The organism is Campylobacter concisus (genome assembly GCF_003048675.2).
Taxonomy (GTDB): Bacteria; Campylobacterota; Campylobacteria; order Campylobacterales; family Campylobacteraceae; genus Campylobacter_A; species Campylobacter_A concisus_F.
In genome coordinates this window covers 1845490-1960832 of sequence record NZ_CP060707.1, presented here as the reverse complement: position 1 = coordinate 1960832, position 115343 = coordinate 1845490, and the positions used below count along the sequence as shown (strand labels likewise).

114 protein-coding genes and 5 tRNA genes (2 of these 119 only partly in view) are annotated in these 115343 nt (G+C 39.2%); 88 read left to right on the top strand and 31 right to left on the bottom strand.

Annotated features, from left to right (window positions below):
- The 4 genes in view from CVT00_RS09780 to ilvD are tightly spaced (at most 36 nt apart) and all read right to left on the bottom strand, a layout consistent with a single transcriptional unit that may run on beyond the window.
- A protein-coding gene (locus tag CVT00_RS09780; protein ID WP_103557752.1) for a hypothetical protein crosses the window boundary here: on the bottom strand, window positions 1-407 show its 5' portion. The gene continues 289 nt to the left of window position 1, outside the view; the window shows 407 of its 696 coding nt (coding positions 1-407); it begins with the start codon at window positions 405-407; its stop codon lies off the left edge, out of view.
- A complete protein-coding gene (locus CVT00_RS09775; protein WP_103557753.1) occupies window positions 407-1438 on the bottom strand; it encodes an AAA family ATPase in 1032 nt (343 codons plus the stop codon). The genes CVT00_RS09780 and CVT00_RS09775 overlap by 1 nt, the downstream gene beginning before the upstream one ends.
- The gene (locus CVT00_RS09770) at window positions 1416-2543 is read right to left on the bottom strand and encodes a DUF262 domain-containing protein (RefSeq protein ID WP_103557754.1); all 1128 of its coding nucleotides are present in this window, start codon (window positions 2541-2543) and stop codon (window positions 1416-1418) included. Before CVT00_RS09770 ends, CVT00_RS09775 begins: the two co-directional genes overlap by 23 nt.
- A gap of 36 nt (window positions 2544-2579) precedes the next feature.
- The gene (gene ilvD / locus CVT00_RS09765) at window positions 2580-4253 is read right to left on the bottom strand and encodes a dihydroxy-acid dehydratase (protein ID WP_103557755.1); all 1674 of its coding nucleotides are present in this window, start codon (window positions 4251-4253) and stop codon (window positions 2580-2582) included.
- 323 nt (window positions 4254-4576) lie between these two features.
- On the opposite strand from ilvD, the gene CVT00_RS09760 reads away from it, so the two are divergent.
- The 6 genes from CVT00_RS09760 (at window position 4577) to CVT00_RS09735 (ending at window position 30217) form a co-directional block, all read left to right on the top strand.
- Complete coding sequence (locus CVT00_RS09760; RefSeq protein ID WP_107915209.1) at window positions 4577-7768, top strand: retention module-containing protein; 3192 nt, start codon at window positions 4577-4579, stop codon at window positions 7766-7768.
- A 172-nt stretch (window positions 7769-7940) separates the two neighbouring features.
- A complete protein-coding gene (locus CVT00_RS09755) occupies window positions 7941-9347 on the top strand; it encodes a hypothetical protein (RefSeq protein ID WP_103557757.1) in 1407 nt (468 codons plus the stop codon).
- Window positions 9348-9508: 161 nt separating this feature from the next.
- A complete protein-coding gene (locus CVT00_RS09750; protein WP_196376855.1) occupies window positions 9509-13939 on the top strand; it encodes a hypothetical protein in 4431 nt (1476 codons plus the stop codon).
- A 167-nt stretch (window positions 13940-14106) separates the two neighbouring features.
- Window positions 14107-16473 (top strand): hypothetical protein, encoded by a 2367-nt coding sequence (locus CVT00_RS09745; RefSeq protein ID WP_103570728.1) that lies wholly within the window; start codon window positions 14107-14109, stop codon window positions 16471-16473.
- Window positions 16474-16672: 199 nt separating this feature from the next.
- Window positions 16673-29797 carry a retention module-containing protein gene (locus tag CVT00_RS09740; protein WP_196376854.1) on the top strand — a complete coding sequence of 4375 codons (13125 nt, stop codon included), beginning with the start codon at window positions 16673-16675 and terminating at the stop codon, window positions 29795-29797.
- Window positions 29798-29866: 69 nt separating this feature from the next.
- Window positions 29867-30217 (top strand): hypothetical protein, encoded by a 351-nt coding sequence (locus CVT00_RS09735; protein WP_103557760.1) that lies wholly within the window; start codon window positions 29867-29869, stop codon window positions 30215-30217.
- A 36-nt stretch (window positions 30218-30253) separates the two neighbouring features.
- Here the strand turns inward: CVT00_RS09735 and CVT00_RS09730 are convergent, their stop codons facing one another.
- The 4 genes from CVT00_RS09730 to CVT00_RS09715 all read right to left on the bottom strand — a co-directional run bounded on the left by CVT00_RS09730 (window position 30254) and on the right by CVT00_RS09715 (window position 35157).
- Entirely contained in the window at window positions 30254-32020 is a 1767-nt protein-coding gene (locus CVT00_RS09730) for an aryl-sulfate sulfotransferase (protein ID WP_107915211.1), read from the bottom strand.
- Between the two features lie 267 nt (window positions 32021-32287).
- Entirely contained in the window at window positions 32288-33412 is a 1125-nt protein-coding gene (locus tag CVT00_RS09725; RefSeq protein WP_107915213.1) for a cytochrome d ubiquinol oxidase subunit II, read from the bottom strand.
- Window positions 33405-34940: a cytochrome ubiquinol oxidase subunit I gene (locus tag CVT00_RS09720; protein WP_107915215.1), complete on the bottom strand. Its 1536-nt coding sequence runs from the start codon at window positions 34938-34940 to the stop codon at window positions 33405-33407. The genes CVT00_RS09725 and CVT00_RS09720 overlap by 8 nt, the downstream gene beginning before the upstream one ends.
- Window position 34941: 1 nt before the next feature.
- Window positions 34942-35157, bottom strand: coding sequence for a DUF4492 domain-containing protein (locus CVT00_RS09715; protein ID WP_009295224.1), 216 nt, complete (start codon window positions 35155-35157; stop codon window positions 34942-34944).
- 126 nt (window positions 35158-35283) lie between these two features.
- Here CVT00_RS09715 and CVT00_RS09710 point away from each other — a divergent pair, with 126 nt between their 5' ends.
- The 5 genes from CVT00_RS09710 to CVT00_RS09690 all read left to right on the top strand — a co-directional run bounded on the left by CVT00_RS09710 (window position 35284) and on the right by CVT00_RS09690 (window position 40861).
- Window positions 35284-36918, top strand: coding sequence for a CTP synthase (locus tag CVT00_RS09710; protein ID WP_107915217.1), 1635 nt, complete (start codon window positions 35284-35286; stop codon window positions 36916-36918).
- A gap of 160 nt (window positions 36919-37078) precedes the next feature.
- On the top strand, window positions 37079-37687 hold the full coding sequence (locus tag CVT00_RS09705) for an outer membrane beta-barrel protein (protein ID WP_103557765.1): 609 nt from the start codon (window positions 37079-37081) through the stop codon (window positions 37685-37687).
- A 314-nt stretch (window positions 37688-38001) separates the two neighbouring features.
- Entirely contained in the window at window positions 38002-39576 is a 1575-nt protein-coding gene (recJ, locus tag CVT00_RS09700; protein ID WP_103557766.1) for a single-stranded-DNA-specific exonuclease RecJ, read from the top strand.
- Window positions 39577-39782: 206 nt separating this feature from the next.
- Complete coding sequence (locus tag CVT00_RS09695) at window positions 39783-40370, top strand: hypothetical protein (protein WP_230853752.1); 588 nt, start codon at window positions 39783-39785, stop codon at window positions 40368-40370.
- 107 nt (window positions 40371-40477) lie between these two features.
- Window positions 40478-40861 (top strand): hypothetical protein, encoded by a 384-nt coding sequence (locus CVT00_RS09690; RefSeq protein WP_159071276.1) that lies wholly within the window; start codon window positions 40478-40480, stop codon window positions 40859-40861.
- A 25-nt stretch (window positions 40862-40886) separates the two neighbouring features.
- On the opposite strand, the gene CVT00_RS09685 is transcribed toward CVT00_RS09690, so the two are convergent.
- Window positions 40887-41105 carry a hypothetical protein gene (locus CVT00_RS09685; protein ID WP_107915221.1) on the bottom strand — a complete coding sequence of 73 codons (219 nt, stop codon included), beginning with the start codon at window positions 41103-41105 and terminating at the stop codon, window positions 40887-40889.
- Window positions 41106-41274: 169 nt separating this feature from the next.
- Here CVT00_RS09685 and CVT00_RS09680 point away from each other — a divergent pair, with 169 nt between their 5' ends.
- Window positions 41275-41859: a hypothetical protein gene (locus tag CVT00_RS09680; RefSeq protein ID WP_103570718.1), complete on the top strand. Its 585-nt coding sequence runs from the start codon at window positions 41275-41277 to the stop codon at window positions 41857-41859.
- A gap of 129 nt (window positions 41860-41988) precedes the next feature.
- Window positions 41989-42471, top strand: coding sequence for a hypothetical protein (locus tag CVT00_RS09675; protein ID WP_107915223.1), 483 nt, complete (start codon window positions 41989-41991; stop codon window positions 42469-42471).
- Window positions 42472-42489: 18 nt separating this feature from the next.
- On the opposite strand, the gene CVT00_RS09670 is transcribed toward CVT00_RS09675, so the two are convergent.
- The 7 genes from CVT00_RS09670 to CVT00_RS09640 all read right to left on the bottom strand — a co-directional run bounded on the left by CVT00_RS09670 (window position 42490) and on the right by CVT00_RS09640 (window position 47644).
- Window positions 42490-43122 (bottom strand): protein-L-isoaspartate(D-aspartate) O-methyltransferase, encoded by a 633-nt coding sequence (locus tag CVT00_RS09670; protein WP_107915225.1) that lies wholly within the window; start codon window positions 43120-43122, stop codon window positions 42490-42492.
- A 60-nt stretch (window positions 43123-43182) separates the two neighbouring features.
- Entirely contained in the window at window positions 43183-43950 is a 768-nt protein-coding gene (locus CVT00_RS09665; protein ID WP_107915226.1) for a carbon-nitrogen hydrolase family protein, read from the bottom strand.
- Window positions 43951-44442 carry a hypothetical protein gene (locus CVT00_RS09660; protein ID WP_107915228.1) on the bottom strand — a complete coding sequence of 164 codons (492 nt, stop codon included), beginning with the start codon at window positions 44440-44442 and terminating at the stop codon, window positions 43951-43953. It lies immediately after the preceding gene.
- Window positions 44429-45451 (bottom strand): ribonucleotide-diphosphate reductase subunit beta, encoded by a 1023-nt coding sequence (locus CVT00_RS09655; RefSeq protein ID WP_009494790.1) that lies wholly within the window; start codon window positions 45449-45451, stop codon window positions 44429-44431. Before CVT00_RS09655 ends, CVT00_RS09660 begins: the two co-directional genes overlap by 14 nt.
- Window positions 45452-45522: 71 nt before the next feature.
- On the bottom strand, window positions 45523-46647 hold the full coding sequence (locus CVT00_RS09650; RefSeq protein ID WP_107915230.1) for a PepSY-associated TM helix domain-containing protein: 1125 nt from the start codon (window positions 46645-46647) through the stop codon (window positions 45523-45525).
- Between the two features lie 81 nt (window positions 46648-46728).
- A complete protein-coding gene (locus CVT00_RS09645) occupies window positions 46729-47466 on the bottom strand; it encodes a spore coat protein (protein WP_230853750.1) in 738 nt (245 codons plus the stop codon).
- Between the two features lie 102 nt (window positions 47467-47568).
- Window positions 47569-47644, bottom strand: a tRNA-Ala gene (locus CVT00_RS09640).
- 104 nt (window positions 47645-47748) lie between these two features.
- On the opposite strand from CVT00_RS09640, the gene CVT00_RS09635 reads away from it, so the two are divergent.
- The 7 genes from CVT00_RS09635 (at window position 47749) to CVT00_RS09610 (ending at window position 50740) form a co-directional block, all read left to right on the top strand.
- Window positions 47749-47823, top strand: a tRNA-Gly gene (locus tag CVT00_RS09635).
- 9 nt (window positions 47824-47832) lie between these two features.
- Window positions 47833-47919, top strand: a tRNA-Leu gene (locus CVT00_RS09630).
- Between the two features lie 6 nt (window positions 47920-47925).
- Window positions 47926-47999: transfer RNA gene (locus CVT00_RS09625), tRNA-Cys, on the top strand.
- A gap of 31 nt (window positions 48000-48030) precedes the next feature.
- Window positions 48031-48186 (top strand): hypothetical protein, encoded by a 156-nt coding sequence (locus tag CVT00_RS09620; protein WP_021086361.1) that lies wholly within the window; start codon window positions 48031-48033, stop codon window positions 48184-48186.
- 58 nt (window positions 48187-48244) lie between these two features.
- Window positions 48245-48334, top strand: a tRNA-Ser gene (locus CVT00_RS09615).
- A gap of 536 nt (window positions 48335-48870) precedes the next feature.
- Window positions 48871-49344: a nuclease-related domain-containing protein gene (locus CVT00_RS10325; protein ID WP_230853748.1), complete on the top strand. Its 474-nt coding sequence runs from the start codon at window positions 48871-48873 to the stop codon at window positions 49342-49344.
- On the top strand, window positions 49328-50740 hold the full coding sequence (locus tag CVT00_RS09610; protein WP_230853747.1) for a DNA/RNA helicase domain-containing protein: 1413 nt from the start codon (window positions 49328-49330) through the stop codon (window positions 50738-50740). Before CVT00_RS10325 ends, CVT00_RS09610 begins: the two co-directional genes overlap by 17 nt.
- Before the next feature lie 6 nt (window positions 50741-50746).
- Here CVT00_RS09610 and tpx read toward each other — a convergent pair whose 3' ends face one another.
- The 3 genes from tpx to CVT00_RS09595 all read right to left on the bottom strand — a co-directional run bounded on the left by tpx (window position 50747) and on the right by CVT00_RS09595 (window position 53103).
- Window positions 50747-51277, bottom strand: a complete 531-nt coding sequence (gene tpx / locus CVT00_RS09605) for a thiol peroxidase (protein WP_103557774.1) — start codon at window positions 51275-51277, stop codon at window positions 50747-50749.
- A 9-nt stretch (window positions 51278-51286) separates the two neighbouring features.
- Window positions 51287-52429 (bottom strand): trans-sulfuration enzyme family protein, encoded by a 1143-nt coding sequence (locus tag CVT00_RS09600; protein WP_107915233.1) that lies wholly within the window; start codon window positions 52427-52429, stop codon window positions 51287-51289.
- 218 nt (window positions 52430-52647) lie between these two features.
- Window positions 52648-53103, bottom strand: a complete 456-nt coding sequence (locus CVT00_RS09595; RefSeq protein ID WP_107915235.1) for a DIP1984 family protein — start codon at window positions 53101-53103, stop codon at window positions 52648-52650.
- A gap of 88 nt (window positions 53104-53191) precedes the next feature.
- Between CVT00_RS09595 and CVT00_RS09590 the strand changes: the two genes are divergently transcribed.
- Entirely contained in the window at window positions 53192-54358 is a 1167-nt protein-coding gene (locus CVT00_RS09590) for a MalY/PatB family protein (RefSeq protein ID WP_107915236.1), read from the top strand.
- Between the two features lie 1044 nt (window positions 54359-55402).
- On the opposite strand, the gene sodB is transcribed toward CVT00_RS09590, so the two are convergent.
- Window positions 55403-56020 (bottom strand): superoxide dismutase [Fe], encoded by a 618-nt coding sequence (sodB, locus tag CVT00_RS09585; RefSeq protein ID WP_107915238.1) that lies wholly within the window; start codon window positions 56018-56020, stop codon window positions 55403-55405.
- Window positions 56021-56503: 483 nt separating this feature from the next.
- Between sodB and CVT00_RS09580 the strand changes: the two genes are divergently transcribed.
- From CVT00_RS09580 to CVT00_RS09570, 3 genes are read left to right on the top strand one after another with little or no spacing between them, the layout of a single operon-like run.
- The gene (locus CVT00_RS09580) at window positions 56504-57496 is read left to right on the top strand and encodes a DctP family TRAP transporter solute-binding subunit (RefSeq protein WP_002941552.1); all 993 of its coding nucleotides are present in this window, start codon (window positions 56504-56506) and stop codon (window positions 57494-57496) included.
- Complete coding sequence (locus tag CVT00_RS09575) at window positions 57496-58038, top strand: TRAP transporter small permease (protein ID WP_002941662.1); 543 nt, start codon at window positions 57496-57498, stop codon at window positions 58036-58038. The genes CVT00_RS09580 and CVT00_RS09575 overlap by 1 nt, the downstream gene beginning before the upstream one ends.
- Before the next feature lie 11 nt (window positions 58039-58049).
- The gene (locus CVT00_RS09570) at window positions 58050-59333 is read left to right on the top strand and encodes a TRAP transporter large permease (protein WP_107915840.1); all 1284 of its coding nucleotides are present in this window, start codon (window positions 58050-58052) and stop codon (window positions 59331-59333) included.
- 25 nt (window positions 59334-59358) lie between these two features.
- Here the strand turns inward: CVT00_RS09570 and CVT00_RS09565 are convergent, their stop codons facing one another.
- The 5 genes from CVT00_RS09565 to CVT00_RS09545 are packed head-to-tail and all read right to left on the bottom strand — an operon-like array spanning window position 59359 to window position 64191.
- Complete coding sequence (locus CVT00_RS09565) at window positions 59359-60408, bottom strand: GGDEF domain-containing protein (RefSeq protein ID WP_107915838.1); 1050 nt, start codon at window positions 60406-60408, stop codon at window positions 59359-59361.
- Complete coding sequence (locus tag CVT00_RS09560) at window positions 60401-61495, bottom strand: GGDEF domain-containing protein (RefSeq protein WP_103557782.1); 1095 nt, start codon at window positions 61493-61495, stop codon at window positions 60401-60403. Before CVT00_RS09560 ends, CVT00_RS09565 begins: the two co-directional genes overlap by 8 nt.
- A gap of 45 nt (window positions 61496-61540) precedes the next feature.
- Window positions 61541-61699 carry a hypothetical protein gene (locus CVT00_RS09555; RefSeq protein ID WP_181000457.1) on the bottom strand — a complete coding sequence of 53 codons (159 nt, stop codon included), beginning with the start codon at window positions 61697-61699 and terminating at the stop codon, window positions 61541-61543.
- A gap of 10 nt (window positions 61700-61709) precedes the next feature.
- A complete protein-coding gene (locus CVT00_RS09550) occupies window positions 61710-63554 on the bottom strand; it encodes a mechanosensitive ion channel domain-containing protein (RefSeq protein WP_103557783.1) in 1845 nt (614 codons plus the stop codon).
- Window positions 63547-64191, bottom strand: a complete 645-nt coding sequence (locus CVT00_RS09545; RefSeq protein WP_021086289.1) for a carbonic anhydrase — start codon at window positions 64189-64191, stop codon at window positions 63547-63549. The genes CVT00_RS09550 and CVT00_RS09545 overlap by 8 nt, the downstream gene beginning before the upstream one ends.
- A gap of 171 nt (window positions 64192-64362) precedes the next feature.
- Between CVT00_RS09545 and CVT00_RS09540 the strand changes: the two genes are divergently transcribed.
- The 6 genes from CVT00_RS09540 (at window position 64363) to CVT00_RS09515 (ending at window position 69008) form a co-directional block, all read left to right on the top strand.
- Window positions 64363-65061 (top strand): Bax inhibitor-1/YccA family protein, encoded by a 699-nt coding sequence (locus tag CVT00_RS09540; protein ID WP_002941542.1) that lies wholly within the window; start codon window positions 64363-64365, stop codon window positions 65059-65061.
- Complete coding sequence (locus CVT00_RS09535) at window positions 65054-65437, top strand: hypothetical protein (RefSeq protein WP_002941503.1); 384 nt, start codon at window positions 65054-65056, stop codon at window positions 65435-65437. Before CVT00_RS09540 ends, CVT00_RS09535 begins: the two co-directional genes overlap by 8 nt.
- 62 nt (window positions 65438-65499) lie before the next feature.
- A complete protein-coding gene (gene secG, locus CVT00_RS09530; protein WP_002941549.1) occupies window positions 65500-65829 on the top strand; it encodes a preprotein translocase subunit SecG in 330 nt (109 codons plus the stop codon).
- Window positions 65830-65831: 2 nt separating this feature from the next.
- Entirely contained in the window at window positions 65832-66791 is a 960-nt protein-coding gene (locus tag CVT00_RS09525) for a polysaccharide deacetylase family protein (protein WP_103557784.1), read from the top strand.
- A complete protein-coding gene (gene frr, locus CVT00_RS09520; RefSeq protein ID WP_107915836.1) occupies window positions 66781-67338 on the top strand; it encodes a ribosome recycling factor in 558 nt (185 codons plus the stop codon). Before CVT00_RS09525 ends, frr begins: the two co-directional genes overlap by 11 nt.
- A 92-nt stretch (window positions 67339-67430) precedes the next feature.
- Window positions 67431-69008 carry a DUF4153 domain-containing protein gene (locus CVT00_RS09515; RefSeq protein WP_103557785.1) on the top strand — a complete coding sequence of 526 codons (1578 nt, stop codon included), beginning with the start codon at window positions 67431-67433 and terminating at the stop codon, window positions 69006-69008.
- Here the strand turns inward: CVT00_RS09515 and CVT00_RS09510 are convergent.
- The 3 genes from CVT00_RS09510 to CVT00_RS09500 all read right to left on the bottom strand — a co-directional run bounded on the left by CVT00_RS09510 (window position 69000) and on the right by CVT00_RS09500 (window position 71583).
- A complete protein-coding gene (locus tag CVT00_RS09510; protein ID WP_103557786.1) occupies window positions 69000-69554 on the bottom strand; it encodes a ribonuclease HII in 555 nt (184 codons plus the stop codon). The two genes, CVT00_RS09515 and CVT00_RS09510, sit on opposite strands and share 9 nt — an antisense overlap.
- Complete coding sequence (locus CVT00_RS09505; protein WP_103557787.1) at window positions 69554-70408, bottom strand: S-adenosylmethionine tRNA ribosyltransferase; 855 nt, start codon at window positions 70406-70408, stop codon at window positions 69554-69556. Before CVT00_RS09505 ends, CVT00_RS09510 begins: the two co-directional genes overlap by 1 nt.
- Before the next feature lie 80 nt (window positions 70409-70488).
- Window positions 70489-71583 (bottom strand): ATP-binding protein, encoded by a 1095-nt coding sequence (locus CVT00_RS09500; RefSeq protein WP_107915834.1) that lies wholly within the window; start codon window positions 71581-71583, stop codon window positions 70489-70491.
- Between the two features lie 174 nt (window positions 71584-71757).
- Here CVT00_RS09500 and CVT00_RS09495 point away from each other — a divergent pair, with 174 nt between their 5' ends.
- From CVT00_RS09495 to CVT00_RS09275, 45 genes are all read left to right on the top strand, one after another.
- On the top strand, window positions 71758-72381 hold the full coding sequence (locus tag CVT00_RS09495; RefSeq protein WP_103599325.1) for a hypothetical protein: 624 nt from the start codon (window positions 71758-71760) through the stop codon (window positions 72379-72381).
- A gap of 332 nt (window positions 72382-72713) precedes the next feature.
- On the top strand, window positions 72714-73022 hold the full coding sequence (gene rpsJ, locus CVT00_RS09490; RefSeq protein ID WP_009295257.1) for a 30S ribosomal protein S10: 309 nt from the start codon (window positions 72714-72716) through the stop codon (window positions 73020-73022).
- 20 nt (window positions 73023-73042) lie between these two features.
- Window positions 73043-73621 (top strand): 50S ribosomal protein L3, encoded by a 579-nt coding sequence (rplC, locus tag CVT00_RS09485; protein WP_002941563.1) that lies wholly within the window; start codon window positions 73043-73045, stop codon window positions 73619-73621.
- Window positions 73618-74232, top strand: coding sequence for a 50S ribosomal protein L4 (rplD, locus tag CVT00_RS09480; RefSeq protein WP_002941609.1), 615 nt, complete (start codon window positions 73618-73620; stop codon window positions 74230-74232). Before rplC ends, rplD begins: the two co-directional genes overlap by 4 nt.
- Before the next feature lies 1 nt (window position 74233).
- On the top strand, window positions 74234-74515 hold the full coding sequence (locus tag CVT00_RS09475) for a 50S ribosomal protein L23 (RefSeq protein WP_002941535.1): 282 nt from the start codon (window positions 74234-74236) through the stop codon (window positions 74513-74515).
- Between the two features lies 1 nt (window position 74516).
- A complete protein-coding gene (gene rplB, locus CVT00_RS09470) occupies window positions 74517-75350 on the top strand; it encodes a 50S ribosomal protein L2 (protein ID WP_103599323.1) in 834 nt (277 codons plus the stop codon).
- A 2-nt stretch (window positions 75351-75352) separates the two neighbouring features.
- Window positions 75353-75634, top strand: coding sequence for a 30S ribosomal protein S19 (gene rpsS / locus CVT00_RS09465; RefSeq protein WP_002941639.1), 282 nt, complete (start codon window positions 75353-75355; stop codon window positions 75632-75634).
- An 11-nt stretch (window positions 75635-75645) separates the two neighbouring features.
- Window positions 75646-75978 carry a 50S ribosomal protein L22 gene (gene rplV, locus CVT00_RS09460; RefSeq protein ID WP_009295259.1) on the top strand — a complete coding sequence of 111 codons (333 nt, stop codon included), beginning with the start codon at window positions 75646-75648 and terminating at the stop codon, window positions 75976-75978.
- A 1-nt stretch (window position 75979) separates the two neighbouring features.
- A complete protein-coding gene (rpsC, locus tag CVT00_RS09455) occupies window positions 75980-76678 on the top strand; it encodes a 30S ribosomal protein S3 (protein WP_002941650.1) in 699 nt (232 codons plus the stop codon).
- Between the two features lie 2 nt (window positions 76679-76680).
- On the top strand, window positions 76681-77106 hold the full coding sequence (rplP, locus tag CVT00_RS09450; RefSeq protein WP_002941572.1) for a 50S ribosomal protein L16: 426 nt from the start codon (window positions 76681-76683) through the stop codon (window positions 77104-77106).
- The gene (gene rpmC / locus CVT00_RS09445; protein WP_002941625.1) at window positions 77093-77287 is read left to right on the top strand and encodes a 50S ribosomal protein L29; all 195 of its coding nucleotides are present in this window, start codon (window positions 77093-77095) and stop codon (window positions 77285-77287) included. The genes rplP and rpmC overlap by 14 nt, the downstream gene beginning before the upstream one ends.
- A 1-nt stretch (window position 77288) precedes the next feature.
- Entirely contained in the window at window positions 77289-77540 is a 252-nt protein-coding gene (rpsQ, locus tag CVT00_RS09440; protein ID WP_002941511.1) for a 30S ribosomal protein S17, read from the top strand.
- Complete coding sequence (rplN, locus tag CVT00_RS09435) at window positions 77540-77908, top strand: 50S ribosomal protein L14 (RefSeq protein ID WP_002941516.1); 369 nt, start codon at window positions 77540-77542, stop codon at window positions 77906-77908. The genes rpsQ and rplN overlap by 1 nt, the downstream gene beginning before the upstream one ends.
- Window positions 77908-78144: a 50S ribosomal protein L24 gene (gene rplX, locus CVT00_RS09430; protein WP_002941666.1), complete on the top strand. Its 237-nt coding sequence runs from the start codon at window positions 77908-77910 to the stop codon at window positions 78142-78144. The genes rplN and rplX overlap by 1 nt, the downstream gene beginning before the upstream one ends.
- Window positions 78145-78149: 5 nt before the next feature.
- On the top strand, window positions 78150-78695 hold the full coding sequence (gene rplE / locus CVT00_RS09425; RefSeq protein ID WP_107915832.1) for a 50S ribosomal protein L5: 546 nt from the start codon (window positions 78150-78152) through the stop codon (window positions 78693-78695).
- Between the two features lies 1 nt (window position 78696).
- The gene (locus CVT00_RS09420; RefSeq protein ID WP_002941532.1) at window positions 78697-78882 is read left to right on the top strand and encodes a type Z 30S ribosomal protein S14; all 186 of its coding nucleotides are present in this window, start codon (window positions 78697-78699) and stop codon (window positions 78880-78882) included.
- A gap of 9 nt (window positions 78883-78891) precedes the next feature.
- A complete protein-coding gene (rpsH, locus tag CVT00_RS09415; protein ID WP_035169968.1) occupies window positions 78892-79287 on the top strand; it encodes a 30S ribosomal protein S8 in 396 nt (131 codons plus the stop codon).
- 178 nt (window positions 79288-79465) lie between these two features.
- Window positions 79466-80002, top strand: coding sequence for a 50S ribosomal protein L6 (rplF, locus tag CVT00_RS09410; protein WP_002941606.1), 537 nt, complete (start codon window positions 79466-79468; stop codon window positions 80000-80002).
- A 10-nt stretch (window positions 80003-80012) separates the two neighbouring features.
- Complete coding sequence (gene rplR, locus CVT00_RS09405; RefSeq protein ID WP_103557789.1) at window positions 80013-80369, top strand: 50S ribosomal protein L18; 357 nt, start codon at window positions 80013-80015, stop codon at window positions 80367-80369.
- A gap of 15 nt (window positions 80370-80384) precedes the next feature.
- Window positions 80385-80828 (top strand): 30S ribosomal protein S5, encoded by a 444-nt coding sequence (rpsE, locus tag CVT00_RS09400; protein WP_002941646.1) that lies wholly within the window; start codon window positions 80385-80387, stop codon window positions 80826-80828.
- Between the two features lie 15 nt (window positions 80829-80843).
- Complete coding sequence (gene rplO, locus CVT00_RS09395; protein ID WP_103557790.1) at window positions 80844-81245, top strand: 50S ribosomal protein L15; 402 nt, start codon at window positions 80844-80846, stop codon at window positions 81243-81245.
- The gene (secY, locus tag CVT00_RS09390) at window positions 81245-82507 is read left to right on the top strand and encodes a preprotein translocase subunit SecY (RefSeq protein WP_009295263.1); all 1263 of its coding nucleotides are present in this window, start codon (window positions 81245-81247) and stop codon (window positions 82505-82507) included. The genes rplO and secY overlap by 1 nt, the downstream gene beginning before the upstream one ends.
- Before the next feature lies 1 nt (window position 82508).
- Window positions 82509-83267 carry a type I methionyl aminopeptidase gene (gene map / locus CVT00_RS09385; protein ID WP_103557791.1) on the top strand — a complete coding sequence of 253 codons (759 nt, stop codon included), beginning with the start codon at window positions 82509-82511 and terminating at the stop codon, window positions 83265-83267.
- A gap of 33 nt (window positions 83268-83300) precedes the next feature.
- Window positions 83301-83519, top strand: a complete 219-nt coding sequence (infA, locus tag CVT00_RS09380) for a translation initiation factor IF-1 (protein WP_002848031.1) — start codon at window positions 83301-83303, stop codon at window positions 83517-83519.
- Window positions 83520-83708: 189 nt separating this feature from the next.
- Window positions 83709-83822, top strand: coding sequence for a 50S ribosomal protein L36 (gene rpmJ / locus CVT00_RS09375; RefSeq protein ID WP_002941545.1), 114 nt, complete (start codon window positions 83709-83711; stop codon window positions 83820-83822).
- Between the two features lie 3 nt (window positions 83823-83825).
- On the top strand, window positions 83826-84194 hold the full coding sequence (gene rpsM / locus CVT00_RS09370) for a 30S ribosomal protein S13 (RefSeq protein WP_012140556.1): 369 nt from the start codon (window positions 83826-83828) through the stop codon (window positions 84192-84194).
- A 22-nt stretch (window positions 84195-84216) separates the two neighbouring features.
- Window positions 84217-84609, top strand: a complete 393-nt coding sequence (gene rpsK / locus CVT00_RS09365; RefSeq protein ID WP_002941551.1) for a 30S ribosomal protein S11 — start codon at window positions 84217-84219, stop codon at window positions 84607-84609.
- 25 nt (window positions 84610-84634) lie between these two features.
- Window positions 84635-85261, top strand: coding sequence for a 30S ribosomal protein S4 (rpsD, locus tag CVT00_RS09360; protein ID WP_002941501.1), 627 nt, complete (start codon window positions 84635-84637; stop codon window positions 85259-85261).
- A gap of 14 nt (window positions 85262-85275) precedes the next feature.
- Window positions 85276-86292 carry a DNA-directed RNA polymerase subunit alpha gene (locus CVT00_RS09355; protein ID WP_002941564.1) on the top strand — a complete coding sequence of 339 codons (1017 nt, stop codon included), beginning with the start codon at window positions 85276-85278 and terminating at the stop codon, window positions 86290-86292.
- 11 nt (window positions 86293-86303) lie between these two features.
- On the top strand, window positions 86304-86660 hold the full coding sequence (gene rplQ, locus CVT00_RS09350; RefSeq protein WP_002941584.1) for a 50S ribosomal protein L17: 357 nt from the start codon (window positions 86304-86306) through the stop codon (window positions 86658-86660).
- Between the two features lie 913 nt (window positions 86661-87573).
- Complete coding sequence (locus CVT00_RS09345) at window positions 87574-88548, top strand: hypothetical protein (RefSeq protein WP_021087226.1); 975 nt, start codon at window positions 87574-87576, stop codon at window positions 88546-88548.
- Between the two features lie 104 nt (window positions 88549-88652).
- Window positions 88653-89264, top strand: a complete 612-nt coding sequence (locus CVT00_RS09340) for a hypothetical protein (RefSeq protein ID WP_103557792.1) — start codon at window positions 88653-88655, stop codon at window positions 89262-89264.
- Window positions 89261-90010, top strand: coding sequence for an ABC transporter permease (locus CVT00_RS09335; RefSeq protein ID WP_103557793.1), 750 nt, complete (start codon window positions 89261-89263; stop codon window positions 90008-90010). Before CVT00_RS09340 ends, CVT00_RS09335 begins: the two co-directional genes overlap by 4 nt.
- Entirely contained in the window at window positions 90007-90699 is a 693-nt protein-coding gene (locus CVT00_RS09330) for an ABC transporter ATP-binding protein (protein ID WP_103557794.1), read from the top strand. The genes CVT00_RS09335 and CVT00_RS09330 overlap by 4 nt, the downstream gene beginning before the upstream one ends.
- Window positions 90700-90774: 75 nt before the next feature.
- Window positions 90775-91695, top strand: coding sequence for an ABC transporter substrate-binding protein (locus tag CVT00_RS09325; RefSeq protein ID WP_103557795.1), 921 nt, complete (start codon window positions 90775-90777; stop codon window positions 91693-91695).
- 134 nt (window positions 91696-91829) lie between these two features.
- Complete coding sequence (locus CVT00_RS09320; protein WP_103557796.1) at window positions 91830-92105, top strand: NifU family protein; 276 nt, start codon at window positions 91830-91832, stop codon at window positions 92103-92105.
- Window positions 92092-92646, top strand: a complete 555-nt coding sequence (locus CVT00_RS09315; protein WP_103557797.1) for a histidine kinase — start codon at window positions 92092-92094, stop codon at window positions 92644-92646. The genes CVT00_RS09320 and CVT00_RS09315 overlap by 14 nt, the downstream gene beginning before the upstream one ends.
- A complete protein-coding gene (locus CVT00_RS09310; RefSeq protein WP_103557798.1) occupies window positions 92624-93907 on the top strand; it encodes a UDP-N-acetylmuramoyl-L-alanyl-D-glutamate--2,6-diaminopimelate ligase in 1284 nt (427 codons plus the stop codon). Before CVT00_RS09315 ends, CVT00_RS09310 begins: the two co-directional genes overlap by 23 nt.
- A gap of 18 nt (window positions 93908-93925) precedes the next feature.
- The gene (locus CVT00_RS09305) at window positions 93926-94495 is read left to right on the top strand and encodes a hypothetical protein (RefSeq protein ID WP_103557799.1); all 570 of its coding nucleotides are present in this window, start codon (window positions 93926-93928) and stop codon (window positions 94493-94495) included.
- 17 nt (window positions 94496-94512) lie between these two features.
- The gene (gene panD / locus CVT00_RS09300) at window positions 94513-94860 is read left to right on the top strand and encodes an aspartate 1-decarboxylase (RefSeq protein ID WP_103557800.1); all 348 of its coding nucleotides are present in this window, start codon (window positions 94513-94515) and stop codon (window positions 94858-94860) included.
- Between the two features lie 3 nt (window positions 94861-94863).
- Window positions 94864-95178 (top strand): YbaB/EbfC family nucleoid-associated protein, encoded by a 315-nt coding sequence (locus CVT00_RS09295; RefSeq protein WP_002941513.1) that lies wholly within the window; start codon window positions 94864-94866, stop codon window positions 95176-95178.
- A complete protein-coding gene (locus CVT00_RS09290; RefSeq protein ID WP_103557801.1) occupies window positions 95175-96284 on the top strand; it encodes a DUF7488 domain-containing protein in 1110 nt (369 codons plus the stop codon). The genes CVT00_RS09295 and CVT00_RS09290 overlap by 4 nt, the downstream gene beginning before the upstream one ends.
- Window positions 96281-97180 (top strand): polyprenyl synthetase family protein, encoded by a 900-nt coding sequence (locus CVT00_RS09285; RefSeq protein WP_107915831.1) that lies wholly within the window; start codon window positions 96281-96283, stop codon window positions 97178-97180. Before CVT00_RS09290 ends, CVT00_RS09285 begins: the two co-directional genes overlap by 4 nt.
- A 108-nt stretch (window positions 97181-97288) precedes the next feature.
- Window positions 97289-99199, top strand: coding sequence for a transketolase (gene tkt, locus CVT00_RS09280; protein ID WP_107915829.1), 1911 nt, complete (start codon window positions 97289-97291; stop codon window positions 99197-99199).
- Window positions 99200-99258: 59 nt separating this feature from the next.
- A complete protein-coding gene (locus CVT00_RS09275; RefSeq protein WP_002941660.1) occupies window positions 99259-100053 on the top strand; it encodes an undecaprenyl-diphosphate phosphatase in 795 nt (264 codons plus the stop codon).
- A 70-nt stretch (window positions 100054-100123) separates the two neighbouring features.
- Here the strand turns inward: CVT00_RS09275 and CVT00_RS09270 are convergent, their stop codons facing one another.
- The 3 genes from CVT00_RS09270 to moaC are packed head-to-tail and all read right to left on the bottom strand — an operon-like array spanning window position 100124 to window position 102089.
- Complete coding sequence (locus CVT00_RS09270; RefSeq protein ID WP_107797376.1) at window positions 100124-101362, bottom strand: hypothetical protein; 1239 nt, start codon at window positions 101360-101362, stop codon at window positions 100124-100126.
- Between the two features lie 9 nt (window positions 101363-101371).
- Window positions 101372-101638 (bottom strand): HP0495 family protein, encoded by a 267-nt coding sequence (locus tag CVT00_RS09265; protein WP_107915827.1) that lies wholly within the window; start codon window positions 101636-101638, stop codon window positions 101372-101374.
- A complete protein-coding gene (moaC, locus tag CVT00_RS09260; RefSeq protein WP_180543840.1) occupies window positions 101613-102089 on the bottom strand; it encodes a cyclic pyranopterin monophosphate synthase MoaC in 477 nt (158 codons plus the stop codon). Before moaC ends, CVT00_RS09265 begins: the two co-directional genes overlap by 26 nt.
- A gap of 419 nt (window positions 102090-102508) precedes the next feature.
- On the opposite strand from moaC, the gene CVT00_RS09255 reads away from it, so the two are divergent.
- The 13 genes from CVT00_RS09255 to CVT00_RS09195 all read left to right on the top strand — a co-directional run.
- Complete coding sequence (locus tag CVT00_RS09255) at window positions 102509-103327, top strand: ATP-dependent protease (RefSeq protein ID WP_107916050.1); 819 nt, start codon at window positions 102509-102511, stop codon at window positions 103325-103327.
- 12 nt (window positions 103328-103339) lie between these two features.
- Window positions 103340-105928 carry a Sec-dependent nitrous-oxide reductase gene (nosZ, locus tag CVT00_RS09250; protein WP_107916052.1) on the top strand — a complete coding sequence of 863 codons (2589 nt, stop codon included), beginning with the start codon at window positions 103340-103342 and terminating at the stop codon, window positions 105926-105928.
- An 81-nt stretch (window positions 105929-106009) separates the two neighbouring features.
- Complete coding sequence (locus CVT00_RS09245; protein ID WP_054197257.1) at window positions 106010-106765, top strand: hypothetical protein; 756 nt, start codon at window positions 106010-106012, stop codon at window positions 106763-106765.
- Window positions 106758-108014, top strand: coding sequence for a nitrous oxide reductase family maturation protein NosD (nosD, locus tag CVT00_RS09240; RefSeq protein ID WP_107916054.1), 1257 nt, complete (start codon window positions 106758-106760; stop codon window positions 108012-108014). Before CVT00_RS09245 ends, nosD begins: the two co-directional genes overlap by 8 nt.
- Entirely contained in the window at window positions 108007-108684 is a 678-nt protein-coding gene (locus CVT00_RS09235; protein WP_103579330.1) for a 4Fe-4S dicluster domain-containing protein, read from the top strand. The genes nosD and CVT00_RS09235 overlap by 8 nt, the downstream gene beginning before the upstream one ends.
- Complete coding sequence (locus CVT00_RS09230) at window positions 108681-109232, top strand: c-type cytochrome (RefSeq protein WP_103559173.1); 552 nt, start codon at window positions 108681-108683, stop codon at window positions 109230-109232. Before CVT00_RS09235 ends, CVT00_RS09230 begins: the two co-directional genes overlap by 4 nt.
- Window positions 109229-109690: a c-type cytochrome gene (locus CVT00_RS09225; RefSeq protein WP_103559174.1), complete on the top strand. Its 462-nt coding sequence runs from the start codon at window positions 109229-109231 to the stop codon at window positions 109688-109690. The genes CVT00_RS09230 and CVT00_RS09225 overlap by 4 nt, the downstream gene beginning before the upstream one ends.
- A gap of 2 nt (window positions 109691-109692) precedes the next feature.
- Entirely contained in the window at window positions 109693-110592 is a 900-nt protein-coding gene (locus tag CVT00_RS09220; protein WP_103559175.1) for a NapH/MauN family ferredoxin-type protein, read from the top strand.
- Between the two features lie 9 nt (window positions 110593-110601).
- Window positions 110602-111255, top strand: a complete 654-nt coding sequence (locus tag CVT00_RS09215) for an ABC transporter ATP-binding protein (protein WP_021083997.1) — start codon at window positions 110602-110604, stop codon at window positions 111253-111255.
- Entirely contained in the window at window positions 111248-112075 is an 828-nt protein-coding gene (locus CVT00_RS09210) for an ABC transporter permease (protein WP_103559176.1), read from the top strand. The genes CVT00_RS09215 and CVT00_RS09210 overlap by 8 nt, the downstream gene beginning before the upstream one ends.
- Window positions 112076-112208: 133 nt before the next feature.
- On the top strand, window positions 112209-112616 hold the full coding sequence (locus tag CVT00_RS09205) for a tetratricopeptide repeat protein (protein WP_103559177.1): 408 nt from the start codon (window positions 112209-112211) through the stop codon (window positions 112614-112616).
- A gap of 670 nt (window positions 112617-113286) precedes the next feature.
- Window positions 113287-114384, top strand: a complete 1098-nt coding sequence (locus CVT00_RS09200) for a PepSY-associated TM helix domain-containing protein (RefSeq protein ID WP_107916019.1) — start codon at window positions 113287-113289, stop codon at window positions 114382-114384.
- On the top strand, window positions 114365-115343 hold the 5' end (the start) of the coding sequence (locus CVT00_RS09195) for a TonB-dependent siderophore receptor (RefSeq protein ID WP_107916017.1). 1139 nt of this gene lie beyond the right edge of the window; the window shows 979 of its 2118 coding nt (coding positions 1-979); it begins with the start codon at window positions 114365-114367; its stop codon lies off the right edge, out of view. Before CVT00_RS09200 ends, CVT00_RS09195 begins: the two co-directional genes overlap by 20 nt.

Sequence of the window (115343 nt, the reverse complement as noted above, 5' to 3'; positions counted from 1 at the left end):
CTTATAAATTTATCATAGATAACAATATAATTGGCACTTTCAAGCAATGCTTTAATATGTGCAATAGCTTTATCTCGTGATGATGATTTGAATGTACCGGTTAAATTATTTTCCAACTCATCACCATTTATATTTACATATGGAAAATCTTTTTTCGTATTTGATAAACAAATTTTATAGATAGTTTTTGAGAGCGCTTCAGGTAAGTCATAAGAGGTATAACCGCTTGATACTAATTTTGATTTTAAATCATCACCTAATATCTCAAGTTGTTTTCTTGTTGGTAGAATTTCAGGCTTATAATAATGCAAAAATTTCTCTATAGTATCATTATTTACTGATTCACCGTGTTTAAATTTGATAAATTCTTTTAACAAATCATCTTCGCAACACATAGAAAATACCATTACATTATCTCCAATAATTCACCAAGACTAACATCTAAAAAACCAGTAGGAAAATTGATTTTTTCGTTTTTAAAATTTACCAAATGCCCATTTTCATTTATATCAATTATTTCAAATTCTTTATTTGGATCATCTTTGTAAAAAAATCTCACATCATTGGCATTAAATTTTCTCTTATAAATCTCATACCTCAATTTGTGTAAAAAATATTCTGAGTGAGTTTCTATAATTAGCTGAACTTTATTTTTTGATACAATTTCTGCAAAAAAACTAGCCAAATTTGATATAGCTTTTGGATGTAGATGAATTTCTGGGTTCTCGATCATAAAGATATCATTTGGTTTTAACCATAAGGCAACAATTAGTATTCTTATGACATAACTTACACCAGTTCCAACATTAAAAGTAGAAAGAATATTTGAGGTAATAAGACTAGATTTATAACCTGCTTTTATATTTGAACCATCTATATCTTCCGTATAAAGCTCAATATCTAAATCTAAAATTTTTTTAATCCAATACTTAAGATTACCAGATAACGTTTCGTCATTATTATGATCTGCCACAAAACTTACAATTTGATCTTTATATTTTTGAAAAAAACCAAAAACATTTTTACCATTTATTCCAAATTTTATATTTTCGCTATAAGTTGCTATATCTTCTTGTCCTATACGATTAGAACTAATATAGTATAAATTATCTTCAAAAACTAAAGGAGATTTTTTATTTATAACCCAATTACTGTTACTATCACATTTTAATATGTATTCTCCATTGTCCATTTTTATTTGCAATGTAACTTCATTGCTGTTATTATTAAAATTTCTAATTTCTTGAAATTTTTTAACCTTTATTAATGCCTTTTCTAGTTCCGAATTTTGGTTAGAATAATAAGACAATAGTAAAATACTCTGCATTAATGTAGTTTTGCCAGATGAATTAGTCCCAGTAAATATAGTTAGCGGCTTTAATTCAATTTCTTGATTGTTTATACTTTTAAAGTTGCTAATTTTCATTTGTTGTATCATTGTAAACCCCTATAAATTTTTCTACACTATCGAATCTGAATTTAATATTATCTTTACTATCTATTCCATATGTAAACCTTTCTGGTTTGTCAAATTCTTGCGTCTTAAATTTCTCCAATTCTTCTTTGTCTATTTCTATATTTTTTTCCAAAGCCAGCATAAACATATATGTTATACACTCAAATAAACCCATGTTTATAGGTCTTTTTCTATTATTGCCATCTTTGTTCTTAAATCTAAAAACACTATCTCCATAGTTATCAGATATGTATTGCATTGTTTTATCAAATGCATCTTTTAAGTATTTTATTTCATCAAGAGTCTTTGTGTTGATATACTGCATGACATTTTTTAAAAAGTCATCAATGTCAGAATTAAAATCGATTTTTTTCCCAAATTTATCTGTTCTAAAAAAATAGAAAGCAACAAATCTAAGAATTAGATATCTATCTTTCATTGTGGTTGCATTTAGAGAATATCCTGTTGCTTGTTTAAAACTCTCTAGTTCACTCATTTCTTTTATAAGTTTAGTTGATGTTCCTTGATATAGAGCGTTTCTCATTTCTTGATTGTTTAATTTTGTTCCGCCCCTATTTAGTCTGTCAAATATATTAAATTTAACCCTCTCTGGTGCCGGAGGTAAAATAGTGTAAATGTCTAATTGGTAATCTTCTATTTTATTTTGTTCATATACTTCAAGGTCTTTAAAGTATTTATTATTTAAGGTTCTCAATATTTCTAATTTTTCTAGTTTAAAATTATTGTTTAAAAAATCTGCCATGCAAGTTAAACGTTGTCTTCCATCGACAACTTGTTTGATACCCTTTTCATCCTGAAATAAGTATATAACAGGTAATGGTATCCCCATCAGAATAGATTCTATTAGTTCACTTTTTTGTTTTAGGCCCCATCTCCCTTCGTCTCTTTGAAAATCTGGGTTTAATACAATATTGCCTTTTACAGGGTCATCGTATTTTCTTTTAAATTCAAAAACACTCATTCTTCCCTTATCTATTCTTATTTCCTTTAGTGGGTATACTGTTTCAATATTTTCTGGACCAAGACTGTCTTCGCCTTCAAAATCAAATAAATTATTATTATTCATAACTGTCCTTTATATAAAATTTTAATTATCGTATTTTTACGCCTCCAGTATCGCTCCGTTGCTTGCGTTTGTGACTAGTTTTTGATACTGCCTTAGCCAGCGAGAGGTTAGCGCTTTATCGACTGGTTTAAATTTAGCCCTGCGCTCAGCGATCTCGACTTCGCTTAGGCGAACGTTTATCTCGTATTTATCGACGTCTATATCGATGATGTCGCCATCTCGTAGCAAGCCTATCATGCCGCCTTCAGCTGCTTCTGGGCTTACGTGGCCGATGCTTAGACCCCTTGTCGCCCCGCTAAAGCGACCATCCGTGATGAGCGCTACGTCTGCGCCAAGTCCTCGTCCCATGATGAGTGAGGTAGGGCTTAGCATCTCTTGCATGCCTGGTCCTCCGCGTGGGCCTTCGTAGCGGATGACGACGACGTCGCCTTTATCTACTTTACCGCTTGAAATTCCAGCGATGGCTTCATCTTGTGAGTTAAAGCAGACTGCTTTGCCACTAAATTTACGCTCACCAACGATGCCGGCCGTCTTGATGACACAGCCTTGCTCGGCTAAATTTCCAAACAAAATGGCAAGTCCGCCAACTTGAGAATAGGCATTTTCCACCTTGTGGATGACGCTTTCGTCTTTTATGTCGCTAGATTTTACGCGCTCGCCCAAAGTTTCGCCGCTAACTGTTAGGTTGTCTAAATTTAGCATGCCATGATCTCTGCGTGAAATTTCTTTTATCACCGCATTCATACCGCCAGCTCTGCCGACGTCCTCCATGTGCACGTTTGGCAAGCTTGGGCTGATCTTAGCGATGTGAGCGATGTTTTGACTGATCTTATTTAGCTCTTTTATGTCTAAATTTACGCCAGCTTCTCTTGAGATGGCTAGCATGTGAAGGACGGTGTTGCTGCTACCACCCATCGCCATATCAACGACAAGTGCGTTGCGGATCGCCTTTTCATTTAGTATGTTTCTTATCTTAAATTTCTCATCAAGGGCGATCTGGCAAATTCTTCGAGCAGCCTGCCTGATGAGCTCCTCACGCTCTGGAGTAAGTGCTAGGATAGTGCCGTTGCCAGGGAGCGCTATGCCCATCGCTTCGCAAAGCGTGTTCATAGAATTTGCCGTAAACATACCGCTGCAGCTGCCGCCACTTGGACATGCGTTGCACTCGATATCTCTTAGCTCAGCCTCGTCTATCTCTTTGGTCTCAAATTTGCCAACCGCCTCAAACGCAGTCGCAAGATCGATCGGCCTGCCATCTTTTGTATGGCCTTTTTTCATAGGGCCGCCGCTTACGAAAATGGTCGGGACATTGACCCTTAAAGCGCCCATAACCATGCCAGGGACGATCTTGTCGCAGTTTGGCATACAAACAAGCGCGTCAAGTGCGTGCGCGTTCATCACAGTCTCAATAGAATTTGCGATGATCTCGCGGCTAGGCAAGCTATATAGCATGCCCTTATGCCCCATCGCTATGCCATCATCCACGCCGATGCAGTTAAACTCAAACGGCACACAGCCATTTTTGCGAATTTCATCTTTTAAAATTTGAGCGTATTTGTTTAAGAAAAAGTGCCCCGGGATGATCTCTATAAAGCTGTTTGCAACGCCGATAAATGGCTTAGCAAAGTCCTCGTCTTTTAGCCCAGTCGCACGTAAAAGTGAGCGGTGTGGGGCTCTTGTGTAGCCTTTTTTGATTATATCGCTTCTCAAATTTGATCCTTTTTTTAAAATTTGAGAGGATTTTATCACATCTAAAGTATCAAAAATTTTAAAAGTTTTTACAAAATTTAAAAGAAAATTTTTAATAAGTTTTATAACGCAAATAACACGTTAAATTTAACTCTCTCTTAAAAGATAAGACAGATAAAATGAAATTTGCCTCATTTTGATCAAAATAATATATAAATTGATAACATAAAATTGTCATATATGTGTCATAAATGCCGAATTTAAGGGCCTTATTGTACCTGAGTACAATATACATGAATTATAAAATTCATTAAAATGCGAGGAAAAATTTAACAAGGATGAACATGGCAGCAAAACTAGGAAGTATAAAATCAATTTCAGGTCAAACTGAAGTGATCGCAGTTGATAAAAGTGGAAATGAGAGAATTTTAAAAGTTGGCGATAGCTTGTACGAGGGCGAGAGTATAAAGACAACTTCAGCTGATGCGAAGGTAGTCATCGTTGCAAATGACGGCAAGGAGGTCTCAGTAGTAGGCGAAGATACTATCTCGCTCGATCCAAAAGAGGCGGCAAGCGCACAAAGTGCTAACCCAGAGATCGCAGCGCTTCAAAACGCTCTTTTAAATGGTGCAAACATCACAGATCTTGAAGAGACAGCAGCTGGTGGTAACGCAGCAGCTGGTGGAGCTGGCGGAGATGGCGTAAGTCTAGGCGCTGCTAGCTTTGCTGAGGGTGGCCACTACGCAAATATCAATGAAAATTTTAGAAATTTAACCGATGCAAACAGAGCTTTTGACTCTTTTAATAGCCCAATCGGCGGTTATGCTGATAATAACGACAATAGCGAGGGCGATAGTGTTGCACCGCAAAACCCAACAAACCCAACAACCCCTGTAACACCGGTCACTCCAGTTACTCCAGCAACGCCTGCAACCCCTGTTGCGCTAAGCGTATCGCTTGATGGTAACGGCGAGGCAAGAGAGGCAACTCCAAACGAGTATCTAGTCTATAATCTCGGCCTATCAGCTGCTACAAGTTCAACTACACCTACTGATCTAACGCTAAATTTAAGCGGTGCAAGTGCAGGCAGAGACTACTCAAACGCTATGGAGTACTCACTTGATGGTGGACATAGCTGGACAGCGATACAAAATGGCGGCACGATAAGCGGCGTCGCGCCAAGCGATATCGCAAATGTAAAGGTTAGAGTGCAGGTTGTTGACGACTACGGTCAAACAGCAGGTAATCAAAACGAGGGCACAAGTAGCGAGGATCTAGGCGCAAATATCGCTCCTGGCATAAATGGCTATGGTGTTTATAAAGAGGGCGTAACTCTTAGCGTGACTACAAATAACGCTGCTATCACATCTGGCGAGGCTGAGGGCAAGATCATTGATAATGATGACAATATAAATATCACAGAAAATATAGATGCATCTACAGAGGGCTTAAATCCTGCTCTTGTAAATTCTGACCCAGATAATGGCAACACTATGAAAACTATCATCGATACAAAAGATGGTGATGATACGATAACTATAAAAGAGGAAGTCTATTTTTCAAGTGGGTTATATGATCTAAAAGAAAATGCCAATGATGTTATAAAAATGGGCGATGGCGACGATGTGTTTAATACTGGAAAAGATGCTGTTGTAGAAAACACTAGGATAGACCTTGGAAACGCTGGCGGAGAGAAAAATCAAGATACACTCAATATAAACGGAACTGTTATAACAGATACAAGATTTACAAGCCACGATGGCAATGATGTATTTACTATAAAAGATGATTCTGGTCCAAGCCTTAGTAGTACGATTTTAGACAATGTCTTGTTTAAAACAGGAAGTGGCAACGACACTGTAAATATCGAAAAAAGTGATAATCATCAGCTTATAAAAAATACCAAAATAGACACTGGTGCTGATAACGACACCGTAAATATTAAAAGCGATATGTATGCTTACGTTACTAATAACGGAACAACTGACGAGACTGAGTATGCAGGAAGCAGAACTGATAGCTTTATAAAAACAGGCGAGGGCGACGACACTATAAATGTAACTGACGCAAGTATCAGGAGAGTTGATATCGATACTGGCGACTCAGACACGGGCGATATGCTAAATTTCATCAGTGCAGGCATATATAACTCTGAAATAAAAAGTGGCAATGGCAATGATAAGATCGTACTTCAAGATACTAAAGCAGATGTCATGGATATCTACACAGGTGAGGGCGATGATAGCCTAACTATCAAAGGTAGCACTGAAATAAAAAATAATAGCGCCGTACATAATGACCCTATAAGCTCACCAGCTCACGTGGCAAATCCAGTAGCTAATCAAGCTGGAATTCACTCAAACTACATAGAGATGGGCAAAGGTCGCGATACACTAACTATCGAAAGAGGCGCTGAAATTTCAAACACTAAGATAAACACTAGCTCAGCTGATGCTGGAGTAAGTGACGATAGAGACAGCGTAGATGTTACTGGCGCTAAATTTAACAACGCTGCCATTGAGACTGGATATGGCGATGATGTGATAAATTTAAAAGATGTCACCATGATCTCAAATGATGGATTTAGCACATATATCGGCGCAGGCGGCGGAAATGACACTATTAACGTCTCTGGAAATAGCTCATTTGACAAGGCTATCATCTACACAAATGGCGGAGATGACCGTGTAAATGTCGATGGTGATGTTTCTATGGTGGATTCAAACATTATGCTTGAAAATGGCAACGTAACGCTAAATGTCGCAAGAGCTACTGGTCTAGTTGATACAAACATAGAGGGTGCAGGCGTTGGAAATGCTGGCGTAAAAACCGTAACTATCGATAACGCTGAGCTTAGAAGGGTCACCATAAATACCGCAGATGACGGCGATAGCGTGACTATCGGAGCTGGCACTCATGACAACACCGATGTTAAAATTTTCACTCAAGGTGGAGACGATACGATAAATATAAACGCTGATCTAACTGGCACATCAAGTGTAAATTTAAGTCCAGCTGCAGGCGAAGCTGCGCATGACTACGATACATCAAACATCAACTCAGGCAAAGGCAACGACACTATCAATATAGCTGATAACGTGACACTAACTAACACCTACCTTTCAGGTGGCGACGGCAATGACTTAGTCGATCTTGGCAAGGATGTAAGCCTAAATGGCACTGCTATAAATGGAGGCGATGGCATAGATACGCTAAAAGTTCATGACGCATCATTTAATACGACAAATGCTGGCAAGATAAGTGGTTTTGAGGTGCTTGATATGTCAGACGCAGATAAGGAATTTACATTCCACCATGCTTCAGATATCGCAAATTTCATAAAAAATGTTGGTGGTGAAGGTGCAACATCGCTGATCGTAAAAGGGGTAAAAGGTGTTGGTACATTTACAGAGGGTTCATCTGAAGTAGCAGATGCTTCTACTGAAATTAGCAACGGATATGTATATAGCGTAAATGAAGGCGGTCAGACATTTACGCTTACTATACAAAATGTCAATGTAAATGAATTAATGTAAAATTTAGACCCATTTTTTGGGTCTAAACTCCCCTTGCTTCATTTAATAAAATTTTTTATACAAAAAGCCTAAATTTAGGCATTTCTTTTGATAATCAATATAATTTATATTTCAATGTGATTTAAAAACGCTTATTAAAATCCAAAAGTCAATTTTTTAAGAAAGGATTAATATGAGCGTAGAAGTAGCCGACAAAGAGGGGTTAAATTTAAGCGGTGGCGTGAGCCAAAATGGCGGGCAAAACGACCCTTACGTGAGGATCATAGAGGAGGTAAAGTCGCTTGAGATACTTGAGCCCAAGAATTTTCTTGCTGAGCTATACGGACGAAGGGTGGCAGATGCGAGGCCAAAAGCGCAGGATCAAATTTTAAACATCGCAGACGCAACCACGAGTGCAAACGATGTGCGTTTTGACAATGGCAACGACATAGTCGATATGACAAGATCTATCGTAAATGATGCTAAGATAGACGCAGGAGATGGCGATAATAAGCTAAGAATTCACGATAATATCGAGGTTAGAGGGCTGAGATTTGACGCTGGAGCTGGCAATGACGAGATAGAGATAAGAAACAATGTTGGCATAAAAGATCATACGCTTTTATACACAAATGACGGCGATGATAGCGTGAAAATTTATGGTGCGACGATGGAAAATGCTGCCATTCATACAGGTCTAAATAACGACATTATAGACATCCAAAGATCTGAGATCAAAAACGGCGCAGATATAAGGCTTGGCGGAGGAAATGACACTATAAATACCGACTGGGTGGGCTTTTTTGGTGATACGAAAATTTCTCTTTCTAGCTTTACTAGTCCAAACGAAGTAGATACGCTAAATATGGACAACACTATCTTTAACGGACACACTACGATCGAAGCGAATGATGGCGAAAAGACCACTATGAATATAAAAGTGTGCGGTGGAGACGGCGAGATAGATATAAAAGGCTCGCATGCAAATTTAGACCACACACCGCTTTTTGATATGAATTTTCTTGGGCCAAAATTTATGGGTGACGTTAAATTTGACGGCAGAAACAACAAGGTCAATATGCATATAGACGACTCAGAATTTCATGGTAAAAATAACGAATTTTACTTCTCAGATAATCAAAACGATACTTTAAATGTGACATCAGCTATCATAAAAAATTCTAAATTTTATCTAGGTGGTGGTGACGATACAGTTAGTTTAACTATGACAAGAACAGATATAGATAATAATACTCAAATATTTGGTGGCAAGGGATATGATACGCTTGTACTTGATAATAATATCGACTTCTCAAAGGTCTCTGGCTTTGAAGAATTAAAAGTAACGAGCGGTGCTTATGTGACATTAAATGGCAATGATGTGGCTCATTTGAGTGACATTTTAGATAATGGCTCTAATATAGTTAAATTTAGTGAAGCCCATGGCACTGTAAAACTTAATGGTTTTAGCGAAACTAGCGGAGCAGAAAATGGCTACCACAGATATGAAAGTGCCTATAATACGCACTTAGCAGACGGTAGCGAGCATCAAGGCACAGTCTATATAGATATAAAAGAGGACATTCACGTCGATCTTTAAATTTTTAGATCCCTCTTGGGATCTTATTTAAATTTATCAAAAATTTAATTTTTAAAAACCACTGCAACAGCGTAATCTTAAGAATTAACATCATATTTACATTACTTTATATTTAAAAGAAATATTTATAATGTGTCAAATTGATTTTAAAGGAGGCAGCGATGGCTGTTAAAGTAGGTGTTATCAAAAACATTCTTGGCTCCAAGGAAGTAGTAGTTATAGACAAAAATGGCAACGAAAGAGTTGTTGTCGCGGGAGATAGTTTATACGAGGGCGATGTCGTTAAAGCAAACGGCGCAAAGGTAACTATCGCATCAAACGACGGCAAAGAGTTTGAGCTAAAAGATGGCGAAACTCTAAATTTAAATAACGACCTTAGCTCAGACAAAGAGGTAGCAGCTATACAAAAAGCCCTTTTAAAAGGTGAAAATTTAGCAAATCTCGAAGAGAGTGCCGCTGGTGGCAATAGCGGTGGCAGAGGCGGTGATGGCGTGAGCCTTGGCGAGACAAGGTTTGAGCATGGCGGTCATGAAAGCTCTGATGTATCAGCTAGCTTTAGATCACTTTCAGATACTTTTGGTGCTGTAAAACTAACTAACCAAGAGGTAAAAGGTGGCGGTAGTGATGTTTTTGATGGTTCAGATAGTGATATAAATTCTGCCATTGCACCTGTAGCCCCAGTTGAGCCATCACAACCAGAAAATCCAGCTCCAACTCCGCAGCCTAAACCGGTTGAGCCAGTTGAACCAAAACCAGAACCAAAACCAGAGCCAACTCCAGAACCAACCCCTAAACCAGAACCGACACCTGATCCAAAACCAGAACCTAAGCCAGAGCCTAAACCTGAACCAACTCCAGAACCAAAACCTGACGAGAGCAAAGATATAGTTAAAAATATCTCAGTTGAAAACAAGTCAGAATTTGGCTACGAAAAGAGCTCAGACCCAAGAAGCTCAAATGACAAATCATACCTAGAGTACAACCTAAAAGGCGAAGTAGCGGAGGCTGATGCTGATAAAAAGGTAGATGTGACGCTTAAATTTGGCGGAGAGGCAACTGCTGGCAAAGACTATGAAAATGCAGAGTACTCGCTAGATGGCGGTAAAACTTGGCAAAAGCTAGATGATAGCGGCGTGATAAAAGATGTAAGAGCTGGCGATATAAATAAAGTAAGCGTGCGTGTTGAAGTGACAAACGATCACGACCAAAATGAAGGCACACTTGATCCATCGGAGAAAATTTTCACAGATGCAGATAAGGGCGTAGAAAATAATGGCTACTTTAAAGAGAGCGTTTCGCTAGAAGTTAGCATAGGTGGCTTAAAAGCATCAAATAGCGAAAAAATCGTAGATAATGATCATGATATCACTGTAAATAACCAGTTTAATAATGATAAATCTTTTGACGTTACATTTAAAGACAATGGCGACAATACGCTAAATTTCAAAGATGCGACGATAAACCACAAAGCTGGTGACGTGGCTAGCACTATAGTCTTTGGCGATGGCAGCTATCTTAATGAAGGTAAAGATACCATCAATGCCGATAACTCAAATTTAAACTGGCTAAATATCAACACCCAAGGCGGAGATGACACTATAAATATAAATGGTGGAAGACACGAGAGACTTCACGTCGAAACTGGTGCAGGCAACGACACTGTAAATTTAAACGGCGGAACTTACATAGGCACCGATCCCTATCAAAGTGGCTTCACGCTTGATAGCGGAAACGATGTATTAAATTTAAATGGTACAAAAGATGATCATGTAAAAATGACAGATATGTACCTAAGAACTGGCTCAGGCGAGAAAGATGAGATAAATATCAAATACGCTGATATCGACTCAACATATAAAAATTCTGCCAACCACATCATCGCCGAATCAAAAAACAATACCGTAAATGTTGAAAACTCAACTTTAAAGGGCATCAACATAGGTACAGAGACAAACACAGGCACCGACGTAAATAGAAATCCACTAAATTTCGATCTAAATTTAAAATCATCTACCCTTGATGATGTAAATCTTAACACTATCTACAAAACTCACGTAGTAGTTGAAGATACAAAGATAAATGGCAGCTACCCAGAAAATGCCACAAAGTGGAATTTTGCAGATACAGATGATACTTTAGAGCTAAGATCAGGTACATTAAACGATATGACTGTTAATCTTGGCAACGGCGAAGATAAAGTCGTCGTCTCAAAAGCTATGAAGCTTGATGGCTACACTGCGATAAATGGTGGCACTAGCTATGAGACCGATACACTTGTTATTGATGGCAATGTTGATTTTAATAAATTTAAGAGCTTTGAAGAGCTACAAGTGACTGGCAACGAGAAGGTCAGCCTAAAACGAGAAGAGCTATATGATATGCTTGACATTAAAAATAATGATAGCAAACATATCTTGGCAGTTACAGAAGCAGCTGGCGGAGTAGAGCTAGCAGGCTTTAAGCTTTCAGAGTATGGAAGAGGTTTAAAAGAAGGCTTTACAAGATATGAGGCCGACTTTGGTTTTCAAGAAAACGGTAGATCTTATACGGAGAAAGGCTATATAGATGTAAAAAATGGTATCAATGTCGATCTTGGTGCTAAGCCAGAGCCTACTCCTGTTGAGCCAGTTGAGCCTGTAAATCCAGCCCCACAACCTGAGCCTCAGCCAGAACCTAAACCTGAGCCAAAACCTGAGCCAACTCCACAGCCAACGCCTGATCCAGAGCCAGAATATATACATGAATATGACTCAAAATATGTAAAAAACATAGGCATATATGGCAAACAAGGCTTTAATATCGAAGACCCTGAAATAACGAATATGTGGGAACATAACAATTTAATATTTGAGCTAAGGGGTGATGTAGCAGAGGCCGATGTGGATCAAAAAATCGATGTGAAGCTTAAATTTAGTGGCGAGGCGACTTACGGCAAAGACTACGATAAAATTCAGTACTCAATAGGCGGGAAAGAGTGGATAGATCTAGATAGTAGCGGTATCATAAAAGGTCTAAGAGCGGGCGATATCAACAAAGTAGTTGTTCGTGCAAATGTAATAGATGATAAAGAGCTAAATGAAGGCAAGCTTTTATCTGAAGATGAAGATAGTGGAATATTTTATTATCAATGGGATAAAGAAAAGTTATTTAAAGATGCAGATAAGGGCGTTGAAAACAATCACTACTACAGCGAGAGTGTGATCTTAGAATTTAGTATAGATAACGCTAAATATACGTATAATGGTGGTATCATAGATAATGACCATATAACAACTGTAAATAGCGAATTTCACAACGACAAACGCTTTGATGTAGATTTTCGTGAGAATGGAGATAATGTCTTAAATTTCAACAATGCAACCGTAAGTCATAAAGAAGGAGAAGATCCTAGTAAGATCTATTTTAGTGAAGTATATAGTAACTCTGGAGACACTGAGGTCAATATCAATAGTTCAAATTTAAATTGGCTTGATATTAGAACTAATACTGGAAAAGATAAGGTTGAAATCAATAACTCAAATTTAAATAATGTCACTATCGACACCCGTAACGAGAACGATACTATAAATATAAATGGCGGAACACACGAAAAAGTTGAGATCAATGCAGGCTTTGGCAATGACGTCATAAATATAAATGGTGGCGTTTTTAACAAAGAGACCATCTATCTTGGCGTTAAGAGCGATATCTTAAATATAACAGGTACAAAAGCTGATCATGTAAAAATGACAGATATTGACATAAGCACTAATACTAATAAGCTTAATGGTGCCATACAATGGGTTGGTAATGAATTAATTAAAGGCGATGAAGACGTTATAAATATCAAATACACTGACATTAACTCAACAACATCAGCAGAAAAAAGTGCGATCTATGCAGGATCATCAAAAGGTACTATAAATATAGATAGCTCAAACCTTGATAATGTAGAACTAAATGGAGGCAGTAGAGTCCCTTCATTTGGAGAAACTTATCATACAGATATAAATTTAAAGTCATCTACCCTAAAAGATGTAGATATCATGGCTTATATAAATGAAATGCATGTGGTAGTTGAAGATACTCACGCATCAGCTAGTGGTTTGCCAGCTGAACACCATGCGAACTGGATTTTGAGTGGACATGAAAATGCAAAAGATTATTTGGAGCTAAGATCTGGAAGCTTAACTAATATTAAAATAGATCTATCGGATGGCAGTGATAGTGTCTTTATATCTAAAGATATGAAGCTTGAGGGTGGCACTAGCATTCTTGGTGGATACTCAGACAATAGAAGTCGCTATGATCACGATACGCTTTTGGTTGATGGTCAGATAGACTTTACAAAGGTTAAGAGCTTTGAAGAGTTAAAGGTTACTAGCAATGAAAAGGTCACTCTAAAAGCTCTTGATATAGCTGATATGCTCGATGTCGGACACGAACATAGTAATAATTTGCTTCAAATAACCGAGGCAAGTGGCGGAGTAAAACTTGAAGGCTTTAGTAAATCTGCTGCTAACGCAGTAGAGGGCTTTGAAAGATATGAGGCGAATTACGGCACAACTACAGCTTATATCGATGTAAAAGAAAACATCCACGTCGATCTTTAAAATTTAGACCCTTTTTGGGTCTAAATTCTCTCTGAACTAATCTAAATTTTTAACTTTAAATTTAAAAGTATTTACAAAGCATTACTTAATGTAATTTTATTGTCAATTCTTATTTAAAAAAATTTATTATAATCTTGACTTACATCAATACTATTCAAGGAGAATTTATGCAAGAAAATGAGTTTATAACAGAATTTAACGACCCCACGTTATCTGTGATAGCAAGAAACAACAAAGTAAAAGAGGGAGCTAGTGAGCCATACATCATCTATGACATATCAGCTTTAAATCTACCTGCTGATACAACAAGTGGTGATCTTAGTTTTAAACTAAATGCAAAGCACGAGACAAATAACTACGATAAAACTATCGAAATTTCAAGAGACGGCGGTAAAAGCTGGGAGGCTTTAGATGAAAGCAATGTATTAAAAGATGTGAAATTTGATCAAATTTCAACCATAAAGGCTCGTGTTAGAGTGATTGATGATAACGGAGAGCTTGAAAATAATCAAAACGAAGGCGAAATGACACAAAATTTAAGCACTCTTGGAGCTATTAAATTTTATGGCACTTATGAAAACGAACTAAGTTTAGAAGTGAAAGTCGATGGCTTCATAAGCGCTTTGGCTAATGCAAGCGTGGTGGATAATGATCACAATGTATATCTTGACGGCACTATAAGAGAAAAGGGCTATGAGATAAATTTAGACGATGGCGATGATACGCTAACTATCGCAGCAGGAGCCCAAAAGAGTGTGATCGATACTAAGGCTGGCAATGATATGATCGTCTTTGGTGCTGGAGCTTATATGCAAGGTCTTAGAGAAGATGACAAAGAGGCTGTAAATGTAAAAATGGGTGATGGCGACGATACATTTAAGATGAATGTAGGTAGCGCTATCTTTCACGCTGGCGTTGATCTAGGCGATGCAGATGCAAATGGCAAAAACGAAGACAAGCTAGAGCTAAACTCAGTTGTGGGTGTGATAAACTCAAGCTTTACAAGTGGAAGTGGTGATGATAAATTTAACGTGAGCGAGGGAAGCAATATAAATGGCGTGGTTTTTGACACAAAAGGCGGCAACGACACTGTAAATATAACTAGCGGGACAGTTGCAAACGGACTTTTGGTGAAGACAGGCGCGGGCAAGGACTTCGTAAATTTCGAAAACTCTAAATTTCAAAACTCAGCAGTAGAGAGCGGAAGTGGCGATGATGTAGTGCTGATAGATCACTCAAATGTTAGCTCAAATGATAACTCTAGCTCATATATAGCAAGCGGTGATGGCGATGATCTTATCAAAATTTATGGCTCGACTTATATCAAATCAAAAATTTATGCAGGCGAGGGCGACGATAGGGTTTATATCGGTGGTTCAGGCGTAGATGAGGTAGATATAGACCTTGCTAATGGAGCTGATAAAGTAGAAGTAGTAGCAAGCCACTTTGCAAACTCAAAGCTCGATCTTGGCTGGGGTGGTGAGAAAAAAATGAGTGTGGTAGAAAACTCAGATATAAATGGCGTACTAGTAAGATCAGGCGAAGCAAACGATAGTATAAGTGTAAAAGACTCAAGCTTGATAAATAGTGCATTTGAGCTAGCTAACGGAGATGACAAGGTAGTTTTAGAAAATGTAAAATACAGCTCAAATGACGCCGCTAGCTCATATATCGCAGCAGAAAATGGTAACGATAGCGTCACGATAAGTAATGATAGTATCCTAGAGAGGATAAATTTCTATATGGGCGATGGCAATGATGGTGTAAATTTAAGTAGTAGCCACATTTTAAATTCAAACATCTATCTAGGTAGCGGATATGATATATTTAACGCAACAAACTCAAGTGTAAGAGATACTTTGATAGAGAGTGGAGATGGCTTTACTACCATAGGCTTTAGCGGCTCAAACGTAGAGAACTCAACTATCGTAACTGGCAAAGATGATGATACTATCGTGCTAGATAGAGGCGAGATAAGTGGTAGCAAAATTTTCACTCAAGATGGCAGTGACGGTGTCGTCGTTGGCTCAAATTTAACTAAGAGTGTGATAAATACAGGCAAAGATAGTGATGCGCTAAGCGTGGCTGATGGTGTAAATTTAAAAGATACATACATCTCAACTGGCGATGATAATGATAGCGTAAGTATAGGTAAAGGCGTGATACTAGAAGGCAGTCACATAAACGGCGGAGACGGCGTGGATAAGTTATTTATCTCTGAGGCTATTGATTTTAGCAAGGTAAGTGGCTTTGAAGTACTTGACCTAACAACCTCTAAATCAGATAGCAACGGCGTGACACTAAATCATATAAGTCTAGATCTAAATTTAGCCGATGTGCTTCATATCACAGGCAACAACCTCGATACTGTTCTTAGGATCAACGGCGATAAAGACGAATTTGGTAAAGGTGATAGCATCACGCTTCATGACTTTACAAAAGGTGAGTCAAACGATGGCTACACTCTTTACACATCAAATCAAAGTACAGTTTCTATCGAGATCAAAGATCAAATCGATACAGTTATAGCTTAAAATATCTTTTTATAGATTTTTAGACCTAGTTTTTACTAAGTCTAAAAATCACTTCAATATCACTCAAAATTTACAAAAAATTTTCTAAATGTAACATATATTAAAATAATGTAACTATATTGTACCTAGGTACAATTTACAATTTCACCTAATAGTTATAAAATAATGCCAAAATTAATTTAGCCCAAAAGGAATTAACATGGCAAAGAAATTAGGCATAATTAAGTCTATATCAGGCTCTGCTGAGGTTATCGCAGTAGATAAAAGTGGTAACCAAAGAGTACTAAAAGTCGGTGATAGCCTTTATGAAGGTGAGACGGTAAAAACAACTTCAGCTGATTCTAAGGTTGTTATAGCGACAAATAATGGAAAAGAGCTATCAATGATTGGTGAAGATACACTAAGTCTCGATCCAAAGGCAACTGCTGCTGATTCACAAGTAGCAGCACTTCAAAAAGCATTGTTAAATGGTGCAAATTTAGAAGATCTAGAAGAGACAGCAGCTGGTGGCAATAGCGGTGGTCGTGGTGATGGCATGAGCCTTGGCGAGACAAGATTTGAGCAAGGCGGACACTACTCAAACATAAGTGCTAGCACAAGTGCGATCAATCCTTTGGGCGCTGCATCTTTTGCAGGTCCAGTTGAGGGTAAAAGTGGCGGTTTAGATAGCGGTCGTGGTGGTAGTGATGACGATACAGCAGGCGCTGGCACTACTATCGATCCAGAAACCACTAGAAAACCAAGCAACCCAGAAATTAAATTCCCAGAAGATACAAACAAAGATGGCAAAATTTCTGATGATGAAAACAAAGCTGGCGACAAAGATGCTGGTAAAACAACAGTAGAAGTTACTATACCAAAAGATGGTTCAGTAAAACCAGGTGATAAAGTAGTTGTTACTGATGACAATGGCAAAAAGACTGAAAAACCAATCAACCAAGATGATATCGATAAAGGTAAGATTGATATCCCAGTTGATCTAAACCCAGGTAAAGATAACAATGTAACAGCAGAGATCATCAATCCAAATAACCCTAACAACCCAGGCAAGGATAGCAAGGTGATAGGTGAAGATAGTGAGAATACTAAAGCTCCAGAAGCTCCAGTTATCACAGAAGTAATTGATGATGCTAAAGGCTATGGAGAAGATACTAAAGTTGGTAACGTTCTTGATGTTAAAGGTCATCTAACAAATGATAAAACTCCAACTATCAAAGGCACTGCAAAAGCTGGCTCAAAAGTAGAAATTTATGATAATGGCGACAGAATAGGTGAAACAACAGCTAAATCTAATGGTTCATGGGAATTTGAAGCCCCAGCACTTACTAAACAAGGCGAGCATAAATTTACAGCAACTGCTGAGAATAAATTTGGTAAGAGCACACCAAGCAATGAAGCTACAATCGATCTAGACTCAATCGCTCCAAAACTTGACAATGTAAAAATCACTCCAATTGATACAAATAGCAGAGCTGATGATACAGCAGAGCTAACTATGGGAACTGGTCATACAGATACTCCAAATGCTGAGATATTATTTAGAGATGAAAACAACAACATTATAGGAAAAGGTCACGCTAACAGTGCAGGTGACTTCTTAATTCAACTAGATAAAGCTATTCAACCAGGTACTCCAGTATTTGTTCAAGCAATAGACAAAGCTGGTAACGCAGGTACAGAAATGGCTACGGCTGGCAATATAGAGCATCCAAATGATACTAAAGGACCAAAAGTAGATATCGATACTGTAACTCCAGTAGATGATACTAACCCATCAGATGGTACTCCAGATAAAGGTATCGTAAAAGGTAAATCAGATGAGCCAAATGCTCCAGTGGTTGTTACCGATGAAAATGGTAAAACAATAGGTACTGGCACAACTGATGACAAAGGAAATTTCGAAATCACTACTGATCCAATCAAACCAGGTGATAAGGTAAAAGTAGAAGTAACTGATAAAGCTGGCCATAAAGGTAGTGATACAGAGACTGCAGGGGATACAGAGATTTTACATAAAGATCTTCCAGAAGCTCCAGTTATCACAGAAGTAATTGATGATGTTAAAGGCTATGGAGAAGATACTAAAGTTGGTAACGTTCTTGATGTTAAAGGTCATCTAACAAATGATAAAACTCCAACTATCAAAGGCACTGCAAAAGCTGGCTCAAAAGTAGAAATTTATGATAATGGCGACAGAATAGGTGAAACAACAGCTAAATCTAATGGTTCATGGGAATTTGAAGCCCCAGCACTTACTAAACAAGGCGAGCATAAATTTACAGCAACTGCTGAGAATAAATTTGGTAAGAGCACACCAAGCAATGAAGCTACAATCGATCTAGACTCAATCGCTCCAAAACTTGACAATGTAAAAATCACTCCAATTGATACAAATAGCAGAGCTGATGATACAGCAGAGCTAACTATGGGAACTGGTCATACAGATACTCCAAATGCTGAGATATTATTTAGAGATGAAAACAACAACATTATAGGAAAAGGTCACGCTAACAGTGCAGGTGACTTCTTAATTCAACTAGATAAAGCTATTCAACCAGGTACTCCAGTATTTGTTCAAGCAATAGACAAAGCTGGTAACGCAGGTACAGAAATGGCTACGGCTGGCAATATAGAGCATCCAAATGATACTAAAGGACCAAAAGTAGATATCGATACTGTAACTCCAGTAGATGATACTAACCCATCAGATGGTACTCCAGATAAAGGTATCGTAAAAGGTAAATCAGATGAGCCAAATGCTCCAGTGGTTGTTACCGATGAAAATGGTAAAACAATAGGTACTGGCACAACTGATGACAAAGGAAATTTCGAAATCACTACTGATCCAATCAAACCAGGTGATAAGGTAAAAGTAGAAGTAACTGATAAAGCTGGCCATAAAGGTAGTGATACAGAGACTGCAGGGGATACAGAGATTTTACATAAAGATCTTCCAGAAGCTCCAGTTATCACAGAAGTAATTGATGATGTTAAAGGCTATGGAGAAGATACTAAAGTTGGTAACGTTCTTGATGTTAAAGGTCATCTAACAAATGATAAAACTCCAACTATCAAAGGCACTGCAAAAGCTGGCTCAAAAGTAGAAATTTATGATAATGGCGACAGAATAGGTGAAACAACAGCTAAATCTAATGGTTCATGGGAATTTGAAGCCCCAGCACTTACTAAACAAGGCGAGCATAAATTTACAGCAACTGCTGAGAATAAATTTGGTAAGAGCACACCAAGCAATGAAGCTACAATCGATCTAGACTCAATCGCTCCAAAACTTGACAATGTAAAAATCACTCCAATTGATACAAATAGCAGAGCTGATGATACAGCAGAGCTAACTATGGGAACTGGTCATACAGATACTCCAAATGCTGAGATATTATTTAGAGATGAAAACAACAACATTATAGGAAAAGGTCACGCTAACAGTGCAGGTGACTTCTTAATTCAACTAGATAAAGCTATTCAACCAGGTACTCCAGTATTTGTTCAAGCAATAGACAAAGCTGGTAACGCAGGTACAGAAATGGCTACGGCTGGCAATATAGAGCATCCAAATGATACTAAAGGACCAAAAGTAGATATCGATACTGTAACTCCAGTAGATGATACTAACCCATCAGATGGTACTCCAGATAAAGGTATCGTAAAAGGTAAATCAGATGAGCCAAATGCTCCAGTGGTTGTTACCGATGAAAATGGTAAAACAATAGGTACTGGCACAACTGATGACAAAGGAAATTTCGAAATCACTACTGATCCAATCAAACCAGGTGATAAGGTAAAAGTAGAAGTAACTGATAAAGCTGGCCATAAAGGTAGTGATACAGAGACTGCAGGGGATACAGAGATTTTACATAAAGATCTTCCAGAAGCTCCAGTTATCACAGAAGTAATTGATGATGTTAAAGGCTATGGAGAAGATACTAAAGTTGGTAACGTTCTTGATGTTAAAGGTCATCTAACAAATGATAAAACTCCAACTATCAAAGGCACTGCAAAAGCTGGCTCAAAAGTAGAAATTTATGATAATGGCGACAGAATAGGTGAAACAACAGCTAAATCTAATGGTTCATGGGAATTTGAAGCCCCAGCACTTACTAAACAAGGCGAGCATAAATTTACAGCAACTGCTGAGAATAAATTTGGTAAGAGCACACCAAGCAATGAAGCTACAATCGATCTAGACTCAATCGCTCCAAAACTTGACAATGTAAAAATCACTCCAATTGATACAAATAGCAGAGCTGATGATACAGCAGAGCTAACTATGGGAACTGGTCATACAGATACTCCAAATGCTGAGATATTATTTAGAGATGAAAACAACAACATTATAGGAAAAGGTCACGCTAACAGTGCAGGTGACTTCTTAATTCAACTAGATAAAGCTATTCAACCAGGTACTCCAGTATTTGTTCAAGCAATAGACAAAGCTGGTAACGCAGGTACAGAAATGGCTACGGCTGGCAATATAGAGCATCCAAATGATACTAAAGGACCAAAAGTAGATATCGATACTGTAACTCCAGTAGATGATACTAACCCATCAGATGGTACTCCAGATAAAGGTATCGTAAAAGGTAAATCAGATGAGCCAAATGCTCCAGTGGTTGTTACCGATGAAAATGGTAAAACAATAGGTACTGGCACAACTGATGACAAAGGAAATTTCGAAATCACTACTGATCCAATCAAACCAGGTGATAAGGTAAAAGTAGAAGTAACTGATAAAGCTGGCCATAAAGGTAGTGATACAGAGACTGCAGGCAACTTAACTCATCCAAACGACCATACAGCCCCATCAGAACCAACAATCACATTTGTTGAAGATGTAAATCCAAAAGATGGCAAGCTAAATAAAGCTGAAAATAGCAAAGATGGCGATAGTGCTAGCACAAAAGCTCAAATTTCTGTCCCAGGTGATGCTGAAGAAAATGATGTGATCCACTACACTGTAAATGGTGAGGAAAAAACACATACTATTACTTACAATGACAGAGTAACTGGATATGTAGAGATCAAAGTACCAGTAGTTGATGGTAAAGCTTCAAGCGTAACAGCTAAGATCGTTGATCAAGCTGGTAATGCTAGTAAAGAAGTATCTGGTAGCATAGATGTGGATCTAACAATAGGCAATCCAAAAGTTAGATTTGTAGAAGATACAGACGGCAATGGTGTCTTAAGCGTTGCTGAAGTGGCTGCTATAAAAGATGGCAAAGCTCACTGGGTTATCGACATCCCAACAGACGGTAGCGTAAAAGCTGGCGACGTGATCCAGTCAATCGATGGCAAAGGTAATTGGGTTAAATTTGTTGAGATTACTGATGAGATGATCAAAGATGGTAGATTTGAAGCTACATTTAACGTTGGTATCAACAAACTAAAAGATGGAAAATATGAGACTCCAGAGTATAGATTTGCTGATGAAGCCGGCAACGTTAGCGATTCATCAAAAGCTAGCCTTTCACTTGACAGCGAATTTAGCAGAAAACCAAGCAACCCAGAAATTAAATTCCCAGAAGATACAAACAAAGATGGCAAAATTTCTGATGATGAAAACAAAGCTGGCGACAAAGATGCTGGTAAAACAACAGTAGAAGTTACTATACCAAAAGATGGTTCAGTAAAACCAGGTGATAAAGTAGTTGTTACTGATGACAATGGTAAAAAGACTGAAAAACCAATCAACCAAGATGACATCGATAAAGGTAAGATTGATATCCCAGTTGATCTAAACCCAGGTAAAGATAACAATGTAACAGCAGAGATCATCAATCCAAATAACCCTAACAACCCAGGCAAGGATAGCAAGGTGATAGGTGAAGCTTCAAGCACTGTTAAAGTAACAATTGATGAGATCATTGATGATGTTAAAGGCTATGGAGAAGATACTAAAGTTGGTAACGTTCTTGATGTAAAAGGTCATTTAACAAACGATAACCTACCAACATTCAAAGGTAGTGCAGCACCAGGCGCAACAGTAGAAATTTATGAGAGCTTCTACACAACTACAGAAAAAACTCTAGTTGGTAAAGTAACAGCTGACGCTAATGGCAAATGGAGCTTTACTCCAACTGAAGCTATGAGTGATGGAGAGCACTACTTTGAAGCAGTTGCTACAGATAAAGTAGGCAATAAATCAACATCTGATAGAGTTTCACTTGATGTTGATACATTTGCAGATGCTCCTGTAATAGATGCTGTAAATGACAATGTAGATAGCCAAACTGGCAACGTTTTAGACGCTAAAACAAAAGTTGCTCTAACAAACGACAGCACACCAACTCTTGAAGGATATGCTGAGCCTGATTCAGTTATCACTATCTATGAGATTAGTGAGCTAAATGGCGATAAAACAGCTATAGGAACAGTCACAGCTGATAATCATGGTGGTTGGAAATTTGAACTACCTGAACTAGGAGATGGTGAGTATAAATGTACTACAAGAGCACAAGATAAAGCAGGAAATATCTCAGGCTTCTCAGAGGTTGTAGTAGTTAATGCTGATCTAATAGCCCCATCAGAACCAACAATTACATTTGTTGAAGATGTAAATCCAAAAGATGGCAAGCTAAATAAAGCTGAAAATAGCAAAGATGGCGATAGTGCTAGCACAAAAGCTCAAATTTCTGTCCCAGGTGATGCTGAAGAAAATGATGTGATCCACTACACTGTAAATGGTGAGGAAAAAACACATACTATTACTTACAATGACAGAGTAACTGGATATGTAGAGATCAAAGTACCAGTAGTTGATGGTAAAGCTTCAAGCGTAACAGCTAAGATCGTTGATCAAGCTGGTAATGCTAGTAAAGAAGTATCTGGTAGCATAGATGTGGATCTAACAATAGGCAATCCAAAAGTTAGATTTGTAGAAGATACAGACGGCAATGGTGTCTTAAGCGTTGCTGAAGTGGCTGCTATAAAAGATGGCAAAGCTCACTGGGTTATCGACATCCCAACAGACGGTAGCGTAAAAGCTGGCGACGTGATCCAGTCAATCGATGGCAAAGGTAATTGGGTTAAATTTGTTGAGATTACTGATGAGATGATCAAAGATGGTAGATTTGAAGCTACATTTAACGTTGGTATCAACAAACTAAAAGATGGAAAATATGAGACTCCAGAGTATAGATTTGCTGATGAAGCCGGCAACGTTAGCGATTCATCAAAAGCTAGCCTTTCACTTGACAGCGAATTTAGCAGAAAACCAAGCAACCCAGAAATTAAATTCCCAGAAGATACAAACAAAGATGGCAAAATTTCTGATGATGAAAACAAAGCTGGCGACAAAGATGCTGGTAAAACAACAGTAGAAGTTACTATACCAAAAGATGGTTCAGTAAAACCAGGTGATAAAGTAGTTGTTACTGATGACAATGGCAAAAAGACTGAAAAACCAATCAACCAAGATGATATCGATAAAGGTAAGATTGATATCCCAGTTGATCTAAACCCAGGTAAAGATAACAATGTAACAGCAGAGATCATCAATCCAAATAACCCTAACAACCCAGGCAAGGATAGCAAGGTGATAGATGAGGCTTCAAGCACTGTTAAAGTAACAATTGATGAGATCATCGATGATGTAACTGGCGGTGTAGTAAATGGTGATGTTAAAAATGGTCTAACAAACGATAATCTACCAACATTCAAAGGTAGTGCAGCACCAGGTGCAACAGTAGAAATTTACGAAAGCTTCTACACAACTACAGAAAAAACTCTAGTTGGTAAAACAGTAGCTGACGCTAATGGCAAATGGAGCTTTACTCCAACTGAAGCTATGGGTGATGGAGAGCACTACTTTGAAGCAGTTGCTACAGATAAAGTAGGTAATAAATCAACATCTGATAGAGTTTCACTTGATGTTGATACATTTGCAGATGCTCCTGTAATAGACGCTGTAAATGACAATGTAGATAGCCAAACTGGCAACGTTTTAGACGCTAAAACAAAAGTTGCTCTAACAAACGACAGCACACCAACTCTTGAAGGATATGCTGAGCCTGATTCAGTTATCACTATCTATGAGATTAGTGAGCTAAATGGCGATAAAACAGCTATAGGAACAGTCACAGCTGATAATCATGGTGGTTGGAAATTTGAACTACCTGAACTAGGAGATGGTGAGTATAAATGTACTACAAGAGCACAAGATAAAGCAGGAAATATCTCAGGCTTCTCAGAGGTTGTAGTAGTTAATGCTGATCTAATAGCTCCATCAGAACCAACAATCACATTTGTTGAAGATGTAAATCCAAAAGATGGCAAGCTAAATAAAGCTGAAAATAGCAAAGATGGCGATAGTGCTAGCACAAAAGCTCAAATTTCTGTCCCAGGTGATGCTGAAGAAAATGATGTGATCCACTACACTGTAAATGGTGAGGAAAAAACACATACTATTACTTACAATGACAGAGTAACTGGATATGTAGAGATCAAAGTACCAGTAGTTGATGGTAAAGCTTCAAGCGTAACAGCTAAGATCGTTGATCAAGCTGGTAATGCTAGTAAAGAAGTATCTAGCAGCATAGACTCAGACTTTACAGCTCCAAATGTCAAGATCACAGGTATCATTGATAATGTAGAGGGTGGCGTTTATAAAGGCAATGTTGCAGGTACTAACACAAACGACAACAAGCCAACTATAAAAGGTACAGCTGATGCAAATCAAGAAGTAGTCCTTTATGATAACAATAAAGAGTTTGGTAGAGCTACAGCTGACAAAGATGGCAACTGGGAATTTAAACCAAGCGACTATAAAGAGCCACTAGCAGATCTTGTTGGTCGTGTTCACGTTATAAAAGCAGTAGTGACAGATGCAGCTGGCAACACTAGCGAAGCAACTTCTGCACTAGAAGTTGATACAACTATCGGTGCTCCAAAAGTATCTATAAAAGAAGATGCAGATCACAATGGAGTTCTAAGCGTAGAAGAAGCTAAGAATTTAAAAGATAGTAAGATTCACTGGGAAGTAGAGATACCAAAAGATGGCACTGTAAGCGCAGGTGATGTTCTTCAAGTACTTGGAAAAGATGGTAAATGGAAGATCGAAAAAGTATTATCAAATGACGATCTAGGTAAAAGCTTTGAATACGAAGCAACTTTATCAGGAAAACACTTTGAAAGCCCAAGCTATAGAATAGTCGATCTAGTTGGTAACCAAAGCACAGCTATACATGCTAACGTACAACTTGACAGCGAATTTAGCAGAAAACCAAGCAACCCAGAAATTAAATTCCCAGAAGATACAAACAAAGATGGCAAAATTTCTGATGATGAAAACAAAGCTGGCGACAAAGATGCTGGTAAAACAACAGTAGAAGTTACTATACCAAAAGATGGTTCAGTAAAACCAGGTGATAAAGTAGTTGTTACTGATGACAATGGTAAAAAGACTGAAAAACCAATCAACCAAGATGATATCGATAAAGGTAAGATTGATATCCCAGTTGATCTAAACCCAGGTAAAGATAACAATGTAACAGCAGAGATCATCAATCCAAATAACCCTAACAACCCAGGCAAGGATAGCAAGGTGATAGGTGAAGATAGTGAGAATACTAAAGCTCCAGAAGCCCCAGTTATCACAGAAGTAATTGATGATCAAAGGGGCGGTAAATTTAACGAAGATGTTAAAGGTGGCTTAACAAACGATAGCACGCCTACATTTAAAGGAACAGCAAAACCAGGTACAACTATCACTCTTCTTAAAAATGGTAACGATGTTATCGCTGATAATATCCCTGTAAAAACTGATGGATCATGGGAATTTACTCCAAAAACTCCACTTGCTCAGGGTGATTACAGTATAACAGCAACTGCAAAAAATGCAGCTGGTAAAGTAAGCGCTCCTTCAGATGCTGCAACTATCAAGATCGATCTTCACTCTGATGAACCAGTTATCACTGAGATCATTGATAATGTGGCTGGTGGCGTAGTAAATGGTGATGTTAAAGGTGGCTTAACTAACGACAATACTCCAACTCTAAAAGGCACAGCTGAACCATTTGCGACTGTTGAGATCAAGATCGATGGTAGAGGTAGTTATAGATTTGAGAATGGTGAAGTTATAAGCAACTGGACTGCAGTAGCTGATAAAGATGGTAACTGGGAATTTACAACACCTAAACTAAGCGATGGACACCATAACTTTGAAGCTCAAGCGACCGACGTAGCTGGCAATAACAGCCAACCTTCTGCTCTAGTAAGCATAGACGTTGATACTCATATCGATGCTCCAGTCATCACTGCAGTAACAGATAACTGGTGGGGTGGTGTTGAAAATGATGGAAATATACTTGGCGTAAATGATGGCTTTACAAATGATACTACACCGACATTTAAAGGAAAAGCTGAGGCTGGCTCAACTATCGTTCTTAAAAATGCTAACAATATCATTGCTGAAGATATCGTTGTAGATAGTGATGGTAACTGGGAATTTACTCCAAAATCACCACTTGCTGAGGGTGAGTATAATGTAGTAGCTATCGCAACTGATAAAGCTGGTAATGTTAGCGATCCATCAAATGTCGCAACTGTAAATGTTGATACAAGCACTACACAGCCAGTTATAACTGAGATCATCGATGATGTTGCTGGTGGTGTTGTAGGTAATGTTAAAAATGCTCTAACAAATGACAATTTGCCAACACTAAAAGGTACAGCTGAGGCATTCTCAACTGTTAAGATAATGGTAGATGATAGAATGGTATTTAAAGATGGCAAAGAAGTAACAGTTACAGCTGATAAAGACGGCAACTGGGAATATACATTTGAGGCAAATTTAAACTGGGGTGGCAAAGTACATGCTGCACTAGAAGATGGAGTACATACTCTTAAAGTTCAAACAACCGATAGAGCAGGCAACAGAAGTGCTGTATCAGAGTGGTCAAGTGTAGATGTTGATACAACTATCGGCGCTCCAACAGTTAAGATAACAACTGATACAAATAGCGATAAGAAGATAGACATAGCTGATGCTTCAGCTCTAAAAGATGGTAAGCTTAAATGGGTTATCGACATCCCAGAAAATACTGTAAAAGCAGGCGATAGGGTTCAAATTCTTGGAAGCGACGCTAAAACTTGGACAGATATCTTTAAAGTAACTGCGCAAGATATAGCTAAAGGCTTTATAGAAAGAGATGAATTTAGCATCGATATGCCAAAATCAAGAGGCTTCCAAACTCCGTCTTATAGACTAGTTGATGATGCAGGTAATGTAAGTGAAGGTTCTATGGATGCAGTAAAAATAGTAGGTTTTGCTCCAAAAGCTCCAGTTATCAAGGCAGTTCTAGATAACGAGTATGGTATAGATCCAAAGGACCCAATCAGCATAAATGCTGGAGATACAACTGGTAATGTCTTGGAAGGTGCTATAGCTATAACAAATGACAATACCCCTACGTTAATGGGTAAAGCTGAAGCTGGCACAACTATCACTCTTAAAAATGGCGATAGAATAATCGCTGAAAATATCCCAGTGGATGCTAACGGTAGTTGGCATTATGAACCAAAAGAGAATTCTCCATGGGCTGATGGCGACTATGAGATAAAAGCAATTGCTAAAAATGTGTTTGGCAAAGAGAGTGAGCCTTCAAGCCTAATCACAGTAACAGTTGATACGACAAAGCCTGAGGTAACTTTGAATAGTATTGAAGATAATGTAAAAACCAATGATGTTGTTGATTTTACTGGAAACGTTAAAGACAAATTTACAAATGATAACACTCCAGTTCTAAAAGGCACAGCTGAGGCTGGATCTGTAATCATCATAAAATATGGTGAACATCATGAGAATGTAGTCACAACTAAAGCTGATAAAAATGGTTCTTGGAACTATAAGATCACTAATCCTCTTAGCGATGGTGAGCATATAATCTCATATCAAGCAGTAGATAAAGCTGGTAACACTAGCCCTGAATGTGTAGCTAATGTAACAGTTGATACTAAGATAGTTGATTTAAGGATTGATTATCTTGGTGATAAAAACCACGATGGTAAATATAGCTGGAGCGATAATATATCTAACGAAAATAACGTTATATATTGCTGCGCTAGGTTCTCAAAAGAGGCAGTTGATCAAGGCTTAATTAAAGTTGGCGATAAGCTATATTATGAAGTTCATTCAAATGTTGGAGCATGGAATAAAGGTGTTGTTAAAGAACCAGTAACCATTACAGAGCTTGATCTTAAGAGAGGTTACGTAGATCTAACTTCTGTTGCAAACATTACCTATCCATCAAAAGAGTTAATACCTTTTGGTAAAACAGCTAATGGCTTTAACCTAAGTGCTAAAGCTTATTTGGTAGATGAAGCTGGAAATATGGGCAAACAAGCAAGTGAAGATCTAGTATTTGACTTTAGCGATAAGCCAGCTGATCCTGTTAAAAACATAAAGATCAATGCTGAAGCTATCTATGGAGATAATAATACAGGTTTATTGTTAGAAGGACATGGACCAGTACTAAAAGCTTCTACTGAGTTGCAACCACAGATAAATGGCAATGATAACTATGAGATAGATGTCAAAACTATAACTCATAAATCAGAATTTACACTTGGCTCTGGCGATGATGTAGTAAATATCCATGAGAGTGGTAATGGCTGGGGTTGGATAAATATGGACTCTAAGATAGATCTAGGCGACGGCAATAACAGATTAATCGTGGCTACAGACCTTGATAGTTCTACTGTTATATCTGGTAAAGGCGATGATTACATAGAGATCAAAGATGATGTTGCTAATGGTGCTAAGATCATCACAGGTGCAGGTAATGACACTGTGATAGTAGGAGATACAGTAGCAAATACTATATTTACTAAAGTTGGAATTTCAACTGGCGATGGCAACGATAGCGTAACTATCAAGGGTGATGATATAGATAAAGCTAAGATAGATCTAGGCAATGGCGATGATACTCTAACTATCAAAGCAGCACACGTTATAGGTGGCGTAGATGATAAAGGTGCCCTTGATGGCGGTAAAGGCTATGATAAGCTAATCATATCTAGCCCAGAAGATACCATAGATCTAAAACATGTTTCATATCATGCTAAGAATTTTGAAGAGCTTGACATATCTGGTGCTAAAAACACTACTCTAAAAGTTGGCATAAAAGATGTCCTAGATATGACTGATGATAAACATACGCTAAAAATCACAGGCGATAAAGGTGATGTAGTCGATCTAAAAGAGGATGTTAAAGGCAGCGGATGGCATCAAGGTGCTTCAGAAGATGGTTACACAACATATACAAACAACACCGTAACTATTCAGATCAAAGACGAGATCCACGTTATCTAGTCTAAAAATATAAGCAGGGCGGATAAAGTCTGCCTTGCTTCGAATTTGTTTGCGGTGAAGGGAGTTTGTATGCAAAGCGAGAAGACAAAAAATTTACTCGATGAAGTAAATGAAACAATAGATTTTATATTTAGAACCTGTAACAGAAATGGTGGCACGAAGAAGGCTTTAGAAGATAAAAAGCTAAGTAGAGAAATTTTAAAAGATAAATTTAAATCGATCTTTTCAAAATTTGGCCAGATAGATGAGGCTAGTTTTAAGAGTGCGATCCTTGCAAATGAGGAAGCAAAAGAGCTAAACGAGATAGCGATGGCTCTTGAGATAGACGAAGATGTAAGCTTGCTAGAGCTAGAGCGAGCGATAAATTTTGACCTAACTAGCGTCAAAGAAGAAATTTATAAATTTCAACATAATAACTAATATACTTCGGTGTGAGAGGGGGTCTCACACCAAAATTTAATAACTAAACACTTCTGGATCGATAACCATCGCTCTATAAGCGACATCATCTCTTGATGCAGAATCCACATCCATTTCAAATTTTATATCATTTGTCTTTGGGTCGATCTCGACTAAGACCATCTTGATAGTCTTGTCAGGGCGCAGTAAATTTACATTTGAGCTTGAGATAAAGTAGGTGCTTTTATCCTTTTGCCACTCGACGTTGCTGGTGACTGCACTATAAAAGTCAAATCCACGCTCCTTGCCAAACTGCCAAGTCTGCTCAACCGTGCCCTTTTTCTCATCTATCTTGTACTCAACCGCGCGGGAGTATTTATCCTCTTTAAAGGCTGGCTGCTCCATGCCTCTAGCATCGCCATTGTCAAAGACGCTTAGGTGTTTTATGTCGCCCTTGTTTTCGTATCTTGGCGTTAGCCATGCGGTGTGCTGTGTCCATGACCAGTCAAACTCACCCTCGCATTTTGAGTTTTCACATTTTATCTTATTGCCCTTGCTATCAACTGGAGTTAGCACTTTTGCTTTAAAGTCCTCGCTCCAACCCTCGGGCGAGGCTAATATCCATTTTACTTTCTTGTCACGTCCTATCTTTACGATGCCTTGGTGGCGAAGCGAAAGGATGATGCTATCATCGCTCTCATCGTATGAGATAGAATTTACATGCGCCCAGTTTCTGCCTGTGCCAGTGGAGGTGACATCGCCAAATGGTAGATCATCGCTTATCTTGATCTCTTTTGCGTCCATATCGATATTTAGGCAAACAGCCCTAGCATCAAGCGCCTTTATGAGGTTGCTACGATATACGTTGTTGCCAAAAATTTCATTTAGATCCCACTCCTCTACCACCTTGCCGGTGTTATCGACCTCGATGATGTGGTCTCTTATGGTGTGAGAAATTTTGCCGTTTTTGTGGTGGTAGTTGTATTTTGCTACTCTAAGAAGCGCGTGATCATCTTTTAGTGGCATCACCTCGTGGCTTAGATCGATGTAGCCTCTAGGTAGCGGGCGGTTGTAAATTTCTTTTCCCATGAGGTCATATCTAAGATATCTTTGTGCCATGCCAAAGCTGATATCGCCGTTTTTTAGCTGATGAAATCCCATCATCATGCCCCCATCCATCACTCTTCTCTCACTGCGGTCGTAAAATTTCTGATAGTCAAGATACCATCTGACCTCGCCCTTGGTATCTACGATGTAGTTTTCGGTAAAGTCGTTCCAACTAGCAGCTCCGCCATTTTTCCAATCAAGCGGTTTATAGACGCTTGTTATTGTGTTGTTTATGAGATAGAGCCTGTTTTTAAAGGCAGGATCGACCTTTTTGACGCGAGTTTTTTGCATGTGTGAGAATCTAAAATCACGGCTATATGTGACGATCGGTTGGGCGTAAATTTTATATGTCTCAACCTTTTTAGCTCCGTTAAATGTATAACTAAGCACGACCTCGTTTAGATAGTCAGGATAAAGTCCCCAAATAGGCACGCCATCATGCGTGAGCAAGGCATGCTCTGAGACGTTGTAGTCGATATCGATGCCGCCATCTGGCTTGCCCTTTACTTTGACGTGGATATCTTTGATGTCCTTGCCAGCTCTATCGATGATAGCAGTTAGCGGCGATACATCGTAGGGGTTTATAAAGACTGAGCCAAGCTCTCCTTGAACCTTTACTTGATGAGCCAAGACTCCAGCGTTTAGTGGAGCACTAAAGCCAAAACCACTCACCAAAACAGCCGCAAGGGCAACTGAACCTAAGAAATTCTTGCTCATTTTTCACTCCTTCTGTAGAAATTTATTGATATCTTACTCCCCAAATTTCACACAAAACTAACGCTTATATGAAAAGAGGCTTAAGTAAGTTTATAAAGAAGTCGTTTTAAGAGGTAAAAATAAAAAGAAGAATTTAGGAGCAAATGCCCCTAAATTTTAGTTATTTGCGTCAAATTTCTTAAGAGAAAAGAGAACAAATTTGTAGCTAATAAATAGCGTTACTGGCCAAAGTATCAAAAAAATTCCTGCTTCTAACATCTTTTATCCTTAGTATGCGTGATGATCGTTTTTGATCTCATCTTGCGTGATCTTCTTGCTATCTATCGCTCTCCAAACTACGACGATATAGGCAAGCACGAAAGGCACTAACAAGCTAACATATGCCATAACGCCAAGTGTGTAGTGGCTTGAGCTTGCATTTTTGATAGTTAGCGAACTAGCAAGGTCGCTAAATGACGGATAAAATGCTGTGCCGTTTAGTCCTGTTATCAAAAATAGTGCAGTCACAGCTAGCGTAACGCCAACGCCGTAAGCGAAAATTCCGCGAATGCTTTTTGTAAATGCCCCTTGGAAAATTCCAACAAGCACCAAAAGAACGCCAACAAGTAGTAGTGCGCCAGCGACAGGCATCTCGATCAAATTTATAGCGTATTTGTAAGGCACAAGGCTAACTACGCCGTTTGCGTCGTATGCAAAGCCATCTTTTGTAAGTATCCACGCAAGAAATCCTAAGAAAAATGGCAAGAATAGCACGGTATTAACAAGTAGCTGTTTTCTAGCGTTTTGTATAAATTCGCCATCAGCAATGTTGTTCATAAGATATAAGCAGCCGCCTATGCGAGATAAGAAAAACATCGCTATGCCAAGCAAGTATAAGTAAGGATTTGATAAAGCTTCAAGACCACGAAATGGAGTTTTCCACTCGACAAAATTGTGCTCATTTAGCACAAAGTCACTTCCGCTAAAAAATGTACTAACCGCCATGCCGATAAGGATAACGCCAAGCGAGCCATTTATGAAAAGGAAAATTTCATAAGTTCTAGCGCCTAAGAAGTTATCAGGCTTTTTGCGGTACTCGTAGCTTACAGCTTGGATGATAAAGCAAAATAAAATAGCCAGCCAAACCCAGTAAGCGCCACCAAAACTTGTAGCGTAAAATAGTGGGAATGCCGCAAAGCACGCACCGCCAAACATAACAAGCGTCGTAAATGTAAGCTCCCATTTTCTACCGATAGAATTTATGAGCATATCTTTTTTAAGCTCGTCCTTACCAAGGCTAAAGATGAGCGACTGGCCGCCTTGAACAAACATCATAAACACCAAAAGTCCGCCAAGAAGGCTAACTATAAACCACCAATAAATTTGTAAATTTTCTAAGCTTAAACTATGCATGGTCGTTAAATCCTATCTTTATTTGCTTAAGCATGATTTTGATCTCGGCAATCAGCAAGACCGTAAATAAAACAGCAAATAATATAAATGAAATTTTGACATTTGAGTCAGATAAATTTGTAGCCCCGACGCCAACGGTCATGAGATCTTGTATCGCCCATGGCTGACGGCCGACCTCTGCTACTATCCAGCCAGCCTCAGCTGCGATATAGCCAAGCGGTATGGTAAAGAGGCAGATCCACAAAAATGCTCTTATGTTTTCAAATTTATATTTTCTTGAGAGATTTAGATAAAGAGTGATAATAAAAAGAGCTATGAAGTAAGTGCCAAGCGCGACCATAATGTGGAAGCTATAAAATGTAAGCGCAACTGGCGGCACAGCATCTTTTGCATCTTTAAGATAGCCATATCCTAAGAAATTTAGATTGCTTTCTAAATTTGAAAGTGAGCTTTTCATCAAGCTCTCGTCATTTGCTTTTTTGGCTTCTTTGTAGTTCTTAAGAGCTTCGATAGCTACTTTACCCTTTGCCATCTTCTCTTCTACGCTTATTAGATTGTGCTCACTGTTGCCATAAAGTAGGTCGTTGATGCCTGGTGTAAATGAGTCAAGCTCTCTGTTTGCCATGATGCCAAGTGCGTAAGGTACTTTTATCTCAAACAAAAAGGCATCGCTCTCATCGCCAAGCTTTTTAGCTGGGTTTAAAATACCAGCTGCAACTAGGCCAGCGTTTTTCTCGCCCTTGTAAAGTCCCTCCATGGCTGCTAGCTTCATAGGCTGCTTTTGAGCTGCAAGATATGCGCTCTCATCACCGCTAAGTAGCAAAAATGCTGAAGTGATAAGGCCAAATGCGCTAGCAACGACGATACTTTTTTTAGCTAGCAAGATGTGGCGTTTTTTTATCAAAAACCAAGCAGAAATTCCTATCACAAAAATAGCTGAGATAGTGTAGCCGCTAGTTACTGTGTGTAAAAATTTAGTGATACCAAGTGGATTTAGCGCGACTTCGAAGAAATTTTGCATCTCCATTCTAGCGGTATCTGGGTTAAATTTCATGCCGATTGGGTATTGCATCCAGCCATTTGCGATTAAGATCCAAAGTGCGCTTAAATTTGAACCGATCGCAACAAGCCATGTTGAAAGCAGGTGAAATTTCTTACTAACCTTTTCCCAGCCAAAAAACATAATGGCAAAAAATGTACTCTCCATGAAAAATGCTAGCAAGCCCTCGATCGCAAGCGGAGCGCCAAATATATCGCCGACAAACCAGCTATAATTCGCCCAGTTTGTACCAAACTCAAACTCCATGATGATGCCAGTAGCTACACCAATAGCGAAATTTATACCAAAGAGCTTTAGCCAAAATTTCGTTATCTCAAGCCAGGCTTTATCGCCAGTTTTGACATATATCGTCTCCATAATGGCGATGATAAAACTTAGCCCCAACGTAAGCGGGACAAACAAAAAGTGGTAAATGGCAGTCAGCGCAAACTGAGCCCTAGACCAATCAACAAAATCCATCTCAGACATTTTATTCCTTTATTAAATTACGAATTACAAATTCGCTTTTTTCTTCGTCGGTTTGAAATTTGGTATTAAGAGTTTCATCAAATATGAAGACCTTTAATATCCCAAACATAATGATAAGCTTTATCGCTATGAGAAGCCATAGTTTCTTGCCTATTTTCATATTTTTAAAGCCGTCTATATATAAAGAGGCGATGTTTTTTAAGCAGTTTTTAATCATGATGTCGAAGTCTATAACAAAAAAACTTAAAGAATAATTTTTAAAAATTGCAAGATTAATGCCTTACTAAATATTTAAGGGGTATAATCGGCAGATTAAAAAATAACTAAAGTTAAGGAAATTTTGATGGCAAAAGAGACGAAGTATATTTTTATCACAGGTGGCGTTTTAAGCTCACTTGGAAAAGGCATCGCAGCTGCGTCTATCGCGACATTACTTAAAAATTCTGGCTTAAAAGTGAGTGTTTTAAAAGCTGATCCATATATCAACGTAGATCCAGGCACGATGAGCCCGCTAGAGCACGGCGAAGTCTTTGTCACAGACGATGGCGCAGAGACAGACCTAGACCTTGGTCACTACGAGAGATTTTTAGATGAGAGTCTAAGTCAGGACAATAACTTCACAACGGGCAGAGTTTATAGCTCGGTCATCGAAAAAGAGCGACGTGGCGACTACCTTGGAAAGACTATACAGGTGATCCCCCACATCGTTGGTGAGATAGTTGATCGTATCAAAAAAGCAGGCGAGGGCAAAGATGTGCTCATCGTTGAGATAGGCGGAACCGTTGGCGACATCGAGGGCTTGCCATTTTTAGAGGCGATAAGAGCCTTAAGAGTAGAAGTTGGCAAAAAAAGAGCACTAAATATACACCTAACACTCGTGCCATTTATCAAAGTAGCTGGCGAGCTAAAAACAAAGCCAACTCAGCATAGCGTAGGCGAGCTAAGACGTATCGGCATAAGCCCAGATATCATCATCTGCAGATCTGAAATGCCACTAAACCGCGAGCTAAAAGATAAGATCGCAGCAAGCTGTGGTGTGGAGAAAAACTGCGTCATAGAGAGCTTAGATAGCGCAAGTATCTATCAAATTCCACTTTCATTTTTAAAGCAAGATATCTTAGTGCCGATCGCTGAAAATTTAGGCTTTAGTGAGCTAAAACCAGACATGGCAAACTGGGATAGCCTAGTAAAAAGGATCATCGCCCCAACAAACGAAACAACAATCGCCTTTGTAGGCAAATATATCGATCTAAAAGAGAGCTACAAGAGCCTAACTGAGGGCATCATCCATGCTGGAGCAAATTTAGATGCTAGAGTAAATTTACGCTGGATAGATAGCGAAAAGATAGAGGAGAGCAATGTAAATGAGCTTTTAAAAGATGTGGATGGCATCTTGGTAGCTGGCGGCTTTGGCGAAAGAGGTGTTTTAGGCAAGATGCAGGCTATAAAATTTGCTCGTGTGAATAATATCCCATATCTTGGAATTTGCCTTGGTATGCAGCTAGCGATGATCGAGTTTGCAAGGGATGTTTTGGGCTTAGAAGATGCAAATTCTATGGAGTTTAATAAAGAGTGCAAAAATCCTATCATATATCTAATAGATAGCTTCATCGATGCCCACGGCAAAAAGCAGATAAGAACGCATACAAGCCCACTTGGTGGCACTATGAGGCTAGGTGCTTATAACTGCGACATCAAGCCAAAGACACTTTTGGCTGAAATTTATGGCAACGCAAAGAGCGTAAAAGAGCGCCACCGTCACCGCTACGAGGCAAATCCAAAATACAAAGAGGTCTTTGAAAAGGCTGGCCTTATAGTAAGTGGCGAAAGCGACGGACTAGTAGAGGCGATCGAGCTAAAAGGCCATCCGTGGTTTGTAGGCGTGCAGTGTCACCCTGAATTTACTAGCCGCTTAACTAGACCAAACCCTGTGATACTAGGCTTTATAAAAGCAAGCCTAGCCAATCACGTAAAATGATAAATTTGGCAAGTTTTCTTGCCAAATTTTCTTTAATTTTCTCTCAAATTTATATTAAAAATAAAAGTAAACGTATTATTGATAAAATTTAAATCATTTAAGTATTTTTTAATCTTGCTAAACATACAATGCTTACGCAATCATTTATAAAGGAGAAAAAATGAAAAATTGCGTTTTAAAAAGTGTTTTGGCACTTTCACTTGCTGGCTCATTTGCTTTAGCACAAGGTGGATTTGTCGGAGTTGAGGGCGGCTATGATTTTAGCTCAAAGCTAAAAGACAATGATGGTCTTAGTTTTAAGGATAACAGACCAAATGTTGGCATCAAAGGCGGTTATGACTTTGACGTAGCTAGAGTTTATGGTGGATACTTCTATCATACAGAGGCAAAAGATAACTTTAACTATACTGACAATGGCGTAAAACACGATGTTAGTATAAAATGGACAACACATAAATTTGTAGTAGGTGGTGACTATACTCCAGCTATAACAGATAACTTTAAGTTAATAGCAGGCTTATACACTGGCGTTTCAGTTGTAAATTTTAAAGCAAGACTTTATACAAATACACTTAAAGCGACTTATGATACAACAAAGGCTGGTTGGCTAGTTGGCACAAGACTTGGTGCAGAGTATAGCTTTGATAAAAATAATGCACTTGAATTTGGTATAAAAGCAGATAGATCTTGGTATAGCACTGATGAAGATTTTGATAACCTTAAATCAACAGATATCGGCGCTTACCTAGGCTACACATATAAATTTTAATTTTTGGGGGGTCTTATGACCCCTTATTTTTACTTAAAATTTCTCTCATTTTTTACTTCAAATTTACAATGGCTAATTTATAAAGAGTATCAATTTAACAAAAGTTTTTTGCCCTAAAAATCTTACTTTCAATGAAAATTATAAGAAATTAAATTTCAAAAAGATATAATCAAAGCATTCAAAATAAAGACGAAAGATTACAATGAAAAAAAAGCATTTTTGTTGCCAAATTTTTGGCAGTTTGGGCGTAAATTTAAGTGAGCAAATAGCATTAGTCAAAGTTGGCAGGGCGTCAAAAAGTCCTTGCCAAAGCTATGTTAACTAAAGAGGATATTAGGAATTTACTAGCACGTAGATTTTGTAACGACATACACAAAAAACTTAGTGAAATTCCAACGCCAAGCGCCCTAAAGGATATCTACAAAGGCGCTAATCGCATCAAAGAGGCGATCGAGAGAAACGAGCATATCGCTATTGTTGGCGATTATGACGTTGATGGCGTGGTTTCAAGTGTGATTTTAGCCGAGTTTTTTGATGATCTTAGCGTAAAAAACTACCTAGTAAAGATCCCCAACCGCTTTAAGGACGGATACGGCTTAAACCCTGAGATCATCGATGAGCTTGCAAGCGATGTGAGTCTAATAATCACCGTCGATAACGGCATCTCAGCTAATGAGGCAGCTAGCATCTGCAAAGAAAAGGGCATCGATCTCATCATCACAGATCACCACATGCCACCAACCGTTCTGCCTGAAGCCTACGCCATAATCAATCCAAAACAAGAGGACTGCAACTTTCCAAATATCGAAATTTGCGGTGCTGAAGTGGCTTGGTATTTAGTTGGAGCGCTAAAGGATGTTTGCAAGCTAAACTACGATATGAGCAAGTTTTTAGAGCTTTTAGCCATCGCGATAATAGCTGATATGATGGAGCTAAGAGATATGAATAGGATGCTTGTTCGCATGGGTATTTGCAAGCTAAATGCCTCGAAGCGCTCGGCATTTTGCGTCATAAAAGAGTTTTACGGCAAGGATAAATTTGAGTGTGATGATATCAGCTTTCTTATAGCGCCTCTTATAAATTCAGCCGGACGCATGGATGATGCGATGAATTCATTTAACTTCTTGCGTGCAAAGAGCATCGAAGAGGCTTACAACTACCTTGATACGATCATTGAGTTTAACAACTCCAGAAAAGAGGAGGAGCGCCAACTCTTTGAGTGCTCGCTAAAGGACGTAAAAGAGGACGATGAGGTCATCATCACTTGGGGAGAGCAGTGGCATGAGGGTGTGATAGGCATTGTAGCTAGCCGCCTTGCGAAGCACTTTGCAAAGCCAGCTATCGTCTTTAGCATCGATAAAGGCCGCGCAAAAGGCAGTGCTAGAAGCGTTGGCAAGCTTGATATTTTATCGCTCATCGCAAGCCACGAAGATCTGCTAACAAGCTACGGCGGCCACAAAGGTGCAGCAGGGCTAACTCTTGCGCCTGAAAATTTGGAAAAATTTAAAGAGGCGATAAACAAAAGCTGCTCATGCCTAAATATGCAAGAGTGCAAAAGCTCAGATGAGCTACTTGGCGACATAATGCCAAGCGAGATCGACTTTGAGCTACTTGAAATTTTGGAATTTTATGAGCCGTATGGACAGAAAAATCCACGCCCAGTCTTTAAGATAGAAAATGCCGTCGTTAAAAACGAAAGGCTTATAGGCAGGGATCAAAACCACTTAAAACTAATCTTGCAAAAAGACAATAAAACGCTTGAGGCGCTATTTTTTAACTTCACAAGGCACGTTAGAGTGGGTGAGATGGTGGATATCATCTTTTGCGTGTCTAAAAATTCGTTCCGCGGGCTTGTTACGCCACAGCTTCTTATACGAGAAATTTTATAGCTTTCTGCCTAGTCGTTTGAAATTTAACGACTAGGTGTTGCTTTTTAATAATTAAAAATTTTATAAATTTATCTTTATAAATCCATAAGATAGGTACTATATAAACAAAATAAATTTATCAATGCTTATTTAATATTATAAATTAATAATATTTTAAATAAAAATCCGTAAAATTACATTTACATTATATTTTTAAAGGATTGAAAATGAAAAGTTCATTTTTGAAAGCTAGCATGATTGCATGTGTGGTTTGCTCATTTGCTATGGCAGAGGGAGCATTTATTGGTTACGAGGGCGGTTACTCTTTTGCGTCAAACTGGAAAGAAAAAACAACAGACGGCGAGAGCGCAAGTGTCAGAAAAGGTCAATTTAACAGCGGCGTAAAAGCTGGTTATGATTTTGACAGCTTCAGAGCTTATGGTGCTTATTTTTATAGCTTTCAAACAAAAAAACAAATAGAAGATGATGATGACAGATTTACTGTTAAATGGAAAAAACATAGCTTATTAGCTGGAGCCGACTATACTCCAAGCATCACTGAAGATATTAAGCTTGTTTTAGGTGGCTACACTGGCGTATCTAGACTTTTGATAAGTAGAGATGACACGGATCATAAATTCTATGACACAGGATTTGTTTTAGGTGCTAAATTTGGTGCTGAGTACCTACTTGATCAAAACAACATCCTAGAAGCTGGTATGAAAACTGACTATACTTTCTACAAAGCAGATGATGTTAGCAGGGTTAGAGAGAGCAATATCGGTCTTTACGTAGGCTACACTTATAAATTTTAATATTAAACATTCCCTCCTTAAGAAATTTGCGTCTTAGTTTGGGCGCAAATTTATCTTTCTAGTATTTTTACAACTAAATTTAATATACTTTCCAAAAAGGATGCAAAATGAAGAAAATAATATTGTCTCTATCTATGCTCTTGACCTCTACGTTTGCGGTTGATTGTGATAACGCATTTATTAAAGCTGTTGTAAGCATGATCGATGAGCCAGCTCCCACAAGGGTCGATGAAAATAGTGTAATAATGGGTGCTACATGTGAAAATGAGACCCTAAAAACCACGTTTGTTATAAATGATAGTGAAGATATTAAATTTAGTAAAATTACTAAAGAGCAGATAGATGAGTTTAAAAAGTTGCAGACTGAAATGCTAAAAGAGGACTTTTGTAGCAGTAAAAATCCTCTTATCGACAAAGCCTCGTGGATATATAACTACGAGAACGGCAAAAATTTTGCTGTGATAAATTTGACAAAAGAGGATTGCAAATAAATTTTCTGGGCTCTCCCCCAGAAATTTAAGCTTTTTTATCTTCAAGCTCTTTTAGGTGTGCTTTTACAAACTCACCAAATTCGTCTTGAGTTAGCACTCTTTTAGCAAGTTTTTCTTTGCATTTTTTGCCAATCTCGCCAAGTGTTGCTCTATTTTTTTGGCTTTGTGATTTGCCAAATTTTGAAAGGATCGCATTTAGCTCATGCTCTTCACCGAAATTTACTAGTTCTTTATCTAGTGCCATTTTCTCTCCTTTGATGAAAATTTCTTCTAATTTTAAAATTTAATAGTAAATATAAATAAATTTAAATTTTATAGGCTGAAAAGAGCGAAAAATAGGGCTTTGTTAAATTTAAATTTCATATAGATTAAACGCGTAATAGTAAAATCACGAAAATTTTTAAAGGAGAAGTATGAAAAATTTACTTGTAAAATCAAGCTTGGTTTTAGCTTTAGTTAGTTCAGCTGCACTTGCGCAAGGTGCATTTGTCGGTGGCGAGGGCGATTATTCGTTCAACTCAAAGATCAAAACTAAAAATATCGCAAAAAGCGAAAAAAATAACTTCAACAAAGGTCACTACGGACTTGGCTTTTATGGCGGTTATGATTTTGACAGCTATAGAGCGTATGGTGGCTACTACTACGACTTTAAAGCTAGAAAAAATGCTGGCGAAGCAGACGCAAAATGGAGTAAACATAAGCTTTTAGCAGGCGCTGACTACACACCAAACATCACAGAAAACTTTAAAGCCGTGCTTGGCGGTTACGCTGGTCTTGGCTATCTAAGTGTTAGACAAAGCTTTGAAAACGAAACTAGCAAGAAAAATTTCAAAGGCTTGCTAGTTGGCGCAAAAGCTGGTGGTATCTACTCATTTGACGCTCACAACGCGCTTGAGTTTGGCTTAAAGGCTGATAAGACATTTTATAAGAAAAATAGTGGCGCTCAGCTAAGGGATACAAGTGTTGGAATTTACACAGGCTACACTTATAAATTCTAATAAATTCTAATTCAAGGCAAGGCTTAGGCTTTGCCTCTCCTAAAAACTCACATTTATTCTTTAAATTTATAACTCAAGCAACTTTTAAGTAGCACAAGATAGAATGGCTCTTATTTAAAAAGGAGAAAAATGAAAACAAAATCGCTTCTTGTCATTGCGCTCTGTGCCGTTTTTAGTAGCTTTGCCTTTTGCGAACCAAAAAGTGAGCCAACGCTAACAAAAAGTAGAAATTTAGTTGCTCAGACGGTGCCAGGTGCTATTTTTGGCATTAAGGTGCCAAAAGAGTATCAAGCGAAATTTGACAGCGCAAAGCCTAGGATGCAGGAATTTTTAGCAAATATGGCATGTTATAAGGCTAATAAAAATGATAAATTCATGGAAGGTGGCACAAGGGCACCTGCGCTAAGAAGAGATGATAGCCATTTAAAAAGGGCTAGTGGCACTTGTAGCGACAACGTCGATATCTTGAGTATAGAAAATGTGAAATTTATTGCCAAAAACGCATTTAGTTTTAGTGTTACATTTATCACAGCAGATGGCGAAGAAACTACAAAATTTGATGATCTTATATTTACGCAGCACCCTAACGGTGAGTGGCTAGTTAGGTGGTAGTTGTAGAGGTAAAAGCCTCTACTCTCTGCCTTCAAGAAGTGGCACAAAAAGGCACTCGTCTAAAAACTCTTTTTCTAAATTCCCACTCTCATCTTTTCTAAATTTAGCGATAAACTGCTTGCCATCTTTTTTCATCGGAGCGACCAAGATGCCGCCATTTTTTAGTTGAGCGAATAAATTTGGCGAGATCTCATCATCAGCAGCCGAGAGTAAAATCCTATCAAACGGCGCGTAGCTTCGCCAGCCGTTGTTGCCATCATCATATCTTACGTGCACGTTTTTGATCTTTAGCGTCTCGAAGCGTTTTTTTGCCTCCATGGCTAGCTTTTCTATGCGTTCGACGCTAAAAATTCTATGTGCGAGCTTGCTTAGTATCGCTGCTTGATAGCCGCTGCCACAGCCTATTTCTAGGATGTTATCCACATTTTCGCACTCTAGCGCCATGGTCATCTTTGCCACCGTTAGTGGCGAGCTGATCCACTGGTTGCCCAGTATCGGCTGCGCGTCAAGCTTGTAAGCATGCGCAGGGATAGGCACGAAAATTTCACGCTCGGTTGTTGATATCGCGTCAAACAAAAGCGGACTGAGCGTGATCTCATCGGCTATGTCGCTAGCTAAATTTTGGCATTTTATCGCTTCTAATTGGGTCAAAATTTCTTTCCTAAACAAATTTTAAATCGTTATTATACGATTTAAAGCTTATCTTAAAATTTATAAAAGCCCTAAATTTTTCTTTATCTGCGCTATCAAATTTGCGTCAAAAACTGCGCTTTGCTCTAGCGTGCCATCTGGCAAAAAGACCCCAGCGACCTCAAGATCAAGCGAGCTTGAGATCATGACGTAGCAGTTATTTGCGATCGCAAGCGCCTTGCAAAGGCTAAGGTAGGCCTCTTCTCTGGCCCTGCCCCACATGGCTGGCACCATGATGATGTCGCATCCTCTTAGCTTTGCCCAAAGCCTGCTATCACGCAGCTCAAAGCATATCAGCACGCCAAGCTTTAGCCCTCTAAAATCAAAAGCATTTATATCGCTCACTTCGCCAGCAGCAAAGATCTCGTGCTCTAAATTTGGCCTAAAAAGCTCAGCCTTAAACTGCGAATGAAAGACGTTGCTTGAGTTAAGAAGTAAAAATTCGTTATAAATTTTTGGTTGGTGCGGATTTAGATTTGAAATTTGAGCGAGCCCTGCGCTTTTGTTTAGGCTGCTAAGGTGCGTAAAACCAAGAAATTTATCTGGGCTAAGTGCCTCTTGCAAGCGCTCAAGCAGCATCGCATCAAAGCTACCTATCATGCCACCAAGCATTGCTTTGTTTGCCCCAGCAAAAAAGCCGTCAAAGTCGTAGCCGCTGATGCAAAGCTCGCTTGCAAGCAGGAGAGAGTTTTCAGGCGCAGCCTCAACTAAATTTGCAAGCTCTTCTAGGCGATCTGTTGCATTTTTTGCCTTTAAAGTTAGGCTTATTAGGTTTAAATTTTCACTCATTTATTTTCCAAATACAAATGTCACAGGTTTTTCATCGTGGCAGTCTTTTGGAATTTTACAGTTTATATCTGTGCCACCGATGTTTGGTGTAGCTTTTAAAATAACGCTTATAGCCGTGATCTTATCATCACGCTGTGAGAGTGGATCATTAAAAACCCAGACTTCAAAGTCTAGACCTCTAGCCTCATCATGTGAAACTACTCTTACCTCTTTTAGGTCTTTTGGCTCAAAGCCACACTGCTTGTTTATGCCAAGCATCACATCATTTCCTAGAACAGATCCTAGCGGTGCGAAACTTGGTGCAATTTCCCCATTTGGCATCTCTTGATAGACTTCCGCTTGGCTTGTCTCTTTTACTTTAACAAGTTTGTGGGCGGGGAAATTTACGAGATTATCTCGGTTTGCCATGTCAACGATCCTTTGGCTACTGCTCGCACACCCAGCCAAAAGCACGCAGGCAAGGGATAAGATACTATTTTTAAAAGTCGTCAAAGCTGATACTTCCTTTGCTGTAGTTTGTCACCTTTGCTTCAAAGAAATTTGACTTTTGGTCGTTAAATTTCGCAAAGTCATCGACCCATTTGATCGGATGAGCGACGTTGTATTTGCGTTTTAGGCCGATCGCAACTAGGCGTTGGTCGATGAGATAGTGGATATACTGCTCGATTATGTCGTCTGTAAAGCCCATTATCTGGTTTTGGGTGATATATTTGCCCCATTTTATCTCTAAATTTCCAGCTTTTTCAAACATATCATAAATTTTCGCCTCAGTCTCAGGCGTGAAAAGGTCAGGCCTCTCTTTGCGGACTGAATTTATCATGTTTTGAAACAAAAGCAGGTGCGTGATCTCGTCGCGTTGGATGAAGCGTATCATCTGCGCCGAGCCTAGCATCTTGCCAGCGCGAGCTAGAGCGTAGATCGCTGTAAAGCCGCTGTAAAAATAAATGCCCTCTAAAATTTGGTTCGCAACCATCGCAAGAAGTAGCTTCTCGTCAGTCACTTCGCCTGCAAGCTCCTCGTAGACGCTTGATATGTAGTCGTTTTTCTCGCGCAAGACGTCGTCGTGCTTCTCCATCTCGTAGATGAGATCGGTGTTGTCACAGATCGCCTCGACCATGACAGCGTAGGACTTGCTGTGGTTTGCCTCTTCGTAGGCTTGGCGGCTTAGCACGGCGTTGATCTCTGGTGCGGTGATGTAAGGGTTGATGTTGTCAGCTAGGTTGTTTGTCTGGAAGCTATCCATCGAGATGAGCTGGCTCCAGACGAGATCGTACATGCGTTTTTCAGCCTCTGTGAGGTTGTAGGCGTAGTCGCGCACGTCGTCGGTGGTATCGACCTCTTTTGGAAACCAGGTGTTTGCCTCCATGAGGTCCCAAAGCTTTAACGCCCACTCGTATTTTGCCTTGGTGAAATTTAAAATACCGTGTGGGTTGCCGTTAAAGACTCTTCTGTCAGTCAAATTTTCATTTGAACTTGGGTTGTAAATGCGTTTTCTGTTCATAAATTTCTCTCTTGTTTGTGGTAAAAATTTCTTAAAATCTTACCCAAAGCAAGGTAAAAATTTACTTTTATTTAGAGTGCTTTGCTCCTTTTTATGGTCATCAAAAAGCCAGTTATTATTAGTAAAACGGCGATCACGCAAGAGATGGCAAAGACGACCTGACCGACCTCGCCAAACATCTCTCCAGTGTGCAAGCTAAGCACTTTTCGACCTGCCTTTTTAGCCTCTGGGATGCTTTCAGCCTTGCTAACAAGCTTATTTTCTTTTATCTTGCCAGCGCTTGCGTCAAGCTTTAGTTTGCCTACCTGACTCTCGGCAGTTTCGTAGTTTATCGTGTAGGTGCTTTGGTTGTTTTCAGGCACGTTTATCGTGAGTGATTTTAGCTCTAGCGTGACATTTTCTTTAAAAATTTGCTCTGCAGACTCGATCTCTTTAAATTTTTCATCGCTTATTGGGGTCAAATTTCTTTGTGGCATTGCTCTTTGCGCTTGGCTTGGCTTTAGCTCGAAAAATATGCTATTTACGCTGTTTCTGACCCAGCCATAAGACCAGTAAAGGCCAGTTAGCGACATCACGACAAGCAGGATCGCCACGTATGTGCCAAGGCTCGTGTGGAGGTTGTAAAAGCAGGCATAGCCCTTTGCACTTGGCTTGATTTTGAGCGAATTTAGCAAATTTCGCTTGATCGCTGGGGCGTAGAGGATGAGGCCGCTTATGGCAAGAAGTGCCATGATGATCGAGCTAATGGCGACTATTTGCTTGCCGATGTTGGCTGGGACTTTGCTATCAAGCAGGGCAAGGCCTAAATTTCTATGCAGGCTTAGTATTATCATGCGAGTTTTCTCGCCCCAGTCCTCGCTGATCACCTCGCCACTTCTTGGATCGACAAAGAAATTTAAGAGCTTTTTATCTTTAGTGACGCTGATGCTATAAGCTTTGTTTTCACCGCCGATTTGTACATTTTCAAGCGTGTCAAATTTGATCTCACTTTTTGCCTTGGCGAGAATTTCGCTTAAGCTTAAATTTGGCTTTTCGCTAGGCTTTAAATTTATATATTTTTCATTTATCACAGACTTGATCTCCTCTCTATAAGAGGCAAATGGTGCTGCAAGTGTCATGATAAGTAGCGGTATAGTCGCGATTAGGCCGATTATTAGGTGGATGTTGAAAATGATTTTGTTACGCTTGAAAAGCATATATCTCCTTTTGGATTTTAATAACGAATATTAATTTATTTTTTGTTAAGGAGAGATAAAATTTAGAAGATTATTTTTTAGTTATCTGGATGTGATTTTGGATTTTGCGGCTGGTAAAAGTAGCTCAAATGTTGAAATAGCCGCGTTTAGATCCTTTTTATCTAAAAATTTAAACGACTTTAGCAGGTAGTAAAGTGACTTAAATTTTACTATTAAGCGCAAAGAGTGCTCGTAAATTTCGTCGCCATTAGCATTAATGTACTCATCTATCACCTCTTTTACAAGCTCGTTTGAAATTTTTTGTCGGTAGAGCTCGTGGATGAAAACTAGTAGGTCACGGCACTTTTGAAGCTCCAAGTCTTTGCTAAAAAATTTTGACTCAAAGTCTAGAAATTTGACCTCGTCATTTTTTATGGCGATATCTCTAAGTGCTGGGCGTCCGTGCGCAAAATTTAGAGCGTGAAGTCCAGCTAGTGCGCGGGCTGCTTTTAGCAAAATTTCGTGTTTAAATTTTTCATCGTTACTATATTTAAATAGTCTAGCAACTGGCTCGCCAACATCTTCTATAACGAAAAATTCATCGCTTTTTAACACGAGTTTTGGCGCAGGAGCATTTGCCTCGTTTAAAATTTCAAGCTTTTTTATCTCAGCGGCAAATGACTTATAAGGGTTTGGTTTAAAAATTTTAGTTAAAAAGCCACCTTCAATGGTCTTTTCAATGCGTTTTAACCAAAATTTTTGCCCATCAAATTCAAAGCTAAAAACACGCTCATCGTTACGATCTTTTAAAATTTCATTTACATATTGTTTTAAATTCATCATTTCGTAATATATCGGAAGAATTCTGAATTTTTATATATTTGACGTAAAATTTCATGAAAAACGTAAAAATATTTGTAAGTAAAAAAGAAAGTAAAATCATGGTGGAGTTAAGCGGGATCGAACCGCCGACCTCTTGAATGCCATTCAAGCGCTCTCCCAGCTGAGCTATAACCCCAAAAGGATTTGGTATTTTATCTTTTTATGGCTTACATTTTTTTGAAAGTCGTTTTTATAAAATAAATTTTTAAGCAACTTTTGGCTAACATTGCAACCTTTAACGCGGGAATAGCTCAGGGGTAGAGCACAACCTTGCCAAGGTTGGGGTCGCGAGTTCGAATCTCGTTTCCCGCTCCATTAAATTTTGCCCGAGTGGCGGAATGGTAGACGCAAGGGACTTAAAATCCCTCGGTAGTTTTTACCGTACCGGTTCAAGTCCGGTCTCGGGCACCACCAAACGGCGACATGGCCAAGTGGTAAGGCATGAGCCTGCAAAGCTTTGATCCCCGGTTCGAATCCGGGTGTCGCCTCCAGACTTCAAAAAACCAAATTAAAGGATTAACAATGAAAAAGTTGCTTTTAATAGTTTGTATGGCATTTTTTGCAGTAGGTTGTTCAAACACTTGGCACGGTGTAAAAGAAGATAGCCACAACGCCAAAGAATGGACTAAAGAAAAGATCAATGACGGCGCTAGTTACGTCAAAGAAAAAACAGAATAATTCTTAGTGGTTATAGCAAATTTTAAGCAAAGTTGGCTATAATCACAAATCTTCAAATCGGGAGATGGCTGAGCGGTCGAAAGCGGCGGTCTTGAAAACCGTTGAGGTGTGAAAGCCTCCTGGGGTTCGAATCCCTATCTCCCGGCCACTTCAAATTTCAAATCACTTTTTAATTTTTCAGTCATTTTCTTATTTTTAAATTCTTGTTTTTTAGTTTTATATTTTGAGAATAAAAATTTAGACTTAATGCAAATAAAAAATACAAAGATAGTGAAATTAAAACAATACATTTCTTCTCTAAATTTTAAAGAAATTTTGTGGTATTTAAACTGGCACGAGAGCTCTAAAATAGCAGGATTTACTAAGTTTTTAGAAAAATAATCAATAAATAATTAAAAACTAAAATTTGCGTATCTTAATAGTAAAAAATTTTAGTCGAGATAAAATACAAAGGTCACTTTTAGTTTAAAAAAGCAAGAGAGATGGCATAGTATAGGGCAAAACCTGATATTTGGTATGTTTAAAAGAAAAAAAGAGCTTATATTTAAATGATTAAAACCACTCTGCTAGTTGGCTAGGACCCATATTGTCAAAAAAGAGCTAGCTTGATAGCTACACCGCTTCAAACTCTAAGATTAAAATTTATAAAATAGCAAAGTTGTTAAAAATTTAAAGGAGTGATTTATGAACATAAAAAGCATTTTTAGTAAGATCTTTAAAGGTGAGCAGGGTGAGGCCGATGTGCTCGAGGCTATCGGTAAAATTTTAAACCAAAAGGGTTATGAAAACTACTATCTCATCCCAAAGGCAAGCATCGACGATCCTGCCGGCTCATCCAGAGAGATCGACCTACTTTTGCTCCATCCAGCACTTGGAATTTATGTCATCGAGGTGAAAAACTGGGACGATCTTGAGCAACTAGATGAAAATAACCCCTACGAGCAGGTAAAAATTTATCAAAGAATGCTTCTTGCAAAGATAGAGTCAGTGCTTAAAAAAGTGCCTATAAATGTCGAGTACAGGGTCATTTTCCCCTCTATTAGCAAGGCTGAGACTAGTAAATTTTATGCGAAAAATCCAAGCTATCTAAATTTAAAAAATCACACCTTTTTCAGGGACGATCTCATAGACGAGAGCATCTTTGCTAAATTTTTTTAACTCCTCTATAAGCACGCTACCAAACAAAAAAGAGTTTCTTAAAATTTCAGAAATGCTTGTCAATCAAAGCAGGCTAAAACAAAAAATAATCCCGATAATCACGAAAGATGAGGTGATGTTTTTTGACCACAAGCAACTTAGTATTATGAATGGCTACACTGGTGGCTTTCGCGTGATCAGAGGCGTGGCTGGCACCGGCAAGACGATGATACTTGCAAATTTTGTCGCAAATAGGCTCGAGCGTGACGAAAATGAGAAATTTCTCGTGCTTTGCTTTAATAAAAATTTAGCCCAAAATATCAAATCAAGCTTTGGCGATAAATTTATAAACAAAAATATCGCCGTTTATCCGATCATCTCGCTGCTAAAACGCATAGAATTTGATGAAACAAAGCTTGGCATGGATGAAAATACAAATATCAGCCAAAAGTATCAAATTTATGAAACCGACGAGGCGATTGCCGAGTTTAGAGCTAAATTTAAAGCCCACCTTGCAAGGCATCCGATCGACTATGTCCTTTGCGACGAGACCCAGGATATGCCAGCTGGCTTTATGCGCGTCATCTACGAGGAGATAAAGGACTGTATATTTTTTATCGACGAGGCGCAGAAATTTTACACATACACGATGAACAATATCGCCGACATCTTTCACCATCCAAAATTTGAGCGTATCGACATGAGAGGGCGCGTGAAAAACCTAAAAAACGTCTACCGAACACCTTCAAATATTGCTAGGTGCGCATTTGAGATCTTGCAAAAGGACTCTGCGATAAACGACTACTACAAAAAGAGCTTTTATCTAAATCAAGACTTCATCTCAGACATCCAGTGTATCTTGCAAGATGGCAGTATAAAAGTGGCCGAGCTTGATGAATTTGCAGAGCTTAAAAAGTGTCTAAAAGCCTTACCAGATGGCGAAACAAGTGTTGTTTTAAGTAATAGCAAGGTCGCCGTAAGTGCCATAAAAGAGAGCGTCTTGCCAGAGGGTAAAAACGTAGAGGTTTTGACGATACAGTCCATTAAAGGCCTTGAGGCGCAAAATGTCATCATCCACAACTTTTTGCCGTTTTTGCAGACCATATATAAAAATGAAAGGGAGCTTTTTTATAGAAAAATTTACGTCTTACTGACTAGAAGCCGTGAAAATTTATATATCTCGCTACCTAAAAATTTGGATGAAAATTTGCCAGATGAGATAAGACAGGTGATAGAGATCATCAAAAAATACGCAAGCATCACGCAAGACTTGCCGCCGAAAAATGAACGAGCAAAAGAAAAACAAAGCCTAAAACTAGCCTCTATAAGGCCAGTTTTAAGGGGTGTAAAAGAGGTTGGTGAGCTAGTGGTGACAGGCAGTCAGCTCTTTGCCATCATAGCTGGACTCTTTGCATAGTAAATTTTAATGGCAGCCACAACCACAACCACATCCGCCGCTTTGTTTTATCGCGTCAAAAACTGCGTCGTAGTTTGGCTCCTGGGTCACTTCGGGGACGATTTGCTTGTGGATGATGACGCCATCTTTGATGACAAAGACCGCTCTTGCAAGCAAGCCTTTTAGCGCCCCGTCACTCATCAGCATGCCGTAGTTTTGGGCAAATTCGCCGTATCTAAAATCGCTTCCCACACGCAGGTTTGCTATGTCCTCAGTCGTGCAAAATCTCCCCATCGCAAATGGCAGGTCGTTTGAGATGATGCTAAGCTTTACGCCGTGTTTTTCAGCTACTTTTTCGTTAAATTTACGAGCCTCAGCCGCGCAAACGCCAGTATCAAGTGATGGTAAGCAGACAAGCACCTCGATGCCGTTGTTTCCACCCACGCTAAATTCGCTAAGATCTTGCGCTACGACTCTGGCTTCAGGCGCATAAGAGCCGACAAATAGCTCATTTCCGCTTAAATTTACATCGCTACCTTTAAATTTTGTAGTTGCCATGATTTCTCCTTATCTTTTAGCTTTTTTAAATGCTTGATCAAGGTCGGCTATTAGATCATCGACGTTTTCGATGCCGATGGCTAGGCGAAGCAAATTTTGCTTTATGCCGATCTGATCTAGCAACTCTTTTGGATATGCCTCGTGCGTCATCGTTGCAGGCCTGCAGATAAGGCTCTCTACGCCACCAAGACTCACTGCTAGATCAAAAATTTCTAGCGCTTTTACAAATTTATTTACATCATGTTTTTCATCAAGCTCAAATGAGATAAGAGCGCCGATATCGCTTGCTTGAGCCGCTTGCATCTTTGCCTCTTGCTCGCTGTATGAGCCAGGGAAATGCACCACGCTAACGGCGTCACTATCCTCTAAAAATTTGATGATTTTATGGGTATTTTGCGTTTGTCTGTCAAACCTAACACTGAGTGTTTTAAGCCCACGTATTAGGTAGTATGCATCCATCGGACTGATGATGCCACCAAGCGTGTTTTTGGCAAATTTTATCTTTTCAGCCAAAGCATCATCGTTTAGCGTGACGATACCAGCGATCACGTCAGCATGTCCGCCGATATATTTTGTGGCGCTATATACCACGATGTCAGCTCCGTGCTCAAGCACTTTTTGATAGTAAGGCGTCAAAAATGTATTATCCACGATGACTAGAGCGCCCTTTTTGTGAGCGATCTTTGAAATTCTAGCGATATCAGTCACTCTTAAGAGAGGATTTGAGGGAGTTTCGATGAAGATAGCTGCCACGTCGTCGCTTATGTCATCTTCGCTTAAAAAATTTAGATCATCTATAAATTCGCTCTTTATGCCGTGACTCTCAAAAACAGTCGTGACATACCTATAAGTACCACCATAGACGTTGCTATTTAGCAGGACTTTTTGCCCTGTTTTTATAAGACTAAGTGCGGCTGCTGTTGCTGCCATGCCTGAGCCAAAGCTAAATGCGTATTTGCTACCTTCAACTTTAGCAAAGATATCATCAAAGGCTTTTTTCGTAGGGTTGTTGCCACGTGAGTAGGCAAATTCTTGAAAATTTTCAAGGTCATCTTGCACGAAGGTGCTAGCTAAAAATACTGGCGGAACGACCGCTTTGTTTGGGTTGTTTTTGGCTTCGATGCCTTTTACGATAAGAGTGTCTAGTTTCATAAATTTCCTTTTTAAAATTTTACGAAATTTTACATGATAAAAATTAATTTTCCCCAAACCCACCCAAAATATAGCCAAACCAGTAAGTGGTAGTAAAAGTGCTTTTTAAATTTGCATTTGTAAGATTGCTAAGACTAAATTTAAGCTTTTGCCTGGTCTTCGCAAGCTGCCAATGTATGGTTTTTTACTCGCTTTTGGCTAAATTTTTACCATAAATTTTACTCTACTAGATCAACCGACCAGTTTGCCTCCTGAAGCTTCATCTCAAGCTCTCTGATCTCTTTTGAAAGCGCATCCACTTGCTTTTGAAGCGCTGCCACATCAACTGTGCTTAAAATTTTGATCTCGCTATTTGAGTAAAGATCGACCTTTTGACTAGCGCTTGTTGCAAACTCCCTAAGCACGTTTGCTTTTAGCGTCAAAGCGTCCTTTTTAGCGATCATCTCAGTTAGGCTCACGCCATCAAATTTAGCGCTCGAGTTTGTTAAATTTATAGAGCAAATGAGCCTAAAAAGCTCGTTTGTTAGCTTGTCAAGCTCTTTTAAAAGAAGCTTTGGATCCTCGCTTGGACTTTCATTTTCCTGCGTTTTTGCATTGCTAAGTAGCCTAACTTTTAGCTGTTCGATGCGCTTTTGCGTGTCAGATCTTAGGATGAGAGCCTGAGCTAGTTTCATCATTTTTCCTTTTTGGGTATTAAATTTTTAAATCATCTTAGTATCTTTTGGGTTATAATTGATTTAAAATTTTATTTAAGGAAAAGCTATGAAGTACGATTTTGACACATTAGTAAGCAGAGAAGGTACCAACTCATCAAAATGGCGTATGAAGAGCGATGTTTTGCCGATGTGGGTTGCAGATATGGACTTTAAGGCTGCACCTGAGATCTTAAGCGTCTTGCAAAAGCGCCTTGATAACGGTGTCTTTGGCTACTCGTTCATCCCAAAAGAGTGGAACGAGGCGATAAAGAGCTGGTGGCAAAGACGTCACAACGTGAGCTTAGAGAACGAATGGATGTGCTTTTGCACTGGCGTCATACCGGCCATCTCGACTGCTATTAGGAGATTTAGCAGCCCAGGAGATCAAATTTTAGTGCAAGCGCCTGTCTATCACGTCTTTTTTAACTGCATAAAAAACAATGGACGTGAAATTTTATCAAACGACCTTGTCTATAAAAATGGCTCTTACGAGATCGACTTTGACGACCTCGAGGCAAAGCTAGCTCAGCCGCTAACTACTATGATGCTTCTTTGCAACCCTCACAATCCAATAGGCAAAATTTGGGACAAAGAGACGCTTAAAAAGATAGGCGAGCTTTGCTACAAGCACGATGTTTTGGTTATCAGCGATGAAATTCACTGCGATATAACTGATCCAGGGCTAAACTACGTGCCATTTATCAGCGTGAGCGAGGAGTGCAAAAACAACTCCATCACGTGTATCTCTCCAACAAAGGCCTTTAACATAGCTGGCCTTCAAAGCTCAGCCGTCGTCACGCCAAATGAAAAGATCAGAGCAAGACTAAATGCTGCTATCAACTACGACGAGGTCGGCGAGGCAAATGCCTTTGCGATCATCGCAGCAATCTCCGCTTTTAACGAGGGCGAGGCGTGGCTTGATGAGCTTAGAGAGTATCTTTTTGAAAACAAAAAGGTCGTCGCAAACTTCATAAAAGAGCAAGGCTTACCAGTAAAGCTTCTGCTATCAAATGCGACCTATCTTTTGTGGCTTGACTGCAGTGCGTTTTGCGAGGATTCGAGTGAGTTTATGAATTTCTTGCGTGATAAAGCTGGACTTTGGCTAAATGACGGCAACGCTTACAGGGGAGATAGATTTTTCCTTCGTATGAATATCGCAACGCAGCGTGAGAGGGTGCTTGAAGGGCTAAAACGCTTGCAAAATGGGATAAATTTATACACTTCAAAAAGATAAATTTTGGCTGGGTGGCTTTGAAATTTAAGCCACCTTTGCTTGATACAAAAAGCTACTTGGGATATTTTAGAGTAGCAGATATTGCCTCCACTTTTAAAAATTTTGCTGATAAATTTAAGGTTGGATAGCCTACGTTGGTTCTTTGATGGCTTTAAATTTAAGCAGGAAGTTGTTTGGTCGTAGTAAGAGAGGTAGTAAAGCTAGTTTTTTTGCTATTTTTGATATCTCTCCAGCATGCCTTGGAGCGTCAAAAGAGTGTCTTGATCGCGTTTGGGCTGTTTGAAGCTTTAAGTAGCTTTGGATCATAAATTTAGTAGTTTAAATTTGAAAGAGAGAAATTTAAGGTGCTGATAGTCATGCCGATCTTGAATTGCATTAAATTTAAGCAAAAAAGCCTTTGAATGCGAATAGTCATGGTTGATTTCAAAGCAAAAAATTTAAAGCCACCGCCGACTTTTATCTTCTATTTTAAATTTAGAAAAGCTATCAGTCAAAAATAGAGCGGTCGCCAAAACTACTATTTTATGCTGTCTTTATGAGCAAATTTGTGTTCGCCACACGTGCGTAATGCAGTTTTTCTTATAAATTTAGTAGTTTAAATTTGGAAAAACATAAATTTAAAGGTGAGATAGTTGCGCTGACTTTTAAACTTAGAAAAAGTCGCTTATCAAAATAGAACAGACCGCCATAAGAAACATTTTGCCCCTTTTGAAATAGTAAATATCGCGCCCGTTGCTGCTAAATTTAGCAACTCAAAAGAAATTTGAAAGTGAGATATCTTGCGCCAGCTTTAAATTTAAGAAAACTCACTTGTCAAAACGAGAATTTGATATCTTTCAAAAAGTGATTTTGCTAATAAATTTGATGATTTTAAAGTTTATGTAAAAACAGAAATTTAAAGATGAGCTAGCTTATGCTGGTTGTAAATTTATAAAAAGGTCATTTGCTAAAGTGGGAATTTACGCTCTCGTTTAAAATGATAAATTTGATAGCTAATTTTGAATAAAAGTAGAAATTTAAAGGCGGGGAAGGTCCCGCCAGATATTATTTATGTAGTTCTTTTGTGTAAAACTCAACTGAGCCAAGGCCCTCTTTTAGTGCCCACTCGTAAGCTTGGCTTACAAATTCCCAGTTTATGTTCTCATAAAATGTCTCTAGGTATTTTGGGCGAGCGTTGAAGTTGTCGATGTAGTAGGCGTGCTCCCAAACATCAACGACTAGAAGTGGCACTTTGCCGTCACTCACTGGAGTTTTTGCATTGCTAGTTTGCACGATCTCTAGCTTTTTGCTGCTTGGATCAAATACAAGCCACGCCCAGCCTGAGCCAAAAAGCGTTGTAGCTGCCTTTAAAAACTCCTCTTTAAAGTTTGCAAAATTTGCCTCGATAGCAGCTTTTAGCTCGCTTGACATCTCGCTTTTTTTAGCGATGCAGTCCCAGTAAAAGTCGTGGTTATAAACTTGAGCGACGTTGTTGTATAGGCCGCCTTCGCTATTTTTTAGAATTTCATAAAATGATGCGTTAGCAAATTTTGTATCTTTTATGAGATTGTTTAAATTTGCAACATAGGTCGCGTGGTGCTTGCCGTAGTGGTATTCACAGGTTTTAGCACTTACTACTGCATTGGCATTTGCGTCAAACGGAAGTTTTCTTAGTTCAAACATAATAATTCCTTAATAATAAAATTTGTTATCTCGCATTATAGCCACAAAAGATTAACAAACAAAATCTCTTAAAATTTAACCCAAAAATAGGGCTTTTATAAAAGCTAATTTTTTCATTTATAAAAGATGAGCAAATTTTCTTTATAAATTTGTGGTTAAAAGAGTGAAATTTATATCCTAAAAGAGCAAATTTGGCTTTGTAAAAGAGAGAAAAGTAAATTTAAATTTTCTCTAAATATAAAAATAATATAAAAAAATATGTGTAGAAACGTAACAAAAAAATAGACTATAAAAAAATGATAAATAAATTTTTACGTTAAATTTACGAAGCAAAAAAACTATCCATTTTTAGATCAAAAATGTTACAAAAATACACATATAAAAAAATAAAGATATGTGAATTTTATGAAACAAAAATTTCTAAATTTTTATTTTTTTGAAAATTTATAATGCACCTATCAAAACTATTACAAAGGATGAAAGATGAAATTCTTACAAGCTTTACTTTTTACATGTGCCATCAGTGGCTTAGCATTTGGTGCGGATAAGGTCTATACGATCAAATTTGCTCACGTTGTCGCAGCTTCTACGCCAAAGGGCAAGGCAGCTGACTTTTTTGCAAAGCGTGCTGAGGAGCTAAGTGGCGGCAAGATAAAAGTTCAAGTCTTCCCATCAGCTCAGCTACTTGATGATGATAGAGTTTTTGGTGCGCTAAAGCTTGGCAACGTCCAAATGGCAGCTCCTAGTTTTTCTAAATTTACACCTATCGTGCCGCAGTTTCAGCTATTTGACCTACCTTTCATCTTTAAAGATGCAGACCACCTTCACAAGGTTCAAGATGGTGCAGTTGGTGAGGAGCTAAAAGGTCTTGTGACTAAGAAGGGCTTTGTGGCGCTTGATTACTGGGATGCTGGATTTAAGCATTTTAGCTCAAGCAAAAAACCTATCCTTGTGCCAGAAGATGCAAAAGGACAAAAATTTAGAATCCAAAGCTCAAAAGTGCTTGAAGAGCAGATCAAAGCGATCGGTGGCAACCCACAAGTTCTGCCATTTTCAGAGGTTTATTCTGCACTTCAACAAGGCGTAGTTGATGCTACTGAAAACCCACTATCAAATTTCTATAACTCTAAATTTCACGAGGTTCAAAGCTCACTTACACTTTCTCACCATGGATATCTAGGCTATCTAGTCGTTATGAGTGATAAATTTTGGAACAAACTGCCAGATGATCTAAAAGCAAATGTAAAACAAGCTCTAAGCGAAGCTACAGCTTACGAGAGAGAAGAGACAGCTAAAGAGGACGCTCACGTTATAGCCGAGCTTGAAAAATATATAGCAGAGACTAAAAAGCTAGAAATTTTCAAGATAGACGACGCACAAAAAGCTGAGTGGGAGAAGACTATGCAGGCTATCTATCCTAAATTTTACGATGTCATCGGCAAAGAGCTTATAGAAAAAACAATCGAGACAAAATAATGAAAAATTTCATTAACGCTCTTGATATATTGATAGTCTCGCTCAATAAGACTATCGCCGTTTTAGGGCTAGCTAGTGGAACGCTACTAGCCTTTGCCAACGTCGTGGCCAGATACTTTTTTGACAAAAGCTGGTCATGGGCGAGCGAGCTATCAAACTACTTATTTATATGGTCGGCGTTTTTTGCTGCAGCGTATGGCTTTAACAAGGGCATTCATGTGAGCGTAACTATCTTGGTGGAGAAATTTCCACCAGCGCTTGCGAAGGCGTGCCTACTCTTTTCGCACATCTTAACAACTGTCTTTTTGATATTTATCGCGGTTTATTCGGTTGATTATCTTAAAATTTTACACGAGATCGAGCAGATGATAATAGACCTTGGCATACCTCAATGGGTCCCTATGCTGGTGCTTCCAATAGCCTTTGTCACAGCTAGCTACCGCTCTGCTGAAAAGGCTATCAAAGTAGCTCTAACTCCAGCAGCAAATGTCGTAAATAACGAAGCACACGAGCTAGCTCATGGTAGCGTGGTCAAAGACTAAGGAGAAAAAAGATGACAATAGCATTTTTATTTATCCTGCTTTTTGCGCTGATGTTAATAGGCGTGCCAGTCGCGGTTTCGTTAGGCACAAGCACCGTTTTAACTATGATATTTTTTACAGACATAGACATCGCTACGATCCCTCAGCTAATTTTTGACGGTATCAATAAATTTTCACTAATGGCGATACCGATGTTTATCTTGGCTGGAAATTTACTAAGCAAAGGTGGCTCAGCAAGGCGTATCATCGATTTTGCAAAGTCTATGGTCGGACACTTGCCAGGTGGCTTGCCTATGAGTGCGATATTTGCCTGCATCATCTTTGCAGCGGTCTCTGGAAGCTCGCCTGCGACGGTTGTGGCGATAGGCTCGATTATGTTTGCAGCGATAAAAGAGGCTGGCTATCCAAAAGAGTACGCAGTGGGCGGTATAACTACGGCTGGCTCACTTGGAATTTTGATTCCACCTTCAGTTGTTATGATAGTTTATGGTGTAACTGCTGAGGTTAGTATCGGTAAGCTTTTTATGGCAGGCGTCGTGCCTGGTCTTATGCTTGGTGCTTTTATGCTAGTTCAAACTTATGTAGGCGCAAAAAAGCTTGGTTTCAAAGCGACTAAGGCTGAGCCATTTAAAGCAAGAGTGCAGAAATTTGCAAAAGCATTTTGGGCTTTGCTAATCGTCGTTGTGGTTATTGGTGGAATTTATGGAGGCATATTCACTCCGACTGAAGCTGCTGCGGCAAGTGCGGTCTATGCGCTATTTATCTCACTTTTTATCTATAGAGATATAAAGATAAGAGATCTTTGGGATATCTGCCTAGACTCAGCCCTTACAACAGCTATGATATTTTTCATCATCGCAAACGCCGTTGTTTTTGCTTATTTGCTAACTAGCGAGCAGATCCCACAAGCGATCGCTTCGATGATACTTGACGCAAATATCGGCATGATAGGATTTTTGATATTTGTAAATATCTTGCTCTTTATCATGGGTCAGTTTATGGAGCCTTCAAGCGTTATCATGATCATGGTGCCGCTCTTGCTTCCGATAGCTACGCAGCTTGGCGTTGATCCTATTCACTTTGGTATCATCTTGGTTGTAAATATGGAGATAGGTATGGTCACTCCGCCTGTTGGACTAAATTTATTTGTCGCAAGCGGTCTTACAAATATGAACTTAAAAGAGGTTATCATGGCGTGCTTGCCATGGACGCTAACCTTGTTCTTTGGTCTTATCTTGGTTACTTATATACCACAAATTTCACTTTGGCTACCAAACATAATGTATGGACATTAAAATTTAGAGGCCTAGGCCTCTAAATTTATCCTCTTGGATCGTAATCCGCGCTCATAACGATATTTTTACCATTTCGCTTACCAACGTAAAGTAGCTCGTCAGCTTGCTTGATCATACGCTCGATATTCACCTCAGTGTTGCCACTATGTGCCACGACACCAAATGTCATCGTCGCTATGATCCTATTGTTTTCAAATTCAACGACATTTTGATTAAGCGTCTCTCTGATACGCTCTAAGATGCTAACTGCTTTTGCCTTTTTAACATCAAAGATAACAGCTAGAAATTCCTCGCCGCCAAATCTTGCAACCCTGTCTTCATTTCTAAAAGCGTTTTTGAAAATTTTAGAAAGGCTCTTTAGTACTTCATCGCCTGCTCCGTGTCCGTAGGTGTCATTTATCTTTTTGAAGTTATCGATATCACACATCACGATAGCAAAGTCATTACCGTCAAATAAATTCTTCTGTCTAAAAATTTGTTGCATCGAAGCGCGGTTTAAAAGCCCTGTTAGTGGGTCGTGGTTAAAGACAGCTTTAGCAGACTCTTTCTCTTCTAAGATACCTAAGAATATAAATAAATTTGAGCTCTCTAGCAAAAATGATGTTAGAACAGCAAACACGCAAGATGCGGTTAGGTTAAATACAAAAAATATCTCTTTATATAAGGTATCATCTTTTGCTGGTATATCTATCACTAGATAAAAAAGCAAAAATGCCGCGATATCTAGCAAAGAGATAAGTCTGCTTAACATTTTAAAGCTAACCGATAAGAAAAAGAGGCTAATTGTCGATGTTAAAAATAAAATTTCAAAGCCCCAGCCTAGACCAAGGATAAAGACGCAAAGTGAGGCGTGGAGTAAAATTTCTACTTGCAAGATGAGCATTACGATCTTATTGTTCTCTTCGCTATCAAAGAGTATCTTTAGTGCAAAAAGATATATGCTAACAGATAGGATGTTTGCCACAGCCAAAATTTCTTCGCCCATGAGGTAGAACATAACCAGGTAAAAAGTATGTACAGCTAGGAGCGAAAAGACGATGATCTTTTGTGAGATATAAAGTGAAATTTTAGGCATTGTCTTTGTCCTTATTTGCCTTCATGATCTCATACTCGATGCGGTCTTTACCATTTTTCTTACCCTCATATAGCTTTTTATCAGCTTTGTTTATGACTGTGTCGATATCAGTTATAACGCCATTTGCACAAAGAACCAGACCAAAGGTCATGGTTACTGAGCTCTTATCAGGCAACTTTACCTGTGCTATCCTTGTGCCAAGTCTGGTTTCTACCTTTTTTACGTCTTCAGTTTTAACTTCAGGCAAGATAACTAGAAATTCCTCTCCACCCCACCTACAAATGTGGTCATTTTCTCTAAAAGTATCTTGCAAGGCCCTTGCGATCTCTTTTAAGACCTTATCGCCCCAGTCATGTCCGTAGGTGTCATTTATCTTTTTGAAGTTATCTATATCTCCTAGCATAACGACTAAATTTGCGTCACTGCTTTTCTCCCTAAGCTCTTTTAGCTCATATCTAAGTGTTCTCTCGATCGAGCGTCTATTTAAAAGACCAGTCAAAAAGTCATACTTAGAAATTCTCTCTATCTCCTCTTTCTCTTCGCTGATCTGTTTGTAGCCACTAGATGTGATCGCGTCAGAGAAAAACGAAAGTCTAAAGACCAAGTAAAAAGTAAAGAAAACGCTTATACAGGTTGAGCCTATTTGTACCATGGAGTCTATCCCAACTACTTTATCTTTATATGTAAGATATAGCCACAAAAGGACAAATAGCTCAAGAAGGCAGACAGAGTAGGTAAGAAGCCTTTGGTTAAAAGCCAAAAAGTAGTTTATAAAGATAACGCCAAGGAGTGTTATCCATATATTAGAGCTCCAGCCCATGCCAACAACGCCAGCGATAACTGCGGTGATGACATTTAGTTGAAAGATGGCAGAGATTAAAAATCTGTATTTGATATTAAATCTAATCCTTAAAGCAGTGCTAATAGAAAGAAATAAAAAACAGATAAAAATGATCGTTAAGTCAAAGTAAAAACTGCAAAGCACGATCAAGACAAAGGCGTTACTTACTATCGCTACGTTTAATATCGTTTTGTAAATGTCATCGATAGCCTTATAGCTATCTTGCTCTATAAATTCCTGTACCAAGCATTCTCTCCGTTAATTTCATCCATTAAATTTAATTAGACCATTTTAATACGAGTCGTAACTATCCTCATCCTCATCGCTATCTTCATAGTTGTAGTCATTTTCGTCGTAGTTATAGTCATAGCTATCGCTACTACCCTCGTCTTCATCGTTAAATTCAGAGTAGTCTTCTTCTACCTCTTCGTAGTCAAAATCATCACTCATTTTTCTCTCCTTAAATTTTATCTTTGATATTTTCGATATACAAGCTTTGGCTTGGGAATGCAAAATTTAGACCATTTTGCTTTAAAATATCCATAATTTTTAGCATTACATCTTGTTTTACGTCTAAAAACTCTCCCCAAACGATAGTTTTGGCAAAGCAATAAACTAGGATATTTATCGAGCTATCAGCAAAGTCATCAACCACGACAAATAAATTTGACTTATATCCAGCGTAGTCATCAACTGAAACTATGTTTTGTCTATATTTTAGTCCTCTTTTATTAGCCGCGATATCTTCGCTTTTAGCGATATCTGGGTGATTTATTAGCATATTTTTGATGTCATTTACACATTTTTTGATCTCTTCTGTAGTTGGCCCATACTCGATGCCAATAACCATTCTTATGCGTCTGCCGACCTTTCTTCTGCTCCAGTTTCTAACAGGATCGCTCGCTAGCTTTGAGTTTGGCACGAAGATAAGGGCGTTATCAAAGCTTCTAACTGTTGTTTTTCTAAAACCTATCTCAACGACCGTGCCTTCGATGTCGCCACAAACTATCCAGTCGCCTTGTGAAAATGAGTTGTCAAAGAGCATCATAACAGAGGCAAAGAAGTTTGCGATGATGTCTTTAGCAGCGAAGGCAACAGCAAGACCACCGATACCAAGTGAGGCGATGAGTGCCGAGATATCAAAGCCAAGCTTTTGAAGGATCAGTAAAAGTGTGATGATCAGCACGATCACGTAGATCACTTTTAGTGCTAGGTTTATCACCTCTTTACGCTTGCTTTTTTGCGCGATCTTATCGAGTATAGCGATGCCGTAGCCATTTAGTATGGTGAGGACAAGCCATGAAAATGCGACTATATATATGATAGAAAAGATATTTGCTACCGTTAGAGGCACTGGCACTGGATAAAATCCAATGCCGATACAGATGTTTAGCGCATAGATGATAAGAAGTGCTGAGATCGGCTTTTTGATGATATCAACGATCTGATTTTTAGCCTCTTTTACCCCTTCGCCTGAAGCGACGAGTGACATCACCCAGTAGGTGAGCTTGGCTAAAATTCTAGTTAGCGAGACGAAAAATAAAAATATCGCAACGATAACAACGATCTTGCCGATGTTAAATTTGCTTGAATTTATGGCTGTTGTTTTGTTTATATACTCGACTGCATCGACTAAATTTAGCTCAGACAAGAGCATGCTTGAGCTTAGAAGATCGGCGTTATTTTTAAGATAGGTTAAAATTTCTTCTTCACTCTCTTTTTTCAGCTCAAGGTCAAAAAAAGCGCTGTCGTAAGAGCCTGAAGTGTCATTTAGTGAGTCTTTTAGATCTTTTATACTTACATAAGAATTTGTCTGTAAATTTAAAAGTCCATTATCTATCACTTCTTTTATAGAATTTGCCTTAGCACCCTTTTTAAAGATCTCTTCAAGACTAATAAGCGCTGAGTAGTAAGCGTAATCAACCTTCATCTTCTCAAGTTCGATAGCACTTTGAATGTAGGCATCCTTGTTTGACTGCTTCTCTAGCCTAGCTACTTTTTTCTCTAGCGCCTCTTTTTGCAGATTATATTTATTTATATCGCTTTGTGTTACCTCGATCTGCATGACGTAGTTTGGTATCTTTTCTAAAAGATCGCTCTTTTTCTTTTGAAGAGTGATCAAATTTGAGTTATCGATCTTTGAAGCGTTTAGGTCTTTTTGCTGAGATTTTATGATATTTATCTGGCTGTTTAGGGTTTGAATTTGATTTGTTATGCTGATGATATCGTCTTCTTGCGTTACGTTGTTATCAGCGCCAAAAAGAGTTATGAAAGAAATCAGGATGATGGTTAGAAACTTACGCATTTTCGCCTCTTTTGTCCGCTAGAAGTTTAAATGTGCCCTCTTTTAAATCGTAGCTAAAAATTTCGCCAGTTTCTATGATGTAGTGCCAGCCATAAATTTGAAGCTTGCCACTTTCATATTCCTCTTTTACATTTGGATATGTCATTATGTTTTCGATCGAATTTATCACGTTTAGCCTCTCGGTTAGCCACGCCATTTTGGCTGGATCGTCGCTTGTAAATTTAAGCACTTCTCGCTTGATCGGCTCTATTAGCCTGATCCAGTTTCTAACGTTTGGAGTGTTTTTTAGCTTCTTTTCATCAACATAAAGCGCCGCGCATCCACCACAGTCAGAGTGTCCGCAGATGATGATGTTTTTGATGTTTAAAACTTCAAGCGCATATTCGATCGCCGAAGTGGTCGCCAAAAACTCTTCGCTCACCCTATATGGTGGCACGATGTTTGCGATATTACGTACCATGAAAAGTTCGCCTGGCAGGCAGTTTGTTATCAAATTTGGCACGACCCTTGAATCCACGCATGATATGAAAAGCGTGTGCGGATCTTGCTTGTGTTGCAAGCTTTTAAAGAGCTCTTCATGCTCTAAAAAGCCATCTTCCATAAATTTTACTGCACCTTCAAGTATTGAATCATCCATAAAATTTATCTCCATTTTTTATATTTTTATCGCGATTATAGCAACTTTTATTTAATCAAAAAAATGCTCTCTAAAACGGACTTTAAACTAATATTTTTTATTAAACTTCTTTTTATATATTGTTTAATTATTTTAGGCTAAACTCACCGAAAAAATTCATAAGGAGAAAAAATGAGTTTGTATGACAGAAACTACGCTAAGCAAAATCAAGAAGAGCTTGCGTATTCTCAAAGCTCACTAAGCACGTTTATAAAGCAGACATATCAGCTTTTTGCAGCATCACTACTTTCAGCTACAGCTGGTGCTTATGTAGGCATTAGCATCGCTGGCGTTTTTGCGGCAAATAGATTTTTGTTTTGGGGACTTGTGATACTAGAGTTTGTGTTGCTTTTTGGTCTAATGGCAGCTAAACGCAAAGAGGGATTAAATTTAATACTTCTTTTTGCATTTACATTTGTAAGCGGTCTTACGCTAACTCCGCTACTTTCAGCGATCCTTGCTATGCCAAGTGGCGCTAGTATCGTAGCTCAAGCGTTTGGCTTGACGACAGTTGCATTTGGTGCATTAAGCGTCTTTGCGATGAATACAAAGCGCGACTTTACAACGATGGGCAAGATGCTATTTATAACTTTGATAGTTATCGTTGTAGCAGCGATCATCAACATTTTCGTTAAAAGCACGATGTTCCAACTTGTAATCGCAAGTATTTCATCGATCTTATTTAGTGCTTACATACTTTTTGATACACAAAATATCATCCGTGGCAACTACGAGACGCCGGTTGAGGGTGCTGTTGCTTTGTATCTTGATTTTGTAAATTTATTTACATCATTACTACAAATTTTAGGCATTTTTAATAGAAATGACTAATGACGAGCGCATCTACCGAGTGATAGATGCGAATCTAAATAGGCTAAAAGAAGGGCTTCGCGTCGTTGAAGATATAAAAAGATATGTCTTTGATGATGCTAAGCTCGCCTATAAGATAAAGTCCCTCCGCCACAAGGCAAAGATCCCACAAAAAGAATTTTTAAAATTTAGAAATTCACAAAACGACGTTTTGAAAACCAGCACAAAAAGCGAGCAAGAAAGATCAAATTTAGACGAGATCATCACTGCAAATTTCAAACGTGCCCAGGAGAGCGCTCGCGTGCTTGAAGAGTGCTTTAAGCTGATAAATTTAGAGCGAGCTGAGCTTTTTAAAAGCATAAGATACGAGCTTTATGAGCTTGAAAAAGAACTTTAACTAAAAATTTAAATCTTTTCTTGTATAATCGCAAACTATTTAAAAAATTTAAAGGAAATTTCGTGAGTTTAATATTTTTAATCTTACAATTTGTTCTAGCTGTCGTTATCACGATCGCAGTTTTACTCCAAAAGAGCTCATCTATCGGTCTTGGAGCATACAGTGGAAGCAACGAGAGCCTTTTTGGAGCAAAAGGACCAGCTGGATTTTTAGCTAAATTTACCTTTGTGGTAGGCGTTTTGTTTATCCTAAACACACTTGCGCTTGGATATTTTTACAATAAAGATCTAAAACGCTCTATCGTTGATAGCGTCGATAGCAAATCTCTAGTCATACCAAAATCAAACGACGTGCCAGCAGCTCCTAGCGCACCGCAAAATCCAGCAAAATAACAATGATAAAAACGTTTTTAGCGTCACTTTTGACGCTAACGTTTGCTTTAGCAGACGCTCACATCCTAGTTTATCACCGATTTGATGATCCAAGGCACGTTAGCACAGATATTTCTATTCAAAATTTAAGAGCTCAGTTTGAATACTTCAAAAATAATGGCTACGAAGTTGTCAAGCTATCAAGGCTTGTCGATGCGGTAAATGCTGGCGAGCCGATCCCTGATAACTGGATCGTTATCACCGTTGATGATGGATACAAAAGCTTTTACAATAACGCTCTTGAGCTTTTTAAAGAGTATAACTACCCATTTGCTTTGATGGTCTATGTAGAGGCAAGCGCGAACAAATATGGCGATTATCTAGACTTTGATCAGATCAAAGAGCTAGAAGCTTACGGCGAGATCGGCTACCACTCATACGCTCATCCAAGAATGACTAAACTTAGCGATGAGGCCTTAAGAGAGGACTTTCAAAAGGGCGTTGAGACCTTTGAAAAGCACATGGGCTATAAGCCAAAATACTTTGCAGTCCCTTACGGCGAGATTGATAGTAGAGTTATCTCTTTGGCAAAAGAATTTGGCTTTTTAGCACTTTTAAATCAAAACTCGGGCGCAGTTTCAGATAAAAGCGATGTTTATGATCTTTACAGAACGCCAGTGATGAATGGCACAAAAATAGCACTAACTTTTAATAGTAAATTTTTAAATGCCCAGTGGATATTTCCAGAGGGCTATCCGCAAAATAACGCTATCGATAAACTCATCATCAAGACCGACACTAACGCAAGTGAGGGCAGTTTTTTCATGACTGGCTTTGATGGCTTTAGAAAAGTACCTATGACAAATGGCGTTTTTGAGTGCAAATTTAACCCACCACTTGATAAACGCAAAGTGTTAATGTCGCTAAAAGTAGATCATCACAGAAGCACAAAACTTCTAATAAAGGACACCAATGCTAAATAAAATTTACGATACCCAAAAAGAGGGTTGCGAAAAGGCGATCGCTTCTTTAAAACGCGATTTTACAACGCTAAGAACTGGCAAAGTAAATATCAACATCCTAGATAACGTTATGGTTGATTACTACGGCTCGCCAACTCCGCTTAATCAAGTAGCCACCGTGCTTACGAGCGACGCTTCAACTATCGCTATCACGCCTTGGGAAAAGAGCATGATAAAAGCGATCTCATCAGCCATCCAAGCTGCAAATATCGGCGTCAATCCAAACAGCGACGGCGAGAGCGTTAAGCTATTTTTCCCGCCGATGACCGTCGAGCAACGCCAAGAAAATGCAAAACACGCAAAAGCTATGGGCGAAAAGGCCAAAGTTAGCATCAGAAACGTGAGAAAAGACGCAAATGACGAGGTCAAAAAGCTTGAAAAAGACAAAGCTATAACTGAAGACGAGAGCAAAAAAGGTCAAGACAAGGTTCAAAAGATAACTGACACCTACACCGCAAAGATCGACACTCTCGTAAAAGAGAAAGAAGCCGAGCTTTTAAAAATTTAAATTTACTTAGAAATTTGCGCCCCTTGCAAATTTCTAAACCTCCACTTTTTAGCCATGCAATGTGGCTAAATTTCACTCTTTAAAGGACGACCTTGCAGATCGCCACTGAACTAAAAACCGCATTTGCTGATAAGAAAATTTTGCTTCTTACCATTTTGGCATTTAGCCTAGCTACCATTTTTCTTAGCCCCAGCCAGATAGTGGATGAGTATAGAGGTTTTTGGCTGCTTGAGCCGCTACTTTTGGTCGCTATCTACCTAAATAAAAGAGAAATTTTACTCCCTTTATACTTTTTGATATTTGGAGCTAGCCTTTACTTTTTTGGTCTCAAGCTAAGCGGTCACGCTAGCGATCTTGTGGCACTTTATCTCATAGCTTTTGTGCTTTTATTTTCTTTAAATTTTGCCAAAGATAATGAGAAATTTGTAAGAGGGAGCCTGGCAAGACTTTTAAATTTACTCATCTCATTTGCCCTTTTTCACCTATTTTTTCTTGGCATTGTGGCTATTTGTGCAGGGCTTAACTACCTTTTTGATTTAGAACTTTTAACCAGCCACAGGATGCAAAGGCTCTATTTGACACTAGCCTCTTTTGCTCTGCCTTGTCTATTTATCTTTTTTGAGAGTAAATTTAGCGAGTATAGGCTCTTAAATTTCATCAAGATCGTCATAAATTTCATCCTAAATCCCCTGCTTATCATCTATGTGGCGCTTTTAAATTTATACTGCATTTACAGGCTTGTTTTGCTTGAGCTGCCACGAGGCGGAGTAGCCTATATCGTGCTTGCTTGTTTGATCGCTGGCTTTGTTTTAAGGGGGCTAAATTTACTAATCAAAAGCCAAATTTATGATCAAATTTTCAGGCTCTTGCCACTTTTTATCATCTTGCCTAGCATAATGCTTTGGTGGGGCGTCATGCACAGGGTCGGTGAGTACGGCCTAAGCGAGCCTAGGATCTATCTCATCGCCTGCGTGATATTTGCAAATTTGAGCTATTTTGTGATGATATTTCTTAGAAATTTCCCTTATAAATTTCTAGCGTTTTTCATGATATTTGGCATATTTTTCACCCATTTTGTCCTTGATACGAAGCTGCTTGTGCTAAATTCTCAAAAAGAGCTTTTACTAAGAGAGCTAAGAGCGTTAAATTTACTTGATGGTAGCGGCTTGCTAAGTGGCGACGTGAGTAAGATAGGCGAAGAGAAGCTCTACTTTTTGCAAGATAAATTTGACTATCTCTTAGAAAACGGCGATAAATTTGCGTTAGAAAATAAAAAATTTATAGCGGGTCTTGAGAAAGTTGAGCAGAAAAAGTGGCAGATATTTAGCATTAACTCAGGCAACATCGGCATAAACGTCAAAGAGGCGACCATAAAAAGCGTAGTCACAAGCAGCACAAATGGCGATGATCTTGTTATGCAGCTAGATAATGAAAGAGTTAGCATAGATATGCAAAAGCACCTAGAAAAAGCGCTTGCGAGTCTAAATTTAAGGCCAGACGGCGACTTTGGCGCTGAGGTATTTGAGCGGCTAAAAGAGCAGCTTTTGATCCTTGAAGTAGGCAAAAGGGTCTTTGTTCTGCGCTCTATGGAAATCGTGCAAGAAAACGGAGTTTATAAATTTTATGGCGCAAGCGTGCTTTTTTATATGGAGGATGCGCAGCTAAAATAGCGAGCTTTGAGCTAGTTTTGGCTTTATGACAAAGCTTTTTCTATGAAAGTCTGAGTAGCCAAATTTAGCTATGGCATCTAGGTGTGACTTTGTGCCATAGCCTTTGTGTCCTGCGAAGCCGTATGCTGGATAAAATTTATCCCAGCCGTTCATCAAGCGGTCGCGGCTTACTTTTGCTAGGATGCTGGCTGCACTTACCTGAGCTACCTTGCCGTCAGCCTTTATCATCGTCGTGATACCAACACCGTAGTCTAAATTTCCATCATAAATGATCTCAAAGTCCTCAAAATGCGCCTTGAAAAGTTTGAGCGCGCGCCTTAAGCACTCACTTAGTCCAAGCTCGTCTACCTGGGCGTTTGAGAAGTAGGCGATGAGGAAATTTGAGCTTTTTGTGATCTCTTTAAAGAGCTCCTCGCGCCTTTTTGCGGTTAGTTTTTTGGAGTCGTTTAGGCCAGAAATTTCGCTATTTAGCACGCAAGCAGCCACGCTTAGTGGTCCAGCCAGCGCCCCACGTCCAGCCTCGTCGATGCCGCAAATTTTAGCCATTACAGCCCGGCTTCATCGCTAAAGTAAGGTCTTAGCTCCTCAAGTGGGACGCTGATTTGCTCCTCGTTTAAAAATGTAAGCCCAAGTGGCGAAAGCACGAAGTTATCGCTCACGCCTGCGTTTGCAAGGATCGCTTTTAGGTGGCTGTCGTTTATATCTTTAAAAATTTGCTTTAGCTTTAGTTTTTTATTTGTCGCAAGTGAGATCACCTCGCAGTTTGTTTTTTCATTTTTATAGGTGCAAACGCTCTTTATCTTGTCGTTGATGTAGTAGATCTCTTTTAGGCTCTCATATTGGCTATTTGGCCATTTTTTTCGCTCGCTTTTTAGGTCGTAAAACTCTGCAAGAAGCTTGTTTTTATACTTTTTGGCTGAGTCTTTAGCGAAGATATCGTTAGTGATCGCCTCATATCTCGTGCCGTTTGCCTCGGTCATTTGGATGCCGATATTTAGGATCTCATACTCTTTTTCTTCTTTTACGGTGGCGTTGTAGGCTTTGTTTTTGACAATTATCTTGCCTTTTAGCTCGCCATTTTCGTTTTTAACGTCTAAATTTATCTTGTCTGAGACTGCATTTAGTGATGAAATTTCACTGCCATTTTGCTCAAAAGAGCCTTTTTCATAGTCGTATTTAGCGCCGTCAAAAAAGATGTGGCCGCTTATCTTAGGCGGGACCTTAAAGCTCTTGGTTTGTTTGAAATTTTCAAATTCATCTTTAAAATAGTTCATATAAACTTCAAATTTCACACCATTTGCATCGCCACTAAATTTATAAAATTTAGCCCAGTTTTCGTGGTTTATCTCATAGCCAAAAAGGCTTGCAGCGATGAATAAGATCCCAAAAAATGCTCTCATGTCCGTCCTTTATAGTTTTTTTGATTATAACTATTTTATCTCTAGTCTTTTAAAATGATAAACAAACAAAGAGTTTAAATTTATAAACCTAGGCTCCACCTAGAAAATGGCAAGATCTCGCATTTTATCCCCTCGATGCTTTGCTCGGCTTGGTTTGCAACGCTGATGATTTGAAGCTTGCTAACACCCAGCTCTTTTAGGCTCGCGTGGAGTTTTTTAAATTTCAAAAAGACGATCTCAGGCGCAGAAAAGGGCACGCAGATGATCGCAAGCTTCCTTTTAGTAAGGAAAAAATCAATCTCTTTTGTATAGTAAATTTCATCTTTAAATTTAAGCAGCTCACAAAAAACGACATTTGCAAAGACAGCCAAAAAGTCCTTTTTTAGGCACAAAGCATTGCGAAGGGCGAAATTTGTAAAGTAAATTTTCTTACTCGTGCTGCTCTCATCTAAATTTGACACAAACTCCACGTATCCGCTCTCATTTAGCCAGCTTATCGCGCCATAAACGCTATCTTTTGAAATTTTCATCTGCTCTTTTAGATTTTTATAAATCCCAAAGGCGCTTATGGTGTCGTGGCACTTTGTCGCGCACTCTTTTAAGATAGCGATGCTTTGCTCGTTTAAATTTGCTCTTAAGAGCTGCTGCAAGTGAGCTGTGACCTCGCTGGAGTCCAAAAAGGCGCTTGCTATCTCGTTGCCATGGGCCAAAAAGTAGCTAAAAAGCAGGTCTTGGTCCAAATTTTTCTTAAAAAATAGTATAAATTCCTCGTAGTCGAGATAGTTTAAATTTATGCGTGCAAAGCCATCAAGCGAGAGTGAAAATTCCTTGCTTGTAAGGATGATATTTTCAAGTGCAGCGTCCTTTAGAAAGTCTAAATTTGCAAGATCAGCGCCTTGTAAATTTTCAACTGCGAGCACCTTTATCTGGCTATTTTTTTCTAAAAACTCTTTTAAATTTAGTAAAAGAGAGGCTCTATCTATCCTTAGATCGTCTAAATTTATATAAAGTCTCTCCTCGCTTTTATAATGGCTCAAAAACTCATAAACAAGGGCTGTTTTGCCACTTGATACAGCACCAATGATGAGTGTCTTTGGCGAGATGATCTCATATTTTCTTGGGATAAATTTAGCATTTTTAATGGGTGCTTGATAGAGCGTTTCTAAATTTTTCAAATTTAACCTTTTTGACTTTTTGAAATTATAGCCACTTCCTTTTAAAAAGGAAAATATTGTGTAAATTTTTAATAAATACTTAAGTGCAATAGACGTAAAATGCTTTAAATTTCAAAAAAATAGACCGAATTTGATAGTCAAACAACAATAAAAATATACTTTAAAGGAGTAAAAATGAAAAAAATAAGTAAATTAGCTATCTTAGGTGCAATAACGTTGTCTTTTACTGGTTGCAGCTTAACTTTACCACCAAGCAAAGAATTGTCATTAAAAATGGCAAAAGAGCAGGATCTAAATCTTTGGTGCTTAGTTGTAGACGCAACTGCAAAAGAAAAATTTAAAGATGCAAGAAGACTTGCTGTAACGTATTATAATTCACCAAAATATGAAGGACAAGTGCAAATTGGACCTCGTGGTGAATATAGTATAGCAAACAATGACCCAGTCTTCGCAAAAAACCCCCCATATGAATTATATATTAGAGATCTTGGTATGATATTCCACCCACCATATTGTGATATTCCAAATAAAAAAATTGTAAAAATAATAGAGCTAACGCCACAATTAATGAAAAAAAATTATGAAGGTGGTGGCTCAAATAAAGATACTGAATTTATTGAGAAAGGTGAAGCGGCAATACAACAAGCTCTTTATAGTAATAAAAATGTTGTAGAACTTATGGAAGTTGGCAACTCTTACGAATCAATTTATAAAGACTATACTACAGGGCAAGAGATAAAGAGATTTGTTTATGATTTTAAAGGATATCAAGAATACATAAAAAATCAAAAAAAGTAAAAAATATTGTAATTTTACAATAATCAAATTTATCCTAGTTAAAAAAATAACTAGGATAAATTTTTACTTCATTTAAAAGTTCATACTGATATATAAAAAATTTAAAATTTATTTACAGCCAACCTAGATACTTTCCTTATCAAAAGGAAATAATTAATCAAAATTCAACAAAAAATAGCGTTTTTCTTGACAACTATAATAGCTTTTTTGTAAAATCGCAGTCTCTTTACGAAAGACCTATGTCTTGCTCGTACGATCGCTTGATCCTATGCGGGTTATTTTGATGTAAAGAGGTCGCGAGTTTGCGACAAGTTCTTTTTAAAGGAAAACACATGGAAAGAATCAGGTTAAAGCTAAAAGCTTACGACCATAGAGTTCTAGACCGCACTGTTGCAGCAATCGTAGAAGCTGTCAAACGAACAGGTGCCGACGTTCGTGGCCCGGTACCAATGCCTACAAAGATCAAACGCTATACAGTCTTAAAATCTCCACACATCAACAAAGACTCACGTGAGCAGTTTGAGATGAGAATACACGCTCGTATGCTTGACATCGTAGCTGCTACTCCAGAAACTGTAGATAGCCTAACAAAACTCGACCTAGCTCCAGAAGTTAATGTCGAAGTTCGTGCGATGAAATAAGCGGACAAAAGGATAAGAGTATGGAATATATTGTAGAAAAAATAGGCATGAGTAGAACGATTGCCACGAAGAGTACGCCAGTTACACTACTTAAGCTAGTTGAGGCTAAAGTATGTGAGATCGACGAAAACAAACGTGCTATCGTAGCGTATGCCCACACTAAAGCAAACAACAAAGCTATCGCTGGTCAGCAAAAGAAATACAATCTGACTGCAGAATTTAACAAATTTGCTACGCTTGAAGTAGCTAATAGCGAAGTTGGAAACCTAGACTTTACACCATTAAATGAGGCTAAAATTTTAAAAGTTAGCTTTAACTCAAAAGGTAGAGGCTACCAAGGTGTGGTAAAAAGACATGGTTTCGGTGGTGGTCCAAAAAGCCACGGCTCACGTTTCCACAGACGCCACGGTTCAATTGGTAACTGCGAATGGCCAGGTCGTGTTCAACCAGGTATGAAAATGGCAGGACACATGGGTAATGAGAAAGTTACTGTTAAAAACGAGCTAATAAGCTTTGACGCTCAAAATGGCATCGTAGTTGTAAAAGGTTGCGTTCCTGGTCACAATGGTGCAATGGGTAAAATAAGGATTGTAAAATGAGTAAAATTCACGTATTAAACGATAAATTTGAAAATTCAGGCGAGTTAGAGCTTCCTGCAAGCTACGCTGAAGTAAATCCGCACAACCTATATCTTTATGTAAAATCTTACCTTGCTGGTATAAGAGCAAATTCGGCTCATACTAAAAGCCGTGCTTTTGTAAGCGGTGGTGGTAAAAAACCATGGAGACAAAAAGGACGTGGTGGTGCAAGAGCGGGTTCAACTAGAACTAACGTTTGGGTAGGCGGTGCAGTTGCATTTGGTCCAACAAACGAGAAAAACTATTTTCAAAAAGTCAATAAAAAACAAAAAAGACTAGCTCTTGAGTACGCTTTGGCAGCAAAAGCACAAGATGGTAAAATTTTCGCAGTAGATAGCATCTCAATCGAGTCTGGAAAGACAAAAGATGCAGCTAATATCATCAAAAATTTAAAAGTAAAAGATGCGCTTATCGTTAAAGATTTACTAGACGATAAAACACTACTTGCTTTTAGAAATTTAGCAAACTGCTATGTAGTAGATGCAAATGAGGTAAATGCTTATCTTGTCTCTACATTTAGTTCGGTTATTATTGAAAAAGCTGCACTAAAAACTATAACAAAAGAGGGCTAAAATGGCGGATATAACTGATATCAAAACAATTATTTATACAGAAAAAACTCTAGGCCTTCAAGAACAAGGCGTTGTTGTTATCCAAACTTCACCAAGAGTTACAAAAAACAGCTTAAAAGCGGTTTTGCAAGAGTATTTTGGAGTAACGCCTGTTCGCGTAAATTCACTTAGAATTAGCGGCAAGGTTAAGCGTTTTAGAGGAAGAGCAGGCCAACGTGACGAGATAAAGAAATTCTACGTTAAGTTACCTGAAGGCGTAAGCCTAGAAAATACGGAGGCGTAAGATGGCTATAAAATCATATAAACCATATACACCTAGTCGTAGATATATGACTGGACTAAGCTCTGAAGATATAACAGCTAAACCAAGCGTTAGAAGCTTGCTTGTTAAACTACCTGCGTCTGGCGGTAGAAATAACAATGGTCGTATAACTTCAAGACACAAAGAAGCAGGTGCAAAAAAACTTTATCGTATCATAGACTTTAAACGTCGCAAATTTGGTATAGAAGGTAAAGTTGAAGCGATCGAGTACGATCCAAACAGAAACTGCCGTATCGCTCTTATAGCTTATAAAGATGGTGAAAAGCGCTATATCATTAGACCAAATGGCCTAAATGTTGGTGACGTTATCGCATCTATTGATGAGGGCTCACTAGATATTAAACCAGGCAACGCTATGAAGTTAAGATTTATCCCAGTTGGTACTATCGTTCATAACGTAGAGCTAAAACCTGGCAAAGGCGCTCAGATAGCTCGTTCAGCTGGCGGTTATGCTCAGCTAATGGGTAAAGAAGAGAAGTACGTTATCTTAAGAATGCCAAGTGGTGAGATGAGACAAGTACTAGCTGAGTGTATGGCAAGTATCGGTGTAGTAGGCAACGAAGACTGGGCTAACATCACTATCGGTAAAGCTGGACGTAATCGCCACCGCGGTATCCGCCCACAAACACGTGGTTCTGCTATGAACCCAGTTGATCACCCACACGGTGGTGGTGAAGGTAAGAAAAATTCAGGCCGTCACCCAGTTACTCCATGGGGTAAACCAACTAAAGGTGCTAAGACTCGCCGTAAAAAAGCTAGCGATAAGCTTATAATTTCAAGAAGGAAAGGAAAATAGAGATGGCAAGATCACTCAAAAAAGGTCCTTTCGTAGATGATCATGTAATGAAAAAAGTTATTGCCGCAAAAAATGCAAACGATAACAAACCAATCAAGACTTGGTCAAGACGTAGCACGATTGTACCTGAAATGATTGGACTAACATTTAACGTTCATAATGGCAAGAGCTTTATTCCTGTATATGTTACAGAAAATCATATAGGCTATAAACTTGGCGAATTTGCTCCAACACGCACATTTAAGGGTCACAAAGGCTCAGTGCAAAAGAAAATCGGCAAGTAAGGGGAGATGATATGAGTAAAGCAATTATAAAATTCGTAAGACTTTCTCCTACAAAAGCAAGACTTATAGCAAGAGAAGTTCAAGGTATGAATGCCGAGCTAGCACTTGCAAGCTTGCAGTTTATGCCAAATCGTGGTGCTAAATTTATAGCAAACGCTATTAGCTCAGCAGTAGCAAATGGCGGATTTGAGCCAGAAGAGGTTGTAGTAACTAGTTGCCGCGTTGATGCTGGTCCTGTATTAAAGAGATTTAGACCAAGAGCAAGAGGAACAGCGAGCAAAATTCGCAAACCTACTTCTCATGTAATGGTAGAAGTATCTAAACCTGAAAAGAAGGAAGCATAATATGGGACAAAAAGTAAATCCAATAGGTCTTAGACTAGGAATTAACCGCAACTGGGAATCTAGATGGTTTCCAACCAAACAAAGTCTTCCTGAAAATATCGGCGAAGATTACAAAATTCGTGCATTTTTAAAGAAAAAACTTTACTATGCAGGAATTAGCCAAATTCTAATAGAAAGAACGGCTAAAAAACTTCGTGTAACCGTAGTTGCAGCTCGTCCTGGTATCATCATTGGCAAAAAAGGTCAAGATGTTGAAAACCTAAAGAACGAAGTTAGCAAACTTATCGGCAAAGAAGTAAATGTAAATATCAAAGAAGAAAGAAAAGCTCAAGCTTCAGCTCAACTTGCTGCTGAAAACGTAGCTATGCAACTTGAAAAGCGTGTCGCATTTAGACGTGCTATGAAAAAAGTTATCCAAGGTGCTCAAAAATCAGGCGCTAAAGGTATCAAAATTTCAGTTGCTGGTCGTTTAGGTGGCGCTGAGATGGCAAGAACCGAGTGGTATCTAGAAGGTCGCGTTCCGCTTCATACTCTTAGAGCAAAGATAGATTACGGTGTAGCTGAGGCTCATACAACTTATGGAAACATAGGTATTAAAGTATGGATTTTTAAAGGTGAGGTTCTTCAAAAAGGTGTTCAACCTGAGAAAACTGAAGAAGAGGCACCTAAGAAAACACGTAGAGCAAGAAGAGGTAAATAATTATGTTGATGCCTAAAAGAACGAAATTTCGTAAGCAAATGAAAGGTCGCAACCGTGGTTATGCGACTCGTGGAGCATCTTTAGCAACTGGCGAATTTGCACTTAAAGCTGTTGAAGCTGGTAGGGTAAATTCACGCCAAATAGAAGCTGCTCGTCAAGCTCTAACTCGTCACGTAAAGAGACAGGCTAAAATTTGGATTAGGGTTTTCCCTGACAAGCCACTTACTAAAAAACCTCTACAAACTCGTATGGGTAAAGGTAAGGCTGGAGTTGAAGAGTGGGTTATGAACATTAAACCTGGTCGTATAATATTTGAAATGGCTGGTGTTGACGAAGAGTTGGCTCGTGAAGCTTTAACTTTGGCTCTACACAAACTTCCTTTCAAATCAAAATTTGTAACGCGAGAGAGTGAAAATGAAATATACTGAGTTAAAAGATAAGAGCGTTGCAGAATTAAACGCGTTGCTAAAAGAGAAAAAGGTGCTTTTATTTACATTGAGACAAAAGCTAAAAACTATGCAGTTAAGCAACCCTAATGAGATTAGTGCTGTTCGCAAAGAGATAGCTCAGATCAACACTGCAATTAGTGCAACAAGACAAGGGGCGTAAAATGGCATTAAAAAGAGAAATTCAAGGTGTTGTTTTACAAAAAGCTGGAGATAAAACAGCTACTATTTTGGTAGAAAGACGCGTTATGCACCCAAGATACCATAAATTTGTAAAACGCTTTAAGAAGTATTTAGTTCATGATGAGAAAAATGAGACAAGAGCAGGCGATACAGTTGTTGCAGTTGAGTGCAGACCACTTTCAGCTCGCAAGAATTTTCGCTTAAAAGCTGTATTGGCAAAGGGAGTTGAGTAATGATTCAAAGTTTTACAAGACTTGCAGTTGCTGATAACAGTGGCGCAAAAGAGTTAATGTGTATAAAAGTTCTTGGCGGCAGCAAAAGAAGATACGCTACACTTGGCGATATCATAGTTTGCTCTGTTAAAAAAGCTCTTCCAAATGGTAAGATCAAAAAAGGACAGGTTGTAAAAGCTGTTGTTGTAAGAACTAAAAGAGAGGTTCAAAGAGATAATGGTTCGCTAATCCGCTTCGACGAGAATGCAGCTGTTATACTTGATAGCAAAAAAGAGCCAGTCGGCACTCGTATTTTTGGACCAGTTGGACGTGAAGTTAGATATGCTAACTTTATGAAGATTGTTTCGCTAGCTCCGGAGGTTTTATAATGGCTAATGTAAAATTTAAAGTCAAAAAAGGCGATACTGTAAAGATCATCGCTGGTGACGATAAAGGCAAAACTGGTAAAATTTTAGCAGTTCTTGCAAAAAAAGGTCAGGTTATAGTTGAGGGATGCAAAATAGCTAAAAAAGCTATCAAACCAAGCGAAAAAACTCCAAATGGTGGTCACGTAAATAAAGAGATGCCAATTGATATATCAAACGTCGCGAAAGTTGAAGGATAAGAGATATGAGTAGATTAAAAGATAAATTTAACGAAACTATCAAACCAGCTCTCGTAAAAGAATTTGACATCAAAAATCCAATGCTTATCCCTGCGCTCGAGAAAATCGTGATCAGTGTAGGTGCTGGAGACTCTGCGAAAGATCAGAAAGTGCTTCAAAATATGGCTGATACCATTTCACTTATCGCTGGACAAAAAGCGGTTATCACTGATGCTAAAAAATCAGTTGCTGGCTTTAAAGTTCGCGAAGGCTTCCCTGTTGGTATCAAAGTAACTTTGAGAAAAGAGCAAATGTATGCTTTCTTAGATAAGCTAATAAGCGTTGCTCTTCCAAGAGTTAAAGACTTCCGTGGTCTTCCAAAAAATGGCTTTGACGGACGTGGAAACTATAACTTTGGTCTTAGCGAGCAGCTAATGTTTCCAGAGGTTGAGTATGATAAAATTTTACGAACTCATGGTATGAATATTACGATTGCTACTACGGCTAAAAATGATAAAGAGGCATTCAAATTGCTAGAGCTATTTGGTGTGCCGTTTGTAAAAGGAAAGTAAAATGGCAAAGAAATCAATGATAGCAAAAGCTGCACGCAAGCCAAAATTTGCGGTTCGTGGCTATACTAGATGCCAAATTTGCGGTCGTCCGCACTCTGTTTATAAAGATTTTGGAATTTGCCGTGTTTGCCTAAGAAAAATGGCTAACGAAGGCCTAATACCTGGTCTTAAAAAAGCAAGTTGGTAAGGAAGAGAAATGTTGAACGATTTAATATCAGATGGATTAACACGCATTAGAAATGCAAGTATGAGAAGACTTGAGACTGCAAAATTGCTTCATTCTAAGGTTGTTGAGGCTACTCTTTCTATCCTTGCAGCAAAAGGCTATATCGAGAGCTACAACGTTATCGAAGAAGGTAACAAGAAATTTATAAACGTAGTTTTAAAGTATGATGAGTACGGCAGAAGCGTTATAAACGAGCTTAAAAGGGTTTCAAAACCTGGTCGCCGTGTTTATCAAGGCAAAGACGACATTAAGCGTTTTAAAAATGGTTATGGAACAGTTATCGTTAGCACAAGCAAAGGCGTTATGAGCGGTATTGAAGCAAGTAAAGCTGGCGTTGGTGGCGAGGTTCTTTGTACCGTTTGGTAATAGTAAAACAGCGTTTTGGCGTTGTTTTAAATTTAGAAATTTAACTTTAGCTAGGTGAAATTTTATATTTCGCCAAAGCTAAATTTAGTCAGGTTTCGTCAAATTTGACGATCAAATTTACGGCATTGTGGTGTTTATTCGTAAATGTAGGAACACCCTAGACAAGTAAAGGAAAAAAATGTCACGTATTGGAAAACAGCCTATCGCTATCCCAAGTGGTGTAGACGTTAGCGTTGAAAATAATGTCCTAAAATTTAAAAAGGGCAATCACTTAAAAGAGCTTGACACAAAAGGTCACGTTGATGTCAAGATAGAAAATGGTCATATAGTTTTTGCTCCAAAGGGCGAAGATCGCCAAAGCAGAGCTTACTGGGGAACATATAGAGCACTTGCTAACAACATCGTAACTGGTATCACTCATGGCTTTACCCGCCAGCTTGAGATCAACGGCGTTGGTTACAAAGCAGCTGCAAAAGGCAAAATTTTAGAGCTTTCTCTTGGTTTTTCACACCTTATTAACTATGAGCTACCAGCAGGTGTTGAAGCTAGCGTTGATAAAAACGTTATTACTATCAAAGGTGACGACAAACAAGTAGTAGGTCAAGTGGCTGCTCAAGTTAGAGGATTTAGACCACCTGAGCCATATAAAGGCAAAGGCGTTAAATATCTAGAAGAACGTATCATCCGCAAAGCGGGCAAGACATCTAAGAAGTAAGGGGCGGTAAATGACAGCAAAAGTACTAAAAAGAAAAATCGCTCTTAGAATTAAGAGAAAAAGAAGAATCAGAGGTAAAATTTCTGGTGTTGCAACTTGCCCAAGAGTTTCTATTTTCAAATCAAACAGAACTCTTTATGTTCAAGCGATTGATGATGTTACAGCTACTACACTAGCTGCAGTTGATGGTAGAAAAATAGGCATAAAAGCAAACAAAGAAGGTGCGGTCACTTTAGCTAAAGAATTTGCTAAGGCTTTAAAAGTCAAGAAGATAGATGTTGCAATTTTTGATAGAAATGGTTATTTATACCATGGCGTTATCGCAGCATTTGCTGAAGCTTTAAGAGAAAATGGCATCAAGCTATAACCCAAAGGAAAATCGATGGAAAAATATAATAGAGAAGAATTTGAAGAAGTAATCGTCGATATCGGTCGGGTTACAAAGGTTGTTAAAGGTGGTCGTAGATTTAGATTTACAGCTTTAGTTGTTGTTGGTAATAGAAATGGCCTAGTTGGCTTTGGATATGGCAAAGCTAAAGAGGTGCCAGATGCGATGAGAAAAGCAATTGACGACGCATTTAAAAATATTATCCATGTTAAGATCAAAGGCACAACTATCCCTCACGATGTAGAGGTAAAATATAACGCAAGTAGAATGTTACTTCGCCCAGCTAGCGAGGGTACTGGTGTTATCGCTGGTGGTAGTGCACGTCCTATTATCGAGCTTGCAGGTATTAAGGATATCCTTACTAAATCACTTGGCTCAAACAACTCAGCAAACGTAGTTCGTGCTACTATAAAAGCACTTAGTTTGCTAAAAAGCTAAGAGAAAGGAGTTAAGATGGCATTAGAAAAATTAACACCTGCTGCAGGTTCAACTCATGCAACTAAAAGAATAGGTCGTGGTCAAGGCAGTGGCAATGGTAAAACTGCTGGCAAAGGTAATAAAGGTCAAAGAGCAAGAAAAGGCTACAATGAAAAAAGAGGTTTTGAGGGCGGACAACAACCACTTCAAAGACGTCTTCCAAAAGTAGGCTTTGCATCTAAATTTGAAAAACCTTATGTTATCAATGTTGAGAAGATCACAGCTATAAAAGAGCTTGCTGAAATTTCAATAGCAACAATAGCTAGCGTTCATAAAATCGCAAAGAGCGTTACTAAGATAAAACTAATCGGTGCAAGCGCAAAAGCTCTTGCTTCAAAGATCAAAGACGAGAACGTTAGCGTTAGCGGAACAAAATAATGGATAAAACACTGACCAACAAGATTTTAATCACGTTGGCATTTTTGTTCGCATACAGGATACTGGCTTATGTGCCAGTTCCTGGTGTTAATGTCGACGTAATTAAAGAATTTTTCAATTCAAACAATAGCAACGCCTTGGGTCTATTTAATATGTTTAGTGGTAAAGCCGCTGAGCGTTTAAGTATCATATCTCTAGGCATCATGCCTTACATCACAGCTTCGATCATCATGGAGCTTCTAGCAGCGACATTTCCAAAGTTAGGTCAGATGAAAAAAGAGCGCGACGGTATGCAAAAATATATGCAAATCATACGTTATGCAACTATCGTTATCACTCTTGTACAATCAATCGGCGTTTCTATCGGACTTCAAAGCTTAAGCGGTCGTGGCGGCGAGCAAGCTATCATGATAGATATGAATTTATTTATCGCGATCTCTGCTGTATCTATGCTAACTGGCACTATGCTACTTATGTGGATAGGCGAGCAGATCACACAGCGCGGTATAGGCAATGGTATAAGTCTTATCATCTTTGCGGGCATCGTCTCTGGCATACCTAGTGCTATCGGCGGAACTGTAAATTTGGTAAATACTTCTGAGATGAATTTCCTAACAGTCATCGCTATTTTGGTGATTATTCTAGCGACCATTGGCGCTATTATCTTTGTCGAGATGGGCGAAAGACGTATCCCTATTTCTTACTCAAGAAAAGTGATAATGGAAAATCAAAACAAACGTATAATGAACTATATACCGATCAAAGTAAATTTAAGTGGCGTTATCCCACCGATATTTGCTAGTGCGATTTTGATGTTTCCAAGCACTATTTTGCAGGCTAGCACAAATCCAGTAATCCAGGCTATCAACGACTTTTTAAGTCCAAATGGCTATATGTTTAACGTTTTAACATTTTTATTTATAATCTTCTTTGCATTTTTCTATGCATCGATCGTCTTTAACACAAAAGATATAAGTGAAAATTTAAAGAAACAAGGTGGATTTATCCCTGGTGTTAGACCAGGCGAAAGTACAGCTAGCTATCTAAACGAAGTAGCTGGCAGACTAACTTTAGGTGGAGCTTTATACTTAGGTATTATTTCAACACTACCTTGGGTACTTGTCAAGACTATGGGCGTACCATTTTATTTTGGTGGTACATCAGTGCTTATCGTGGTTTCAGTAGCACTTGATACGATGAGACGTATAGAAGCTCAGTCTTATACAAACAAATACCAAACTCTAAGTGCAGTAGGTCTATAAAATGGCTATCACGCTAAAAAGACCAGCTGAGATAGAGAAAATGAGAGCGGCGAATAAGATCGTCGCTCGAACACTTGATCACGTTTCTACGATCATAAAACCCGGAATTTCCCTTCTTGAGATAGATAAAATTTGCGAAGATATGATAAGAGCTGCTGGAGCAAAACCTGCCTTTAAAGGGCTTTACGGCTTTCCAAATGCAGCTTGCATAAGCGTCAATGAAGTGGTGATCCACGGAATTCCAAACGAATACAAACTAAAAGAGGGCGATATCGTTAGTGTTGATATTGGCTCAAATTTAGATGGTTATTTTGGCGATTCGGCTAGGACTTTTGGGGTTGGTAAAATTTCAAAAGATGACGAGGATTTGATCGCTTGCTCAAAAGACGCGCTTTATTTTGCGATTGATTTTATAAGAGCTGGTATGCATTTTAAAGAGATTAGCTACGAGCTTGAGAAATTTATACTAGGTAGAGGCTATGTGCCTTTGCGCGGATATTGCGGTCATGGCATAGGTAAAAGGCCACATGAAGAGCCGGAAATTCCAAACTATCTTGAAGGAAACAACCCAAAAGCTGGACCAAAGATAAAAGAGGGAATGGTTTTTTGTATAGAGCCGATGATCTGCCAAAAAGATGGCACGCCAGTTTTAGGAAGCGATAACTGGAAAGTAACCTCAAAAGATGGTTTGAGAACTAGCCATTATGAGCATTGTATAGCGATAGTTAATGGCAAAGCTGAAATTTTAAGTCAAGCGTGAAATTTAGAGAAAAATTTAAAGAAAGGAGAATTTGTGGCAAAAGACGATGTCATTGAGATTGATGGAAATGTTGTTGAAGCACTGCCAAATGCAACTTTTAAAGTTGAGCTCGACAACAAACATATAATTTTATGTCATATCGCCGGAAAGATGAGAATGCATTATATAAAGATAATGCCTGGCGACCGCGTAAAAGTAGAACTTACGCCATATAGCCTAGACAAGGGCAGGATCACTTATAGATATAAGTAAATTTGATTTTGTGGCAAATATGCTAAGTAAATTTAAAGCTGGCTTTGGATAAAATCCAAGCTTTGCGAAAAGCTGTATGAAGAATTATTTTCAAAGTTCCCCACTTATTTTGAAAATAGTTGGTTTAAATTATTTCTTTAGACCTGATGCAGCCCCTAAAAAAGTGGAATAAATTTTTAGGAGACTAAAATGAAAGTTCGTCCTTCTGTAAAGAAGATGTGTGACAAATGTAAAATTGTCAAACGTAGTGGCATAATTCGTGTTATCTGCGAAAATCCAAAACATAAACAAAGACAAGGATAAGGCATGGCACGTATTGCAGGTGTAGATTTACCAAACAAAAAGAGAATCGAGTATGGTTTGACTTATATCTATGGTATAGGTCTTTATAAATCTCGTCAAATTCTTGACGCAGCTGGAATTTCTTACGACAAGAGAGTTTATGAGCTTAGCGAAGACGAAGCAGCAGCTATCCGTAAAGAAATTCAAGAGCACCACGTCGTTGAGGGTGATTTGAGAAAACAAGTTGCTATGGATATCAAAGCTCTTATGGATCTTGGAAGTTATAGAGGTCTTCGCCACAGAAAGGGTCTTCCTGTTCGTGGTCAAAAGACTAAAACTAATGCTAGAACCAGAAAAGGCAGACGTAAAACTGTCGGTGCGGCTACTAAGTAAGGCAAGGGTTAAAGGATAATAAATGGCGAAAAGAAAAATTGTTAAGAAAAAAGTAGTTAGAAAAAGCATAGCCAAAGGTATCGTTTATATCAGTGCAACATTTAACAATACTATGGTAACTGTAACTGATGAAATGGGAAATGCTATTGCATGGAGTAGTGCAGGTGGCTTAGGCTTTAAGGGTAGTAAAAAATCAACTCCTTATGCAGCTCAACAAGCTGTAGAAGATGCTTTAAACAAAGCAAAAGAACACGGCATTAAAGAAGTTGGCATTAAGGTTCAAGGTCCAGGTAGCGGACGTGAAACGGCTGTTAAGAGTGTAGGTGGCGTAGAGGGTATAAAAGTAACTTTCTTCAAAGATATCACACCTTTACCACACAATGGTTGCAGACCGCCAAAACGCCGCCGCGTATAATTAGAGAAAATTAGGAGAAATTATTATGGCTAGATATACAGGACCTGTTGAAAAATTAGAAAGACGTCTTGGTGTGTCTCTTGCGTTAAAAGGCGAAAGAAGACTTGCTGGTAAAAGCGCTTTAGAAAAAAGACCTTATGCGCCAGGACAACACGGACAAAGAAGAGCAAAAATAAGCGAATATGGCTTACAACTTCGTGAGAAGCAAAAAGCTAAATTTATGTATGGTGTTTCAGAGAAACAATTTAGAAGATTGTTTCAAGAAGCAGCACGCCGCGAGGGCAACACTGGTGCTCTTTTGGTTCAACTACTAGAGCAGAGATTAGACAATGTTGTTTACAGAATGGGCTTTGCAACGACTCGTCGTTTTGCTCGCCAGCTTGTAACTCACGGACATATTTTAGTAAATGGCAAGAGAGTGGATATCCCATCTTACAGAGTAGAGCCAGGCTCTAAAGTAGAAGTTGCTGAGAAATCTAAAAACAATCCACAAATCGTTCGTGCGATCGATCTTACAGCTCAAACTGGCATCGTTGCATGGGTAGACGTGGAAAAAGAGAAAAAATTTGGAATTTTCACTAGAAATCCAGAAAGAGAAGAGGTTATCATTCCTGTTGAGGAAAGATTTATAGTAGAGCTTTACTCAAAATAATAGAGGGTATAAAGATGAGAAAGATTACCACATCAGCTTATATGCCAACTGAAATAGAAGTTAAAAGTGTTAGCGAAAATGTTGCTAACATTACAGCATATCCTTTTGAAGCAGGTTATGCTGTTACTTTGGCTCACCCACTACGCCGTCTTCTTTACACAAGTACAGTAGGCTTTGCCCCTATTGGTGTAAAGATAAAAGGCGTTAGCCACGAATTTGATAGTATGCGTGGCATGCTTGAAGACGTAGCGTTTTTTATTATAAATTTGAAAAAGATCAGATTTAAGTTAAAAAGCGGCAGTGAGCGTGAAGTTATAGAGTATAGCTTTAAAGGACCAAAAGAGATAACTGGCGCTGACCTAAATAACGACCTAGTTGAGATCGTTAATCCAGATGCATATCTTGCGACTATCAACGAAGATGCTGAGTTGAATTTCTCAGTTATCATCCAAAAAGGTATCGGATATGTTCCTAGTGAAGAGATCAGAGAAGAGATCGAAGACGAGTACATCGCACTAGACGCTTTCTTTACACCTGTTAAAAAAGCAGTTTATGAGATACAAAACGTCTTGGTTGAAGATGACCCAGACTACGAGAAGATCGTATTTACGATAACAACAGATGGTCAAGTTGGTCCAGTAGAAGCTTTTAAAAATTGTTTAGAAGCTATGTATCAACAAATGTCAGTATTTAAAGGAATTTTAGATATTGACGTTAGTGCCCCAGTTGCTAGTTCAAGCGCAAGCGGCGAGTTTTCAAAGCTACTTTCTAGTGTAGAAGATCTAAATTTAAGCGCTAGAAGTTTTAACTGCCTTGACAAAGCCGATATAAGATTTATCGGCGAGCTTGCGTTGATGGACGAAAATGAGCTTAAAGAGCTTAAAAATTTAGGTAAAAAATCTCTTGAAGAGATAAAAGCGGTTATGGAAGAGATAGGCTATCCAGTTGGTGTCGATGTGTTAAAAGATAGCAAAGAGCAACTCAGAAAGAAAATAACCGAGCTAAAATCACAAATGAGTGCAAAAGAATAAAAGGACAATAGATGAGACATAAACACGGATATCGCAAACTTGGTAGAACGTCATCTCATAGATCTGCATTGCTTAAGAATTTAGCGATAGCTATCATCAAAAGCGAAAAGATAGAGACAACTTTACCAAAAGCAAAAGAGCTTAGAAGCTATGTTGAAAAGCTTATCACAAGAGCTAGAAAGGGCGACTCTAACGCTCATAGAGCAGTATTTGCTTCATTGCAAGACAAAGAGACTACAAATAAGCTAGTTACTGAAGTAGCTCCAAAATTTAAAGAGCGCAACGGTGGCTATACAAGAATCATCAAAACTCGCGTTCGCAGAGGCGACGCAGCTGAGATGGCTTATATAGAGCTAGTAGCTGAATAATCCCCAGAGAGCCTATCTGGCTCTCTTTTCTTTCTAAATTTTTCTTTTTATGTTTATTTTTTAAAAATTTTGTTTTAAATTTATCCATTTTAGTATGTGGCAAATTTACAAGTCGGAGCATTATAAATTTTATTTCGTGGCTTTTAGATGAGCTGATGCTATAGGTTAAAATAGTTGGTATAAGTAAATTTATAGCGGTTTTAAAGCACAAAAACAAACGGACGCTCTTTAATTTATGCCAAAGCCTTCAAAATTAGGTTTTAAAGTTCTAGCCCAAACTTATCTATTAAATTTCAAAGCTAGCGCCATAAATTTCTAAATTTAGAGCTAGTAGTTTTTAAATTTTACTTCGTTGATTTTTTGTGATATTTGCTTTAGGCGTGTTATTTCTATTTTGAGTGTTTCTGGATAAAATTTATAAGCTAATTTACGAAGTTTTAGGATTAAGGGCTTATATATTTAAAATGCAAAACAAAAAGCAGGGCAAATTATCTATACGAACTATCTCAAATTTAAATTATTCAAAAAAGAAATTTCAAATTTACAATTCACGAAGTTGCAAAATTCTAAATTTTGATAGACTGTAAAAAGGGCTTGGCTAATGTGGCTAGGGTGGCCAAGAAGATGACATAAATTTGATCCGAAATAGCCTATGGTATGACAAAATATACGAATTGTATATGATAAATCCAAAACCAAATATATAGACTAGATATAATAAAGCTAAACCAGATACAATAAAAACCGATATATGCAAATTTCTACAAAGTAAATTCTAAATTCCGGCCTTCTCAAATGTCTAAATTTATCCAGTCTCAAGTCAGCCTAAATTTACAAGTCAAACTCTACAAATTTCTAAATTTTACTCTGGAAAAGACGATATTTGTTTTAACTATCTTACAAAGGATTTGAGATGATAGGTGGCGTAAACGGAGCTAATGTAAATTTATATAGCGGCTTTCAAAACATTAGGGAGCAAAGTGCTAGCCATATCAAGCCTAGTGCGGACGAAAATTCTTTAAATTTATCATCTCAAAAATTAGCCAAAAACACCAATCAGATAAATTTAGGTCGCACGAGCGAGAGTAAATTTAACAAAGATGATGAGCCACTAAAATTTGCTAAAGACAACTCGCTCACAGGCATGGCCGCTAATGGCAAGATAAGCATCTGGGGCAAGCTCATGGGATACGACAAGCAAATGAGTCAAGATGAGATAAACGAGCTTAAAAGCTTTGTTAGTCAGACCGAGGCGCTTGGTTTTGGAAGGCTTTACGAATCGATCATCGGATACTATCCAACAAACGTCGATCTCTTCGCAAAAGAGTACACGTCAAAAGATGATAGCGGCACCTTGCTCGGACTTGGCCGCAAAAGCCACGTGGAGGGCTTTGAGATACTGGATAAGGACATGAGCGTCGAGGAGTTTAAGGACAAGTGGCTGGACTATGCGCTGAGACAATATCTTGGCGAGAGGGTCGGCGTTGAGAGTATTACGATAGGCAAGAAGGCTATCTCAATGCTAACTAGCACGAACAAGCCACCGATAGAATATGAGACAATGCAAAGTATAAATTTCACTGACGATGAGAGCAGGCAGAGATTTTTAACGCTGATGAAGGCTGGTATGAAGAGTGGCGCGAAATTTAAAGAGGTGATAGAGGGCGTGCTGTCGCTTTACAATGTGCAAAACACCGACAAGCTTGACGGCAACAAGGTCTATGCCTCAGTGATTGGCCGAAGCGAGAAACTAGCGACCTACGATATCAATAAAGATGAGAAATTTGCCTATCTTAAGGAGCTGATGCGCCTTGAAAAAAACGGCATAGACATACTAAAGCTAATGGAGAAAAGCCAAAAAAAGCGAAATTTAGACGTAAAAGTCTAGCCGTTTTCTTATAAATTTAACCTCCAAAGCCATCTTTTTACTTTCAAGTGATACAATTTTGATTTTAATTATTACATTTTGCTTTAAATTTGACGGGAGTTTTCATGAAAAAAGTGGTTTGGTTAAATCCTGTTGTAAAAAGTATCTACGACTTTGCAGCACTTAAAGAAATTTTGCAAGACAAAGGTTTTAGCGTAGTAGAGTGTGAAAAAGACCACGTTAAAAGCGTAAAAAACGCATACAAAAACGCTCTTGCGCAAAGTGAGCTTATTTACGATAGCCGCTGTCCGAGGGCTGTAAATTTCATCAGGGCAAATTTCAAAGAGCAGGCCGATCTCATCTCAAATTTAAACCCCATTTTAATAGAAAGCGCGCTTGAGCTAAGCGCAAAGCTAAAAGAGAACGAGTGGCTTTACGTGACCACACCTTGCGAGGACTTGGCAGAGCTTGGCAGGGGGCTAAATTTGGAGCGAACCACATTTTTGACATGGAAAAGCTTTAGGGAGCAAAACGCTATAAATTTAAAGATGCGCAACATCGAGCAAAGTCCGATACCGCCGGGATTTTTCACAAATTTGGACGTAAAAACACTAAGTCTTAGCAGTAAAGAGAAGATAGAAAACGCCCTTTCATATAAATTTAGCGAGCTTAAAAACTACCAGATCATCGAGCTTTTATACTGCGAAAACGGCTGTCACAACGGAGATGGGCTGTGAAAGAAATTTTTAAAAAGAGCATTTTGATCCTAGCGATCTTTGCCATCTGGCAGGTCGTTTGCGAGCTAGAAATTTTCACACCATATATCTTGCCAAGTCCGATAGCTACGATAAAAACGATGTGTAGCATGAGCCTAAGCGGCGAGCTTGCTACGCACACCATTATCAGCTTTAAGCGCATATTTGCAGGATATGCTCTCTCGTTTGCCTTGGCGCTCGTGCTTGGCGGTATAGCGGCACTTTTGCCAAAGATCAGCGTTTATTACGAGTGGATACTGGAGTTTTTTAGAAATATCCCGCCGCTTAGTTTGATCGCCATTTTGGTGCTTTGGTTTGGCATAAACGAGATGCCAAAGATTATTATCATCATCCTAGCCTCGTTTTTCCCGATGTTTCTAAGTATCCAAAAGGGGCTAACGAGCTGCGATATAAAGCTCATCGAGGTTGGCAAAATTTTTGGCTTTAGCAAATTTGAAATTTTTTACAAGATCATCTTAAAAAGCGCGCTAAAAGATATCTTTGTCGGCATGCGAATAGGCTTTGGCTACGCCATGCGCGCGATCATCGGAGCGGAGATGATAGCGGCTTCAAGCGGACTAGGCTACTTAATCCTTGACGCAGAAGAGCTCTCACGCGCGGATAGAATATTTGTGGGCATTTTTACGATAGGCATTTGCGGCGTGCTCATAGATAGGCTGTTTTTGCTTTTGATAGCTAAATTTAGCCTTTTGCGAGGTGAAAAATGATAGAAATTTCAAATTTATCCAAGCATTTTTTTATAGGCGAAAAGCGTATCGACGTTTTGAGAGAGCTAAATTTGAGCATAAAAAAAGATAAGATCACCGTCATACTCGGCAGAAGCGGATGCGGTAAAACTACGCTTTTACGCCTTATCGCTGGTCTTGAGAGCGTAAGCCTTGGCGAGATAAAATTTAAAGAGCCAGCAAAGATCGGCTTCGTCTTTCAAGAGCCCCGTCTTATGCCATTTCTAAACGTCTATGAAAATATCGTTTTTGCGCTTAAAACGCATGAGATTGAAGCCTCAAAGATCGATAGTTTGATATCGATGATAGGACTTAGCGACTTTAAATTTGCCGCAGTTTCGCAGCTCTCTGGCGGTATGAGCTCGCGCGTTTCGCTTGCTAGAGTTCTTGCGTATGAGGCAAATTTGATCCTAATGGACGAGCCGTTTGCCGCGCTTGATGCGTTTACTAGAGCTAGCATGCAAGCTGAAATCTTAAAAATACAAGCTGGCAAAACCATCCTTTTTGTCACTCACAACATCGACGAGGCGCTATTTTTGGCTGACGAGATCATCTTGCTTGAAAAGGGCGGGATAAAGTCAAACTACGAGCTATCAAATTTAGCAAGGCCAAGAGATCTGCTAAGCGAGGAGCTAATAGCTATAAAACGCAAAATTTTGAGTGAAATTTAGGCAAATAAAATGATAATTAAAACCAAAATGAAGCAAAAGATTATATAATCTTGAAAATTTTTAAAAGGAGTAAATATGAGAAAGTTTTTCAAGGTTTTGTGTGCGGCCTCTTTGCTTTGTCTAGTCGCAAACGCAAGCGAGGGCTTAGATAAGATCGGCATGACCTACGTCAAATCGCCCCTAAACGTCCCATCGATCGTCGATAAATTTAAAGGCTTTTATGCAAAGTCTTTTGGCGTGCCAGTCGAGTACTCCGAGATCACCTCGGGTGCGAAACAAACGCAAGCGCTCGCTTCAAATTCGCTCCAGTTTTTAAACTGCGTGGGCGGCACTTCGGTCATACTTGCAGCGGCAAATAAGGCTGATATAAAGATCATAAGCGCCTATTCAAGGGCGCCAGAGGCTTTTGTGATATTTTCTAAAGATAAAAACATCAAGTCGCCAAAAGATCTAAAAGGCAAAAAAGTAGCAGGCCCAAAAGGCACTATCTTAAATGAGCTTTTGGTTAGATATCTAGCGCTTGGCGGTCTAGGCATAAATGACGTAGAGTTTATCTCTATGGGCATCCCAGCTGCGCAAGCCGCACTTGAAAACGGCAGCGTCGATGCAGCGCTTCTTGCAGGACCAGCGGCCTACAACGCTCAAAAATCAGGCCTAAATGTAGTGACAACTGGCAAAGGCGTCATCACTCCAGTCATCGTCACGGCAACAAGCGGAGAGTTTTATAAAAAGCACAAAGATGTGGTTGAGAAATTTAAAAAGGCTCAGGATGAAATTTTGGCCTACATCAAAGCAAACGAGGACGAAGCGCTTAAATTTACAGCCGAAGAGACTGGGCTTAGTATAGAGGCGGTAAAGAGCATGTATCCTCAGTACGACTTTAGCTCAAAGATCACGGCTGATGATATAAAAGCGCTTGAGGCTACGCAAGAATTTATGCTTGAAAGCAAGATGATAGAGCATAAAATCGATATAAAATCATTTCTACTAAACTAAATTTAAAGGGCAAATTTGCCCTTTTTTCTCACAAAAACCACCAAAATTTAAAGCCAAAACGCCCCAGCAAAAGCCTAGAAAACGTTTGTTTGCACTTTATCTGCTATAATAGCTAAAAAATTTAAGGAAAAAATATGATCCCATTTAGTGATGAAGAGCTTTTAAAGCCAGTGACTGCGAGTTTGCAAAAGGTGCTACCTATGCTTGAAAATGACGGCGGCGGCATGGAGCTACTTGGCATAAAAAACGGCAAAATTTACGTAAGGCTCACAGGACATTGTCACGGATGTGCAGCCAGCACGACCACGCTAAAATACGGCATCGAAAGGCAGCTTCGCATCGACATTCATCCAGAGCTTGAGGTCATAAACGTCCCAATAGGCGAGGAATTTGACATTGATGGATTATAAAAAAGTAGGCATAAAGCACTTTAAACGATCTAAATTTAAAGATGCGATCTTTTACTTTTCGCTAGCCTACGAAAAGACACGCGAGAAGGATCTGCTATTTTTGATACAAATTTGCTCTCTTGGCGAGGAAAATGCCGAGGAGGCAAAGCTCTTGTTTGACTACTACATGGCGAAGGTAAGAGCCGGCGAGGACGACGAGGGCGTGGAGGAAATTTTAAAAATTTTAGAGTCCAGAGACGAGGAGAGCGAGTATTTTGAAGAGCAAGACGCGATCAGCTACGAGGACTTTAAAAGGGCTGTTTATAAGGACGGCAGCTTTAAAAAGGTCTTTGAAAACATCATGTTCTCAACCAAGGTGATGATCTCAAACAAAGACGATTTTTTGGAATTTTTAGGAAATTTGATAAAAAATGACTTCATCGATATGAGCATGAACTACCTTGAGAGTGCGGCGGTGATGTTTGGCGGCGACGAGCGTATAGATCAGCTTTTTAAAGAGATACAAAAAAGACAAAACGATGAAAATATCAGTAGAAAATAGCTTCATAACAGATGACTCAAACGAGTGCGAGCAGGGTGCATACTTTGTGCAAACCACTGCAAATGCGAAATTTGCAGAGGCTGCGGTAAAAAAGGGCGCTAAAATAATCACCCTTGAAGAGTGCAAAAAGCTTTTAAAAATAGATGAAAGCTTAAAGATAGTTGGCATCACAGGGACAAATGGCAAGACCACAACGGCTGCGGCTATCTACGAGACCCTGCGAAAGTTAGGCAAAAAATGCGGGCTAAGTGGCACTAGAGGGGCTTTTATAGAGGGTGAGCAGATAGATGACAAGGCGCTTACGACAAGTGCCATTTTAAAGACGCTCTCATATCTCAAAGCAGCCAGCGAACAGGGCTGTGAGTACTTCGTGATGGAGGTTAGCTCACACGCGATCGCTCAAAAACGCATAGAGAGCTTAAATTTTGCTCTTAAAATTTTTACAAACCTAACGCAAGATCACCTAGACTACCACAAGAGCATGGAGGAGTACGCTAGGGTAAAATCAAGCTTCTTTGACGATGAGAGCGTAAAACTCATAAACATTGACGATGGTGGAGTTAAATTTAACCCAAAAAACGCCTACACATACGCACTCAAAAAGCCAGCTAGCTTTGCGCCGATAGTTTATGGGCTAAAAGACGGCATAGACGCAGTTATCAAGACGCCAAATGGCGATGTGGAGATAGACTCAAGCCTTCAAGGCGAGTTTAATCTCTATAACCTAATCGCCGCTCTTGGAGCTGTTTGCCTGCTAGAGCGCCCAGAAGCGGCCGCACTTTCAAAGGCGATAAGTAAATTTAGGGGAGTGAGTGGCAGGATGGAGGTCGTTAGCACCGATCCGCTAGTCATCGTAGATTTTGCCCATACACCAGATGGCATAGAAAAGGTGCTAAACTCGCTTAGACATCTAAATTTGATCGCAGTCTTTGGCGCAGGCGGTGACAGAGATAGGACAAAGCGCCCTAAAATGGGAGCGATAGCCCAAAAATACGCAAGAATTTGCATAGTCACAAGTGACAATCCAAGAAGTGAAGAGCCAGAGAGCATAATAGACGAAATTTGCGCTGGCATGAGCCAAAATGAAAATTTGATACGAAACGCCAACCGCAAAGAGGCGATCGCTCTAGCCATTAGCAAGCTAGAGCCTGGCTGGGCGCTTGTCATACTTGGCAAAGGCGACGAGCCATATCAGGAGATAAAGGGCGTCAAGCACCCATTTAGCGACAAAGAAGTAGTGCTTGAAATTTTATGTAGATAACTTTTGAAAGGAAAAACGATGAAAATTTTAAATTTAGCCTTTACGGCTACTTGCGTTGCACTATTGCTAGGATGTGCCACTGCTCAAAAAGAGCTGCAAAAGCCAGAATCTAGTGCAAACCAAAAGAGCTATCTAGTGAGCAACCTACCTCAAAATATAGAGTATGACGGCCAAATTTATCACCAAAAATACCAAAATGAATTTACGGTGGAGTATTATTTGGAAGATGAGGGTGGCTATGGATGGAGTAAGCTAATCAGCGTTACCTATGCGCCAGGCATCAAAAACATAGATGATTTTATAACAGCGATAAAAAAAACCACAGATCCAAAAAAGGGCAAATTTAAGATAGAAAAGATAGGTAGCGACAGCTCTTACCGTGAGGAAATTTACTATCCAGAGCCAAATAATCCAAAATTTAACAGCTACGAGATAACACTAGATGTTACAAAAACGAGCGAGTGTGGGCTAGTCGGCGTATCTTTTGCCAGAAATTTCAAAACTCTTGACGATCTAGAAAAGACGCTAAAGGCAGAGAAATTTAACGAGAAATTTTTAGCAAACAGACCAGTGATAGAGTGCAAATAAACTAAACAAGGCAGAAAATGACAATAGAAATTTTAGCTAGCAAGATCCACAGAGCCGTCGTAACAGACGCAAATTTAAACTATGTTGGCTCGATCAGCATCGGCGAGGAGCTTATAAAGGCTGCAAATTTGATAGAAAATCAAAAGGTTGAAATTTTAGATGTAAATAATGGCGAGAGATTTGCCACATACGTGATAAAGGGCAAAAAAGGCGAAATTTGCCTAAACGGCGCAGCTGCTAGAAAGGTCTGCGTAGGAGACGTGGTCATCATCGTGGCGTATGCTAGTATGAAATTTAAAAAGGCTAAGAAATTTAAGCCAACCATCGTGCACGTAAATAACAAAAACGAGATCATAAAGGAGTAGGCGATGTTTGAGGGATTTGACTTTTCAAAGATGGGGCAGATGCTTGAAGATGTGCAAAAGCAAGCCAAGCAGATGGAAGAAGAGAGCAAAAATAAAGAATTTGGCGCAAAAAGCGGCGGTGGGCTGGTGAGCGTTAGAGCAAATGGCAGCGGCGAGATACTTGATATCAGCATAGATGATAGCTTGCTTGAAGATAAAGAGAGCATGCAAATTTTGCTAATAAGCGCCGTAAATGACGTGCTAAAGTCGGTTGAGGCCGATAAGAAAAACACCGCTTCAAGGATGCTTGGCGGCCTTGCTTCGATGGGGATAAAATGAGACTAAAATATAAATTTGCCCTTGCTTTTTTGCTATCAGCACTTTGCTTAAACGCCGATCCTAGGCCTACACAAGAGGACTTTAACGCCTGCTTTGAAAAGAACAAAAACTCAATCGTCTCAGTTAATAAACACTTTGGCGTGGCTATCACTAAAAATTTGATCGCAGTGCCAAAAAGTGAGGGAGCGCCACTTGGTGAATATGTCAAATTTGACCCGTATTTACAGCTCTTTTTGGTCCGCTCTAGCAAGGAGCTAAGCCCTGTTGTGATGGCTGATGAGACCAACGAGGAGCGCATAAAAAAGAGCACTTGGGTTGGCATCTTAAATGACGCAAACAACACCGTCATGGGTCACATCAAGTCTTTAGGGCAAAATTTAGGCGACTTTGACACACTAAGCTTCGAGTATAACGCGACTGGCGAGATAAACACGCCTTGTTGCAAGATGATAGGCATAGCTGTTGGAGCTGATAAATTTATACCAAATCGCTATCTAAAGCACTTTGTATCTTACGATGACGTATATTACGGCGATATCGGCGTGAAATTCTTGCAAAAAGAGGATAAATTCTTTGTGGGCCTTGTTGATCCACTGGGTCGCGGCAAGATGATGATGGTTGATGATGAGCTTGTTAGTGTAAATGGCATAAAACCAAAGAGCCTAAGAGAGCTAAATGAGATGGTGCTTTTTGCTCCAAAGGGCGCAAAACTGGACATCATCGTGAAGCGTGATAGGCAAGAGCTACTCTTTCAAGTGCCAGTAAGCGGGGATGTGAAATTTAACCAAAGCCTAGACATTGACGCTCCTTCAAGCCTCGATCTGCCAAATTTAAATGTCATGCCAAAGTCGCCTGAGAGCTTGCTAGATGATAAAGTTTTGGTGGATTATGGTATCACGGTTGATAAAAATTTAGTAGTTACAAAGGTCGAGCCAAAGTCAAATGCTGACATCTTTGGCATTAAAATAGGCGATAAAATTTTAGGCTACAACAAAGAGAGTGTGAGTAACCGCGAGGAGCTTTTAGAAAAGATCAGCGACCTGCAAAATTTCGTGCTTTTATTTACTAGAAACGACTTTCAGTTCTTTGCAAGAGTGCCAAAATGAGCCTACTTGAGGACTTCGTAAAATTTCTAAATGCAAATTTGCCAAAGGCGCCGAGCTTTCATCCTTACTACGAGGAGGCGCTTGGCGTTATGCTAAAGGCTGGAGGCAAGCACTTTAGGGCGCTTTTGCTTCTTGGCGTGGTCGAAAACGTGGATAAAAGCCTCACGCAAAAGGCGATGAGAGTGGCTTTGGGGCTTGAGATGATGCACACATACTCGCTTATCCACGATGATCTGCCTTCGATGGATAACGCAAGCCTAAGACGCGGCACACCAACGCTTCACGTCACATACGACGAGACTACTGCCATACTTGCAGGAGATGCGCTAAATACGCATGCTTTTTATGAAATTTCACGCGCTGAGTTGCTAGCTGACACTCGTATAAAATGCGTTGAAATTTTAAGCCAAAATGCTGGCGTTAGCGGCATGGTGCTAGGTCAGGCGCTTGATTGTTTCTTTGAAAATACAAACAAAGAGGACATCAAAAGGGCAAAGGCTAAATTTGGCCTCTCTGGCAAGATGCTAAGCCTTGATGAGCTAGTCTTTTTACACATCCACAAGACTGCAAAGCTCATCGCTGCTAGCCTAAAAATGGGCGCTGTGATAGTAAATTTAGACGAAACAGAGTGCGAGAAAATTTATGATATCGGCCTAAAACTTGGGCTTGCTTTTCAGATACAAGACGACATCATCGATCTTACAAGCGACGAAGCGGCCGCTGGAAAGCCCGTGCATAACGACTTAGCTAAAAACTCATTTACAAATTTACTTGGTCTATCTGGTGCAAAAAAGAAAAAAGATGAGCTTATTTGCGAGATAGAAGAGGCACTAAAACAAGTAGATACAAATATCGCAAAGATGATCTTAGAGCTTACAGACAAGCATCTAAGATAGTGCGTAAATTTCGTAAATTTATATCACTTTTTAGACATTTTGGGCAAAAATGCAAGGCAAGTTTTAATCACTTTTTTGTATAATCTGACGCAATAAAAAGGAGATCATATGCTAAAAAAACAAGCCGATACTATAAGATTTTTGTGCGCTGATATGGTGCAAAACGCTAACAGCGGACACCCAGGTGCTCCTATGGGCCTAGCCGATATCATGGTGGTTTTAAGCAACTTTTTAAAACACAACCCTAAAAATCCAAAATGGCTAAACAGAGATAGGCTCGTTTTTAGCGGTGGTCACGCATCAAGCTTGGTTTATAGCTTCTTGCACCTAAGCGGCTACGATCTAAGCCTAGATGAGCTTAAGAAATTTCGCCAACTTGGCTCAAACACCCCAGGACACCCAGAAATTCACACTCCAGGCGTTGAGGTGGCTACTGGCCCACTTGGTCAAGGCGTAGCAAATGCAGTTGGTCTAGCCATGGCAGAAAAATACGCTGCAAACGTGCTAAATGAGTCAGATAATAAAATAATCGATCATAAAATTTACTGTCTTTGCGGTGATGGCGATCTTGAAGAGGGCATAAGCTACGAGGCATGTTCAATCGCAGGAAATTTAAGACTAGACAACCTTGTGCTCATCTACGACTCAAACAACATCACGATCGAGGGTGACACAGCGATCGCATTTAGCGAGGACGTCAAGGCGAGGTTTGAAGCGCAGGGCTGGGAGGTCGCACGCATCGACGGACACGACTACAACCAGATCGAATTTGCACTTGAGCAAGCAAGCGAGAAAGAGTCGCCATATCTCATCATCGCAAACACACACATAGCACGCGGCGCAATGGAGCTTGAAGGCAGCCACCACAGCCACGGCGCGCCACTTGGCGAAGAGATCATCAAAAAGGCAAAGGCCGCAGCTGGCTTTGACCCTGAGAAGAAATTTGCTATCGACGAGGACGTGCTTTTAAGATTTAGAGGCGCAGTTGAAAAGGGCGATCTTGAAGAGGCGATGTGGAACAAAAAGGTTGAGGCGTTAAGCATTGAGGGCAAAAATTTATTAAACTCACTTCTTAACCCAGACTTTAGCAAGATCGAATTTCCAGACTTTAGCGACAAAAAGCTAGCCACAAGAGATACAAACCACGTTATTTTAAACGAGATAGCTAAAAAACTTCCTGGCTTTATCGGTGGTAGCGCAGATCTTGCTCCTTCAAACAAGACTGAGCTAAAGGGCATGGGCGACTTCCCAAATGGCAAAAATATCCACTACGGCATCAGAGAGCACGCCATGGCAGCGATCAATAACGGCATCGCCAGATACGGCCTTTTCTTGCCATTTTCAGCGACATTTTTCATCTTCAGCGACTATCTAAAGCCAAGTGCGAGGATAGCAGCGCTAATGGGCATCAAGCACTTTTTTGTCTTCACACACGATAGCATCGGCGTTGGCGAAGATGGTCCGACACATCAGCCTATCGAGCAGCTTAGCACATTTAGAGCGATGCCAAATTTCTACACTTTTCGCCCAGCTGATGGCAACGAAAACGCAGCTAGCTGGCAAGTGGCTCTAAATTTAAACGCTCCAAGCGCATTTGTGCTTAGCCGCCAAGGGCTTGACCCACTTGCAAAAGGCGAATTTGGCGAGGTTAGCAACGGCGCATATCTTTTAAGCTCGGCAAAAGATGCAAAGATCACATTTATAGCAAGCGGCAGCGAGGTCTCACTCTGCGTAAAAGCAGCCGCACTTCTAGCTGAGCAAGGTATCGGTGCAAACATCGTATCAGCACCTTGTTTTGATCTGCTTTGCGAGCAGCCAGCTGAGTATGTGGCTAGAATTTTAGATAAAAATACAACCATTATCGCAGTTGAGGCCGCAACTGGCTATGAGTGGTATAAATTTGCCGACGCAGTTTATGGCATGAACAGCTTTGGCGCTAGCGGCAAGGCAAATGAACTATTTGACCACTTCGGATTTACTCCGCAAAAGCTTGCAAATTTTGCTAGCGAACTTATATAAAATTTAACTTTGGGGAGTAAAATCCCCAGCTGCAATCTAAAATCAAAAAAAGGCATTTTATGGAAATTTCTCACGTTATCGTTTTGGCCTTGGTGCAAGGCATAAGCGAGTTTTTGCCGATATCAAGCTCGGCTCATCTCATCTTGGTGCCAAAGCTACTTGGCTGGCCAGATCAAGGGCTTGCTTTTGACGTGGCAGTGCATGTTGGTACGCTAAGCGCGATACTTTTTTATTTTAAAGATACGATTTTTAAGCTGCTTCGCGACTTTTTTGCCTCGATAGCACAAAGAAAGATGGTGGGCGATAGCTTGCTTGTCTGGTGCGTGGGATTTGCCACTATCCCGGTTGGCATCTTTGGACTTTTGTTCAACAACGTGATCGAAGAGTACGCAAGAAGCGGCGTTGTGATCGCTGTTACTACGATCATCTTTGGCATCGCACTTTACTTTGCTGATCTTCGCTCAACAAACAAAAGCGAATACGAAATGACCATAAAATTTGCTCTTATTATAGGCTTAGCGCAGGCTGTGGCGCTCATCCCTGGCGTCTCAAGATCAGGCATAACGATGACAGCGGCCTTGTTTTTGGGCTTTAGCCATAAAGGCAGTGCAAATTTCTCATTTTTACTTTCGATACCTGTCATCATACTAGCTGGCGGACTTGAGAGCATCAAGCTTATAAAAGATCCAAACGCCTTGCCTTGGAGCGACATCGCCCTTGGCGTCATCATAAGTGCAGTTAGTGCTTATATCTGCGTGAAGCTATTTATGGGGATCATCTCAAGGATCAGGATGCTTCCTTTTGTCATCTACCGCTTGATCTTGGGTGCGTTTTTGCTCTATCTATTTTTATAAATTTAAGTGATGAAAAGGGCTAGGCTAAGACCTAGCCAAAATGATAAATTTGCCAAAAAGCTTGGCAAATTTACTCCTCTTTTTTATCTTTTTTTATGACGTTTATGAAGTCTTTTGCAGCTTGATAGGCTCTGTCGCCAAATTTCTTAGCTTCTGATTTTATATCCATTTGTTTGATGTCTTCAAGCTTGTTGTTCGCCTTTTTCTCAAACTCTGCGATATCTTGTTTGAGGCCTTCAAGCTTGTCATTTGCGTCAAAATTTAGCTTTAGCTTTTTGCTCTTGTCGTTTAGCTCTTGTTTTAGAGCTTCAAATTTATTGTTTGCCTCGCTCATAAGCTTTGCAACGCCGTTTGATTTTAGCTCTTCAAGCCTTGAGCTGATCTGCTCCATCGCTTGATCGCTTATGCGTTTAAATTTTGCTAGATTTGTATCAAGCTCGCTATTTATCACGCTTTCGATCTCGCTTTTAGCCACGCCGTCAAATTCATTTTCAAGCTCTTTAAGAAGCGCTATAAACTCTTCATCCACGTTTTTTAAATTTAAAAGCTGTGAGTTTAGTCTTAGCTCATCTGGGGCAAATTTCGCCTCATCTTTTAGCTTTTCAATAGCCCTTAAAATGCCATCTCTAGTGCCATTTATCGCGCCTTTTATGAGCTCTTTTGCAAATATATGCCCCTCATTTGCTAAATTTCCAGCTGCACTGATGATATTTTTTGAAATTTCAAACATTCGCTCTTTGCTAAACTCTCCGCCTCTTATCGCAGCGTAGGTCATATTTTTAGCTATCGCGCCAGCAGTCTCTTCGACATCCTTTGCGCCTTCAAGCGTCGTTAAAAAGGCGATTTGAGCACTCTCTTTTAAGATGCCAAGCATCCTTGTTTCTCTGATAATGGCGTTGTTTAAAAGCTCTAAAATTTCCTCTTTTTCGCCAAAATCTCTATCTTTTACGACCTCTTCAGCTGCTTCAAATGAAATTTTTAGCCTATTTTTTATCTCTTCACGCTTTGCTTCGATGGCCCTATTTATCTCATCCCTTTTATCAAATAGCTCATAAAGCTGCTTCTCTTCGCCGCTAACTAGGGCCTGATTTATCCCCTCCATAGCGCTTTTTAGGTTTTTAGCATTTATGAGGCTCTCTTTGTCCATCTTGTCGTAAAGCTCGTTCATCTTTTGCTTCAAAAGATCAGGCAGTGTGTTTTCGTCTTTGTCTGAGACATCCCTAAAAAAGTCGTTGCAAAGAGCCTTTATGCTAGTAAGTAGCCCCTCGCTATCTTTATAATCACGTAAATTTTGTTCAAGTTTATCCATATTTTTGCCTTATAAAACGTATTTTGCTTCGTGTTTTAGCGCTGAAAAAATCTCTAGCCTCTCTTCTTCGCTTAAAACTATCACAGCTAGATCGTAGCTAGCGTATTTTTTATCTTTGCTAAATTTTGAAAAAACTAGCTTAAATTCTCTATCTTTTACTATCTCTTTTACCTTCTCTTCGGCATTTACGCCAGCGTCAAATATCACTTTATACTTCCAGTGTGTTGGGTAGTCGATTTTTGCCTTTTTATTATTTAGATCGCATATATTCGCCACTTTTGCCTCCTGTTTTGCTCTCTAGCACGATGTTATCTATCTCCATGCCCTTATCTATGGCTTTTACCATATCGTAAATGGTTAAAAGTCCCACGCTCACGCCTGTTAGCGCCTCCATCTCAACGCCTGTTTTGCCCTCTATCTTGACGCTCACATAAAGCTTAAAAGCGCAAATTTCAGGCAGCTCCTCGATGTCACAATCCACACCCAAAATGGCCAGTGGATGGCACATAGGTATTAGCTCGCTTGTCTTTTTAGCGCCCATTATCGCAGCGACGACGGCTGTTTGGATGACTGGGCCTTTTTTGCCGGTATTTTCTTTGATCGCCTTAAAAGCATCTTTGCTCATTTTGATGATCCCGCTAGCAGTTGCTACTCTTTTAGTTGGATCTTTTGGGCTTACATCGACCATCTTTGGACGGTCTTTTTCATCTAAATGTGTTAGCATTATCTCTCCTTTTTTTGGTGGATTATAGCCTATTTAAACAAATTTAAGTTATCAGCAAATTTAAGCAAAAAATATCAAAAAAACCTAGAGTAGCCCTCGCTCAAAACGCAAGAGAAAATTTTTATTTCTTAATATAATTATATAATTTAAATAATTTTTAAAGAAATATTTATAATTTAAAATTTTTAATGCAAAAAAAGCCTAAAATACAGATTTTTTTACAGATAATAAATTTTTATCAAAAAAATATTTCTATCCATTAAATTCCAAAGTCTATTTATTGTAAATGGCAAAATTTAAAAAAAATTATTGATATTTTTCTTTAAAAGCTTAAGAAAACAAATTAACTTCTAATTTGCTTTTAAGATATGAATATGTATATTTTTGTTAATTTTAAATTTACGATGAAAGCAACCTAGATAATGAAATTTCTGCTATGTCTTAGCTTGTCTTTTATAGCGCTTTTTGCCGAGGGTAAGGGCTGTTTCGTCGATGAAAATAGTCAAAACATCATCTTTGTAAAAGATGGCGAGACAAAAAGCCTAGGCTTAAAGGAGAAAATTTACAAAGATCAAAGATGTGCTTTTGATGAGAGCTCTTTTTACGTTGCAAATTTAAACAACGAGATCGTAAGGGTAGCTAGCGAGAAGGAATTTTTATTTGCTCTGCCAAATGTTGGCTGTAAGGTTTCAAATATCTTGCTAGAAAAAGAGAAAATTTATGTCGCCTGCGATATGGCAAATGTCGTAACGATCGCCATTTTTGACAAGAGTTCTAAAAAATTTATATCAAAAAATTTTAACAATATTTATAAAATTTCTAGTTTTTTACCGCTTGGTGAGGGAGCATTTTTTACTAGCTTTAATGGCAAGGCGTTTTTGCTTGATAGCAAGCTTAACGTAAAAGAGCAAAAAAACGTTGGTTTTGCGCCGATAAGTGCTTGTAAATTTAGTGATGATGAAATTTTCATAGGCTTTAAAAATGGAGAAATTTTAGATCTTAAAAGTGGAGCTAAAAAGCAAGTTTTAAGATCTAAAATTTCAGCTCTTGCTTGTGCGGGAGATGAGGTTTTGGTAGCTAGCGAGGACGGAGTGATCTATAAATTTGACAAAAGCTTTAAGCTAAAGGGCAAAAAAGAGCTTTTTAGTGGCGAGATAAAAGAAATTTTTATAGATAAAAACGTGCTTGTTGGCGTGGATCTAGGCAATAAGACAAAGAGTTTAGAGATAAATTCATTTTAAAAAGGAGAGTAAATGCAAAAGTTATTTTGTGTCGCAAGTGCTGCACTGCTTGGGCTATCTTTAACTGCTGCTTGTGCTGCTAGTAGTGACCTTGAAAAAGTCATGAAAGAGCGCGGGCTAAGCGAAAAAGATGTCCTTGCAGCTGCTAAGACTTACCAGCCAAGCGGTAAAAAAGATGATTTCATCGTCTTTTCATCTGGCGGGCAGAGTGGTCAAGTGCTAGTTTATGGCGTTCCGTCGATGAGAATTTACAAATACATCGGCGTTTTCACCCCAGAGCCTTGGCAAGGATATGGCTATGACGATGAGTCAAAAGCTGTTTTAAAACAAGGCAACATCAGGGGCAAAGAGATAACTTGGGGCGATACGCACCACCCAAATTTCACTGAGAAAAATGGTGAGTATGTTGGTGATTATCTATTTATCAACGACAAGGCAAACCCAAGGATCGCTGTTATAAATTTAAAAGACTTTGAGACAACTCAAATGGTCGTAAACCCTATCATGAAGAGTGAGCACGGCGGTAGCTTCATCACTCCAAACAGCGAGTACGTCATCGAAGCTAGCCAGTACGCAGCTCCACTTGATGATAACTATCACTCAATGGACGACTACGAAGCTGTCTATAGAGGCGCTGTGACATTTTGGAAATTTGACTATCCAAAAGGCAAGATCGACGAGAAAGCATCTTTCTCACTTGAGCTTCCTCCATACTGGCAAGACCTAAGCGACGCTGGTAAGGGCGAGAGCTACGGCTGGGGCTTTACAAACTCAATAAATAGCGAGATGTATACAGGTGGTATCGAAAAAGGTCTTCCTCCATTTGAGGCAGGTGCTAGTAGAAATGACACCGACTTCTTGCACGTTTATAACTGGCAAATTTTAGAAAAACTTGCACAGGATAAGAAAAACTACAAAGTTGTAAATGGTCACAGGGTAGTTACAATAGAAGCTGCTGTAAAAGCTGGAGCACTATTCTTGATCCCAGAGTCAAAGAGCCCACACGGTTGTGACGTAACACCAGATGGCAGATACATCATCGTTGGTGGTAAGCTTGATACTCACGCATCAGTTTATGACTTTAAAAAGATCAAAGAGCTAATCGACAAAAAAGAGTACGCTGGCACTGACCCATACGGCATACCTATCTTAGATAGAGAAAAGACAATGCACGGACAAGTCGAACTTGGCCTTGGACCACTGCATACATCATTTGATTCACAAGATGGTGTAGTCTATACTTCACTTTACGTTGATAGTCAAATCGTAAAATGGGACTACAAAAATTTAAAAGTGCTTGATAAAGTAAATGTTCATTACAACATCGGTCACCTTGACACAATGGAGGGCAAATCAGCAAAACCAGTTGGCAAATACGCAATCGCACTTGATAAACTTTCAATCGATCGCTTCAACCCAGTTGGCCCACTCCATCCACAAAACCACCAGCTAATCGACATCAATGGTCCAAAAATGGAGCTAATCTACGATATGCCAATCCCACTTGGTGAGCCACACGACGTTGTTTCAATAGCTGCTAGCAAGCTAACTCCAGCGCTTACTTACAACATGGGTACAAACTCAAGAACAGGCGAGGCAAGCCCATTTGCAACACTAGCTGGTCAAGAAAGAGTTGAGAGAAACGGCAAAAACGTAACTGTCTATGCAACAATGATCAGAAGTCACATCAACCCAGAGCACATCGAGGTAAATAAAGGCGATAATGTAACAATTCACCTAACAAACCTAGAGCGCGCTCAAGACGAGACTCACGGCTTTGGCATCGACCTTTACAACATCCACGCTTCACTTGAGCCTGGCAAAACTGCTTCAGTAAATTTCGTAGCTGATATGGAAGGTGTCTTCCCATATTACTGCACCGAGTTTTGTTCAGCACTTCACCTTGAGATGATGGGTTATTTGCTTGTTAAAGATCCAAATAAAAAATATGAATCTGCAAAAAATAGCAAGCTAAAAACTCTAAGCCCAGAAGCTCTAAAAGCCGAGTACGACAAAGTAATCGCAACTAACAAAGCAACTGATGATGTTATCCAAGAGGTTGTTAAATACCTAAAAGAGAAACATTATGAGAAATATCCAAAAGTAAAAGCTTTGGTTGATGACGCACTTGATCAATACGGTCACATCAAAGAGGTAAAAGCTAAAGCTGACGAAGCTTACAAAAAAGGCGACGTAAATGGCGCTATCCTTTGGGAGTACCAAGTATGGCAATACATGGTAAAAACTGCTGACGTTGGTCTAAGAGCTAAAAATAACCTAGCTAAAGAGATCGCAACTCCGATGAGCCCAGCTGCTGCAAAAGGTGAAGAGGCTTATCTAAAAGGCGGATGTAATGGTTGCCACGTTATCGGTCAAGTAAGCTCAGGTCCAGACCTAACTGGCGTCTTACTAAGACATGAAAATGGCGAAAAATGGGTAGCAGACTTCATAAAAGATCCTGCTAAATTCTATAACGATGACTACGTTAAAGCGATGATTGACTTCTTTAAACTTAGAATGCCAAATCAGCATATGAGTGACGAAGAGATCAAAAATATCATCGAGTATCTAAAATGGATAGACGAAAACGCAGGTATGTAGTTTTAAGGGGCATTTTTGCCCCTTTTAAATTTTAAAATTTAACTTTTGCTAGGCTAAATTTTAAAATTTAAAGGAGAGATTATGAGTAAATATAAAATTTATACCATTGTTGCACTTATCATCATGAGCGTTTGTTTTACTCTACCAGTTCTTGGCTGGCATGGAGCTAAAGAGCGTATAGCTAACGGCGACGAGCTACCATCTTATAGCTACACTATCTACGATCTTTATAGCTCATTTCAGTATAAAAACCACCTTTTGCCAAAAGAGGTAGCAAGTGATCTTCATAAGATGATTGAGCAAAAAGCAGAGATCGGCACGCCATCTCTTCCTATCTGGTATGTATCTCTTGAAGCGCCAAACTATCCAAAGGCAGCCTTTCCAGATGGCATCCCAGTATATTTTCACGTAGATGGATATAGTGGCGACGTGCACGAGATGAATACGATAAACCACTACATCGGCATGTATCCTATGGAGCATGGCGGCAATGTCGAGCGAGCCATCGCACCTTATTATCTACTTATCGCCACACTTTGCATGCTTGCATTTTTATACTATGACGGTAAATTTAACTCGCTTCTCATGGTGCCAACCATCATCGCACCTGTGCTATTTATGAGCGCATTTGTGGGCTGGCTATATTGGTATGGACACAACATGCAAGAGTGGGGTGCCTTTAAGATCAAGCCATTTATGCCAACCGTTTTAGGCGATGGTAGCGTGGCACACTTTACAACTCACTCTTATCCGACCATCGGCTTTTGGGTGATGATGGTGATGAGCGTGCTTTGCATACTTGCGGTCTTTTCAAAGAAAAAAGAGCTAAATGCGTAAATTTTCTAAATTTGCCCTTGCTTTTTTGCCACTTTTTGGCTTTGCAAACGTCCTTCAAGATGCGATAAATAACGCTAGCCCTGGCGATGTGATAAAGCTAGGGGACGCTGTTTATGAAGGTGGTATAACGATAAATAAACCTCTTAGCATCATCGGTGAGGGCAAAAACGCCCATATAAAGGGGAGTGGCAAAGGCAGCGTTATAAAGATCATCGCTTCAAATGTGACACTTAAAAATTTAAAAATAAGTGGCAGTGGCAATGACCTTGGCGAGCTTGACGCTGGCATAGGCTGTGACAAGGCAAATAACGTAGAAATTTCTAAAAACGACATAAGCGACGTGCTTTTTGGGATTGATTTTAAAGAGTGCAGTAGCTCAAAGATCACTGAAAACAACATCACCTCAAAAAAAGGCGCTAGCCTTGGCTTTAGAGGCGATGCGGTGAGACTTTGGTATAGCCATGAAAATTTGATCGAGCACAACAATATCCGTGACAGCCGTGACATGGTCGCATGGTACGCAAGTCACAATAAATTTCTAAGCAACAAAGCAGTTGGCAGCAGATACTCGCTTCACTTCATGTATGCTAATCAAAATTTAGTCGAAAATAACGAATTTATCGGCAACGCTGTTGGTATGTTTTTTATGTATTCGGCTGGCTCAAATATAAAAAATAACCTCGTTATGGATAGTGACGGCGCTTTTGGCATCGGCATCGGACTAAAGGACGTGTCTGACTTTACGATAGAAAACAACACACTTATCTATAATGCGCGTGGCATATTGCTTGATAACTCGCCCTTTCAGCCAGGATCAACTATAAATTTTATAGGCAATAAAATTTTACACAACGTAGTTGGCGTCTATTTTCACGCCACGCAAGGCACAAGTATCTTTGAAAACAACGACTTCATCGGCAACATGGACATCGTCGTAAACGACACCCCAGGCGAAAAGATGCTACTAAATAGATGGAGCAAGAACTACTATGATGAGTATGAGAGCTTTGATAGAGATAAAGATGGCTACGGCGACACGCCATTTTTGCACCTCTCATACATCGATCAGCTTTGGCAGTACTATCCAAATTTGCAGTTTTTCTATGGCTCAAGCGTCTTTAGCGTCTTAAATTTCTTAGCTAAACTCGCTCCATTTTCTGAGCCGATAAAGCTACTTGAAGATAGTTCGCCTAGGATAAAACCGCTTGATGTTTCAAATTTCAACGCTTTAAAGGCGAAACGTGGATAGAAGAAATTTTATGATAATTGGCTCAGCCGCAGCGGTGGCTGGATACGCCATAGGCAAGTTTTTGCCAAAAAGTAGTGGCGATAAGCTCTATCTTAGACCGCCAGGTGCTGTTGATGACTTTGATGATCTTTGCGTAAAATGCGGTCAGTGCGTGCAAGTCTGCCCATATCACAGCATAAGCTTACTTGATATAGAAGATGGCTACTCAAGTGGCTCAGCTCACATCGACGCCAAAGAGCGAGGTTGCTACTTGTGCGACCTTTTCCCATGCGTGCTAGCCTGTCCTAGCGGTGCGCTCGATCACGCGACAAAGGTCGTGGGCGATGTCAAAATGGGCGTTGCAGTTTTAAGTGACACGGCTGCCTGTTTGAGCGTGAAAAGAGAAAATTTAAGCGAAGCTGGCGTTAAGCATCTGCTTGATCGCAAAGCCTATAACGACAGAGAAGAGGCGCTAAAAGATAAGATAAAAGGCAAGATCGGTCAAATTTGCGATCTTTGCGTCACGCTTTGCCCAGTTGGCGATAGCGCGATAGCAATGAGCGAGGCAAATTTGCCGCTCATAAAAAATGGCTGCGTAGGTTGTGGCGTTTGTGCTGAGGTCTGCCCAGCAAAGATCATAAATATCGCCCCAAAGATGAGCTATGATGAAATTTACAAGGAGAAAAAATGAGAGCAATAATACCTTTAATAGCTGCTGCGTTGCTATTTGTCGGCTGTGAAAAGAGTGAGGACAAAGCGCAAGAGGCTGCTAGCGAGCAAGGCGCAAAGGTGGCGACAAGCGCTAGCATAAAGGTCGAAAAAAATGAAAACAACGAGAGTGCAAATAAGCAAAATGAATTTATAAAATACGATATGCACGGCGAAAAAAGCGTTAAATTTGGACTTGAAGATAACAACGTAAGCCGCCAGATCGGAGCGCTTGCCATGGTAAAAAGCCCGCTTCAAAGTATAAATTTAAGGCTTATAAAGGGCAGACTTAGCAAGGACTTCATCACTAAGTGCTCAGCCTGCCACGACGACTATGCAAACGGCATCATCGGACCATCTCTTCTAACAAAGAGCGAGGATGAAATTTATAAGATGATAAACGCTTATAAAAACAAAGAGAAAGTAAATGTGCTGATGCGTGATCTTGTTAAAAAGATGGATGAGAGTGAGATTAGAAAATTAGCCAAAGAGATAAGCGATTTTAATGCGCAGTTTAGGAGCAAACAATGAAAATCGGAAAAATCATAACGATCATTTTAGCGGTGCTAATATGTGGCATCATGGTGTTTATGCTAAGCCAAACTCCGCCTAAAAAGGAGAAAGTAGAAGCTAGCGTTCAGCCAAAAGTGGAGCAAAATATCTCAAAAGAGCAGTCAAAGTCTAGCGAGGAATTTGCCAGCGAAGATGAGCTAAAAAAGGTAAAAGAGCTAAGCCTAAGCGTGGCTAAGACGCAAAATGAAGGCGTTAGCAGGCAATACCTAACCTCTTGCGCACCATGTCACGGCGCAAATGGCAAGGGTGTCGTAGCGCCTGATATCACCCATCTAAGCAAAGAAGATCTGCTTAAAAAACTAGCTGATTACAAGGCTGGCAAGGTGCAAAACACGCTTATGAAGGGACTGCTTACAAACGTTAGCGACAGCGATCTAAACAGCCTTGCTGATGAAATTTCTAAATTTAAAAAGTAAAAATGGATAAATATAACGTTCGAGCGACGGTTAGAAACGTAAGCTTTCTAAGCACGCTAATAACGACTACAAAAGATGGCAAAAAGCGCCCAAGCATACGTTTTTGGCGTATTTTTACCATCGTGCTAGTTCATCTTTTATTTGTGCTCTCTTATAGGGTCGATGTGCAAATTTTAGAGGGCGACATTAGCGCCTCAAGGATACTTGGCTTTCACTTAGCAGACGTCTTTATGAGCTTGCAAGTCTTTTTGGCAACGCATGAAATTCATGTAAATTTACTAATCGGCTCGCTTAGTATCCTAGCCTTTTACATCATTTTTGGTGGCAGGGGCTTTTGCTCGTGGGTTTGCCCGTATTCACTTATAAGCGAGATAGCTGAAAAAATTCACGAAAATTTACGCGCCAAAAAGATAGTAAAACCGCGAGTTTTTGACACAAAGTGGCGATACGCTTTTACCATTTTGTTTTTGGCTCTTAGCTTTGCTAGCTCAAGTCTTGTCTTTGAAATTTTTAACGTCGTTGGGATATTTTCAAGATTTATCATCTATGGCTACTTTCACGCTATCTGGCTTGTTGTAGCTATGCTTGTGGTTGAGATTTTCTTCTCACGCAGGGCTTGGTGCAGATATGTCTGCCCTGTTGGAGCGACCTATTCTCTACTAGCAAAGCCAAATGCGATAAAGGTCAGCTGGGATAAAGAAAAGTGCGATCATTGCTTGGTTTGCACTGATGTTTGCCTAGTGCCACACGTGCTTTTTATGACAAAAAAGGGCGCAAAAACTGATGATGGTAAAAAGCTCTTTAGGATAGCAGGCGCTGACTGCACGCTTTGTGGCAGGTGTATCGACGTTTGCCACCAAGATGCACTTAAATTTGACAACGGCTTTAAGAAACTCATATAAGGAAATTTTTTGATAGATATAAAAGAAGTAACGAAAATTTTTGGCTCGCAAAAGATACTTGATAGCGTCAGTCTAAATGTAAAAGCTGGCGAAAAGATAGCGATACTTGGGCAAAATGGAGCTGGTAAAAGCTCGCTCATGCGTATCATCTTGGGCGAGTTCGTGCCAAATAGCGGAAGCGTCGCGATAAATGGCGTAAATACTCTAAAAGATAGAAAAGAGGCGCTAAAGTTTATCTCATTTGTGCCGCAAACCCCGCCACCACTTAAATTTAGCCTACGTGAGCTTTGCGAGTTTGTCTGCAAAAGCTCAAATGTCAAATTTGAAGATATTGAGAAATTTAGCAAGCTTTTAGAGCTTGACCTGCATGCAAATTTAAACAAGTCCTTTTATAAGCTCTCTGGCGGTATGAAGCAAAAGATGTTAATAGCCATCGCATTTGCCAAAGATAGTGAAATCTTGATGTTTGACGAACCAACGGCAAATTTAGATGTAAAAGCAAGGGAGTCTTTTAAAAATTTGCTCGATAATTTCACGCAAAATAAGACGCTAGTTTTCATCTCGCACCGCATAGACGAGATCGCTCATTTGCTTGATAGATGCGTCTATATGGACCTTGGCAAGATCATCAAAGAAGAAAATTTAAGGAGCAAGAGTGAATAACCTTTTTTTAATAGCAAAACTAGACGTCAAAGAGTCGTTTCGCTCGAGGTGGTTTGCGATCTATGCGCTTCTTTTTTCTGCTTTGATGATAGGATTTTTATTTAGCGGAGTGACCGACTCACGCGTGCTAGGCTTTTCTGGGCTAACAAGGGCGCTACTTTTGTTTATACAAATTTGCGTCATCATCGTGCCGATATTTATCCTAATTTCAACCGTTAGAAGCATAAATCAAGACAGGGACACAAACCTGCTTGAGTACGTGCTAAGCTTCCCGCTAAGCCTTAAAGAGTACTACTTTGGCAAGGCGCTTGGGCGGACGTTTGTCGTTTTTGTGCCGCTTTTGTTCTCGCTTTTGCTTTGCGTGGTGGTTGGCTTTATAAAGGGCGTGTCGATACCTTGGGGCGTGCTGGTGCTTTACTTTGGCCTACTTTTTAGCCTAAGTATCGTATTTTTGTCGCTTGGCTTTTTCATCTCAAGCCTTATCAAAAACCAAGAAACAGGACAAGGCGTGGCGTTTTTGCTCTGGCTTATCATGCTGGCTTTTATCGACCTAGCGCTCATCGGGCTGCTTATGCGAAGCTCAGTCGATGAGTACATCATCTACTCTATCGCGATGTTAAATCCGATCGAGCTTTTTAGGATAGCAGCGCTTAGCCTTTTTGATCCAAATTTAGCAGTCATCGGCACTGCGTCTTACTTTATCTTAGGCACATTTTCAAAAGCGACTTTCGTAGCTTATGCTATCATCTATCCTTTGGTGCTTGGCGCGATCTTGCTAGTTTGCGGCTATTTGGGCTTTAGCAAGAGAGATCTTGTTTGATTGTTTTTTGTTAAATAAGAGTTGGCTTTAAATTTAGACGAGGCTTGTATTATTCCACTTGTCCAACAAGAAACCTCCTTTTTGTAATGACCCCCTTTCCCCCAAAGGGGGTTTATCTCTCTCAAGGAAATTTATGAAAAAATCCATTTTATTTTTAGCCTTTGCCGTTTTATCTCTAAGTGCAAACTGGGATGAAAATATGCAAAACTGCATCAACAAAAGTGACGTAAAAGCTTGCGAGAGCTTTACTAAAAAGCTTTCAAGCGAGTGCGAGAACAAAGACAAAACCTCTTGCTTTTTATATGCTGACATGCTAGGCCGAGGTCTTGGCGTGGAGAAAGATATGGTTAGATCTTATGAGATATTTAAGTCGCTTTGCGAAAATGGCAGCAGCGAAGCTTGCTACGAGCTAGCTACAAAATATCTGCAAGGAAACGGCGTAGAGCAGAGCTTTGATCTATCTGCAAATGCCCTTGATAAAGCTTGCAAAATGGGCAGCAAACGAGCTTGCAACGTCTTAGAGCTTGTGCCTAAGAATTAAAATTTATAAATTTATAAAGATTTTTTGCAAATTTTAAAATTTGTCTCGCGCTTATCAGACTTGACAAAGCTATCTTTGCAAAATTTCTTAAACTTTCATTCACTCGCAAGAATTGACTACTAAAAATTTGGCTTCGCTTATCGCTTAGCTCAAATTTTCTAAAGCCGAAATTACTCGTTCATGAAAGTAAAAATTTGATAGAACTTTTTGAATAAAACACGTTTAGGCGCAATAAAAAAATAAAAATTTAAAATGTTAATTTTTTTCTTTTTATGCAAAGCATACATTTTTACCTTTTTAAAAGATAAATTTTTCTAGTAAATGCCTAAATATCGTGATTTAATTTAGTATTACGCAGAATTTCTTTTTTATTAACTAAAAATTTCATTAAAATTTATATTTAAATAATAACATTTCATCGTCCTAAACGGACCCTCCTTTTTGTAGCGGTTAAGACTTTGCTTCCCCCTTTTCTGGCTTTTCCGCTTACACAAAGAGGAGTTGTCTCTCTTTTTTAAATCAAATTTTTACCTTTCTAAACTCAAATTTCACAAACGTCACTTTCTTTTTAAAATTATATTTTGATAATGGTTTTAAAAATTATAAAAGCAAAAACCTTGTAAAATTGCGAGTTGTTATCAAGATTAAATTTTAAAAGGTGGCTAAAAGGGTGAAATTTTTAAATTTAAAGCTTTTTTACAAGGTGCATGCATATTTGTCGCTTCTCTTTTTTATCCCACTTGTTGTAGTTTGCTTTAGCGGTGCGATCCTCGTTTATAAAGACGAACTAAACAGCCTTTTTATCCCAAATATCGTAAATGTAAATTTAAACAAAGAAAATTTAAGCAAAAGGATTAGCTTTGATGAGCTAAGAGATATCATCACAAGCGAGCTTAGCGGCTACGAGATGGTTGGCATAAATATCGATGCAAACCCTAAAAAGTGTGACAAAATTTGGCTAATCGAGCATAATGACAGCAAAAAAGAGTGGAAATTTATCTATTTTGATGCTTTTAGCGGCAAGATAAAGAGTGAGCCACTTGCGCACGATGAGGGATTTTTCGGGGTTTTGGCGCATATCCATGAGGAGTTGCTTCTTGAAAAAAGTGGAAACATTATCCTCTTTTTAACAGCTATTTTTACATTTTTTATCTGCATTAGCGGCTTTGTGATCTACCGTAAATTTTGGCTAACTCTGCTTAGACTGCGCGTAAATGGGCTAAATGTTTTCATGAACGACATCCACAAGATAATAGGAATTTTTTGCACGCCAGTTTTACTGCTCATTTGCATAAGCGGCGCTTGGTGGGAATTTAGGATGGCACGCACGCCAGAGTTTAAAAATGACTTTGTAATAGACGCAAAAATTTACAACAAAAGTTTATCCCTTGATGAGCTGGTCGCTAGATCGAAAAAGGACATAAAAGGCTTTGAGCCACACTTCATCTCGTTGCCTTTCATGCAAGGGGCAAACATCCGCATCTTTGGCTATGTGATATGGCAAAGCTTTTTGCATAACGAATACTCAAGCGTTATCACCTACGACAAAGAAAGCGGCAAGCTAGTTAGTGTCCTAGACATAAAAAATGCAAATTTAAGTGAGAAAATCCTCTCGACCTTTAGAAGATCGCACTTTGGAAACTACAACCAAACTACAAAATTTATCTGGTTTATAGTGGGTATCTCGCCGTTAGTTTTGAGCATCTCAGGGCTTTATCTGTGGTTTAGAAAATTTAATAGGAGAAAAAATGAAAAAAATTTTACTTAGCTTAGTTGCTTTAAATTTGGCGTTGCCTCAAATTTATGCTAGTGAAAATGACAAGGTTTTAGAAGAGGTCGATGTCGTCGTGGAGAGTGAGCGAAGAGACGATGCAAACTACTTTGCAAAAGAGCTTGTAAAGAGCACAACTAGGTTAAATTTAACCTCTCGCCAAACGCCCCAGTCGCTAACTGTGCTAACAGAGGCCAGGCTAAAAGATCAAGGCATCAAAGACTATCAAGTGCTTCTTAGAAATATCCCAGGTGTCACGCTAAACAAATGGGATGAGCGCGTATATCCGACGGCTCGTGGCTTTAAGATAGATTATTACTTGCTTGATTCGATGCCTAGCTTTGGCGGCTTTAGCCTTGGCGCAAATGATATGAGCTTGCTGCCTTATGAAAGAGTTGAGGTGGTAAAAGGGGCAAATGGCCTACTTGCAGGCGCTGGCAACCCAGCTGCAAGCTTAAATTTCATAAGAAAAAGAGCAGACTCAAAGGAGCTAAAAGGAAATTTTGGCATAAGTGCTGGCTCATACGATAGATACGGTGTAAATGGCGATGTGCAAACGCCAGTAAATGAGAGCGGGAGAGTTAGAGCAAGGCTATCTTTTATGCATGAGAAGTCGCACTCTTATATGGATTATTACAACCGCAAAAATAGCGCGATTTACGGCGTAGTCGATAGCGACATAGGCGATAACTCATGGCTTAGCCTTGGTGCGTTTTATCAAGAGCTAAGACGACGTGGCGTTAGATGGGGCGGTATGCCAGCTTTTTACACAGATGGCTCTAGGACAAATTTTAGTAAAAATGAAATTTTCTCTCAGCCTTGGACTAGGTGGGATATAAAAACGCTTGATTTCTACGCTGATTTTAAGCACTACTTTGAAAATGAAGCGAGCTTAAATTTAAGCTACTCATTTAGGCGGGCAAACACTGACTCAAATTTACTCTACTACGGTGGAG

What these genes read in the sequence shown, in the direction of transcription:
- CVT00_RS09775 (WP_103557753.1), bottom strand. Translation starts at nt 1,438, where the DNA reads ATGATACAACAAATGAAAATTAGCAACTTTAAAAGTATAAACAATCAA.
- CVT00_RS09770 (WP_103557754.1), bottom strand. Translation starts at nt 2,543, where the DNA reads ATGAATAATAATAATTTATTTGATTTTGAAGGCGAAGACAGTCTTGGT.
- CVT00_RS09760 (WP_107915209.1), top strand. Translation starts at nt 4,577, where the DNA reads ATGGCAGCAAAACTAGGAAGTATAAAATCAATTTCAGGTCAAACTGAA.
- CVT00_RS09755 (WP_103557757.1), top strand. Translation starts at nt 7,941, where the DNA reads ATGAGCGTAGAAGTAGCCGACAAAGAGGGGTTAAATTTAAGCGGTGGC.
- CVT00_RS09750 (WP_196376855.1), top strand. Translation starts at nt 9,509, where the DNA reads ATGGCTGTTAAAGTAGGTGTTATCAAAAACATTCTTGGCTCCAAGGAA.
- CVT00_RS09745 (WP_103570728.1), top strand. Translation starts at nt 14,107, where the DNA reads ATGCAAGAAAATGAGTTTATAACAGAATTTAACGACCCCACGTTATCT.
- CVT00_RS09740 (WP_196376854.1), top strand. Translation starts at nt 16,673, where the DNA reads ATGGCAAAGAAATTAGGCATAATTAAGTCTATATCAGGCTCTGCTGAG.
- CVT00_RS09735 (WP_103557760.1), top strand. Translation starts at nt 29,867, where the DNA reads ATGCAAAGCGAGAAGACAAAAAATTTACTCGATGAAGTAAATGAAACA.
- CVT00_RS09730 (WP_107915211.1), bottom strand. Translation starts at nt 32,020, where the DNA reads ATGAGCAAGAATTTCTTAGGTTCAGTTGCCCTTGCGGCTGTTTTGGTG.
- CVT00_RS09725 (WP_107915213.1), bottom strand. Translation starts at nt 33,412, where the DNA reads ATGCATAGTTTAAGCTTAGAAAATTTACAAATTTATTGGTGGTTTATA.
- CVT00_RS09720 (WP_107915215.1), bottom strand. Translation starts at nt 34,940, where the DNA reads ATGTCTGAGATGGATTTTGTTGATTGGTCTAGGGCTCAGTTTGCGCTG.
- CVT00_RS09715 (WP_009295224.1), bottom strand. Translation starts at nt 35,157, where the DNA reads ATGATTAAAAACTGCTTAAAAAACATCGCCTCTTTATATATAGACGGC.
- CVT00_RS09710 (WP_107915217.1), top strand. Translation starts at nt 35,284, where the DNA reads ATGGCAAAAGAGACGAAGTATATTTTTATCACAGGTGGCGTTTTAAGC.
- CVT00_RS09705 (WP_103557765.1), top strand. Translation starts at nt 37,079, where the DNA reads ATGAAAAATTGCGTTTTAAAAAGTGTTTTGGCACTTTCACTTGCTGGC.
- recJ (WP_103557766.1), top strand. Translation starts at nt 38,002, where the DNA reads ATGTTAACTAAAGAGGATATTAGGAATTTACTAGCACGTAGATTTTGT.
- CVT00_RS09695 (WP_230853752.1), top strand. Translation starts at nt 39,783, where the DNA reads ATGAAAAGTTCATTTTTGAAAGCTAGCATGATTGCATGTGTGGTTTGC.
- CVT00_RS09690 (WP_159071276.1), top strand. Translation starts at nt 40,478, where the DNA reads ATGAAGAAAATAATATTGTCTCTATCTATGCTCTTGACCTCTACGTTT.
- CVT00_RS09685 (WP_107915221.1), bottom strand. Translation starts at nt 41,105, where the DNA reads ATGGCACTAGATAAAGAACTAGTAAATTTCGGTGAAGAGCATGAGCTA.
- CVT00_RS09680 (WP_103570718.1), top strand. Translation starts at nt 41,275, where the DNA reads ATGAAAAATTTACTTGTAAAATCAAGCTTGGTTTTAGCTTTAGTTAGT.
- CVT00_RS09675 (WP_107915223.1), top strand. Translation starts at nt 41,989, where the DNA reads ATGAAAACAAAATCGCTTCTTGTCATTGCGCTCTGTGCCGTTTTTAGT.
- CVT00_RS09665 (WP_107915226.1), bottom strand. Translation starts at nt 43,950, where the DNA reads ATGAGTGAAAATTTAAACCTAATAAGCCTAACTTTAAAGGCAAAAAAT.
- CVT00_RS09655 (WP_009494790.1), bottom strand. Translation starts at nt 45,451, where the DNA reads ATGAACAGAAAACGCATTTACAACCCAAGTTCAAATGAAAATTTGACT.
- CVT00_RS09650 (WP_107915230.1), bottom strand. Translation starts at nt 46,647, where the DNA reads ATGCTTTTCAAGCGTAACAAAATCATTTTCAACATCCACCTAATAATC.
- CVT00_RS09645 (WP_230853750.1), bottom strand. Translation starts at nt 47,466, where the DNA reads ATGAATTTAAAACAATATGTAAATGAAATTTTAAAAGATCGTAACGAT.
- CVT00_RS09620 (WP_021086361.1), top strand. Translation starts at nt 48,031, where the DNA reads ATGAAAAAGTTGCTTTTAATAGTTTGTATGGCATTTTTTGCAGTAGGT.
- CVT00_RS10325 (WP_230853748.1), top strand. Translation starts at nt 48,871, where the DNA reads ATGAACATAAAAAGCATTTTTAGTAAGATCTTTAAAGGTGAGCAGGGT.
- tpx (WP_103557774.1), bottom strand. Translation starts at nt 51,277, where the DNA reads ATGGCAACTACAAAATTTAAAGGTAGCGATGTAAATTTAAGCGGAAAT.
- CVT00_RS09600 (WP_107915233.1), bottom strand. Translation starts at nt 52,429, where the DNA reads ATGAAACTAGACACTCTTATCGTAAAAGGCATCGAAGCCAAAAACAAC.
- CVT00_RS09595 (WP_107915235.1), bottom strand. Translation starts at nt 53,103, where the DNA reads ATGAAACTAGCTCAGGCTCTCATCCTAAGATCTGACACGCAAAAGCGC.
- CVT00_RS09590 (WP_107915236.1), top strand. Translation starts at nt 53,192, where the DNA reads ATGAAGTACGATTTTGACACATTAGTAAGCAGAGAAGGTACCAACTCA.
- sodB (WP_107915238.1), bottom strand. Translation starts at nt 56,020, where the DNA reads ATGTTTGAACTAAGAAAACTTCCGTTTGACGCAAATGCCAATGCAGTA.
- CVT00_RS09580 (WP_002941552.1), top strand. Translation starts at nt 56,504, where the DNA reads ATGAAATTCTTACAAGCTTTACTTTTTACATGTGCCATCAGTGGCTTA.
- CVT00_RS09575 (WP_002941662.1), top strand. Translation starts at nt 57,496, where the DNA reads ATGAAAAATTTCATTAACGCTCTTGATATATTGATAGTCTCGCTCAAT.
- CVT00_RS09570 (WP_107915840.1), top strand. Translation starts at nt 58,050, where the DNA reads ATGACAATAGCATTTTTATTTATCCTGCTTTTTGCGCTGATGTTAATA.
- CVT00_RS09565 (WP_107915838.1), bottom strand. Translation starts at nt 60,408, where the DNA reads ATGCCTAAAATTTCACTTTATATCTCACAAAAGATCATCGTCTTTTCG.
- CVT00_RS09555 (WP_181000457.1), bottom strand. Translation starts at nt 61,699, where the DNA reads ATGAGTGATGATTTTGACTACGAAGAGGTAGAAGAAGACTACTCTGAA.
- CVT00_RS09550 (WP_103557783.1), bottom strand. Translation starts at nt 63,554, where the DNA reads ATGCGTAAGTTTCTAACCATCATCCTGATTTCTTTCATAACTCTTTTT.
- CVT00_RS09545 (WP_021086289.1), bottom strand. Translation starts at nt 64,191, where the DNA reads ATGGATGATTCAATACTTGAAGGTGCAGTAAAATTTATGGAAGATGGC.
- CVT00_RS09540 (WP_002941542.1), top strand. Translation starts at nt 64,363, where the DNA reads ATGAGTTTGTATGACAGAAACTACGCTAAGCAAAATCAAGAAGAGCTT.
- CVT00_RS09535 (WP_002941503.1), top strand. Translation starts at nt 65,054, where the DNA reads ATGACTAATGACGAGCGCATCTACCGAGTGATAGATGCGAATCTAAAT.
- CVT00_RS09525 (WP_103557784.1), top strand. Translation starts at nt 65,832, where the DNA reads ATGATAAAAACGTTTTTAGCGTCACTTTTGACGCTAACGTTTGCTTTA.
- frr (WP_107915836.1), top strand. Translation starts at nt 66,781, where the DNA reads ATGCTAAATAAAATTTACGATACCCAAAAAGAGGGTTGCGAAAAGGCG.
- CVT00_RS09510 (WP_103557786.1), bottom strand. Translation starts at nt 69,554, where the DNA reads ATGGCTAAAATTTGCGGCATCGACGAGGCTGGACGTGGGGCGCTGGCT.
- CVT00_RS09505 (WP_103557787.1), bottom strand. Translation starts at nt 70,408, where the DNA reads ATGAGAGCATTTTTTGGGATCTTATTCATCGCTGCAAGCCTTTTTGGC.
- CVT00_RS09495 (WP_103599325.1), top strand. Translation starts at nt 71,758, where the DNA reads ATGAAAAAAATAAGTAAATTAGCTATCTTAGGTGCAATAACGTTGTCT.
- rpsJ (WP_009295257.1), top strand. Translation starts at nt 72,714, where the DNA reads ATGGAAAGAATCAGGTTAAAGCTAAAAGCTTACGACCATAGAGTTCTA.
- rplC (WP_002941563.1), top strand. Translation starts at nt 73,043, where the DNA reads ATGGAATATATTGTAGAAAAAATAGGCATGAGTAGAACGATTGCCACG.
- rplD (WP_002941609.1), top strand. Translation starts at nt 73,618, where the DNA reads ATGAGTAAAATTCACGTATTAAACGATAAATTTGAAAATTCAGGCGAG.
- CVT00_RS09475 (WP_002941535.1), top strand. Translation starts at nt 74,234, where the DNA reads ATGGCGGATATAACTGATATCAAAACAATTATTTATACAGAAAAAACT.
- rplB (WP_103599323.1), top strand. Translation starts at nt 74,517, where the DNA reads ATGGCTATAAAATCATATAAACCATATACACCTAGTCGTAGATATATG.
- rpsS (WP_002941639.1), top strand. Translation starts at nt 75,353, where the DNA reads ATGGCAAGATCACTCAAAAAAGGTCCTTTCGTAGATGATCATGTAATG.
- rplV (WP_009295259.1), top strand. Translation starts at nt 75,646, where the DNA reads ATGAGTAAAGCAATTATAAAATTCGTAAGACTTTCTCCTACAAAAGCA.
- rpsC (WP_002941650.1), top strand. Translation starts at nt 75,980, where the DNA reads ATGGGACAAAAAGTAAATCCAATAGGTCTTAGACTAGGAATTAACCGC.
- rplP (WP_002941572.1), top strand. Translation starts at nt 76,681, where the DNA reads ATGTTGATGCCTAAAAGAACGAAATTTCGTAAGCAAATGAAAGGTCGC.
- rpmC (WP_002941625.1), top strand. Translation starts at nt 77,093, where the DNA reads ATGAAATATACTGAGTTAAAAGATAAGAGCGTTGCAGAATTAAACGCG.
- rpsQ (WP_002941511.1), top strand. Translation starts at nt 77,289, where the DNA reads ATGGCATTAAAAAGAGAAATTCAAGGTGTTGTTTTACAAAAAGCTGGA.
- rplN (WP_002941516.1), top strand. Translation starts at nt 77,540, where the DNA reads ATGATTCAAAGTTTTACAAGACTTGCAGTTGCTGATAACAGTGGCGCA.
- rplX (WP_002941666.1), top strand. Translation starts at nt 77,908, where the DNA reads ATGGCTAATGTAAAATTTAAAGTCAAAAAAGGCGATACTGTAAAGATC.
- rplE (WP_107915832.1), top strand. Translation starts at nt 78,150, where the DNA reads ATGAGTAGATTAAAAGATAAATTTAACGAAACTATCAAACCAGCTCTC.
- CVT00_RS09420 (WP_002941532.1), top strand. Translation starts at nt 78,697, where the DNA reads ATGGCAAAGAAATCAATGATAGCAAAAGCTGCACGCAAGCCAAAATTT.
- rpsH (WP_035169968.1), top strand. Translation starts at nt 78,892, where the DNA reads ATGTTGAACGATTTAATATCAGATGGATTAACACGCATTAGAAATGCA.
- rplF (WP_002941606.1), top strand. Translation starts at nt 79,466, where the DNA reads ATGTCACGTATTGGAAAACAGCCTATCGCTATCCCAAGTGGTGTAGAC.
- rplR (WP_103557789.1), top strand. Translation starts at nt 80,013, where the DNA reads ATGACAGCAAAAGTACTAAAAAGAAAAATCGCTCTTAGAATTAAGAGA.
- rpsE (WP_002941646.1), top strand. Translation starts at nt 80,385, where the DNA reads ATGGAAAAATATAATAGAGAAGAATTTGAAGAAGTAATCGTCGATATC.
- rplO (WP_103557790.1), top strand. Translation starts at nt 80,844, where the DNA reads ATGGCATTAGAAAAATTAACACCTGCTGCAGGTTCAACTCATGCAACT.
- secY (WP_009295263.1), top strand. Translation starts at nt 81,245, where the DNA reads ATGGATAAAACACTGACCAACAAGATTTTAATCACGTTGGCATTTTTG.
- map (WP_103557791.1), top strand. Translation starts at nt 82,509, where the DNA reads ATGGCTATCACGCTAAAAAGACCAGCTGAGATAGAGAAAATGAGAGCG.
- rpmJ (WP_002941545.1), top strand. Translation starts at nt 83,709, where the DNA reads ATGAAAGTTCGTCCTTCTGTAAAGAAGATGTGTGACAAATGTAAAATT.
- rpsM (WP_012140556.1), top strand. Translation starts at nt 83,826, where the DNA reads ATGGCACGTATTGCAGGTGTAGATTTACCAAACAAAAAGAGAATCGAG.
- rpsK (WP_002941551.1), top strand. Translation starts at nt 84,217, where the DNA reads ATGGCGAAAAGAAAAATTGTTAAGAAAAAAGTAGTTAGAAAAAGCATA.
- rpsD (WP_002941501.1), top strand. Translation starts at nt 84,635, where the DNA reads ATGGCTAGATATACAGGACCTGTTGAAAAATTAGAAAGACGTCTTGGT.
- CVT00_RS09355 (WP_002941564.1), top strand. Translation starts at nt 85,276, where the DNA reads ATGAGAAAGATTACCACATCAGCTTATATGCCAACTGAAATAGAAGTT.
- rplQ (WP_002941584.1), top strand. Translation starts at nt 86,304, where the DNA reads ATGAGACATAAACACGGATATCGCAAACTTGGTAGAACGTCATCTCAT.
- CVT00_RS09345 (WP_021087226.1), top strand. Translation starts at nt 87,574, where the DNA reads ATGATAGGTGGCGTAAACGGAGCTAATGTAAATTTATATAGCGGCTTT.
- CVT00_RS09340 (WP_103557792.1), top strand. Translation starts at nt 88,653, where the DNA reads ATGAAAAAAGTGGTTTGGTTAAATCCTGTTGTAAAAAGTATCTACGAC.
- CVT00_RS09330 (WP_103557794.1), top strand. Translation starts at nt 90,007, where the DNA reads ATGATAGAAATTTCAAATTTATCCAAGCATTTTTTTATAGGCGAAAAG.
- CVT00_RS09325 (WP_103557795.1), top strand. Translation starts at nt 90,775, where the DNA reads ATGAGAAAGTTTTTCAAGGTTTTGTGTGCGGCCTCTTTGCTTTGTCTA.
- CVT00_RS09320 (WP_103557796.1), top strand. Translation starts at nt 91,830, where the DNA reads ATGATCCCATTTAGTGATGAAGAGCTTTTAAAGCCAGTGACTGCGAGT.
- CVT00_RS09310 (WP_103557798.1), top strand. Translation starts at nt 92,624, where the DNA reads ATGAAAATATCAGTAGAAAATAGCTTCATAACAGATGACTCAAACGAG.
- CVT00_RS09305 (WP_103557799.1), top strand. Translation starts at nt 93,926, where the DNA reads ATGAAAATTTTAAATTTAGCCTTTACGGCTACTTGCGTTGCACTATTG.
- panD (WP_103557800.1), top strand. Translation starts at nt 94,513, where the DNA reads ATGACAATAGAAATTTTAGCTAGCAAGATCCACAGAGCCGTCGTAACA.
- CVT00_RS09295 (WP_002941513.1), top strand. Translation starts at nt 94,864, where the DNA reads ATGTTTGAGGGATTTGACTTTTCAAAGATGGGGCAGATGCTTGAAGAT.
- CVT00_RS09290 (WP_103557801.1), top strand. Translation starts at nt 95,175, where the DNA reads ATGAGACTAAAATATAAATTTGCCCTTGCTTTTTTGCTATCAGCACTT.
- CVT00_RS09285 (WP_107915831.1), top strand. Translation starts at nt 96,281, where the DNA reads ATGAGCCTACTTGAGGACTTCGTAAAATTTCTAAATGCAAATTTGCCA.
- tkt (WP_107915829.1), top strand. Translation starts at nt 97,289, where the DNA reads ATGCTAAAAAAACAAGCCGATACTATAAGATTTTTGTGCGCTGATATG.
- CVT00_RS09275 (WP_002941660.1), top strand. Translation starts at nt 99,259, where the DNA reads ATGGAAATTTCTCACGTTATCGTTTTGGCCTTGGTGCAAGGCATAAGC.
- CVT00_RS09270 (WP_107797376.1), bottom strand. Translation starts at nt 101,362, where the DNA reads ATGGATAAACTTGAACAAAATTTACGTGATTATAAAGATAGCGAGGGG.
- CVT00_RS09255 (WP_107916050.1), top strand. Translation starts at nt 102,509, where the DNA reads ATGAAATTTCTGCTATGTCTTAGCTTGTCTTTTATAGCGCTTTTTGCC.
- nosZ (WP_107916052.1), top strand. Translation starts at nt 103,340, where the DNA reads ATGCAAAAGTTATTTTGTGTCGCAAGTGCTGCACTGCTTGGGCTATCT.
- CVT00_RS09245 (WP_054197257.1), top strand. Translation starts at nt 106,010, where the DNA reads ATGAGTAAATATAAAATTTATACCATTGTTGCACTTATCATCATGAGC.
- nosD (WP_107916054.1), top strand. Translation starts at nt 106,758, where the DNA reads ATGCGTAAATTTTCTAAATTTGCCCTTGCTTTTTTGCCACTTTTTGGC.
- CVT00_RS09230 (WP_103559173.1), top strand. Translation starts at nt 108,681, where the DNA reads ATGAGAGCAATAATACCTTTAATAGCTGCTGCGTTGCTATTTGTCGGC.
- CVT00_RS09225 (WP_103559174.1), top strand. Translation starts at nt 109,229, where the DNA reads ATGAAAATCGGAAAAATCATAACGATCATTTTAGCGGTGCTAATATGT.
- CVT00_RS09220 (WP_103559175.1), top strand. Translation starts at nt 109,693, where the DNA reads ATGGATAAATATAACGTTCGAGCGACGGTTAGAAACGTAAGCTTTCTA.
- CVT00_RS09205 (WP_103559177.1), top strand. Translation starts at nt 112,209, where the DNA reads ATGAAAAAATCCATTTTATTTTTAGCCTTTGCCGTTTTATCTCTAAGT.